Origin of the sequence: Mesorhizobium sp. M0106, from assembly GCF_040322715.1 — a bacterium.
Lineage (GTDB): Bacteria > Pseudomonadota > Alphaproteobacteria > Rhizobiales > Rhizobiaceae > Mesorhizobium.
Genome location: NZ_JAMYUA010000021.1, coordinates 1 through 101526, shown reverse-complemented (window position 1 = coordinate 101526; position 101526 = coordinate 1). Strand labels below are relative to the sequence as shown.

The window sequence follows — 101526 nt, the reverse complement described above, 5'->3', positions numbered from 1 at the left end:
CCGGACATATGGACGCAAGCGATCGAAAACGACGCAAAACAACCGTTGCAGGCAGGGCGCCGTCCACATATGGATCCCAGGGTCTTCGCGACGTCGCTTCGCGCCTGCTCCGCCCTGGGATGACGAAGCTGGGGAGGTTTGGCCAATCTCGAAGGTTTTCAATCCCGTCCAGGGACAGTATGAGTGGCCGGTGGGGCGGCTCCGGCTTCAAACAATCACGAGGACATCATGACAATACGCGCTGTCGTCTGGGGCGAGAATATTCATGAGCGGACCAACGAGGTGGTCGCGGGCATCTATCCCGAGGGCATGCATGCGACGATCGCCAATGCACTGAAGCTCGACCCGGAGATATCAGTGTCCTGGGCAACGCTGGAGCAGCCGGAGCATGGGCTGCCGGCCGACCGTCTGGCCAAGACCGATGTCTTGCTGTGGTGGGGGCACAAAGACCATGGCGCCGTCGCCGACGAAGTGGTCGAGCGCGTGGCGCGCCGCGTCTGGGAAGGCATGGGGCTGATCGTTCTCCATTCCGGCCATTTCTCGAAAATCTTCAAGAGGCTGATGGGCACGCCCTGCACGCTGAAATGGCGCGAGGCGGGCGAGCGCGAACGGCTCTGGGTGACCAGCCCCAACCACCCGATCGCTGCCGGGATCGGCGAGTATTTCGAGCTCGAGAACGAGGAGATGTATGGCGAGCAGTTCGCCGTGCCGGAGCCGCTCGAGACCGTCTTCATCTCCTGGTTCCAGGGCGGCGAAGTGTTCCGGTCAGGGCTGACCTATCGCCGCGGCGCCGGCAACATCTTCTATTTCAGGCCCGGCCACGAGACCTATCCGACCTATCACGACGCCAACGTCCACAAGGTGCTGCGCAATGCGGTGAGATGGGCGCACAACCCGCAAGGCTCCAATCCGGCCATCCTCGATGCGCCGAACGTGCCGGTGGAAAAGGCGCTCGAGCCGATCGTCGAGCGCGGCGGAAAACTTCATTCCCCCGGCGGAGCCGGCTTTCGCTAGACCAAATCCGTGATCGAACAAGAAGATAAAGCCCTGTCCTAAGGATAAGAATCATGCGTCTGTTGATACTCGGTACCGGCTGGATGGCGGAGGAGCACGCCAGGCAGTTCGGCAAGATCGAGGGCGTCGAACTGATCGGCGCCGTCGATCTCGACCGTACGCGCGTCGACAAGTTTTCGGACATCTATGGTACCCCCAACCGCTTCGCGTCGCTGGACGAGGCGCTGGCATGGGGCAAGTTCGACGCGGTGGCGAACGTGACGCCCGATCGCATCCACCATCCGACCACCATGATGCTGATCGCGGCGGGCAAGCCGGTGCTGTGCGAAAAACCGCTGGCCGAAAACTTCGAGAAGGCCAGTGAGATGGCCGCTGCCGCCGAGCGAGCCGGCATCATCAACATGGTCAACCTGACCTATCGCAATGTCGCGCCGCTGCAGAGAGCGCGCGCCATGGTGCTGGCCGGCGAGATCGGCACGGTCAGGCATGTCGAGGCGTCCTATCTGCAGAGCTGGCTGGTGTCCAAATTCTGGGGCGACTGGCGCACCGATTCGAAATGGCTGTGGCGGCTGTCGCGCGGCCATGGCTCCAACGGCGTGCTGGGTGACGTCGGCATCCACATCCTCGATTTCGCCAGCTATGGCGCCGCACTCGACATCGACCATGTGTTCTGCCGCCTGAGATCCTTCGACAAGGCGCCCGAAAACCGCATCGGCGAATACGAGCTCGACGCCAATGACAGTTTCACCATGGCGCTTGATTTCCGCAATGGCGCCTTCGGCGTCGTCCATGCCAGCCGCTGGGCAACCGGCCATCTCAACGAACTCCGCCTGCGCATCTACGGCGACAAGGGCGGCATCGAAGTCGTGCACAATCTGACCGGCTCGGAGCTGAAAGCCTGCATCGGCGAGGATGTCGAGAACGCCAAATGGCAAGTTCTGGACGCCGGAACGGTGCAGACCAACTACCAGCGCTTCGTCGATGCGGTGCGCAACGGCGTCCAGGCCGAACCGTCGTTCCGGCATGCTGCCGAATTGCAGAAGGTCCTGGACCTCGCCGTCGTCTCGGATGAGAAGCGGGCCGAATTGAGCACCGATACGCAGTGATATCGTTCAGGGAATCTTGAGAGGAGCCAGCCATGGTCACGCGGCGCGCCGAATGTTCCTGCGCTCAGGTATCGGCCACTTGTCCGGGCGAGCCGGTGCAACGAAGTAGGGCGGCTTTGATCGGAACGAGATTTTTCGCCGAATAATGGGTGAATGTCCGCCTTGGAGATGGTGAGGCCGATATCCGAACGGCAGAAATGGGTCGATTCGAGCCGTTGCGCGAAGGGCAGCTTTTGAGAAGCGCCATGAATGTCGCGATATTGGCGCTACCTACTCGTTCCCATCGACAAGACGAATGGCAGCATCCACCCTTCCCCGGTCCTCGGCGGCGGACGCGATGAACGGCTCGATTGAGCCCGAAACGAACTTCTGTCACATCAGTAACCTGCCGCCACCTCCTCAGCAAGATATGTGCTATTCTGAGGCTATGCCCGCGCCCTCCGACCGATCACGCGACAAGTCGCCGGAAGATGGTGCAGTTGCATCGGATCTGTATGCGGAGCTAGCCAATCGCGGCGATTGGTCCAGGCTTCACCGCGAACTGTCAGACAGAGACCGCTGCAGTGAACTTGGCGGCGCCGAGCTCCAGCGCCTCGGGGAAGCCGCCTACATGCTTGGGCGCGAGGAGGAATTCGTTCGGGACTACGAGAGGGCCTTCGAAGACCATCTCCGGAACGGACGCGAACGATCCGCAGCGCGTTGCGGCTTCTGGATCGGGCTCACCCTGATGTTTCGCGGTGAATTCGCCCAAGGCAGCGGATGGCTGACCCGCGCCAACCGGCTGGTCGAGGATCATACGCAGGAATGTGCAGAACAGGGTTACCTTCAGCTCCCAATGGTCGAACAACGTCTCGCCGCCGACAGGCCGGACGAAGCATTCGCGCACGCAACACGTGCCGCGGAGATCGGACAGCGCTGCGAAGATCCGGACCTCTTGGCTATCGCGCGCCACCTTCAGGGCCGGATATTGATCCTGCGCGGCGACTATGTGCGCGGCTTCGAACTGCTGGACGAGGCGATGGTTTCGGTCACCTCGGGCCGGCTCTCACCGATCGTTACCGGGCTGGTCTACTGCAGCGTGATCGAGATCTGTCAGAAATTTCATGCCACGGGCCGGGCGAGGGAATGGACGTCGGCGCTGGTCGGATGGTGCGCGGGACAGCCCGACATCGTTGCCTTCACCGGCAGATGCCTGATCCACCGGGCCGAAATTCTGATCCTCGACGGCCACTGGGACGAGGCCGGCCGCGAGGCCGGTGTCGCCAGCATCCGCCTTCAGCAGGGGCCCTCGAAGCACCACGCCGGTCCGGCATTCTACCAGAAGGGCGAGGTATTTCGCCTCCGCGGCCAATGGGACGAGGCCGATGCCGCCTATCGCGCAGCGAGCAGGCTCGGGTTCGATCCGCAGCCGGGGCTGGCGCTTATGCGATTGCAGCAGGGGCACGAGCAGCCGGCCCTTTCGGCGATCCGCCGCGCACTGCAGTCCGTCGACGACATGCCGGGCAAACTCCGCCTCTTGCCGGCTGCGGTGGAAATCACTCTCGCTGTCGGTTCGGCCGATGACGCTTGGGAGCTGTGCGAAACACTGCACGACTGCGCGCGCCAATATTCCGCGGATGCAGTCCGCGCCGTAGCCGCCGAGGCTACCGCGCGGGTGCTGATCCATGCTGGTCGAGCCGCGGAGGCATTGGCCCATATCCGGCGCGCGGTAGCGATCCTCTGGGACCTTCGGGCGCCCTATCATCTTGCCCGGATGCGGGTGCTGACAGCGCGGGCCTGTCTCGCAACCGGCGATACTGAAGCGGCGCAGACCGAACTGGACGAAGCGATAAGACTTTTCCGCGAGCTCGGCGCGCGCCCCGACGAAGCCGTTGCCGGCAAGCTGCGGGTCACCATGACGGCGACAGGCGGCGAAGTTCTCACCCCCAGACAGACGCAGGTTCTGCGCCTGATCGCGTCAGGCCTGACCAACCCGGAAATTGCCGGCGAGCTCGGTCTGAGCCAGCGGACGGTAGACCATCACGTTAGCGATATCCTGACGCGGCTGAACGTGCGCACGCGCGCGGCAGCCACGGCCTATGCGGTCGAGCACGGCCTGATCGGCATGGTCGTATCTGGGTAATCCTACCCAAGCCAAAATTTCTCGCTGCGTGGGTACTTACGCCGAAGCGGGCAACCGTGGCGCGGGTCTAAACCTCATGGCGTGGTAAAGGCCACAGGAGGTTTTCCCGATGCAAACGAATAATAACAGCATGAGCGGGCCGGGCGGTGTTTGGCTCGCCACCGGAACGCTGCTGCTGGCGGCTGCGCTCGTCTTTCACGGGCCACCGGACGCGGATTTGTCTGTTCAGATGCAGAATATCGCCGAGGGCCATGGGCGATGGGCTACGGTCCATTGGACGGCGGCAGCGGCGCTGTTCCTGATCGCCGGCGCTTCGTTCCTGAACCTGGCACTCAACCCCCGGGTCCGGCGTTCGCCGATGCTGAGTTCTGCCTGGATAGTGATGGGTCTCGGCGCCCTGGCCACGTTCTCCACCGCAGTCGCCGAGGCATCGGTGGTCGCGGTCGCGGCCGACCGGGGTGACACCAACGCCTTCATGACCTGGTGGGCGTTTTCCGGCGGCATGGGTAACGGATTCTGGGCGCTCGCCCTGGCGACAGCGCTTGTCGCGTATCACGACGCCCGCGATGACGTCGGGATACTGCCCCGATGGGCCGCGATCGTCGGCTCGGCGTTCGGTATCCTTTCGGCAACCGGGTGGACACTCGATGAGCAGCTCGGGATCGGCATCGGAGGTCCGATCTGGCTGATTTCCTCGCTTCTCATGTGCCTGTGGCTCGCGTGGTACGGGCTGTCCTCAAGGAGCCTCCGGTCGGGCAAGCCACAGCGCAAAGCGCCTGATCCAGCATCATCGTAAAACAGGAGGAAAAAATGTCCCTTCAAACGAAGGAAATCGAAGCGACGATCCACGACGTCCACGAATTCTTCACCGACTGGGTGACCGGCCGATGCCGTGGCGACGATGCGACGTTCAAGAAGAACGCGCTCGACCGGATCAGCGAAGATCTGGTCGCCATCATGCCAGGCGGCAGGGCGTTCGGGAGAAAAGACTTCGCAGGTTACATGAAGAGCATCTACGGATCGAATCCGGCCTTCCGTATCAAGATACGCGACATCCGGATCAGCCATCAAAGCGCCGACCTGGCGGTCGTGAACTACCACGAATGGCAACGCGACGCGAAGGACTCCGATCAACCGAACAATGGCCGGGTCACGACGATGGTGGTCCGCGATCGCGGCTACAGCCGGGGGCCCGAGATCTTGCAAGTTCATGAAACCTGGCTCCCAGCCGATGTCGTTCAGTCCGCGGATTTCGCGTTCTGAGAAGCGTCGGTCCGAAACGGGCAGAGAAAGGAATTGCGCTGGCGGGACCATCGGCTCTGCCGGCGTCATGGAGCCAGAACTGTGCTTCTTTTCAGCCCGAATTGATCCACATTCAACGTCCGGCTAGCCCAGCAATCCGGCCATTCCATGCGTTCGCGTGGAGCGTCGGCTCGCCACCCATTGCTGCCGCTTGGTCGGCTGAACGCTTCGGCAGATCTTAGGCCCAGAGCGGACGTTAACCCGGCGCAAGATTTGGCGACGAGGGCGGCCGCGTCATCTACAGCTTCTGCCCGGATTGCGGCACCACCGTCCATTACCGGATCGACACCGATGTGGGTCGAGATCAGCGCCGAGCCTCTGGCGACGTTCGGCTGACGACGCCGGCCGCGGCCGCTCTGGAACCATGATCCCGAAAAGTGGAAACCGGTTTGCGGATAAGATCGTGGTCAAACAGCAAGATAGAGCCCCATTTCGATTCAATCGAAATGGAACAGGGGCGCAGCTGAGGCTTCGGCGCCACGCTCCGTCAGCCTCCCGACCCGGCCAGATCCACCGGAAAGCGCATCTACGGACTAATCCAGAGTACAGGCGCCTCAGCTGCGTGACGGGCTCGACTTGACCATTTCTTTGCGGGGATGACTTGCGAAGAACAAAGATTTGTTTGATCAAGTTGGCACGAGGCCAACAACCTGTAATTGTGATCAAATCCTGCTGATGTTTGGTGGGCGGCTAATCGAACGGTTGAATCAAGGAGGGCGGCGGGTGCTGGCCGGTCTCATCGTGCTGCTTGCGCTTTGTGCTCCCGCACTGACCGAGGATAGCGACGATTGCGGTGGCGCTGCTGCAGGCTTACAGCGGATCGCCGCCTGCACGCGGATCATCGAGGACAGGACGCGAAGCCCGGGCAGTCGCGCCATCGCTTACCACGGCCGGGCAATCGCCTGGACTGACAGCGGTGACGATGACCGGGCTATTGCAGACTATGACAACGCCATCGCTCTCGATCCGGACGACATCGATGCCTACAACGAGCGCGGACAGATATGGCTCGACAAGGGCGAGAACGACAGCACCATCAGTGACTTCGATCGGGCGATCGAGCTCGATCCAGGAAAAGCTGAGACCTACTACAACAGAGGCCGCGCCTGGGCTCATAAGGGCGACGACAGTCGCGCCATCGCCGACTACAGCCACGCCATCGAGTTCGATCCGGCATATTTCCAAGCCTACAACAACCGCGGCTTCGTCTTCAACAGGATGGGCGAGTTCGACCGCGCCATCGCCGATTTCGACGAGACGATCAGCCTCGATCCCCAACACCCCTACGCTTACAACAACCGGGCCATTTCCTGGGGCGCAAAGGGTGATGCAGAGCGCGCCGTCGCCGACTACAGCCAGGCGATCACGCTCGATCCGACCTATGTCAACCCTTATGGAAGCAGGGGAATCTACTACTTCTACGATCGCGAACCGGCCAAGGCGCAAGCCGACCTTGCCGCGGCGGCGGAACTTGCGCCCGACAATGCCTATTTTGCGATCTGGGCGGATCTGGCTGAGCGGCGCAGTGGTGGCGCGAGCCATTTGCGGCAGGCAGCCAGCAGGCTCGACATGGCCAGATGGCCGGCGCCGCTGGTTCGCATGTTTCTTGGCGAACAGACGCCCGAAGCAGCGTTGGCCGCAGCCGACGATCCCGTCCCGGTCCCGGCCAAGAAACGCGGAAATCTATGCGAGGCCAATCTCTATGTCGCGGAGTTTTACCGGCTCGACGGCCGTGACGATGAAGCCTTGCGGCGGTACCGGCTTGCGGTACGCGACTGCCCCCACGACTTCATCGAATATGTCGCGGCAGGCAAGGCACTGCGCGCGCTCGGTGTGTCGCCATAGTGCGCCGTTGCGGATGATTCATTGTAGACTCGTGCGCAACCTCGGCGCAAAGGCGACGGCAGGTTCGGTGCGTATTGTCGCTGCTGTCAATGCCGCAGGATCTTGCTGAGAAAAGCGCGGCTGCGGTCGGTCTTCGGGTTGGAGAAGAACTCGTCCGGGGTGCCGCTCTCGACAATGGCGCCGGCGTCCATGAACACGACGCGCTGGGCGACCTTGCGGGCAAAGCCCATCTCGTGCGTCACCACCATCATGGTCATGCCTTCCTCGGCCACCGCGACCATGACGTCGAGCACTTCCGAGATCATCTCGGGATCGAGCGCCGAGGTCGGCTCGTCGAACAGCATGATCTTGGGGCGCATGCCGAGGCAGCGGGCGATCGCCACGCGCTGCTGCTGGCCACCAGACAGCTGCGCCGGATAGGCGTTCACCTTGTCGGCGAGGCCGACCTTGGCGAGCAATTCGCGCCCGGCCATTTCGGCCTCGGCGCGCGGGATCTTGCGGACATGGATCGGCGCCAGCGTGACGTTCTCGAGCGCCGTCTTGTGCGGATAGAGGTTGAACGACTGGAAGACGAAGCCGATCTCGGTGCGCAGCCGCGTCATGTTGGTGGCGGGGTCGCCGAGGCGCTGGCCGTCGACCGTCAGGTCGCCGTCGCGGATCGTCTCCAGGCCGTTGATGCAGCGGATCAGGGTGCTCTTGCCCGAGCCGCTCGGGCCGCAGACGACGACCACTTCGCGCGGCTCGACGCTCAGCGTGATATCCCTGAGCACGTTGAGCTGGCCGAACCATTTGTTGACGCCGCGAAATTCGATCATGCCGGTGCCATTTTTGCTGGGGTTCGATGTCACAACTGCACCTCGCCATGCGCAGCGCCCATGCGTTGCTCCAGCCGGCGGGCCAGCATGATCAGGGGGTAGCAGACGATGAAGTAACCGAGGCCGACGAGGAAGAAGACCAGCAGCCCATTGGGTACACGCTGCACCACCAGCCAGCCGACGCGGGTGAGGTCGGTCAGGCCTATGGCTGAGACGACCGAGGAATCCTTGATCAGCAGCACATATTGCCCGACCAGCGGCGGCAGCACGATGCGCATCGCCTGCGGCAGCACCACCTGGCGCATGCGCTGCCAGCGCGACAGGCCGGACGCAAGTGCTGCCTCGACCTGGCCTGATGGCACCGAGCGGATGCCGGCGACGACGATCTCGCAGATGAAGCAGGCGGCCAGGTTGGTCAGCGCGATGATGCCGGCGGTGAAGGCGTCGAGCTCGATGCCGAGTTCCGGCAGGATGAAGAAGATCAGGAAGATCTGCACCAGGAACGGCGTGCCGCGGATCAGGTCGACCCAGGCGCCGATCGCGCCGCTGATCAACCGGTTGCCGCCGGTGCGCAGGATGCCGAGGCCGAAGCCGAGCAAGGTGCCCAGCACCAGGCTGATCAACGACAGCACCACGGTCATGCCGAGGCCGCGCAGCGCGAGAGGATAGCTGCCGGCGACGCTTTGCAGCTGCTGCCAGATCATGTCCGTGCCCCCGCGAGGCCGAGCCAGCGCCCGGAGAGCGCCGCCAACCCCTTCAGCCCGTAATAGAGCAGGAGGTAGAAGGCGGCGATGGTGATGAAACCTTCGGCCGGCATGAAGCGGTCGGAGGCGAGCAATTGTCCGGCGCGCGTCAATTCGGCGACCGAGATCAGCGACAGCAGGGCGGAATCCTTGACCAGCACGATCGCCTGTCCGAGCAGCGGCGGGATCGTCACCTTGAACGCCTGCGGCAGGATGACGAGGCGCATGCGCTGGACATAGGTCATGCCCGAGGCGACGCCGGCCTCGACCTGGCCGCGCGGGATCGACAGGATGCCGGCGCGGATGATCTCGGCGACATAGGCGCCGCTGTTCAGCGACAAAGCGAGAATGCCGACGACGAACTCGGGCAGGACGAAGCCGAGCCGCGGCAGGCCGAAATAGAGGAAATAAAGCTGCGCCAGCAGCGGCGTGGCGCGCACCGCGTCGATATAGGCCTTGGCCGGGACGCGGAACAGCCGGCCGCGCTGCAGGTTCATGGCGGCGAGCACGATGCCGACGGCGAGCGCGCCGGCAAAGGAGAGGACTGACAGCCACACGGTCGTGACGAGGCCCTGCCCGAACAGGGGCAGATATTCGACAATGGTGCGGAAGCTGAAGTTTTCGAGCATGGTGGGGCGGTGAATGGCGAGTAGCGAGTAGCGAGTAGCGCTTTACTACTCCCTACTCACTATTCACTCTACTCAGTGATCCTTCTTCCAGGCGTCGGAATTGACCCAGTAATCGAGGTTCCTCTGCAGGCGGCCGTCGAGGCTGACCTGGTCGAGGAACAGGTTCATCCAGACCAGCAGGTCCTGCTCGTCATAGCGCGTGGCGAAGGCCAGTGGCTCCTTCGACAGCATATCCGGCATGATGGTGAAGCTGCCGGCCGGGTAAGCGGTCGACTGGCCCTTGACCGCCGAGACGTCGTTGACGCCGCAATCGGCCTGGCCGTTGTTGACGGCGTCGAGCAGCAGCGGGCCGCCGCCCTTGTAGCTCTTGATATCGGCATCGGGGAAGGCGGCCTTGGCTTCCTTCTCGCCGGTGGCGCCGAGCAGCACCGCGATCTTGGTGCCCTTGGCCTTGCAGTCCTCGGTGGACTTGAAGGCGGTCCCAGCCTTGGTGAAGACTGTGCTGCCCGTGTACATGTAAGGCTTGGTGAAGGCGACCTTCATGCCACGCGCCAGTGTCGGCGTCATGTCGGCGACCAGAAGATCGGCCTTGCCCGACAGCAGCGCCGGGATCAGGCCGTCCCAGTCGAAGTCGAGGAAGGTGATCTTGACGCCCATTTCCTTGGCCATCAGTTCGGCGAGTTCGACCGAACTGCCGGTGCGTTCGCCGGCAGCACCCACCAGCGAGAAGGGCGGGCCTTGCGTCTGCACCGCAACGCGCAACTCACCGCGCTTGGTAATCTCGTCGAGGGTTCCGGCACTGGCGGCAGCGGTGAGGCCGGCGAGCGCAAGTCCGGCGATGAAAAGCTTGGCAATCTTCATTTGGGCATTCCTCCTTGTTGTCGTTTGTTGTTCCACTTGTTTGCTTCACCCCATCGAGGTGCTTTTTGAGCGGCAGCGCCGTTGCCGGCGGCAACCACCGTTCGAAAATCCTTCAGTCCCAGCTCACCATTTCGGCAACCTTGATGCCGCGCCTGGCCAGCTCATCGAGGAAGCGGCCATCGGGCACATGCAGCAGCGGGTTGAGCAGGCCGGGCGTGGCGATCTCACGCCGTGCCAGCATCTGCGCCACGATGCTGGCGGGATAGCCGACGCCAAGGCTCATGCCGAACAGGCCGGAGGCGAGGTCGCGTTCGATGACCAGCTCCGAGGTCACCGTCTTGCGTCGGCCGCCTTCGCTGCCGACAAAGACGTTGCGCATGACGCAAAGGTCCTTTTCGTCCGCGCCATATTGCAGTTGCGGGCCAAGCAGCCGGCCGAGGAATTCGCGTGGGCTGATGCCGGTGCCGGGCACCTTGTCCTCGGACAGGAAGCCGAGCTGCTTCAGCGGCGCCCAGAACGCCGACCAGCCGGGCCAGCGCAGCGAATAGCGGCCGGAGCGCTGCAGCTCCTTGGCGGCGGCGAGCATGCCGGCATAATGCGGCGCGTCGCCATTGGGGAAGGCTTCCAGCCTGCCTAGCCCCGCCACCTCGATCTCGTGGATGAAACGATTGTCGTGCTGGCGGGAGGCCGGCACATCGACCCGTTTGCCGTTCTCGACCAGCACGCTGTCGCGGTTCTGGCTGACCAGAACCATGTCGAAATTCCAGCTCACCTTGTAGCGCAGCGGCTCGACCACCGCCTTCGGCTCGGGAATGCCGCCGCAGTAGGAATCGATCGCGGTGATGGTGTCGAACTGGCGGGCGGCGCGCGCGTAGAGCACAAGGTCGATGCCGGGGTCGAGCCCGCATTCGGTCACGATCGAAACGCCGGCCTTTTCGGCCTCGGGCGCGAGGTCGCCGATAGCCTTGCCGTAATTGGTGGTGACCAGCGGCGTGCGCGTCGCGATCGCCGCCTCCACCGCTTCGCGCATCAGCGGCTGCGGCAACAGGTCGATGACGGCGTCGACGTCCTTCATCACATCGGCCAATGCTGGGCCGATCGCGCCCTCCGGCACGACGAAACGCACCCGGGCAAGGTCGGTCAGGCCGCCAAGCCGCGCAGCGCCGTCGGTTGCCGTGTCGACGCAGACCACTTGCTCGACGCCGTCGCTGGCAACGAGATCGGCGATCGCCGCCCGGCCTTGCAGGCCGAGGCCGCCGAGAACCGCGATCTTCATGCCATTTCCTTTCGCGTCTCGTCCGACCAGCAGCCTTCCGGCAGGCTGACCCATTTGTTGCAGGACGCCATGACGACGAAGGTTTCGCTGCGCACGACCTCGCCCGGCTCGCCGGCGCCGGGGATCAGCTCGCTGGTGACGCGGTAGAGATCGGCGACATCACCGGCCACGGTCACGTCGACGATGATGTCGAAGCGTCCGGTGACGACGGCGGCCGAGTTCACGAAAGGCAGTTCGGAGATGCGCTGCGCCAGTTCCCGGGCGCGGCCACGTCCCTGCGCATTGATGCCGACGATCGCCGAGATCAGCTCGGGGCGTTCGGTCAGGTTGAGCAGCCCGACGATCTTGAGCAGGTTGCGGTCGAGCAGGTTGCGCAGCCGCATGCGCACCGTCGGCACCGAGATCGCCATCTTCTCGGCGAGGCGGTTGACGCCAAGCTGCGCATCCTGCGACAGCAGCTTGACCAGTCGCCGGTCGGTCTGATCGAGATGTTCCCGCAAATGCCAGGGCTTTCACAAATGGAAAGAAACGATCGTATTTTCTTTCTTATATGAAAATACCTTACGAGAGATTTTTAACAATGGCAAGAGCCATGTCATCCGCCGTGCCGCTGTGCCTATCGGCAGTTTCGTCGATGTCGCCACATTTTGTTCTTGCTTTGTGCCGGCAGCTATGCTACTAATTTGGGTATGGTGCTAATTGGCTCCAACGACCCGCCTCCCCGAGGCGGGTCTTTTGTTTTCCCATACCTTTGAAGGTTTAGCGCCGCCGATTTGAGGTTGGTGAGACAGCGCCGTTCGAGACGCGCTGTGTTCGAGGGTGAAGAAGCAAGTGGCGCAAGAGGTGCAACGCACCTCGATAGCACGCCGACCAAGTTGGTGGGGGCGCAGCCGCAACTCATTGTGCCTTCACCTGATGGGCGGAACGGCTCATCCGCAATATGGCCAAAAGCGGCTTTTCAATAAAACTGTAGCTGGCCAGGCAGACGGCAATGCAGGCGGTGACAATAACCGCGCCTGCAAGCCATGGTGACAGATTGGTGCTTGCAACGACAGGAGCGGTCGCAAGCAGCACGATAGGATGGGTCAGATAGAGAGAGTAGGAAGCGTCGCCCAACCTTGACAGCACGCGAGGAGCAAAAAGCCGGAAGTAGCTTTCCAGGCTGATGCAAGCCGCGACAAGGATCAACGCCGGGATTCCCTGAGCAAGGGTTCGCGGCAAGTTGAAGCCAAGTACCATCACCAGCATGGACATGATGGCGAACACGAGTGCCGAGACACCCAGGACGGCAGGCAAACGCGTCAGCCTGCCGACCAGGTGGCCGAGAGCCATGCCGGCAAGGAACTCAAACAGGATTGGCGTGGTGTAGAAAAACAGCACAGTGTCGGCGGCGGGTTTGAAGATGATGCGTGCAGCAACGGCGATTGCAAAGACAACGCCGACCGCGGCCATTTGCGTCAACCTGCCAAAACCCATCGTCGCCGCGAACAGAATGTAAAACAGGATTTCCAGATTGAGCGTCCAACCCACGCCAAGCACCGGTTGGACATAGCCTGTGACCGTATCGAGATAGGGTATGAAAAGCAGGCTATTGGTGGTCTGCTCAAGAGACACTGCACGACCGGCAAACAACCAAAGTGCGGCGACCATGAGGAAGCTCATGACCCAATAGAACGGAACGACGCGCGTGAACCGCTGCATCAAAAAAGCACGGTGGTCACGACGTCTGTTCTCTGTCGAGAGAACCATGACAAAACCGCTGATGACGAAAAACAAGTCGACGCCACTGTTCAGAACGGGAATACGCAGGTCGAGCATGCCCAGCGCGGCCGGAAGATGATAGATAACAACCATGAGGGGGCTGCTAGCCCCCGCAGGATCTGTACCGATGTATACTGTTGAATCCGGCGCGGCGCGGCGTGATCATTCGGTGGAATGATGTTCATAAAAATGGCCCCCGGTGCAGGAGAGCACTAACATACGGGGTTGTTGATGTGCTGATCAACGCTTTCCCCGCGCTAACGACTGGCCTCGAAGATCGCGACGGCTGCCGCTGTCAGCGCGGCGTTACCGGATGCCACCGTTCCATCAGGAAGATCCTTGCCGTCTTCCAGTCCGACACGCGTCGACCAGCCACGCGCCGCCGCCCGGTGCACGAAAGGCCAGACCGTGGCGTCGGCGCCGTGCAGCAGGATCGCCCGGCGCATACCGGCGCCGTCGAGCACGGCGGCGATATCGTCGCTGATCTCAAGCGCAGCGTCCCGCTCCTGCTCGGAGATTTCGATCAGGATGCGCAGCACGCGGTTGCCATGGTCGAGGCTCACCAGGCGTTCGGCGTCGGCAACGGAGGCGAGCCCGGCTTCGATGCCAATGCCGCGCTGGCGCAGACGGTCCATGACTGCGGGCGCGGCGTCTTCGCTCAGATTGACCGAGGCATAGTCGGGCAGCTCGCTCCAGCCGGCGATCGCAACCAGCGTCCGCTGGTCGTCGTTCTCGATCCAGGCACCCGTCGACACGCCAATCAGCGTCCCCGGGCAGGCGCGGCGGAGCGCCAGCACCGTCCGATCCATCGCCGCCGGAGCCAGGCTTTCCCGACCGTCCAGCCCGCGGGCATGAACATGCAGTTCGGCGGCGCCGGCAGCGATGCAGGCCGCGCCGTCACGCGCCATGGCCTCCGCCGTCAGCGGCAGTTGCGGGTGGAAATCGGCGCTTCGCGCGCCATTGATGCAGGTCTGGACGATCATACCGGGGGCAGTCCGGTTGCTGCCAGTCTAGCGCGGGCCAGTGAAAACCGGAATCGCGCTGGCGAAGGCTCCTCACATATGGACGCCGGCACAGCCTGAATCAGTCTGGCAGAATGCACCTCTATCGTGTTGTTCGGCTTAGTCTTCTTAGCAAACGAACATCCGTCGGGCAGAGTTACGGCGAAACACCCAACTCGCGTAATGCAGCGTTGGCGGCACGGTATTCGACAAAAAACTCTTTGGACAATAGCTGACCGTATGCCTTGCTCTGTCGCATCCTCGATCATGCGCGTGCAGGCGGCGATCCGCGTGCTTGCCTCGACCTCGTCATCGCTGACGCAGTCGCTGCTGGCCGCGAACGCCGGCAGGGCCGAAACCGTCAGGACGATTGCAGCGGCCAGTGCCCACCATGAAGGCTTGAGCCACACTCGAACCGGTCCGGTCAATTCGCTCCTCGCATCATCAAATGTCTCGGAAGTTATCTTCACGGAACCACGCCCAGCTCGTGCAGAGCGGCCTTGGCCGCAACGTATTCGTAATATTCCGCGGGGCAATCGCTGGCAGCGACCCGGTAGAGCCGCAAGGCTTCGTCGTCATGTCGTTGCAGCCGATCGAACTCGGCTATGAACAGGTTCGCCTCGCACAGATTGCCGCGTTTCTTGGCCGGGTCCGGGTCGTCGGCTGCCGCCGATACCTCGGCCGGCGTCAGTTCTCCAAGCAGCATGCGAACCGCTGGCGCCGGCCATTTGGTCATATCGAGCTTTTCAGTCGCTTCCTGCAAGTGGCCCACCGCACCGCTGCGCCGCTCGGTCATCTCCAGCCAGATCGCAAAATAGGCATTGTCGGGCTTGAGCGTGGCCGCCTGTCCGAAATCGGCTTGCGCCTTGGCCAGCGCGCTCGAATAGAAGGAGAGAATGCCGCGGCCAAGATAGGCATAGGCATATTTCGGATCGAGGCTGATTGCCTGATCGTAGTCGGCGGTCGCGCGGGCGTAGTCGCCCTTTGCCGACCAGACGAAGCCGCGGCCGTCGTAACCAGGGGCACCTTTCGGATCGAGGCTGATCGCCTTGTCGTAGTCGGCGATGGCGCGGTCGTCCTCGCCCTTCTTTTGCCAGATCCGGCCTCGGTACCTGAAGGCTTTGGCATGTACTGGATCGAGCATGATCGCCTGGCCGTAGTCGGCGATGGCACGGTCATTGTCGCCCTTGCGTGCCCAGGCATTGCCTCTGTTGTCGTAGGCAGTTGGGTCTTTAGGATCGAGCGTGATTGCCTGGCTGAAGTCGGCGATGGCGCCATCATAGTCGCCCTTGTCAGACCAGACGAGGCCCCGGTTGTACCAGGCATTAACGTTTTTTGGGTCGAGGCTGATTGCCTGCGTGTAGTCGGCGATAGCGTGGTCGTCGTCACCCTTCTTCTTCCAGGCAATGCCACGGTTGTTGTAAGCGGTGGCGTCCCGGGAATCGAGGCCGATCGCTTGGTCATAATCCGCGATAGCGCGGTCGTAATCGCCCTTGTGTTTCCAGGCAACGCCTCGATTGTTGTAAGCACTAGCGTCCTGAGGATTGAGGCCGATTGCTTGGTCATAATCCGCGATGGCGCGGTCGTAGTCGCCCTTGTGCGACCAAGCCACGCCTCTGTTGTAGTAGGTGCTGGCGTCTTTCGAGTCGAGGCTGATCGCTTGGTCGTAATCGGCGATGGCGCGGTCGTAGTCGCCCTTGCGTGCCCAGGCGATGCCTCGACTTTGATAGGCATCGACATCGCGAGGATCGAGGCCGATCGCCTTAGCGTAGTCGGCAATGGCTCGGTCATAGTCGCCTTTTAGTACCCAGACAGCACCACGATTGCTGTAGGCTTTGGCGTCTTTCGCATCCAGACTGATCGCCTGTTCGTAGTCGGCGATGGCTCGGTCGTATTCGCCCTTCTGTTTCCAGGCAACGCCACGGTTGTTGTAGGCTCCCGCATTTTTAGGATCGAGGCTGATTGCCTGGTCGTAGTCGGCGATGGCACGATCGTAGTCGCCCTTGTCTGCCCAGGCGTTGCCCCGGTTGCTGTGGGCATCGGAATGCTTCGGGTCGAGGCTGATGGCCTGACCATAGTCTGTAATGGCGCGGTCGTAGTCGCCCTTGTGCTCCCAGGCGACACCTCGGCTGTTGTACGCCTCGGGGTTTGTCGGGTCGAGGCTGATCACCTGGCCAAAATCGGCGATGGCGCGATCATTTTCGCCCTCCTCGACCATTGTGGCGCCTCTGGCATAGTAAGCACCGGCGAATTTCGAATCGAGGTCGATCGCCTGGCCCAAATCGGCAATCGCACGGTCGTAGTCGCCTTGTGATGCCCGTGCCTCGCCGCGCTTGTAGTAGGCAGTCGCGCGGTTGGCCACAGGCTCCGTGGGATCCTCGATCATGCGCGTGCAGGCGGCGATCCGCGTGCTGGCCTCGACCTCGTCGTCGCTGACGCAGTCGCTGCTGGCGGACAAGGCCGGGAGCGCCGAGACCAGCATCGCGACGAGGCAAACGAGGAATTGCCGGACTGCCCCGTCCCTTTGTCGAACCCGTCGGATCAATTCGCCCCCCATCGCGGCAAGCCCAGCTGCATTGTGTTCAACGAAATCCCCGAGACAATCGCTAACGAGCTCACCCGGCAAGAAACGGGTGGTCCGCGCGCGCCGTTTCACCCATCTCAATGACAGAGAAGCCACAGGAGGCGAAGCCATGACCATCGATTCGATAGGCGCGAAAGCGGCGGTGAAATCGGCGGAGGTGCGCGTTGCCGGATATGATTGGCGGACGCTGGCCGATGAGCTGAGCGGCTATGGCTGCGCGGTGATGGAAAAGCTGCTGACGCCGCAGGAGTGCCGGCAGATTGCCGGACTTTATTCGGACGAGAGCCATTTCCGCAGCCATGTCCATATGGCGCGGCATGGCTTCGGCAAGGGCGAGTACCGCTATTTCCGCTATCCCTTGCCCGACTTGATCGGCGGCTTGCGCACCGCGCTCTATCCGCGCCTGGCCGCGGTCGCCAACGACTGGAACCAGCGCATGGGTATCGCGCAGCGCTATCCCGACGAACACGCCGCGTTCCTCAGGCAATGCCACGAGCAGGGCCAGACGCGGCCGACGCCGCTCCTGCTGCAATACGTTAACGGCGACTTCAACTGCCTGCACCAGGATCTCTACGGCGATCTGGCGTTCCCGTTGCAGGTCGCGATCCTGTTGTCCGAACCAGGCAAGGATTTCACCGGCGGCGAGTTCGTGCTGACCGAGCAGCGTCCGCGCATGCAAAGCCGCGCCGAGGTGGTGCCGCTGCGCCAGGGCGATGCAGTCGCCTTCGCGGTCCACAATCGTCCGGTCCAGGGCAGCAAGGGCAATTACCGCGTCAATCTCAGGCACGGCGTCAGCCGGCTTCGCTCCGGCATGCGCCACACTGTCGGTATCATCTTCCACGACGCCAAGTAACCGAGCCGCCCGGTCGAGGCCCGGCGGCGGTTACCTGGAAAAATCGCTGCGCACGATGCCGTGGCGCTGGAGCTTGTCGTAGAAGGTCTTGCGCGGAATCCCCAGCGCTTCGATCGTGCGCCTGACGTCTCCGTCGTTGCGGCCAAGCGTCTCGCGGATGATGTCGGCCTCGTAGCGCTCCAGCCGCTCCGGCAGCTTCATGGCGGTGTTCGATTGGGTCGGGGCAGGGGGTTGTGCTTCGGCGCCTTCCTCCAACCCAAGCACGAACCGCTCGGCGAAATGCGCCAGTTCGCGCACATTGCCCGGCCAGTCATGGTCGCTCAGATGGCGATGCACCGAAGCCGGCACTGCCGGCACCTGGCGGTGGAAACGGGCGGCGGCGCGCTCGGCGAAATAGAAGAACAGCAGGGCGACATCGTCGCGGCGCTCGCGCAGCGGCGGGATCGAGATCGTCACCACGTTGAGCCGGTAATAGAGATCCTCGCGAAACGTGCCGCGCTGGCGCGGATCGCCGAGGTCGACCTTGGCGGCGGCGACGACGCGCAGGTCGACCGGCCGCACCTCGTTGGTGCCGAGCGGGGTGACCTCGCGCATCTCCAGCACGCGCAGCATCTGCACCTGTGTCGAGACCGGCATGCTTTCGATCTCGTCGAGGAACAGCGTGCCGCCGCTGGCGTGCTCGATGCGGCCGATCCGTTTCTTCTGCGCGCCGGTGAAGGCGCCGGCCTCATGGCCGAACAATTCGCTTTCGATGACGGTCTCCGGCAGCGTGCCGCAATTCAGCGCGACGAAATTGCCCTTGGCGCGGCGGCTCCAGCGATGCAGAAGGCTTGCCACCACCTCCTTGCCGGAGCCGGTCTCGCCGGTCACCAGCACATCGACGTCGGTGTCGGCGATCTGGCGTAGTGTGCGGCGCAGCCTGTCCATCGCCGGCGTCTGGCCGATCAGCGGCAGGCCGTCCTGCGCCTCTCCGGCCGCCTCGCGCAAGGCCCGGTTCTCCATCACCAGGCGGCGCTTTTCCGCTGCGCGGCGCACGCTCTGTACCAACCGGTCGGCGGCGAAGGGCTTGGTGATGAAGTCGTAGGCGCCGTCCTTGATCGCCTTGACGGCCATGGCGATGTCGCCATGTCCGGTGACGAGGATGACGGGAATGTCGGTATCCAGCCGCAGGATGCGGTTGAAAAGCTGCAAGCCGTCGATCTGAGGCATGCGGATATCCGACACCACGACGCCGGCAAAACCGGCGTCGAGCCCGGCCAGCGCCTCGGCCGCCGCCGCAAAGGCCGAGACCGAGAAGCCGGCAAGCTCCAGCGTCTGCACGGTGGCCTTGAGGAGATCGCGGTCGTCGTCGATCAGGATCACCGGCGCGGCATTGTCGTTCGTCATGATGGCTTACGCTGCTGTCTGGAGATGAATGGTGAAGCGGGTGCCGCTGTCGTCGCTCGAAACCTCGATGCGGCCGCCATAATCGGCGACGATGTCCTTCGAGATGACGAGGCCAAGGCCAAGGCCTTTTTCCTTGGAGGTGTTGAACGGCGTGAACAGCGATTTGAGGATCGCGGGTGGAATGCCCGGTCCGTTATCGGACACGCCGACCGTCACGCCGTCCGCGGTCTCCTCGACCGACACCTGCACATGAGCGTCGTCGCGGCCGTCGAGTGCTTCGAGCGCGTTCTGGAAGAGGTTGATCAGCACCTGTTCGAGCCGCACCCGATTGCCCATGACCTTGAGGCTCGGCGGCGGCAGGTCGATGACCAACGCGTCGAGCCGGCCGGCAAAGCGGCTTCTCAAGAGCATGACGGCGCCTTCGATAACACCACGTAATTCGACAGGCTCGGCGGCGGTGCGGCCCTTGCGGGCAAATGCCTTCAACTCCTCGGTGATTGAGCCGATGCGTTCGGTAAGGGCTGCGATAGCGCCGAGGTTTTCCTCGGCCGGCCCGGTCTGCTTGCGGTCGAGGAAGGTGCGGGCATTGTCGGCATAGGCGCGGATGGTGGCGACCGGCTGGTTGATCTCATGGGCGACGCCGGCAGCGACCTGGCCGAGGATGGCGAGGCGGTTGGCCTGGACCAGATCCTGCTGCACGATTTGGAGCTTGGCTTCCGTGCTGCGGTGGCCTGTTATCTCGGCCTGCAGCCGGTCGCGGGCGCGGCTCAAATCCTCGGTCCGTTCGACGACGCGGCGTTCGAGTTCGGTGCGGGCTGCCTGTTCGGCGGCAATCCGCATCTGCGCCGACTGCCGGCGCCACAACAGATACGCGGCAAGGCCGAGCAGCGGGACGACGACGCCGAGCGCAAGAAGCCGCATTTCGCGGACGGCGGCGGCGATCGGCGCTTCAGCCGGGATCAGATAGTCGAGCCGCCAGGGGGTCGAAGGGATCGGTGTTGAAAGGCTGAGATACTCCGCGTCGCTGCCGCCGGGCGTTACTGCGTGGACGATCGACACATCCGGGCTGAGCGCCTGCGCGTGCATGATCGGCAACGGCACAAGCGGCGCGTCGCCGAACTGTTGGCTGTCGCGGATCGCGGCTTGCTTGGGTGCGGCCAGCGGTGCGGTTGTCATGAAACGCCAGGACGGCACGCTGGTGATCAGCACGACGCCATTCTCGTCGCTGACATAAGCCGGGCGATTCGCCTCGCGCCAGTCGGCTTCGAGCTGGTCGAACTCCATCTTGACGACGACGACGCCGAGCGGTGCGTCTGTGTCGCCGACGCGGCGCGAAATGTAGAGGCCGGGACGCTTGCTGACATTGCCGAGCGCAAAATACTCGGCGGTTCCGGCCTGCATCGCGCCGGAGAAATAATCGCGGAAACGGTAGTCGTTGCCGACGAAGCTGATCGGCTCGCGCCAGTTGCTGGAGGCGATCGCCAGTCCATCGGTGCCGATGACATAGAGCACCGACGCCTTGGTGCCGGAGACCAGCCCCTCGAGCTTGCGGTTCAGCACATCGATTGCCGCGGCATTTTTCTGCGTCAGCGCGTCACGCACTTGCTGGTCTGCGGACAAAAGCAGGGGCAGGGCACGCGGGCTTTCGAGCACGGCGCGCAGCAGCGCGATCTTCAGGTTGGCGTCGGTACGCCCCTGCGCCGCCAGGGTCTCGACCTCGGCGGTGCGGCCGTAGAGGCCGGCGCCGTAGAGCGCTGCGGTGACGATCAGCAGGGCGACGGCCGCAAACAGCAGCCAGGCTCGGCGCGCCCGCCTGGCGAGTTGCTCGGGCGTCGAAGACAAGGCACCGGCGGGGCGTTGCAGCATCGCCCATTTGTGCATGAACTCGCACAAAACGCAATTCGACCTATGCGGAGAGTCGCACTTGGCCATGCGTCCGGCAGTGCGGACGTTTGCGAATGCTCAATAAAATCAATGCTGAAGCACTCTTCTGCGTATCTGGCACGGCTGTTGCAAACACGAATTCAGCAGTCGCGAGGCTGCTGGTCTCAAAACAACTGCCCCGGGGAGTCGAGCTTTCGATCGGGGCGCCATGGAGGACGTCATGCAGACAGCAATCGCTGCCGCCGAGCCGCGCGGCAAACTTCCCTTATACCGGCATCTTTATGTGCAGGTGCTGGCGGCGATCGCCGCCGGCGTGCTGCTCGGCCATTTCTATCCCGAAACCGGCGAGGCGATGAAGCCGTTCGGCGATGCTTTCATCAAGCTGGTGAAGATGGTGATCGCGCCGGTGATCTTCCTGACGGTGGCGACCGGCATCGCCGGTGTTTCCGACCTGCAGAAGGTCGGCCGCGTCGCCGGCAAGGCGATGATCTATTTCCTGGTGTTCTCGACGCTGGCGCTGGTCGTCGGCCTGGTCGTCTCCAATGTCGTCCAGCCCGGCGCCGACATGCACATCAATCCAGCGACGCTCGATACCGCCAAGGTGGCGGCGTATGCCGAGAAGGCGCACGACACAACCATCGTCGGGTTCCTGATGAACATCATCCCTGACACCATCACCGGCGCCTTCGCGCAGGGCGACATCCTGCAGGTGCTGTTCTTCTCGGTGCTGTTCGGCGTCGCCCTGGCGTTGGTCGGCGATCGCGGCCGTCCGGTCGTCGATTTCCTGCAGGCGCTGACCACGCCGATCTTCCGCCTCGTCGCCATCCTGATGAAGGCCGCACCGATCGGCGCGTTTGGCGCCATGGCCTTCACGATCGGCAAATACGGCATCGGCTCGATCGCCAATCTCGCCATGCTGATCGGCACGTTCTACTTGACCGCGCTGCTGTTCGTGCTAGTGGTGCTCGGCGCGGTTGCCCGCTACAACGGCTTCTCGATCCTGGCGCTGATCCGCTACATCAAGGAAGAGCTGCTGCTGGTGCTCGGCACCTCGTCCTCGGAAGCGGCATTGCCAGGCCTCATGGCCAAGATGGAGCGCGCCGGCTGCAACCGCTCGGTGGTCGGTCTGGTTATCCCGACCGGCTATTCCTTCAACCTCGACGGCACCAACATCTACATGACGCTGGCGGCGCTGTTCATCGCGCAGGCGACCGACACGCCACTCACCTACGGCGACCAGATCCTGCTGCTCGCCGTCGCCATGCTGAGCTCCAAGGGTGCCGCCGGCATCACCGGCGCTGGCTTCATCACCCTGGCGGCGACGCTTTCGGTCGTCCCCACGGTGCCGGTCGCCGGCATGGCGCTGATCCTCGGCGTCGACCGCTTCATGTCGGAGTGCCGGGCGCTGACCAACTTCATCGGCAATGCGGTAGCGACGGTCGTGGTGGCACGCTGGGAGGGAGAACTCGACCAGACGAAGTTTGCCGCCGCCATGGCCGGCGACTTGCCGGAGGAAGTCGACCTGTCGCTGCCGGGTTTGCAGGCCGCCTGACTGTTTAGGCTGCATGGTCATAAGCCCCGGAGGCGGTTCACCGGCTCCGGGGCAAAAGGGCCGGCGGTCGCGGCATGCCGCCTGAAACGCAACCTGAAGTGGCCCTATTTTCGACGCGGGGCTTGTTCCAGCCGCATTTGCAGGCCAGTATCCGCCATGCCTTCAGGGCACCCGTCCGCTTCGCTCCCGACCTGATTGCGAGGCGAGACATTTCCGTCGGGCTCGGTTGCGACATCACCTTGGCCGAACGTCGGAGCTTTTGCTGCCGACCGCGTTCTGACTATGGCGGCAGCCCTCGAAGGCAATGGCGGCCTCACTGCGAAGTCGCAAGCGAAACGTGACCCGTCTCCTGGTGGAAAGCGCAAGCTTTTCTGAGGGGAACTCGTCGCGCCTGAAGAGGGCCACTTGAAGAGGGGCAGGCCCATGAGGGCCTTTGCCGAACCAAAGCAAGATGCGAGGTCAAACGCGATGCAGCCTGTCATTCCGGTATCCATCATCATCCCGAACTACAACTATGCGCGGTTCCTCAAACGCAGCATCGACAGCGCCCTCGAGCAAGACTACGCCGATGTCGAAGTCATCGTCGTCGACGATGCATCGCAGGACAATTCCACGACAATCATGGAATCCTATCGCGATGAGATACTCGCATGCCCGCGAGCGCAAAATGGCGGACACGCGGCGGCATTCAACACCGGCTTCGCGGCGAGCTCGGGCAAGATCGTCCTGTTCCTCGACGCCGACGATTATCTTTATCCAACCGCCGTCTCTACCATTGTCGAAACCTGGGACGAGGCAACCGCCCAGGTCCAGTCCAGACTGGCGTCGACGAGGGGCAACGCATCAAGGATGTCTTTCCGCCGCCCGAACTGGCTTTCGACAGCGGCGACGTCATGCCGAAACTCCTGCACAAGGGCCGCTATCAGACGACCGTGACCAGCGGGCTCGCCTTTGACCGCGCAACGCTCGAATCGATCATGCCGATACCGGAGCCGGAGTTCCGCCAGGGCGCCGACGGCTATCTGGCAACGCTGGCGCCGATGTACGGGCATGTCCAATCGATCGACGAATGCCTCGGCGCCTACCGGATCCATGGCGCCAACCATTCAGTCTTCGGTGAAAAGCTCGCCGAGCGGGCACGCTGGCGGGTAACTCACGATTTCCGCCGCATGCAGGCGCTGTCGGACCAGGCTTCCGGGATCGGCCTGACCATCGTGCCGTCGAATGCCGTCCGCCACGATCCGGTCCACCTGGAAGAGCGGCTGGCATCGCTTTGCGCGGACAGAGACCGACATCCCGTCGCCGACGATTCCCGGCTGGCGCTCGGGGCGGCCGGCGCCGTCGCCAGCCTCGAAATGACCGCATCCCTGCGGCGGCGTGCAATCCTTGCCGCCTGGTTCCTGTCGGTCGGAGTGTTGCCGCGGAAAATGGCGACCGCGGTGCTGTCGTGGAAGCTTGATGCGTCGTCGAGGCCGGCATTTTTGAGCCGCCTGTCCAAGAGAATCCGCCATGCCATGGGTTAGTGGGTGGCGCTGTGCCACAACTCCGCCAGGTTTTTGGGAGGTCTGGCAACCCGGGTAGATTTCGAACAATATCATTATGGGTACGTGGCGCCCCAAGCGAAAGGACAACCAGCCCATGACCTCTTATGAGCCGATGCGTCCGATGGAGCGCTGCCCATCCCACCCTGGAGCGCTGCTTGACGACATTATCCCGGCAACCGGAAAGACCAAGGTGGAGATCGCCAATCTGCTCGGAATCTCGCGCCAGCAGCTTTATGACATCATCCGCGAAAAGAAGCCGGTGTCGCCGGCTGTCGCTGCCCGTCTTGGAAAGATGTTCGGCGACGGCGCCGCGATCTGGCTCAGGATGCAGGCCGCCTATGATGCGTGGCACGCCGAACGCGAGGTTGACGTCAGCGCCATTCCAAGGCTGCATGCTGCCTGAGATGCAATAGATCGGCCGAACCACCGAGGCTCTCACAAATCGATCACGGTCCCGCCTGCCTGGACCGGTCCTGCGGTTCGACGGCTCGCTCGACCAGGACATGCGCTTCCCGCGCGGCCTCGATGAACGCGTTCCTGGCGGCTTCGGTCCAGCGATCGTCGCTCATGGCGCGGCGGCATGTGCGCAGTGCCACCCCGTGTTTGGCGCTGCCGGTGTCACGCCAGTGGGCTTCCAGCAATGCGACAGCCTGCCGTGCGTTGGAAATGTTGCGGATATCTCCCACGATGCCGACCGCAACCGCAACCGGCTTGGCAAACCATCCCTGGTTCATGGCGGGGCCTTCGACCTGTTGAACCATCTATAACGAAAATCGTAGCCCAAGGTTTCATTCGCGCCAGTCACCTCGGCGTGAGGCGGCGTCTACAGCGCTGCGCGCAGCCTGACCACGACGCTTCGCGCCACAAGCACCAGCACGGTGATGACGATCAGGATCACCGAGAGCGCTGCGATCGCCGGGTCGATGTTGTCGCGCAGGCCCATCCACATTAGCCGCGGCAGCGTGATGGCGTTGACCGAGGTGATAAACAGGGTGACGCCGATCTCTTCCCAGGACAGCACGAAGGACAACAACGCCGCGGTGACGATGCCGAACTTGATATTGGGCATGATGATGCGGGTGGCGCGCTCCCACACGGTGGCGCCGAGGCCGCGGGCGGCGAGGTCGATGCGGCGGTCGAGCTGGCTGAGCGACACCAGGATCAGCACCGTGGCGAAGGGCACCGTCATCACCGCATGCGCCATGGCGACACCCAGCCAGGTGTCATAGCCGAAGAATGAGCTGACGCCAGAGATCGAGGTCAGCAGGAAGTAGAGCGTGATTGCCGAGACCACCGGCGGCACCACCATCGGCAGCAGCACGAAACCGACCAATGCTGCCGTGAAGCGCGGCTGGAATTATCCAGATGCCGAGGCTGAAGCAGAGCGCCAGCACGGTGGAAAAGGCGCTGCTGACGATGCCGATCCTGATCGAGAGCAGGATCGAACTGATCCAGCGCGGATCCTCGATCAGCGCCCGGTAATGGCGCAGCGACAATTCGCCCGACGGCATCGCCAGCATGCGGCTCGGCGTCAGCGACACCGGGATGACGGCGAGCAGCGGCAGCAGCAGGAACAGCGCGACGAGGGCGGCGAGGACCAGCGAGACGGGACCGGGGCGGTAGGTCGGCATCGCGCTACACCAATTGCTTGGGTCTGATATAGCGGAAAAGCAGCGCCATCAGCGCGCCGACGAACAGCACCAGCACCACGCTGATCGCCGCACCCAGGCCCCAGTCCGGGCTCTGGAAGATGCGGAGATAGATCAGCTCGGCGATCATCACGCTGCGGCCGCCGCCGAGGATCGCCGGCGTGACGAAGAAGCCGAGCGAAAAGACGAAGACGATCAGCGCCGAGCCGATGATGCCGGAGCTGGTCATCGGCACGAATACCGACCAAAAGGTGCGCATACGGCTGGAGCCGAGGCCGCGCGCCGCCAGCAGCACACGGTCGTCGAGGCTGCGCATCGATGAGGCCAGCGGAAACACGGCGAAGGGAATGAGGAAATGCGTCATCCCGACGATAACGCCGAACTCGTTGCGCACCAGCGCCAGCGGCTCTGAGATGAAGCCGACCGCCTGCAGCCAGGTGTTGATCAGGCCGCGATTGGACAAAAGCGCCACCCAGCCGAAGGCGCGCGTCAGCACCGAGATCCAGAACGGCACCAGGATGCAGAACTCGGCCACGACGCGCTGCACCGGCGTGCCGCGTACCCAGACAACGGTGATGACGTAGGCGGCGACAACCGAAACGATCGTCACGATCGCGGCGATGCGCAGCGTGCGGATGAAGACCGACTGCACCAACTGATCCGTGAGCAGCGCATTGTACTGCCCCAGCCCCGGCGTGGGCAGCGTAAAACTCCATTTGACCACGCCAAGGAATGGCCAGGCGTAGGCCAGCACAAGAAAGAGGAGCAGCGGCGCCATCAACAGCGCCGCGCCCATCCTGTCGGAGAGGTATGCTCTCATCCGGTTATCCCGGCTTGTCAGGCGGAGATGATCTTCGTGTATTCGTCGAGTGCTGCCCCGTAGTTCTTGGCGTACCAATCCATGTCGAGCGGAATCTGCTTTTTCATGTTCTCGGGATCGACCGGGTTGATGCGCTTCTTGTCGGCGGGGATCAGCGCATCGGTGGCCGGGTTGGCCGGACCCTGGCCGAGCTTGTCGAACATGATGAGTTCCTTCTCCGGGTCCTGGGTGCTGGCGATGAACTTCATCGCCGCGTCCTTGCCGCCGGGATTGCCCTTGAGCACGGCGAGCGCGCCGGGCGAGATCAGGCCCTGGTCCCAGATGAACTTGATCTTGCCGCCGCTGTCCTGCTCGATGAGCGAAGCCCGGGTCGACCAGACGATCGCCATCGAGGCCTCGCCATTGAGCAGCACGCTCTGGCTTTCGGCGCCGCCACCCCAATAGGCGACGACGTTTTCCTTGAAGGCTGCGATCTTGTCATGCGCGCGCTTGAGGTCGAGCGGGTAGAGCGAGGCCGGCGCGACGCCGTCGGCGAGCAGTGCCGCTTCCCAGCTCGACACGCCCCATTTGTAGAGCGAACGCTTGCCGGGGAATTTTGCCACGTCGAAGAAGTCGGCCATGCCGGTCGGTGCCTGGCTGCCGTATTTCTCGGCATCGTAGGCGATGACGTAGGAGAAGAAATAGGTCGAGGCAGCGTACTCCCAGCCGAATCCCGGCCGCATCTTCTTCTTGTCGACGACCGCATAGTCGATCGGCTCGAGTATGCCTTGGGCGCCGAGAGTGATGGCCGAGAACGGATCAACGTCGACCAGATCCCAGGTCGGCGCGCCGCTCTTGAACTGCGCCGCGATCGCGCCTTCGGTCGGGCCGGAGCCGTCCATCTTGACGGTGATGCCGGTCTCCTTGGTGAAGGCCTGGCCGTAAGCGGCGTCATAGGCGGTGATGGCGTCGCCGCCCCAGTTGACCAGCACCAGTTCCTTCGCCGCGGCAAAGGCGCCGGTCGAGCGCAGTAGCATCGGCGTGCCGGCCAGCACCACTGCGGCCAGCTGCGTGAACTGCCGGCGCGAGATCTCGCCGCGCACTGCCCTGGCGGATAGCGCCTCGATGGAATTTTTCTTGGTTTGGTTTGTCATGTCAGTTCCCCTTTTTGTCGTTGGTATTTCCTGAATGTCAGCTTGGCGAATTCGCCACGCCGATCGTCATTGCTCTCCATCCGGAAGGAGGAAGCCTTTCTCCGCGGGCCAGGTCAGCCAGACGGAATTGCCCTTGCTGAGGGCAGAGGCGGCGACCTCGTTCGGCACCGAGACCGTCACCTTGGCGCCTTGGCGCGTCGTCAGATCGAGCCGCGTTGCAGCGCCGAGATAGGTCGAGGCGACGGCAGTCGCGGCAATGCCGTTCTCGCCTGCCGCGGCTTCGCGGGCGATCGACATGTATTCCGGCCGGATCGCCAGGATGGCATCGCCATGGACCTTCTCGGCCCTGCAGCGCATGCTGATCGCGCGGTCTTCGCAGAGGCCCGTCGAGCCATTGTCGGCCGGGCGCACGCCCTTCAGCGGCAGCATGTTGATCTCGCCCAGGAACTCGGCGACGAAGCGGTTGTCCGGCCGGTCGTAGACCTCGTCCGGCGCGCCGACCTGCAGCAATTTGCCATGGTTGAAGATGGCGACGCGAGATGACAACGCCAGCGCCTCGCTCTGGTCATGGGTGACGAAGACGAAGGTGGTGCCGGTCTCCTGGTGCAACCGCTTCATCTCGGCCTGCATCTGGCCGCGCAGGCTCTTGTCGAGTGCCGAAAACGGCTCATCGAGCAAAAGTACGCCCGGCTCGAACACCAGCGCCCGCGCCAGTGCGACCCGCTGCTGCTGGCCACCTGACAATTGCGACGGCAGTTTCTTTTCGTGACCCTTGAGCCCGACGCGCTCGATCATTTCGCCGACGCGGCGTTTGATCTCGGCCGCCGGTTTCTTTCGCACCTTGAGCGGAAAAGCGATGTTGGCCTCGACGCTCATATGCGGGAACAGCGCATAGCCCTGGAACACCATGCCGGCGGCACGCTGCTCGGCCGGCCGCTCGGTGATGTCGACGCCGTCGCTGTAAAGGCGACCGTCGGTCGGCTGAATGAAGCCGGCAAGGATCATCAGGAAGGTGGTCTTGCCGGAACCGGAGGGGCCGAGCAGGGTGAGGAACTCGCCACGGCCGATATCGAGCGTCAGATCGTCCAGCGCACGGAACGAGCCGAAGCTCTTGCCGATCCCGATTGCCTTGATCTCTGCGGCCCGGCCGGGTTGCTGCATCCTGCCCTTTCCTTAGCGTAGCCGAAATCGTAGGCAGGGCGGCGGCTCACCGCAACCGAATAGTTTTCGCCTGATCGGCAAATTTGATTCATCTATGCGCCAATCTCCCCCTCAAGGGGGGAGATTAACGCTGGTTCTCCGACAGCTTCGACCTCAGCCACCGCCCAAACGCCTCCAGCACCGGATGCGCCGCCTTGGCGTGCTCGGAAACCAGAAAATACGAGCGCGGGGAGTTGATCGCTATGTCGAAGGGGCGGACCAGCCGGCCTTCGCTCAGTGCCCGGCCGCTGGTCAGCTCGTCGCCCATGGCGATGCCCTGGCCGGCGATCGCCGCCGAAAAAACCAGGTTCATGTCGGAAAAGAAGATGCCGCCTTCCGGGTCGGGGTTCTCGACCTTGGACAGCGCCAGCCAGCGCGCCCAGTCCTCGGTATCGCCGAGATGCAGGAGATTGGCGCGCAGCACGTCGGCCGGCTTGGAGAAGCCGCCGATCTTGTTGAGCAGCGTCGGGCTGCACAGCGGCGTAAAGGAGATCCCGCACAACAGCTCGACCGCGCGGTTCGGCCAATTGCCGACGCCGAAGGCGATGAAGGCATCGGCCTCGGCATTGCTCACGTCGTCGAGACGGCGCGGCGTCAGGATGCGCAGCGCGACATCGGGGTACATCTGCCGGAACTCGCCGATATGGGTGCACAGGAACAGCGAGGCGAAACCCGGCGTACAACTGACGCTGAACGAGCCGCCGATGCCGGTGCCGGCATGGCGTGTCACCGCGTCGCCCAGCACCGTCAGCGCCTTGCGCACGTCGCTGGCATAGCGTTGGCCTCGTGGCGTCAGCGCCACGCCCTTGCCGATACGTTCGAGCAGATCGAAGCCGAGATCGCGTTCGAGCAGGCGCAACTGATGACTGACGGCACTGCGGGTCAGATGCAGTTCGTCAGCGGCGCGCCAGACGCTGCCGTGGCGGGCAAAACTGTCGAGGGCGCGCAGCGCCTGCGTCGAGGGAATTCTCAAGAGGTGAACCGAATTTGCATGAGCCGGGAAAACATATCACTTTTTGGCGGGGCGCTTCACTGCTTTCTTTCCGCCATGGAGCAACCGGTGACCTCCGCGCAAGCGACCGCACTTGCCTGTCTGGACGACATCCAGCCGTCGCTATCGGCGTGGACGCGGACGATCTTCGATTTCGGCGAGACCGCCTGGCGCGAATACCAGTCGGCCGCCTGGTATGTCGAGCATCTGAAACACGAAGGATTTTCGGTCGAGGAAGGATCGGGCGGCATGCCGACCGCCTTCTGCGCCCACTGGACCAACGGGACCGGCCCGACCATCGGCATGTATGCCGAGTACGACGCGGTGCCTGGCAATTGCCAGGATGCGGCGACGGTGAAGCGACCGCGCCCGGGGCTGGGCGAACAGGCCGGCGGCCACACCGATCCGCATTCCGGCCTCGGTATTGCCAGCCTCGGCGGGCTGCTGGCGACCAAGGCGGCGATGCAGCGTCACGGCATATCAGGCACGCTGCGCTTCACCGGCGAGCCGGCGGAGAAGGTGAGGGGATCGAAGCCGATCCATGCCGCGAAGGGCTATTACGATGGGCTGGCGGGCATGGTCTCCTTCCATCCTTTTTATATGCTGCCGCTGTGCAACACGGCGCGCTGGGACACGCATTGCGGTGCGGCCTATGCGATGATCTACCGTTTCATCTGCGACGAGCCGGAACATTGGGCGAGGGCGGCAGGCGACGCAGCGCCCATCCCGCAGGCGCATTCGGCGGTCAGGGCGCCCGGCGCCAACGACGCGCTGATGATGATGTACATGGCCTCCAAGGCGCTACGCGATTCCATGCTGCCGCACCAGGGCGGCTGGTCGATCAGCGAGGCGATCCTGACGGCGGGCCAGGCGACCGCCGACAATCTGCCGGCCGGGCTGGCCGAGATCCAGTACATGATCCGCGTGCCGACGCTTGCCATGGCCGAGCAGGTCACCGCCGTGCTCGACCGCAATGCGGAAGCCGCAGCCAGGATGAGCGGCTGCCGCCATGAGCGGCACTGGGTGTCGAAGTCGCGGCCGGGGCTGGCCAATCACGTCATGGCCGGCATTGCCTTCGACGCGCTGGCGGCGGTCTGGCCCCCGTGCTGGGACGAGACGGCCAAGGCGATCGCCCGCGAAGTCCAGGTCAATGCCGGGGGCGAGGCGACCGAGGAACCATTCATCGACGAACTGGAGCGGCTGATTGCACCGCAGGATGCCGAGGCGATCCTGCGCCGTGACTTGCCGCCATCGCAGCTCAATTCCACCTCCGACGATTACACCGACATGTCGTGGCATACACCGACGGCACGATTCTACGTCGCCCGGCCGGCGCTGCGATCCGAGAACGGCCACGCGTTTCCGTCCTGGGCGATGAATGCGCTGGGCGGCATTTCTGCCACCATCGACCCGATGGTCATCTGCGCCGCAAAGACGGCCGCGCTGGCAGCACTTCGCCTGTTGGAAGACGAGGCTGCGCGCGACGCTGCGATGGATGAATTCGTCACCCGCACCGGCGGCGGCATCGGTGGCTCGAACTGGATCGCGCCGCTCTGCGACTACGATCCGCCAATCGGATTTCGCTGGCCGGAATACATCACCACCCCGCGCGGACGGGATTGGTGGATACCAAGCAACCAAGCCGCATGATCAACATCAACCAAGCCGCCCTTCACGAGGAGAAACCCCATGACCGTCCATGACCGCATCGTCACCGAGCCGTTTTCGCTGCAGCGCCGCAACCCGGCCGGCGGAACCAAGCCGCTGACCGCCTGGGGCTTCGCCAACGAGACCGACGTGCTGACCGACGTGCTGCTCGGCTCGCCGAATTTCCTGCGTCATCTCTCGACCAGTTCGCTGTCGCGCAAACATCTGCGGGAGGCGCCGTGCAACGTCCAGATCGCGCAGGGGCAGCACAAGGACCTGGTCGCCGCCTATGAGCATTTCGGCGTCAACACCCACTGGCACGAGCCAACGCCGGAGCTGCCGATGCAGGTCTATTCGCGCGATTCCAGCGTCATGACGCCGTACGGCGCCATCATCACCGCCATGTCGCAATGGTGGCGGCGCGGCGAGAACTACGCGGCGATCCGCACCTATGAGAGGCTCGGCATTCCGATCTACGACATGGTCACCGCCGGCACCTTCGAAGGCGGCGACTTCAACGTCATCGAGGACGGCATGGTGCTGATCGGCTGCGGCGGCGCCCGCACGCAGGAGGAGGGCGCGCGCCAGGTGCAGGCCTGGTTCGACAAGGAGGGCTGGGAGACCCGGATCGCCTTCATCGACGAATATTATGTCCATATCGACCTGATGGTGGTGCCGATCGCTGAAAAACTGACCGCTGTCTGCCTCGCCTGCACGGAGCCGGGCATCGTCGACTGGCTGAAGGGCAAGGGCCACGAGATCATCGACGTGCCGTTCCCGGACACGATGGCGCTCGGCTGCAACTTCATGTCGCTGGGCAAGGACCGGGTCATCGCGCCGACCTCGAGCCAGACGCTGATCGGTCAGCTCAAGGCGCGCGGCTTCGAGGTGGCGGCCATCGACATGAGCGAGATCTCGAAGACCGGCGGCGGCATTCACTGCATGGCGCAGGCGCTGAAGCGCGAGCCGGCCTGAGGGGCCGGCCTTTAGCCCGGCCGCTTGTGCGAAAGCGCCATTGTCAGCACCGTCGATCCCGCCTGGCGCGCGGCGCGCGCCTACAGCACGATGAGCTTTCCCTTGCGCAGACGCCGGGCGCAACGATAGACGAGGTCGGCAGCGACCATGTCTTCCATCGCAATGCCCATCGCCTTGTAGGTGGTGATCTCTTGATCCGAAACGCGGCCCGGCGCGCGGTCGAGCAGCATGGCGCCAAGCTCGATGCCGAAATCCGGGTCGAAGCCGGCAAGCTCGCAAGATCCGACCGGGGTCGGTTTGAATGCATCCCTGGTTTCGACAAAAAGACTGGATCTGCCGATGAGCTCGATCGGCATTTCACCGCCGGGCGGCGCCACCCCGACCGACGAGACATGCGTGCCTGGCTGGACCCAGCCTGCGTCGATCACCGGCTGGTAGGAGTGGGTCGCCAGGCACACCACGTCGGAACTGCGCACTGCTGCCTCGAGGTCGGCGACCGCCACCACCGACGGATGCAGCCGGGCAAGCGCTGCCGCATCGTCGAAACTCTTTGAAGCGACACGGATTTCGGCAAAGTCGCGCACCAGCGGCAACAGATGCAGGTGCTGGTTGGCCTGCACGCCGGCGCCCACCACGGTCGCTATCCTGGCATCCCGGCGCGCAAGCGCGCGCACCGACAGCACGGCGGAGCCGGAGGTCCGCACCGCGGTTATGAAGGTGCCGTCCATGATACAGACCGGCAGGCCGGACAGCGGATCGAACAGGCTGATGGTGGCGAGGTGGCTGGGCAGGTTCTTGGCCAGGTTGCCTTCGAAGACGTTGACGATCTTGACGGTCAGGTTCATGCCCTCCATCCAGGCCGGCATGGCGAGGCTGTAGCCGGCCCCGGGGATGTCGAGTTGTGGTCGGGGTGGATTGACGACCTTGCCTTGTGACAGCGCCTTGAAGCCGTCTTCCAGAACATCGAGAAGCTGACTGAGGTCGATGCATTCCATCACGTCGGCTTCGCTCAGCACCAGGATCTCGGTCGCTCCCTTGCTGATTTCCGCCGCACTCCTGCCGGCTGGGCTGAACGCTTCCTTGGTCATCCTGCACTCCTGTGTTCGAAATCGGCTCACCACGTTTGCTTTCAGCGGTGAGGGAAGCGCAGGCTATTGCGAGGTTTTATGTTATGAAATACGTCGATTTCGGCATCTCTGCGTGAAATCAACACGCAAATCCCTCAGATAGCGTGGATTGTGAAATGAGCGACCTCGACCAGATAGACCGCAGCCTGCTCCGGTTGCTCCAGGAAGACGGACGCCGGACGACGCTTGATCTTGCCGGGCGTGTCGGGCTGTCTCCGACCGGAACCAGCCAGCGGGTTAAGCGCCTGTTCCGCGACGGGTTCATCACCGCGGTCAGGGCCGTGCTTGATCCGCGCAAGGTCGGCCGGGGAACACTGGTGTTCATCGAGGTCCGGCTTGACCACACGGCGCCGCATGTCTTTGACCGCTTCGCCGAAGCCGTGGCGAAAGCTCCGGAGGTTCTGGAGTGCCATATGGTGGTTGGCGGTTTCGATTATCTGGTCAAGGCGCGGATCGCCGATATGGCGGTGTTCCAGGATTTCCTGCAGCGGGTCATCCTGCCGCTGCCCGGCGTGCGCGAAACGCACACTTTCGCCTCCATCGCCGATGTCAAGCCGAACGCCCTCTTGCCGGTGTGATCAGTGGAGGAGGATCAGAGCGACCTGCATCGCATCTTCGCCCAGGTGCAGAGATGCCGGAGACCGGCTCTAGCCTTGCACGGTCAGCAGGTTTGCGTCGCGCGCGAGCCGCCACTCACCATCCGCCTCCTTGCGCAGGAGCGTCAGCGCATATCCCGATCGATGGACCGGCTCGCCATTCGGCGGGGTCGCGGTCATATTGATGCGGCTGCGGATGAAGGCCCAATTGCCGAGAAGCTGTAGTTCCACGATATCGCTCGTGCCGTCGATATGAACGCCGGCCGTCTCCCGCGCGGCTGCCGCGAAGATCTCCTTGTCGAAGGGTTCCCGGCCGGGAACCATGAAGATCGCGTCGTCCGTCATCAAGCTGAGGACGGTCGCGATGTCTCCACGCTTGCTCGCATCCATCCACGTCTCGACCAGCTTTCGGATTGCCCTTTCGTCGTCCGTCATCCGTTATCTCCCTGGCTTCTCGCCGTCATCGATGGCGCACGGCGCTCCTCCCTCGCTGCTACATAGGGCTTGGATCGCACCCGTCATCGATTGCAGTGTTTTATCGACGTCGCGCTGCGTGGGGCATGGTCCGTGAAACGGCGGTCCGCGCCCTCTATGCCTATCGCCAGCCACCGGAGGCGGTGATGCGCTCGCCGGTCAGCCAGGACGCTTCGTCGGACGCGAGGAACACCGCGACGCGGGCGACGTCGTCGGGCAGGCCGAAGCGACCGAGCGGCGTCATGGCTATAATCTGCTTCTCGAATTCGCTGCCGACGATGCCGATGCGCGCGAGGCCCTCGGTATCGATGCCGCCGGGCGCGATGGCGTTGACGCGGATGTTGCGTTCGCCGAGCTCCCGCGACATCGACAGCGTGATCGTGTCCACCGCACCTTTGGTCGCGGCGTAGACGAGCGAGTTCGGTTGCGGATTGCGGCTGGCGACCGAGCTTATGTTGATGATGCTGCCGCCGCCCGCGCCAAAATGCTTCACTGCTGCTTGCGTGGTCAGAATGATGCCCAACACATTGGTGTCGAACTCGCGGTGAAACTCGGCCTCGGTAACCGCTTCCAGCGGCTCGAATGCGAAGACTCCGGCATTGTTGACCAGTATGTCGAGCCCGCCAAACTCCAATTTCGCCTCCTCGAACAGGCGGCGCACATCAGCCGCTTGCGACACGTCGCCCTGGACGGCGACGGCACGGCCGCCACGGTCCTCTATCTCGGCGACGACGCGGTCGGCGCCTTCCCGTGACGAGGCGTAGTTGACGACCACTGCGGCGCCGGCCGTGGCAAGACTCTTGGCGATGGCGGCACCGATACCCTTGGAGGCGCCGGTGACGATGGCGACCTTGCCGTTCAGCTTGCTCATCAAATCTCTCCTTTGTTGACGATGAGCGGTATTTAATCATGATCGAAACGCGTATTATGGTGCCCACAATCCGTTCTTTCGTGCCTGGAATTCCGGAATGACCACCATCCTCGAAAAGACCGCCGGTCTCGTCGCCTTCGTCCGCACAGTCGATGCCGGCTCGTTCCATGCCGCCAGCCGGCTGGTCGGCTCCAGCCCGTCGGCAGTGTCGAAAAGCGTGGCGCGGCTCGAGCGTCGGCTCGGCGTCAGGCTGATCCAGCGCTCGACGCGCCGGCTCGGGCTCACCAGCGAAGGCCTCGCCTACTACGAGCGCGTGGCGCCGCTGCTCAGGGCGCTGGACGATGCCGAAGACATCGTCCAGATGGCCGATACGGCGCGCGGCCTGCTGCGCGTTACAGCGCCGGTCGAGCTTGGGCGTGGCCTGATCGCGCCATGGGCGCAAGCGTTCCTTGCGCAGCACGGCGCAGTCAAACTGGAGCTCAGCGTCACCGACCGTCACGCCGATCTGATCCGCGAAGGCTATGACGTTGCGGTGCGCATGGGGCCGCTCTCAGACACCGGGCTCGTCGCGCGCAAGATCGCCAATCTGCCGATCATGCTGGTGGCCTCACCGGCCTATGTCGAGCGGCGCGGCCGTCCGGCATCGGTCGAGGATTTACGGGACCATGAATTCGTCCGCCACCAGATGGCTGGCCGGCCTTATCCGGTCACGTTTGCCGACGGTACGATGATCGTGCCGGATGGGCGGCTCGATACCGATGACGGCGGCGCCATCCGCAATGCCGCACTTGCCGGCGCCGGCATCGCGCATCTGATGCGGTTTGCCGTGCAGGACGATCTCGACACGGGTCGCCTGGTCCGCATCCTGCCCGAGGTGGCGATGCCGACCATGCCGGTGCACATAGTCCATGCGTACGGGCGACAGCTGCCGGTCCGGGCGCGGCTGTTCGTCGATTTCCTTGCAGGCCAAATGGCTGCGCTGACGCGATAGGGCAGACGCATGGTCTATGACGCAAACACCCAGCTTTTGGCAGAGACCAACCGTGCCGGCCGTTTGCGCAAGCGAACCACCCTTACCCGAAGCTAGAACGTGATCTTCACTGAATCGGCGCTGCAGTTGGCCGCGCCGTGGTGGACGGCCTCGATGTTGTTGCCGTCGGGGTCGAGCAGGAAGGCGGCGTAATAGCCGGGATGGTAGGATCGTTCGCCGGGCGCGCCATTGTCGGTGCCGCCGCCGTCGAGGCCGGCCCTGTAGAATGCGTCGACCATGGCGCGGTCATTTGCCTGGAAGGCCAGGTGATGGCGGCCGGTCAGCTTTCCCAGGGCCGCCGGGCTGTCGGGGCTGGAAATGAACAGCTCGTCGGCCCAGAAATAATCATTGCCGGCGCCACCGATCGGTATGCCGAGCACGTTGAGAACCGCCTCGTAGAAACGACGGCTGGCCGCAATATCCCTGACCACCAGCTGGAGGTGGTCGATGAGACGGCCGCGATGAAGTTCCTGATTTGCCATGCTTGACAGCTCCTGATCGCCGGTTGGAAATCTAGCTTCGAATGGTGCGCGGTCAATCCAGAAAGCCGTGGAATGGCGCCATCGCGCTGACTGGATAAAAAATGCAACCGGATTGTCGGATTCAAGACATGTCCGACGTCCTTCGGACGCAAGCGGCTCGGCGAAGCTCGAAAAAGTCGTGCTGTACCAACGCTTCCGGCATGGGAGAAAAGTGAAATGAGCCTTCCCTATCGTTGGGTTATCGTCGCGGCTGGCGCGCTGATGACCTGTGTCGCCCTCGGGGCGATGTTCTCGCTGGCGATCTTTCTCGAACCGATGGCGCTCGACACACAATGGTCGCGCGCCGGCATATCGAGTGCGATGACGCTGAACTTCCTGGTAATGGGCCTCGGCGGCTTCGCCTGGGGCGCCATTTACGACCGCTTTGGCGCCCGCATCGTCGTCATGACCGGCGCCGTGCTGCTTGGCCTGGCGCTGGTCCTGGCCAGCCGCACCGGTTCGCTGCTCGTTTTCCAGTTGGCCTATGGCGTGCTCGTCGGCCTCGCGGCAAGCGCCTTCTTCGCGCCGATGATCGCGCTCACCTCCGCCTGGTTCGACACGAACCGCAGCCTCGCCGTCTCGCTGGTCTCGGCCGGCATGGGCGTGGCGCCGATGACCATCTCGCCCTTCGCCCGCTGGCTGATTTCGGCCTACGACTGGCGCACCGCGATGTTCGACATCGGCATAACCGCGTGGGTGCTGCTACTGCCGGCCGCGCTTCTGGTGCGCCAGCCGCCCAAGCCAGCTGCCGACGGCGCTGCCCCAAGCGTTGCGGCCGAGGGTGCCGGCATGACGGTTCCGCAGGCGCTGCGCTCGCCGCAATTCATCGTGTTGGGACTGACCTTCTTTGCCTGCTGCGCGGCGCATTCCGGGCCGATCTTCCACATGGTGAGCTATGCGATGCTGTGCGGCATAGCGCCGATGGCGGCGGTCAGCATCTACAGTATCGAGGGCCTGGCAGGGCTGGGTGGCCGGCTGCTTTACGGCGTGCTTGCCGATCGGCTGGGCGTCAAGCCGGTGCTGATCACCGGGCTGGCCATACAGGCCGTGGTCATCGCAGCCTATCTTGCGGTCAGCGAGCTTGGTCAATTCTACACGCTCGCCGTCATCTTCGGCGCCACCTATGGCGGCGTCATGCCGCTCTATGCGGTGCTGGCGCGCGAATATTTCGGCCAGCGCATCCTCGGTACGGTGTTCGGTGCCGTAACCATGCTGTCCAGCCTCGGCATGGCTTTCGGCCCGCTCGCCGGCGGCATGGTGTTCGATGCCTATGCCAGCTATTCTTGGCTGTTCATCGGCTCGGCCCTTGTCGGGCTTGGCGCGATGGCGATTGCGATCGCCTTCCCGCCGCTGCCGCGCAGGGAGTTGCAACCGGCTTAAAGCAGGATCGGCGGAAAAGGGCGGCCGCTTGGATGGCAAGCGGCCGCGATCCAAAAATAGCTGGCAGTGTTTGTTCGGCATTATGAAACGCGAATTGCTACGCCCGCAGAGGCACCACCTCGGCGCCGTCAAGCGTGTAGCGCGCATAGCGGAAATCGCGAATTCTCGCCAATCTGTCGCCGGCCCATTCCAGCAGGATAAAGTATTTTAGCCCTCCGGCCGAGTCGTCCGGATCAATCACAAGAATGGCTGGGTGCCGATCCACCAGGCCTGGAAGCAGCCGCCAATCGTGGATACCCGCGTAATTATGGAAGTACCGGCCCACTTTCGTGCGGCCACTCGCCCGGAGCCGGTTGACGAGGTCAAGCCGGACGTCCTCGGCCAGCATGTCGCGGATCGCATCGAAGTCGCGGGCGTTGAACCGCTCCACGTAGGCTGCCAGACGCGCCCGCTCGGGCTCGGCCAACACCGGCACAGGCCGATCGTCAGGCTCGCCGGAGACTTCGCGCAGGCGCAAACGGCCGCGATGCAGTGCGGCTTTCACCGCCGGAACGCTGCTGTCGATAATGTTGCCGATCTCTTCGATCGTATAGCCGAGCACATCCATGAGGATGACGCTGCTGCGCTGCGCCGCGGGCAGGCGCATGAAGGTCTGCAGGCTTGCGGCTGCAGTGTGCCGACCCTCGGCCGATATGCCGGGGTCAGGTATCGTGTCGATATCCTCGACGGCATGCGCGGCATCCACCCTGGCGCGACGGCGCAGGTGGTCGAGCGCTGCATTGTGCGCGATGCGAAACAGCCAGCCCTCGACATTGGCTATCGGCCCGGTCCCGGGGAACGCCTCAAGGGCCTTGACCGTAGCTTCCTGGACGACATCCTCGGCATCGATCACCGAACCGGTCATGCGGGCACAATAGCGGTGCAGTTTCGGCCGCAATTCGCCGAGCAGCCGATCAAATGGCTCCCGTCCTTCTGGGGTGCCGGTTGCGGATCCGGTCATCGCACAAGGATCAATTTCATGCGTATCTCCCAGGCAGGCGCCCGTCATCGGGCGCAGCGTCTTATAGACGCTCGACGATGGCAAAAGGATTCGGTCGAAAAAACTTTCTCTTGCTGGAATCCTTTGATGGTTCCTACGCGTCTCTGGATCACGGGCCCGTAACCTGGCGGGCCCTTTGTTCAAGCCGGAGGCGCCATAGTCATGAGCAAGCAAAGTGCGGGATCAACGAAGGTCTGGGTTCTCGCCCTCACGTCGATAGGCTCCTTGATGGTCGTTCTCGATGCGATGGTTGTGGCGACGGCATTGAGCACGATGCGGGTCGAGCTCGATGCCTCGCTGGAGACGCTGCAATGGACGATGAACGCCTATAATTTGAGTTTTGCCGTCCTGCTCATGACCGGGGCTGCGCTCGGTGACCGGTTCGGCCGCCGCCGTACGCTCGTTGCCGGGTTGGCGCTGTTCGTCGCAGCGTCGGTTGCCTGCGCGCTCGCTGGCAATGCCGGATTGCTGATTGCGGCCCGTGCGGTCCAGGGCGCAGGTGCCGCAATGGTCATGCCGCTGGCAATGGCGCTGCTGAGCGTCGCTTTTCCTCCGGAGGAACGAGGCAAGGCGCTGGGTATCTTCAGCAGCATCACCGGCCTGGCCCTGATCATCGGCCCGATGGCGGGCGGTGCGATTTCCGAAGGCCTCTCCTGGCACTGGATCTTCTGGCTCAATGTCCCGGTCGGCATCGTTCTCATCCCGCTGGTGCTGCGTCGGATTCCGGAGAGTCACGGGCCGGGCACGGTTATCGATGTCCTCGGCGTCGTGCTGGTAACTGCGGCGGCATTCGGAGTGGTCTGGGGCCTCATGCGCGGCAACATCGTGGGCTGGAGCAGCTCTGAAGTGCTGACGGCGCTGACGGCCGGGCTGCTTTTCGCCATCGTGTTCGTCCTTTGGCAGCTGCGTACCCGTGAGCCCATGCTGCCTTTGCGGTTCTTTCGGGCGCACGCGTTCTCCTCGGGCGTAGGGGCGAACTTCCTGCTTTGCGCCGCCATGTACGGCCTCGTATTCCTGTTGCCGCAGTTTCTGCAGTTTGCCCAGAGCCGTGGGCCGTTCGGCGCCGGCATGGGATTGCTGCCCTGGACCGCGACGCTTTTCGTGGTCGCACCGATCTCCGGCAGCCTGATCAACCGCGTCGGCGAGCGCTGGCTTGTGGTGGCCGGACTGATCCTGCAAGCGGCTGGAATGGCCTGGCTGGCGCAGATCGCCGCACCTGATCTGCCCTATATCCAGCTAGTCGCCCCACTGATCATTACCGGTGCCGGCGTGTCGATGGCCATGCCTGCCGCGCAGAACGCGGTTCTCAATGCGGTCGCCCGGCCGGAGGTCGGCAAGGCTGCCGGCACGTTCAACACATTCCGCTTCCTTGGTGGCGTATCCGGGATCGCGATCGCCGGTGCGGTGTTCGCCGGCACTGGAAGCTTCTCGTCCACCGACGCGTTCAGCGATGGCTTCACCTCGGCAATCGACGTCTCCGCTCTGCTCTCGCTCGCCGGTGCGCTCGTCGGAATGGGGCTCCCGGAGCGTCGCACAGTGGCGCTCGCGAATGCCAACAAGGAGGCGTAACTCGGGAGTGGGAAGCTCGCGCTTGCTCCACTGTTGTCGCGTTAACAGCAGCCGCGCCAGCGCAGCAAAAAGGTCGCCGAGCGTCGGTTGCCGGCCGGTCCTGTGGGGGGCATCTGTGTCCAGACCCAGATCTTGCGCGCCCGTGATGGCGGCGAACATGCTGCATCGCAGCACCCTGCCGCCGATATCGGCGGGCCAAGGCAGTGCGAGAAAATCGTCAAAAATGGACAATTCGGGCTGGTTCCTGCTGTTTTTTGGCTTTTATTAGCCGTGCCTCACGTTCCTGTTTCAAATGTGTCAACTTTTTGTGTTGCGTTGCACAATGGTGGTCCTATTCTGCGCAAGGGGGGCGCCTCCGATTGGAATGCGCCGTGAACGAAGCCGCTATATTGACCGATTGGCAGTTTCGCCGTCCCGCCGGCGTACGTCACTAATGGGAAATGCGCGCGACACCCAATTGGACGCGCTGAGGGCCATCGCCGTGACGATGGTGCTGTATTCCCATTTCTTCGCGGCTGGAGGGTCCTCGTTCTGGGGCCATATCGGCGTGCGTCTGTTCTTCGTGCTGAGCGGCTTTCTGATCACCCGCCTGCTGCTCGAAGCCCGCTCGACCGCCGAATTCGAAACCGGACCGGCGCTGAAATCCTTCTATATCAGGCGGGCGCTGCGGATATTCCCGCCTTATTTCGCCGTGCTGGGTTTCGTCTGGCTGGTGGACCTGGAGCAGTCCAGAGGATCGCTGGCCTGGCATGCGTTCTATCTGTCGAATTTCTGGTACGCGGCGCAGAATGAATGGACGCCCTGGCTGCTCTGCCATTTCTGGAGCCTGAGCATCGAGGAGCAGTTCTATATCGCCTGGCCGCTGATCGTCCTGCTGGCGCCGCGCCAGCGCCTCGAAGCGATCTGCATCGGCGTTATCGTGCTGTCGCTGGCCTATCGGTTTTATTGGCCGATCGCTGGAACGCCTGGTTTGGCGCGCGACCTGCTGCCGCCGGCGTCGATGGATGCACTGGCGTCAGGCGCGCTGCTCGCCGCCTACCGGTCAAGAACAGCCGGCTTGCCGCAATGGCTTCGAAATGGCTGGCCGGGGCTCGCGGTGGCGTTTTTCGTTCTGCAGTGGTTTGCGCCGGCGCCGGCAAATCCGGTGCAGGAATGGGGCCTCTGGCTGCTGTTGCAGATACTGCCTCTCGTACCGCTGGTGGTCATCGTTGCAAGCTGTTCGACAGGGGTTGGCGGCTATATCGGAAAACTTCTCGAACTGCCGCCGCTGCTTGGCCTTGGCTGCATCAGCTACGGCGTCTATCTCTACCATCCGATAGTGCTGGCGTTGGTCGTTAAGTCCCAGCCCTGGATCCCGCTCAACGTCTCGGAGCAAGGGCCGGGGCGGTTCCTGGTCGCGGGAACTGCGACGCTCATGCTGGCTTCGGTTTCGTGGCTGCTTTTCGAAAAGCCGCTCAACAGCCTCAAGCGCCACTTCCCCTATGTTGCTGGAAAAGGCCGCGGCGCCATCCCGGCAGGCATGGACGTGGGCAATGCCGGATGGCTCGCGGCGGGAGCATATCCGGGCAGGCCGCTTGATGGTGGCACGTCACCCTTGCCGCGCAAGCTGCACCGAACCGATCGGAGCTGATCATGGCTGCTGCTCCCTTGGTTTCCGTTCTGCTGCCGATCTACAATGCGGGACCTTATCTCGCCGCTGCGCTGGGCAGCGTCCTGCGCCAGGATTACGAGCGTCTGGAGGTCATCGCCATCGATGACGGCTCGACCGACAACTCGCTGCAGATCCTGCAGAAATACCGCCAGGCCGACAATCGCATCTCGATCATCTCACGCGAAAACCGTGGCCTGATCGCAACTTTGAACGAAGGCCTGGCCGTGGCGCGCGGCGATCTGGTCGCCAGGATGGACGCCGACGACATCGCCTATCCCCAGCGCCTGTCGCGGCAGGTCGCGCTGTTCAACCAGCAGCCTGACCTGGCTCTATGCGGCGCGGGTTTCGATACCTTGCTCGGCAACCGCATCGTCAGGGGTTCGCCCGATCCGATATTCCAGGACAATATCCTGCGAATACTGTCGATGTTCTTCACGATCTTCATGCATTCCACGGTCGTCTACAACAGGAAGGTCATAGAAGAAGATGTTCTATATTACGATACCAGATACAAGCATGCCGAGGATTTCGACCTGTTCAGGCGGCTGACCGACCGCTACCCGGCGGCCATGATCCCCGAAAGCCTGATCGCCTATCGTATCCATGACGACAGCGTGACCAACAGGCACAAGCGCGAAATGCGCAGGACCCATTTGAAGATCGTCGCCGAGAACCTCGAGCGCGAAGGGCTCGCACAAGAGACGCAGGACCTCCGCGACATCGGTGAGGTCCTGTCGATGGACACGGTTCGCCGTGCCGCCGAATGGATCCTTGCGCTGGAAGAAAGGATTTCCGCACTGCCGGCCGAGACGAGGCCGAGCTACCAGGCCGGCACGCTGAACCTGTTCTATTTCCTCTACCAGCTGATATCGGGGGAAAGGCAGCCGCTGCTGATGCACGAATTCCTGACGCGGACGGCGAAATGGAAACTCATCCGGCGGCGCGAGCAGTACGTGTTTCGCACCGGTGCCTTCGCGCCGCGCTTCAGTCTCGCCTCGATGTCGGTCACCAGGCAGGTGGATGCCTTGTCGCGGTATCTGCAGTCCGTGCCGGCCGCGGCGGTTTTGCCTTCGAACCAGTTGAGCTAGCAGCGCATGTTCGTCAAATCCCATCAGCTCCAGCAGCGCGGCCGCTCGACGGTGCCGGCGGCCATGTCGCCCCGGCCGCAGCACGGGCCGGCACCGGAGGTCAGCTTCATTGTCTGCACACGCGACCGCGTCAACGTGCTCGAGCCTTGCATAAAGTCGATCCAGGCCGCGTGCCGCGCCTACGCCGCCTTCTCTGCCGAACTGGTGGTTGTCGACAATGGCTCGACCGACTGCACAGCAGAGCGGCTGGCCGGCATAGCCGAACTTTCTGACATTCCGTTCACGGCCATTCGCGAGCCGCGACCCGGATTGGCGGCCGCGCGCAACGCCGGGCTGGAGCGCGCGCGGGGCCGCGTGCTGGTCTTCGTCGACGATGATTGCGCTGTCCACAAGGATTATTTGCGCGATCTGCAGCGGCACTATGCGGCCGGCGAACGGGTCATCCGCGGTGGGCGGGTCGAGATCGGCGACCCCCGCGACCTGCCGTTCACCATAAAGCGGTCGCCGGTGCGCGCGCGGCTTACCCCAGACGTCCATCCCGGCGGCTTCGTGCTTGGCTGCAACATGACGATGCACCGCGATGTTGCCACCCGCATCGGCCGTTTCGACGAACGGTTCGGCGCCGGCGGCCCGCTGCGCTCCGCAGAGGATACGGACTATCTAGTGCGGGCGGTGCTACTTGGGATCCCGGTCGAATACGTGCCCGACATGACTATCTATCACCATCACGGCCGGCGCGACCGCAAGGCCATCGAGAAGCTGCACCGCGACTACAGCATGGGCAATGGCGGGCTTTGCCTGAAACATATCCGCCACGCGCCGTGGCTGCTTCGCCATTGCTACTGGTCGATGAGGGCGGCCTTGCGCGAACTGGTGAAAGGCCCTCTGTTCGACCGTGAACTCAAGCTGTCGCACTGGCCGATCGTCGGCATGAATTTGCTCGGCGCGGCCAAGTTCGCGGTGCTTTTGCTGGCGAAATCGCCGCAGCCGGCGCAAATGCGACAGGAGCAACAGGCAAATGCCGAGGCAAGGTGATCGGCCATCATGCGACTGATGCCGCCCAGCCTGCCGATGCTGCGCCGCGCGCTGGGGAGAAAGCAGTTGCGCCTGCTTCCGGCCGTGGTGGTGCTCGGGCTGCTCAGCGCCGCGCTTGAAGGCTTCGGCATCGGCCTGATTATCCCGTTGCTGAACATAATCATGGGGCAACAGGGGCAGACCGGCATGGCTGGCTTCTCCGCCGTCTTCCAGCATGTCGGATCGAGCTTGAGCGAGCGCGACCGGCTGATCGTCATTTCGGTCGCCATTCTCGGCTCGATCGTGCTGAAGAATCTGTTCGCCTTTGCCAACACGCTGCTGACCACCTTTATCTATGGCAAGGCAAGCCATTCGATCCGCAGCGCGCTGTCGGAGCGGCTGCTGCGGGTGGGCTACCCGTTCTTCCTGCAGCAAAGCCCCGGACGGCTGCTCAACATCATCTCCAACGAATCCTGGCGGGCCTCGGATGCCATCCAGATCACGTTGGGGGCAATCGTCAATGCATCGGCCGCAATCATCCTATTGGCCTTCCTGCTGCTTCTGTCGTGGCAAATGACGCTGCTGGTCACGCTGGGGCTGGCCCTCGTCCAGGTCGCGCACGCCATGCTGTCGGCCAATCTGAAGGCGCCGAGCCGCAGCGTCGCCTCCCGCAACAGCCAGCTCGCATCGCAGATGCTGCATCTGGTGCATGCCGGGCGGCTGATCCGCATTTTTGGCCAGGAGCAACGCGAGAAGGCGGCATTCGACCAGGCATCGGATGCGGTGCGCCGGGCGGCGTTCGTGCTTTTGACGCGTCAGGGAGCTTTGCCGCCGCTGACCGAGGTTCTGCACGCCATGCTGTTCCTGGCGGTGGTGATCGTCGCCTGGTTCGCCAATGTTTCCTTCCCGCTGATCGTCGCCTTCGTCATCCTGCTCTACAGGCTGCAGCCCTATATGCGGTCGCTGCAAATGGCCTGGAGCCAGCTGCAAGGCCTGAGCGGATCGCTTGAAGAGGTGACGTGGATGCTGGACCCATCCGGCAAGCCCGCGCCGCCGCAAGGCAGCGCAGCGTTCCCTGGGCTCAGCCAAGGCATCAAGTTCGAGGACGTCACCTTTACCTATTCTGGTTCGGAACAGCGCGCGGTGGTGCTGCATGCGGCGAGCTTCGACCTCCGCAGCGGCCGCTCGACCGCGCTGATCGGCCGGTCGGGCGCCGGTAAGACGACGATCGTCAATCTTGTGTGCCGCTTCGTCGAACCGGATAGCGGCAGGATTCTCGTTGATGGATCGCCTCTGGACCATATTGACCCCGGCCAATGGCGAAAACATATCGCGCTTGCCAGCCAGGAGCTGGAGCTGGTCGACGGCACGATTTTCGACAACATAATCTATGGCCAGGACACCGCCTCGGCCAACGACGCCGAGCGCGCCGCAAGGCTGGCCGAAGCGCATGACTTCATCGAGCAACTGCCGCAGGGTTATTGGACGGTCGTCGGCTATCGTGGCGTCAATCTCTCGGCGGGACAGCGGCAGCGGATCGCGCTGGCCAGGGCCCTGGTGCGCGATCCCGACATCCTCATCCTCGACGAAGCCACCAATGCGGTGGACGGCCTGTCGGAAGCGGCAATCGTCGAGACGCTCAAGTCGCGCGCCGGCCGCCGCACCACCATTGTCATCAGCCATCATCGCAGCACCATCTCGTTCTGCGACGACGTCGTGATCCTGAGCCACGGCCGCGTGAAAAAGCAGGCGCCGTTCGCCGCACTTGCGACGCTCAGCATGGACGAGCTTTACCAGCACGAGGCGCTGGAAGGCTGAGGGCGACCCCGCTGCGTGCGCGCTGGGAGGTCGTCTCGGATGTCAATTCAGGTCAAGCATCTCAGGGGCGAGGAAGACCTCCGCCATACGTCTCTACGGGATTTCTGGGATGATGAGTGATCCCGAGCTTACCCGCTTTCCATCTGGAGCGTACAGAACCAAGGGTCCGCCTGCCAAATCCAGCAATGGCAGGCGGACCCTAATCAGCGCATGAAGGGACTGATTCTGCGCCGATGTCTCCTCGAGGAGGTGACGCCATCAACTGAAGACGTGCGCAGTTGTTCCCGACGCCGGCCCTACACAAGACCATTGCGCAGGCAGGTCAGACTTAGGTCCCTGTAAACGCGCATCGCTGGCTGGAGTGAACATCGGATCGGTTCGGTGGTAGCGAAACTTCGGCCGGAGATAGATGCAGCCATTGGGTTCCGGGGCATGACCGGCTCGGCGCTGATCATGGGCGGCGATCGATCCCCGCACGACTGATGCCGAGGGAATACGCATCCACCGGCGCCAGTGAAGTTGTCCAAGCGGTACGCAGCGGTCGTCAAGCTGTTGCTAATATGCAGCACAGGCAGCGCTCTATGAACGGCGTCGCTTGGAACCGCTACCTCCGATCAACCGTTAGTGTCACAATGACAAACCAAAAAGTGAGGCTGATGATGGACCCGCTGCAAAACAACACGTTGGAGATCTGGTGTCTTGCGGCCGTTCCGCTGTCACTACTCCTTACGGTGTTATTAGCCGGATTTATCCTTTAGCCGGACCCAACGAGGCCGGCTGCGGACCGGGGCCTGGAAGATGAAAATGCCGGCTATTTAGGCACGCTAGGCGTCGCGGACACCCCGTAGCACCAGGCCGTGGCAGCCTTTCCAACATTGCCATCATAATCGGCACTTTCGACCGGTCCGGTCCGCGGCGATTGCTCGCAGGCCCGTTGCGAGGGCGAGCATGGGAGCTCGTACGTTTTTTACACAATCTCTGATTGGTGGACTCGCCCGCCGCCATCGACGTTAATTTTGCGTTAGCGACAGGAGGGGGGAGATCGCTAAAGGGAGGAAGAAAATGAAAGAAAACTACGATCTGACGATCGACTACGACGACGAACCTTACGACAACAAGCCTTACGATCTAGCCACATTCGCAAGGAAGCACGGGCTCAACATTCGAGCCGCCGAGCTTCTTCTTTTCGCCAAAGGCCCGTCTCGAGCGGCCTGCGATGCCGCGGCGAGGGCTTTTCTCGCGGCAGTCGCCGCACAAGCTATGAGACAATCGGCGCGGTAGGTCTCACAAACCATTGCTGACACGGCCTGCCGTGTCAGCAACCCGACGCACAGCGCTGGAAATTCCAGGCCGTTTCCAACAAGATGCCTGAGCATCCGGGAACGGCCTGAAATGTGCAATCTCTACAACATCACGACCAGCCAGGAGGCCATCCGCCAGTGGACCCGCGCCTTGCGCGACATCCTCGGCAATCTCGAACCCTCCATCGATATCTATCCCAACCAGCCCGGCCCTGTGGTGCGCAACACGCCGGACGGCGAACGCGAATTGGCCAATCTGCTGTGGGGCATGCCGACGCCACTGGAGCGGGTGAAGGGCAAGGCCGACTATGGCACCACCAATATCCGCAATCCGCAATACGGCCATTGGCAGCAATATCTCGGCATTGAGAACCGCTGCGTGGTGCCCGTCACCAGCTTTGCCGAGCCCAGCCCGACGCCCGGCGACAAGGACCCCGAGACCGGCATCCAGCGCAACTACTGGTTTGCACTCGGCGAGGACCGCCCGCTGTTCTTCTTTGCCGGCCTGTGGACGCGCTGGCATGGCCTTCGCAAGGTGAAGGACGGCCCCGCCGATCACCAGGTCTATGGCTTCATGACGACCCAGCCCAACGCGCTGATCGCGCCGATCCACGAAAAGGCAATGCCGGTGATCCTGACCACGCCGGAAGAAACCGAGGCCTGGCTCACCGCGCCATGGTCCGAGGCAAGGCACCTGCAGCGCACGGCGCCCGATGATGCGCTGGTGATCGTCGATAAGCCGGCGACGCAGATCAAGTTTCCGCAGCAGACGCCGGTGCAAGGCTCGTTGTTTTAGCGCTTGAACTTCTGCAGCACCCAGATGTAGCCCTTGGGCGGATGATCCTGGTCGATGAACTGCGTCTTCACCGTCGTGTCCTTGCGGCTGCATCGCTTGCACCTGAACCTGATCGCTTCCAGCGGCTTGCTCCAGCCCACCACCTGGGCCACGTCATTCGCCCTGAAGCGTCCGACGTGGTAGCAATGGCCGCACTCCACGATGAGCAGCATGTTGGCCTTGGCGGCACGCCCAACGCTGTCCATCGGCCCGGCCATGGCTCATTTCCGGGTCGAGTAATCCTCGGGCAGCGGAAGCAGGCCAAGCTCCGCCATCCGATAATCGGGCTCCTTCTCCGCGACGCTGGCCAGCACCTCGTGCAATTTCTCGACAAACCCGCAAAGCTGCCAGAACAGCTCGCCATGCGCCTTCAGATGCAGCTGCGACGACAGCACCGTCCGGCGCAGGCTCAAAGTGTCCCTGATGATCGCCTCCGCATCCCTCGCCGACAGCCTGTCGAACCGGCTTTTTCGTCTGCCCATCGCGGCTCTCCTCGATTTGTGAGCAACCGCCCCGCCTACTGACAAATAGGAAGGCATTCCTCGCAGAGTCAATTCGCTCTTGACGTTTTTGTTCCCGTTTTGTTCACTTAGCAAAGGAGGTTTGGAGCAACGGCCATGGACCACATCGTGAGGCTGGACAGCCGCCAGGAGGCAGCCCTGCAGGCCATCGCCGACAAGTTCATTGCCCAGCACCAGGGCGATGCGGTGAAGGCGCTCAAGGAGATGATTGTGCTGAATGGGCATTTGCAGGAACGGCTTGATACGGTGGAGGGCCGGCGCCGGGCGGTGCGCTGAGGAGTGGAGAGTGGGCCAGAACCCAAGCGCCGTTATGACTCCTAATCAAAGAGGCGGTATCCTAGCCGCCGGCCAGGCCATTTAAGCTGTACCGGTTTTGCGCATGATGCGTCACTAGCCGCAAAGCGATGACAACGCGTCGGTTTGTCATGGCGTGAATCCGAGATCACGACCGGCCAACAGCTGTCGTAACTTTGCTGTCGTGATCCGAAAGATCGACTGTGGAGGATGGGCACCAAAGACTCCCATCTGTCTGAGCCGAGCGATCGGGATTGCGGGCTCCATGTATGCGGCTAGGAGATAATTAATCACCTTAACGGGACGCGTTGGCGTCGCCTGCCAAGCCTCAAGGTCCTTCTCGCTGTAGACGGAGCGACCACCAGTCATCAATAAAAGATCGCGGGTCGATTCCGCGAGCCTCATATCTTCCAAAATGCCAATTGCCGTAATCGCCTGTGATGGCTTGAGGTCGGATTTTCCCTTGTAGAACATTAGCAGTGCCCCAGGGGCACCCAGGTTGGACGGCGCGCGGCAAAGATAGACCTTGCGGATGGTGTTTCCAGGTCGTTTGGGGCCTCCACCGCGGCCTTGTGGATCGAACAATTCAAACTGCACAAGCTGGCGAAGGTCCGGATAAAGAACGTCGTGGTAGGCTTCTTGTATCGGGATCCCGAAGGCCTCGGTCTCCTCAGTAACCACAAAGCGAGGATAGTTCAGGCGGTGTGTGTCAAAGCTGCTTTGGCTGGGAACGGGTGGGAGTGCAGCAGGCGACAGCATTTTCTCGTAGATCCGCTCCTCATCTTCCTTTGTTGCGGTATGCTGGAACCCAAAATATTCCAGGAGATCGATCAGAGTGGGTTGGGTCTCAAAGGTCGTGACATAGATGAGATTGTAACGATTCCGCTGGGCGAACCAGAAAGCCTTTTTGAGCAACAGCTCACCGATCTTGAAGCCGCGTTTCTCCGGCCGGACTTTGAACGTGCAAATCTTCAGGATCTTCGCAGCTTTTTGGGTTGCATCTGTATCCGCGCCGATTTCATCTTTCCGTACGAGAATGCCGGCCACGCCGCCATCGTCTACGATCCAGCATGGACGGTGCTGTTTGACGCATTTCTCGGTCCACCAAGCATCGAAGTCTTTATAGTCTTCGCGCAGGCTATCGAAAATCGTGTCAGTGAGCGGGATGGAATGGGCTGAAACCTCTTCGACATATCGGACTGGAGCCTCGACAGGCTCGAAGGTTGTACGGAGCAGCTGCACGGCATCTGCCACAAAGAGTACTCGACGTCCGAGCTCGGGCGAATGACGACGCGCACGATCATGGAACCCACGGTCCTGCGTAACAACAAAGTCGGCAGCCCTAATGGCTAGGGCATGTAGCAGCGTTGCATCGACCACGTCATTCGGGCGCGGCAAAGAGCCGAATTCGGCTTGAAGCTGTGCGGCTGTCAGACCGCGAACCTTAACTAGCGTCTGGAACTTGTCGAGCTTGCTTAGGGAGATACGGCGGCGCCTTGCATCAGTGTCCCGGCCAATATCATCTCGCGCGGCCTCATGGACAAATATGTCCACTTTATGCTTGGCGGCGAGACTAGTGAACGCAGCGAAGGCCGGTTCGACCGTTCTGTTATCTTCTAGAAAAATTATGACATTAGTATCAATTAGATAAGTTTGACGGCTCATTCTGGAGCGCTCTTTGCAGACTGGGCTTTGCGTACAAAAATGACTGCGGTGCCTTAAACCCAAATCGCTCCCTCAATTCCGCTAAATCGAGGGGCCGAGAAAACAGCCGTGGCTTCACCATCGTCAGAGCGTAGCCTTCATCCAGCCCCCCAAAATAGGAGTCGAAATCGGCCTTACGAATCGAGGCCGACCTGCCATGGCGTTGCCACAGGGTTTTGATCGGCAACCGTTCGATACCACGGATTTCAGCGGCGCCAACAAGCGCGCGCACTGGCGACGTCGAATAGATATAAGCGACAGTTCCTCGAGGGGTAGCTAATGGAAACCTGCGCCGAAGTTCGACTGTTTTCTTGCCGACCAGAATCTTTTTGGAGTACTCGGGTTTAATACTTAGAACAAGATCGCGACGCGACCTGAGGTCATCGTCGAAGATCGGCAATACATATTGGTCATGATCATCTTGGTATGCTCTCAAGGTATCGGCGAGAGCGTCGGACACAGCTGGGAAGACAGCATCGATACGCAAGCGCGCGCCCAATGCTTCGACATATCGTTGAAGGGAAGAAATCTGAACATCGCCCCGCTGTTCGATTTTCGAGACGGCGGCTTGGCCTACGCCCAACCGTTGTGCAAGCTCCAATTGGGTCAGTCCGAGAGCCTGCCGCAAGGTTTTCAGTGATATGCCAACTACACGGCCAGCCTCGCCGCTGCCGACGCGAACTGCATCGACGAAGGTGCCATCTTTCGATGCAATATTGTCTCTCTGATTCATGGGTATAATGATAGCAGGTATATTCCCTATAAGGAATTATTGTATATCGCCGGAGACATTCGCGCCGGCATAGTCCCGCCTGACCAGACTGAGGTCATGCACATGGATCAAGTCGAAATGCCTCGAGATCAAAACTGGGAGGCACGCCGCAACTGAAATGAGTGTGGTTCGAGCATCAGCTTTCGGCCACTGTCGTGATCGTCGGAGCGACTGCGTTGAGCGACAGAGCGATAAGCTGGCTGGCGAAGGGGAACAGCGTTGCCGTTGCCAGGGCAGAACAGCCAAGCCTTAAGGCGCCGACGTCGCAATCGCAGCCCACGCAGGCCGAACTTTGCCCACTGCACGGCATCGCCCTATTAGGCCAGCCGATCGCCTGATAACGCTGTAGCGGCTTCGCGACGGCTTCTTACGAGCTGGAATTCAGGTTCCGCCAGGGGCATGCCGCGCGACTGGCTGGCGGGCACCAACGCCCCCTCAATGCCTCTTGAAATACTGCACCTCGCGTTCGTGCTTTTCGGCGGCCTCGCGGGTATCGAAGGTGCCGAGATTGCGGCGCTTGCCGGTCTTTTCGTCCTTCTTGCGCGAATAGAGGCGGTATTTTCCGTCTTTGAGTTTTCTGATCATCTGTCACTCCCCGAGCCGCTGCTTCCCCTTAAGGTTGCGCGCGGCTTGTTCGATAGCCGCCCTGTCGTTTCCCAGCCTGTCGATCAGCTCCTGCGCCTGTTCGCCCGATATGCCGGTGCGCACCGCCAGGGCCTCCACCGTCAAAACGTCGGAGCTCGCGACCTCGCGGGTTTCCGGCAGGGCATCGCCTGCCGTCAGTGGCAGGGCCGCCTCCCTGTCGATCTCGGCCTCGGCCCGGTGCCAGTGCCGCTCGGGATCGCCATCGATCCCGCCTTCGCGTTCCCAGATCTGGTATGCGCGCTCACGAATCTTGTCTTCCCGGTCGTCGCCCATGTTGATTTCTCCTTTGGATATCGGATGAACGCCGCGCCAACCCGAACGATCCAAGAAATCTGCGTGATCGTTGGGTGGGGTCGCGCAAGGCGCTATGCACTGCGGCCGCCAGCCACCCCACGGCCTGCCTACTCGCACTGCCTGCGCGGCCCGCCCGAATACGGCTGATAGCTGTTGTCCTCCGGTCGATATGACCGGTAGCGGCTGAAGCAGTATTGCACGTGGTCGAATGAGAGCTCGGCGGCGCCGGGTTCATCCGATGGCGGGTAGCCCTCCACCGACGACCTATCGCTCGCCTCGAAATAGCTGCCGTCATCGGCGGCGCCGAGATAGGGCGAGATGCAGGGGCGCTGTTGTCCGCTGTAGGATGTGTAGTGGTTGTCGTCCGGCCTGTAGGAGCGGTAGCGGCTGGCGCACCATTCGACATGAGCGGCGGGCAGCGTCTGCTGCTCTTCCGCTGGTGGCTGGATAGAGCCGGTCGCGGTGATGTCGGTTGTCGACGCTGCGGCGGCATCGGCGGGTTTCGAGGTGCGATCGACTTCCGAGGTGCGAACGGGGACCGGGCGGGCCGGGAGGCGCTCGAGGCGCTGCGAGGCCGGGTTCACCGGTCGCGGGTCCCTGGTCCACAGTTCGGCGACGCTGGAGACCGGGGCGGCCGGCCGTACCGGCTTGGCTATTAGAAGCCAGGTCGCGAAGGCGAGGCCGCTGGCGAATACGGCAAGCGTCAGCACGAAGCCGCCAAAGATTGCGAACAAGGCTTTCATGCCGCGCTCCTTCGCCTCCCGGTTAAGGAAATGCGGGGGCGGGGAATCCGGTTCCAGGAAAGCGCGGGGCGGGGATCTTAGGCGGCTTTCAGTGCAGGCCGAATTCGCGCAGCAGTTCCTCGCGGTAACGTACGAAGCGGCTTTCGCTGCGCTCGCGCGGGCGGGGCAGGTCGATGTCGATCAGCCGCGCCGCGCCGCCTTTCTCCTTGGGCAGGATCAGTACCCGGTCGGCAAGGTAGATCGCTTCCTCGAGGTCGTGCGTCACCATCACCATGGTGACGTTCTCCTCGCTCCAGATGCGCGCCAGTTCCTCCTGCATGCCGATCTTGGTCATCGCGTCGAGCGCGCCCAGCGGCTCGTCGAGCAGCAGGATTTCGGGCTGCACGGTCAAGGCGCGGGCGATGCCGACGCGCTGTGCCATGCCGCCCGATAGCTGCCGGGGAAAGGCATCGCTGAATTCGGCGAGGCCGACCAGCGCGATATAGAAGTGCGCCCTTTCCTCGGCCGCCGCCTTCGGCACGCCGCGCACTTCGAGACCGAAGGCGACATTGCCGAGCACGGTCAGCCAGGGCAGCAGGCGCGGCTCCTGGAAAATCACCGCACGCTCGGCGCCGACGCCGTGCACCGGCTTGCCGTCGATAGCGACGCCGCCGCTGTCGGCGGCCTCCAGCCCGGCAAGTATGCGCAGCAGCGTGGTCTTGCCCGATCCGCTGGCGCCGACGATGACAAGGCATTCGCCCGAGCGGATGTCGAGGTTGAGGGTCCTCAACACGGCGAGCGAGCGCCCACTGATGCTGAACGATTTGGACAGGTCGCGTATGCTGACCTGACCGCCGCTTGTGCTGCTCATCGCGCGCGTCTCCCAACTGGTTGGTCGGTTGCTTTTGTCAGTTGGTCTTGGTTTCGCCCGGCCGGTAGAGGATGTCCGCTGCCTTCAGCTTGCCCTTTGGCAGGCGGCCGTCGCGCTCGAGCACGCTGACCCAGAAGTCGATGTCGCGGTCCGTCGCCTTGGCCCCCTGGCGCAGGCCGAAGCCGGTCCAGTAACGCGCCAGCTCGCCGTTCTCGCCGCGCTTGTCGAGGATATTTGCCAGCACCTTGCGCGCTTCGTCGGGGTTCTGCAGCGACCAGTCGGAGGCGCGCGCCGATTGTTCGACGAAATTGCGGGCGGCGTCGGGATGCGCGGCGATGAAGTCGCGCCTGAGCACGACGAAGCCGCCGGCCAGCTCGCCCAGCACGTCGGTGTCGTTGAACACGCCACGCACGCCGCCGTTGTCCACGAGGGCGCCGGCAAACGTCGCCTGCCAGTAGCCGAGCGCCGCGATGTCGACCTGACGGGAGCGCAAGGTCTGTTCGAGCTGCGGTCCGGGCACGACGACGAGATTGGCGGCATCCGGCGGCAGGCCGACGCTGTGCAGCGCCTCGCGCACGGTGTAGTCGAGATGGGCGCCGAGCGTGTTGACGGCGATGGTCTTGCCGGCGATGTCGGCGATCGATTTGATCGGGCTGTCGTCCAGCACGTAGAAGACGCTACGCACCTTGCTGTTGATGCCGTTGCTCGGATAGGCGGCGACGAAGTCGTTGCCGCCGGAGATCGAGTTGATCACGGCTGCGGTTGCAGCCGAGCCGATATCGACGCTGCCGGAGGCCAGCGCAAACAATGATTCCGGGCCGCCGCCGGAATAGCCGACATTCTCGACCTCGATACCGAGGCCTTTAAAATAGCCGAGCTCGGCGGCCAACTCATGCGGAGAGATGCTGCCACGGCTGGCGAGTGAGCGGAACTTGACGGGTGCCGCTTCGGCAAAGGCGAAGCGCGGCAGGCCGGCGGTGAGAACGCCGGCGGCGAAGGGCGCGCCAGCAAGCAGGGAACGGCGGGAGATTTTCATGGTCCGGGTCTTTCCTGATTTGAGTTCTGGCCTGGTTGAGATTGGTAAGGGCGGGTGGTCAGTCGACGGAATTGCTCCAGCGGCAGAGCCGGCGCTGCAGGCTGACCAGCGCCTGGTTTGCAATCAGGCCGAGGCCGGCGAGGATGACGATTGCCGCAAACATCAGCGGGATCTGGAAATTGTATTGCGCGTTCATCACCTGGAAGCCGATGCCCTTGTTGGCGCCGATCATTTCGGAAGCGATCAACAGCAGCAGCGCCGTGGTGGCGCTGAGCCTCAGTCCGACGAAGATCGACGGCACGGCGCCGGGCAGCACGACGCGACGGAAGACGGTGAGCTGCCTGGCACCATAGACGCGGGCCATCTCCAGCAGTTTCGGATCGACTTGCTTGACGCCGCCGATGGTGTTGAGCAGCAGCGGGAACAGCGTCGCCCAGAAGATGACGAATACCTTGGACGCTTCGCCGAGCCCAAGCAGCAGGATAAAGACGGGATAGAGCGCCAGCGCCGAGGTCTGGCGGAAGACCTGCAGGATGGGATCGAGCGCGGTCTCGACCGTGCGCACCTGACCCATGAACAGGCCAAGCGGGATGGCGACCAGCACGGCGGCCGCGAAAGCGAGACCGGCGCGCTGCAGGCTGATGGCGATGTCGCTGAGCAGAGTGCCGCCGACCAGCCCCTTCCAAAGTGCCGCGACAATCATGTCGATCGGCGGCAGCACGGCCGCGTTGACCCAGCCCGCGCTGCTCGACACTTGCCAGATTGCGAGGAAAGCGATGAGGACGCCGTAGCGCGACAGGAAGCGGATGCCCGCCCGGCCACCGAGGCGCAGGAAGTCCGTGCCGAGGCTTGTCGTGCTGTCAGGCGTGCCGAGGCTGGCGGCCTGTTCGATGTGCTGCAAGGTCATCGTGTTGCCTCCTGCTTGGAAAATATCGGGCTTCTCGGGATTATTCGGCGGCCAGCACCGCCGAGCGGGCGGCGGTCCAGGGGTTTTCCGGCCGCCTGAGGCCGAGGTTCTCGCGCAACGTCCTGCCTTCATAGGCGGTGCGGAACAGGCCGCGGCGCTGCAGCTCGGGAATCACCAGCTCGACGAAGTCGTCGAGCCCGCCGGGCAGCCAGGGCGGCAGGATGTTGAAGCCGTCGGCGGCTTCGTTGCCGAACCATTCCTCCAGCTGATCGGCGACCTGCGTGGCGCTGCCGATGACGGTATAATGGCCGCGGGCCGTTGCCACCCATTGGTAGAGCTGTCGGATGGTGAAGTTGTGCTCGTCGGCAATCTGGCGGATCAGCGCCTGGCGGCTCTTCATGCCTTCGGTCTCCTTGCTCGGCGGCAGCGGTCCATCGAGCGGATAGCCGGTGATGTCGAGCGTCTGGCCGGCCAGCCCGTTGAGCAGGGCGACGCCGTCTTCGGGCAGGATGAGATCGTTCAGTTGCTGGTACTTGGCGCGCGCTTCTTCTTCGGTGCGGCCGACGAAGGGTGCCACGCCCGGCATGATCAGCACCTGCTCGGGATCGCGGCCGACCGCCGTCACGCGCGCCTTGATATCGCGATAGAATTCCTGCCCCGACGCCAGGTTCTGATGGGCGGTGAAGATGACTTCCGCCGAGTGGGCGGCGAGCTTGCGACCGTCTTCCGATTGCCCCGCCTGCACCACGACCGGGTGCCCCTGCACCGGGCGCGGCACGTTGAGCGGCCCTTTCACGCTGAAATGCGCGCCCTTGTGGTCGATGTCGTGGAGCTTGTCCTTGTCGTAGAAGCGCCCCGATTTCTTGTCGCGGATGAAGGCATCGTCCTCCCAGCTGTCCCACAGCGCCTTGACCGTCTCGACATGCTCATGCGCGCGGGCATAGCGCTCGGCGTGGGCAGGCTGCGTCTCGCGATTGAAGTTGCGCGCTGTTTCGTCGCCGGCCGAGGTGACGACGTTCCAGCCGGCGCGGCCATTCGACAGATGATCGAGCGAGGCGAATTTGCGGGCGAGCGTGTAGGGCTCCTCGTAGGTGGTCGAGGCGGTAGCGATGAAGCCGAGATGCGTAGTGAGCGGCGCCAGCGCAGCAAACAGCGTCACTGGCTCGAAGCCAGCGATCTTGGCGTTGCCGCCTTCGCGGGCGCCGAGCCCGACCGTCAGATTGTCGGCGAGGAAATAGGCATCGAACAGGCCGCGCTCGGCGATCAGGGCGAGCTGCTTGTGGAACTCGAAATTGGTGGCGCCGTCGGCCGGCGCCTCGGGGTGGCGCCAGGCGGCGATATGTTGTCCGCCGCCGGGCAGGAAAGCGCCCAGTTTGATTTGCCTGGATTTGGTGGATCTGGTCATCGCGGCGTGCTCCTGGACGGATCGGAAAGGGGATCTCGGGTCAGTGGTGCGTTCAGGCGGCAAGGCCGACGCCGTAGGGCACCCCGGTTACCCGGCATGCCTCGGCGACCGCCTGCCGGGCGCGGGCGTGGATGGCTTCCGACACCAGAACACCATTGGCAAAGTCCTTGTCGGAGGCGTAGATCGCGGTCGGTACGGTCAGCGCCTCGAAGAAGCCGAACAGCGGCCGCAGCTGGTGCTCGACGATCAGCGAATGGCGCTCGCCGCCGCCGGTCGCGGCGAGGATGACGGGCTTGCCCCTCAGCGATGACGGATCGAGCAGGTCGAAGAAGTGCTTAAAAAGCCCGGTATAGCTGCCTTTGAAAGTCGGCGAGCCGGCCACCAGGATGTCGGCGCCCAGCAGCCGTTCGACGATGTTGCGCGCCGCGGGGTCGAGGTCGCCGAGGCGCCTTGCCTGCGGCAGGGACGCGCCGAGATCCTCGATGTCGAAGACGGCCGAGGCCGCGCCGATGCTTTCGGCGGCCTGCCCGACAATGTGGCTGACGAACGCCTTGGTCTTCGATGGCCGGGTCAAGTTGCCCGACAGCCCCACCACGAGCTTTTTCGACATTCCTGGCTCCCTCTCAAGCGCTCTATTTTAGGATCTTGGGTCTAGCGATCTATGTTAAATCTAGAGAGTTTGTAGAATTAAGAGAGTGAGAAAATTTCAAAAGTAGCGCATTGGGCGAACGGAGTTTGCGGCACATCGCCTGCAATTGGTTCATTCAATGCGCCGCAGCGCGCTGAAAACCCGCCACAGCGCCTTCAGCCGCGATGGCGCAGCGCGTCGGACAGAGCGCATGAAGCCGGCCGGACATATAAGGCAAGTCGCCCTCGGACGCTCTCGGCGCGACGTCGAGGAACTATGTCCCGATACCACAATCCTCGACGGCCTAGCGGTCCTCGGGGAGGATGCAAGCGAGGCACAGGCCACGGCGCTGGAGCGGCTCCGCGGCATGCAGTGAGTCAGGTCAATTTGATTCAAATCCGGCTGTGGATATTTGCTTTTGGCTAAATCGAGGCGGTCATCTTGCCGGCGGGCGGGCAACAGGGAGATGCCTATGACAAGCGACTTTGCCGCCGCACACCTGCACCTTGAACGAGCCTGCCACTATTTGAGCGGCGAGGACGAGACGAGCCGCACGGCTCGTGCGGCTCTGGATCTCCTGATCGATGCAATTGTCGCAGCGCAATACAAGCGGCCGGTGGGAGATGTTGTGGAGTTTCCAAGGCCGGCAAAGCTGGGGCAATCCGCAAGCGGGAACGGGTAATCCAACTAGCGGCGTCCCTTGTCCTGCCGGATTTACATGAACCAGGTGGCCACCAGGCCGATCGTCGCCGAGAAGATGGCGGCGGTCGTTGCCCAACCGAGTATGTTGGTGCTGCGGCTGTTCACCTGCTCCCCCATGATCCTGCGGCTGTTCGTCATCAGCATGATGAGCAGCAACAAGGGCGGCGTCGAGAAGCCCTGAACGATGCCGGACCAGACCAGCGCCTTCATCGGATTGAAGCCGAGGAAGTTGAGGCCGGCGGCGATCGCCGTAAAAAATCCGATGGCGAGATAAAATTTGGGTGCCTCTCGAGCCCGGGCGTGCAGGCTGTTTTTCCAGCCGATGGCTTGCGCCACGTCATAGGCAGCGCCGGCGGTCATGACAGGAACCGCGAGGAAACCGACGCCGATCACGCCTGCGGCGAACAGGACGCTTGCGGCCTGGCCGGCTAGCGGGCGCAGCGCCTCCGCCGCTTGCGCTGCCGTGTCGATATCGTGGTGGCCCGCCTTGTAGAGCGTAGCACCCGTCGACAGGATGATGAAATACATGATGAGATTTGAAAACGTCATGCCTATGAGGATGTCCCGGCGCGAGCGGCGGAGTTCGCCGGCGGTGGCGCCCTTCCTTTGCCTGAGCGTCGTTCGCCCCTGGGCAATCTCCTCCTCGACCTCCTCATTGGACTGCCACGTGTAGAGATAGGCGGACAGCGTGGTGCCGATGATGGCGACCAGGATCGACAGGAACTCGCGGTTGAATTCGATCCTTGGAAGCAGCGTTCCGCGCAGCACCGCCGCGGCGTCCGGTTTGGCCAGAATGGCGGCACCGACATAGGCGAGCAGCGCCAACGCCAGCCAGCGAAAGATGTTGCGGATCAAAGTATAGGAGCCGAAGACCTGGAGGGCGAAGATGAGGGCGGCGACGAACAGCACGATCAGCGGAATGGGAAGCGGCACGAATATGTTGATCGCCGCCGCCATTCCACCAAGATCGGCCGCTGCCTCGATGGTGTTGCCGACGAGCACACCCAACAGCACCGACCAGAGCAGCCACCGCGGGTAGAAGTCCTTGATGACGTGGAACAATCCGCGCCCCGACACCTGGCCGAGCTTCGACGACAGGTAGACGACCGCGTACATCATCGGCAACGTCACCGGAGCCGTCCAGAGCAGGTCGGGTCCGAAACGGGCGCCGGCACTGGCATAGGTGCCTATAGCGGAACAATCGTCGTCGGCCGCCCCTGTTATCAGGCCGAGGCCGAGCGCTCGTCCTATGCCGCCCTTGCCCTCCTTCGGTGGGATGGAATGATCGGAACCGGCCTGCCTCATTGCGACCGGACCGGGTTGCGAACGAAAGACGCGGCCTGCCATGCAATAATGGTAAGGATCGGTCGCGGCGCTGGTCTCATTTTGCTTCCTTCAACAACTTGCCCAAACCCGGCGTGCCATGACTTGTTCCGCGACGACCGGACAGGGGTTTTGTCTCAGGCAAAAAAGTTCGGGTTGACCGCTTCCGAACGCGAAGCGACTATCCGTTCGAGGCGAAGATCGCAGGAGGAAATGCAATGGACGAGCCCGGTCAGTGGCGCCACATGTCGAGCGCGCCAAGGGACGGCAGCAGAATCCTTGTCACGGTTCGGCCGTCCGAACAGGGTCCGGCCGAGGTCGACATGGCTTACTGGGCCCGCGCCGATCAGTTCGGCAGCGAAGGCTGGCGCGCCTCCGACTCGTCTCCAGGACGCATCGTCGAATATGCCGAACCCGAACTGAAGTGCTGGATGCCGCTGCCGTCGGCCAATCTCAGCAAGGGATCGATGCCGAGCCCCTGGGAGGGCGAAGATGTGCCGCTGGTGGATGGCTCGGGGATATGAGCTAGCGGGAAGGGTCGTTTTGATCGCTGCCGGGACAGCGCCCCCCTCTGTCCTGCCGGACATCTCCCCCACAAGGGGGGAGATTGGCAGCTTCACTGTCGGCCCTCAGAACAGGAATGCGGCTGTAGCGGGGTTCGGGCCGGTGCGGCCGTCGGGCGAATCCATGCCCCGGATAAGCTCGAGGTCCTTCGCTTCCAACTCGAAATCGAAGACATCGAAATTGGCGGCGATGCGGTCCTGGTGGATCGACTTTGGAATGACGATCAGCCCTTCCTGAAGGTGCCACCTGACGATCGTCTGCGCCACCGACTTGCCGTGTTTCCTGGCGATGCTTTCAAGCGTCGGATCGCTCAACAGCCGGCCGCTGCCCAGTGGGCTCCAGCTCTCGATGCGGATGTTGTGCCTGTCGTGGAATTCACGTTTGTCACGCTGCTGGAAGCGGGGGTGGAGCTCGATCTGGTTGACGGTCGGCGTGACGCCGGTCTCGCCGATGATCCGTTCGAGGTGGTCCTGGTTGAAGTTCGAAACGCCGATCGACTTGATCCGGCCTGATTGCCTGAGTTCGATCAGCGTCTTCCAGGCCTCGACATATCTGTCCTGGCTGGGCACCGGCCAGTGGATCAGGAACAGGTCGATCTGTTCGATGCCGAGCTTGCTCATCGTCTCGTCGAAGGCGCGCAAGGCGGCGTCGCGCTGATGCGCGCCGTTGCGCAGTTTCGAGGTGATGAACAACTCGCTTCTCGGCACGCCGGCCGAGCGGATCGCCTGCCCGACACCTTCCTCGTTCTGATAGCCTTCGGCGGTGTCGATCAGCCTGTAGCCGGCCTCGATTCCCCAGCGCACCACCTTGGCGGTGATGGCTGGATCGACCTGCCACACGCCGAGGCCGATTTGCGGAATGGCGGAGCCGTCGTTCAATCTGATTTGTTCAGGTCTATTCAGGGTAATCTGTTCAGGCATGTTCAGGTCCTTCTGCATCGTTCCGCCCGGCGCAGGCTCTATCTAGTCTGAATGGCCGCCAAAGCCAGTCGATATCAGGAGAATGTGAGGAGACGGACGTGAAGCGCTGATCCTCCGCTTCGGGCCGACAGCTCTCTGTGACCCACGGACTCCAGGGAACTCTATACAGGACGACCCCACTATCGCGGATTCTGTGGTATTCTGTGGACTATCCGAGGAGGCGACTGCGTTGACCAACAGCTTGGAAGCCGAAGGGGCAAGAGACTGGTCGCCCCTGCTGGTCGCGGCAGAACAAGGCGATGCGGAGGCGGTTCGATCGGAATTGGCGGCTGGCGCCGACATCAATCAGTCGGACGACGGCGGCTGGTCTGCACTTCACCTTTCAGCCCTCAATGGCCGCACAGCTGTGGTGGAGGCGCTGATCGAAGACCCGGAAATCGACGTGAATGCCAGAAACAAGTGGAAGAGCACGCCCTTGAGCCTTGCGTCGGCCAAGGGACATTACGCGTGTATCGCAGTCCTCGTGAGACACCCCCAAATAGAGATCAACGCGCGAGCTGACTACTACGGCAGAACGGCTCTTATCGAGGCGGCGAAGAACGGGCATCTCGAAGTCGTCAAGTTGCTCGTGGAGAATGGCGCGGAAGTAAATCTGACCGACAAGACAGGGAGAAACAACGCGCTCATCGAGGCTATCAAGGGGCGGCACTACGAGATCGCGGAATACCTGCTGGATTCTGGGAAAGTGAGCTTTATCAACAAAGAGATGAGGCTAAACGCCCTGATCTGGGCTGGCAGCTGCCACAACCCTCAGCTTATCGAAAAGCTGGAAGCCGCGATCCACAGTTTCTTCGACGGCAAATAAGGGCCTCGCCCTTACTGTCGCGGGGCGCGTCCGTATCTCCCGTCACGTCGACACGTTCGACGGCGCAAACGGCCCCGCGGCGCTTCACATAAATTATTCAACCAAACGGTTGACTACCTCAATGCATGCGTCTATATTCAACTACATGGTTGAATTAGAGACACCCCAGATGGACGCGGTTTTTCACGCCCTTGGCGACGCCACCCGGCGGCACATGCTTCGCGATCTCGCCGATGGCGAGAAAACGGTAAGCCAGCTGGCGGAACCCTTCGCGATGTCGCTCGCGGCGGCCTCCAAGCACATCAAGGCGCTGGAGAACGCAGGGCTTATTCGTCGAGAGGTGAGGGGCCGCACGCATCTGTGCCGACTAGCCCCTGGACCGCTGGCCAGCGCCCATCAGTGGCTCAGCTTCTACGAGCGCTTCTGGACCGGTCGTCTCGATGTTCTCGAACGCCTTCTTCGCGAAGAGGACGCACGCAAAGCCCAGGATAAGTCCAGGAAATCGCCCAACCCGAAAGAAGGAGACGAGCAATGAGCCAGATGAGAACCATCGACGCCTATGGCGAGCTGAGCGAGCCCGCCACGTTCACCATCCAGCGCCTCTTGCCCGGCCCCATCGAGCGCGTCTGGGCCTATCTCACCGAGAGTGACTTGCGCCGGCAATGGATGGCCGCGGGCCAGATGGAAATGAAGGCCGGCAGCTCGTTCGAATTGGTCTGGCGTAACGACGAGCTGACGGACCCGCCTGGCCAGCGCCCCGCGGGCTTTCCCGAAGAGCATCGGATGGAGGGCCGGATCACCGAACTCGATCCGCCGCGCAAGCTTTCCATCACATGGGGAAACACCGGCGGCGTCTCCTTCTTGCTGGAGGCGAAGGGTAACGATGTGCTGCTCACCGTCGTTCATCGCCGCCTGCCGGAACGTGCAATCCAGCTCAACATCACGGCCGGCTGGCACATACACCTCGACCTGCTGGCCGCCCGCCTGGCGGGCAAGACGCCGACCTCGTTCTGGGACGGCTGGAGCCGCCTGCGGGAAGAATACGACCGCCGCCTGCCGGCCTGATGTAACTCGCGGCGGCCATCCCTGAGGTCGCCGCCAGCAACACGAAGCAACGCTGAAACGATGAAACGTGCTTGCATCCGGCAAGCCTGATGGAGGAAGTCATGCGCAAATTGATCGCTGGAATGAAAATTTCCGTCGACGGCAAGATGGAGGGGCCCGAGGGTTATGCCGATTGGGTCGACGCGTGGTCGGACGAATACGGCCTGACGCCGCAAATCGACGCTTGCCTGCTTGGCAGCGTCATGTATGCCGGCTACGAGCGCTACTGGAGCGCCATCCAGAACGAGCCCGACAAGCCGCTGCCGATGACCGGCAAGTTACCGAAGCCGGCCGAGCTCGAATGGGCCAGCTTCGCCGCGCAGACGCCGCATTATGTGCTGTCGAACACAATGACTTCGGCGGCCTGGCCAAAGACGCGCTTCGTGCGGAATTTCGAGGATATCGCTGCGCTGAAACAGCAGCCCGGCAAGGACATCTACCTTATGGGCGGCGCCCGAATTACCGCGAGCCTTATCGATGCCGGGCTGGTCGATGAACTCAGGCTGATCGTCTATCCGCTGCTCGCCGGTGACGGAAAGGCGCTGTTTGGGACGGCGAAAAATCGTCGTGGGCTCGAACTGCGCAAGGTCGAACAGCTTTCGGACGGCCGCGTCGGGCTGGTCTACGGGATCGGCTAAAGCGCGTCGCGTTCGATCGGCCTCATGCGATGCGCTTTTTGCGCGGCATGCATTAGCGCCAACGTCAGGCAACGACGCCGCGGCAGGCCCAGGCGACATTGGCAAAGGACCTCGGGCCGTCGGGCCGGCCGGCCTCGTAAGCGTCGCGCATGGCGGCGTCGGTGCGCGCCCGCTCTTCCGGGTCGAGCGCGGCCACATATTTGCCGAGCGGCCCTTCGCCGGCGGCAATCGGCGCCCAGTAATCATCGAAATTTTGGTAGTTCATGCGGATCATCAACTCGGTTTCCGTAACGTCGCGGAGACCCTGTTCGACAAAGGTCCGTTTCATTTCACCCGGCTGCATCATCGGCTGCGTGCAATAGCGGGCACGCAGCTGGCGTCCGCCTTCACTGAGCACCGCCACCGTGTCGATCATCATGCGCATCCCCGGCATGCCGCCGAGATGGTCCCATACCGTCGCCGCGACGACGCCGCCCGGCCGCACGACGCGGCGCATCTCGGCGACTGCCTTGCCGGCTTCGGGCACGAAATGGAGCACGAGCAGGGCCAGGGCACGGTCGAACGCGCCATCCTCAAAGGGCAGGGCGCAGGCATCCGCCTGACGGATTTTTATCCGCGGATCGGTGTTGCGCCGGATTGCCTCCTCGACGAAAACGGCCGAAAAGTCGATCGCCGCGACCTCGCCGAGGTCAGCGGCCTTGACGAGCGCGAAGGTCAGGCTGCCGGTACCGCAACCGACGTCGAGGATGTTTTCGCCGTCGGCAAGCCCCACGAAGTCGATGAACAGCGGCGCGAGTCTTTGGCTCCAGCGGCCCATGAGCTGCTCATAGCCGGCAGCATGATGAACGTTGAAACTTGAAGTCATCGAAGCCTCCTCCCAAAGCCGTATGCTAGACTTCGGCGGCCGCTGACGAAAGCCACTTTTCGCGCGTGTTGGTTCGGCAGCCCGGAGCGCGCGAAGACATCGCCGGCCGGATTTGATGGCGCCGGCCAGCCAGCCTCCGTGGCCTCGACCACCTATTCGGCGGGTAGCCCGCGGCGCTTCCATTCGCTGCGCGGCACCGGATCTCCGACACGGAAGGCGAAGGAAATGACTTTCGTCGCGTCCGGATCGACCTCGCAACGATAGCTCAAATCGTACCACTGCCCGTTGGCACGGAAGGCGGTCCTGGGAACTTGCATGATAGTGCCTTCCTTCAGCCTGAATGAACGCAAGAGGTCGGGAAAATAGGGGGGCGAGGCGCGGCGCAACTGTTCGCGCAATTCCGTGAGGCAGAGCTGACCGATCCGCACGGGGCGGGGTATATTGCCCATTGCGCTTGTCGCTATCGGATCACCGGTTGCTGCTTCCGAGAACAACGTCTTGGCTTGCTGAAGCTTCAAGGGTTTTTGCTCCTTGACGTTCGCTGGCTTGGGCTTAGGCGGCGCGGATGCGCCAGGCGACGGAGCCTGGTCTTTCCCCTCGACCGCTGTCACGGCAGGTGGCTGTGCAAGATCCTGGTTACTGGGAACTTGCGGCGCTAGCGATTGTTCCGAACCATCCTCCGCACTGTTGCCGTCCAGAGACTTGCGAGGACCGGCGTCCTTCTCACCGAATTGGAAGACAGGTCTCTGCGCGGTGACCTCACGGCTCGTCGGCGTCTCGACCTTGGCTTCCGGCTGCTTTTCCGGCTTGGGCGGTTCAGCGGGGGAAGGAGGTTTGGTTTTTTCCGGCGGTTTAGGCGGCGGCACGATATCCACTGCGATGGCCTGCTCCTTCTGCGGCTGCGGGGGCGACAGCGGCAGTGCGGACAAAAGAAGCGCGGCGGCGAGCAAATGCACGACCGCGGAGGCAGGCAAGGCCCACCCGAATACCCGGCGCTGATCCCGTATGTCGTCTCTCATCGTGACCGGTGTGTGGAATGAAATATTGGCGGCATCAAGCATCGATGCCGCCGGACGTCGAAATAACCCGTTGCGAATCGAAAGTCGGCGGCTGCAATACGGCGCGTCATCCAATCGTCTGGCGTCGGCGTCCGTGCAGGGGACCGGGCCAGCAGCGGATGCAGCAAGTCGTCATTTCAGGCGGCTAGCAGGCACGCCCTGCCGGCACGGTGTCACCGGTTGAAATCACAGGGAAACCGATAGCCCGCCGTCAACCGCGAGCACGTGCCCGTTGACGTAAGCGGCAGCGTCGGAGGCGAGAAACACCACGGCTCCGCCGAGCTCCTCAGGCTGGGCCCAGCGGCCCGCGGGGGTTCGTGCCTCGACCCATTTGGTGAAGGCCTCGTCGCGCATAAGTGCGGTGTTGAGCTCGGTGGCGAAATAGCCGGGGGCGATCGCGTTGACGGTGATGCCGTGACGGCCCAGCTCAGCGGCAGTGGAGCGTGTCAGCCCGTGCAGCCCCGCCTTTGCCGCCACATAGGCGTGAATGGTGGGACGGCCAAGGATCGCTGCGACCGATCCGGTGTTTATTATGCGCCCGAACTTGTTTGGCAGCATCAGGCGCACCGCGTCGCGCATCATGCGGAAGCAAGCCGACAGATTGACGGCAACCACATGGTTGAAATCCTCGTCCTGCCATTCGACCAGCGGTTTCCGATGCTGGATGCCGGCGTTGTTGACCAGAATATCGAGGCGGCCGTGGCGTTCGACGATTCCTTCGAGCGACGCCCTTGAGATCGCCGCGTCGGTGACATCGAACGGCAGGGCTTCTGCACCGATCCTTTCGGCGGCCGCGGAAAGGGCGGCCATGTCGCGCGCATTGACGATCACCGTCGCGCCGTTTTCCGCAAGTGCCTTGGCCATGGCAAAACCAAGACCACGCGAGGCACCCGTGACCAATGCGACACGGCCCTTGAGCGAGAACAATTCCGGCATTGAGATCCCCTATGAAAAGGGCGGGAGTTTCCTCCCGCCCAAAAGCACTATTTGGCGACGCAAGTGTCGGCTGTCTCCGGAGTGCAGACATCGAGGCCTGTGTAGGTCGGGTCGGCCGGCGGAGCCTTGCCCTCCTTCATTTCCTTCAGCGCCATCATCGTCTTGTAGCCCATCTCGAACGGCCGCTGGCCGACCTGGCCAAGGGAGAAACCTTCCTTCATCTGGTCGATCTGTACCGGAAGCGTGTCGGCAACGACAAGGGCCAGGGCTTTCGAGGCGATCTTGTCCTTGTACGGTGCGACCGCGGCGCGGTTGGCATCGGGAATGAACTGCGGGAAGCCACCGGTCGGGACGAATGCGTCGAGGTTCGGGTTTTTCGCCATGATATCCTCGAACTGTTGCACCGAAAGCGGGAAATCATCGTTGGTGTAGAGCGGACAGCCTTCGATTTCAGTCCAGCCGTTCTGGCCCGTCAGCCGATCCCCGGGCGAGGCCGCCGATTTGGTGCCCGAAAGTGTATCGCGAATGCCCTGCATGCGCTCGTTGTGGTTGGCCGCCGCGGCGCCGCCGGACTGGATGCAGATCGTGCCGCCTTTGGGCTTGATCTGCATGACAAGCTTGGCGAGGTTCTCGCCGATCTCATAATTGTGCGTGCCGATATAGGCGACGCGAAGATCTTTGTTCTCGGGCAGGAGGTCGGAATCCCAGGTGAGGACCGGGATGCCGGCTTCCTTGGCGGCCTGCAGCGCAACCGCCATCGCCGCGGCGTTCGATGGCGACACGGCGATGCCGTCCACCTTCTTGGCCACGAGGTCCTGCACGATCTGCACCTGCTCGTCGCCACCACCATGCTCGCCGGGGCCGATATACATGCACTCCACGGCGCCATTGGATTCGGCCTCGGCTTTCTTGCAGCCGTCGCGTGCCTGGTCGAAGAAAGGATTGTTCATGTTCTTCGGCACCAGGGCGAAGGTGTATTTCGCCTGGGCGCCGGAAACGGCGAGCACCATTGCGCCAAGCGCGACGGCGGCCGTGAGCAGATGTTTTTTCATGTGACGTTCTCCTCCTTGGTGTGATGTCCCGCAAGCCTCCCGCCGGCGGGTTTCTAGCGGCGTTTTTTGGGCATCAAGACTGCCAGCGACGCGGCGAGAATCGATTTGCCGCCGGTTTGCATGCCCAAAAGAACCGCAAGAACGATGAAGGCGCCGACGAAGGCACCTTGCCAATTTGAATCGATGCCGGCCATCAGCAGCGCATTCCTGATCACCTCGAGGAAGGCCGAACCGATGATCGCACCGAAGGCCGTGCCGGCGCCGCCCATGAGGCTGGCGCCGCCAATGACTGTCGCGGCGATAACGCGCAGCTCGTAGCCCTGGCCCATGGCATTGATGGCCGAGCCGTTATAGCCGAGGAGCAGGAGCGAGGCGAGCGCGGCGGTGAAAGCCGAGAAGACATAGGCCTGGAATTTAATCCAGTTGACCGGAACGCCGGTGAGCCGTGCCGCCTCCTCATTGCCGCCGATGGCGAAGAGATGCCGGGCCCAGGCTGTGAAGTTGAATACGAAGCCGAGAATCAGGGCCAAGATCACCATGGTCCAGAATTGTGACGACAGTTCTGGTATCCAATGCGGTGCCCAGTCGTTCGGACCATGCCGCGGCCATTTCCACTGACCGATTGCCTTCACGATCGGAGCATCGGGCCCGAACTGGTAGAGCATCTGGTTGGCCGAGAATACGACCGCCAGCGAGCGCGCGACGGACAGCATACCGAGGGTGACCACAAAGGACGGCATCCCGACATAGGCGACAAAGAATCCGTTGACCGCGCCACAGGCCAGACCGGAGAAAAGGCCCATGGCGAAGGCGACGTACCAGGGATAATGCCAGGTGAGGAACAGGCCGGCGACGATGACCACGAGACCCATGACGGAGCCGACCGACAGATCGATACCGCCGGTGATGATGACGATCGTCATGCCAAGTGCCATGATGCCGAAAGGTGCGAAATTGCGCGTCACATTGGCGACGTTTTCAGACGTGCCGAAGCTCGGCTCCATCGCAGTCATCAACATGACGAGCGCGATGAGCGCGATCATCACCCAGAAGGGCTGACTTGAAATCACACGTTGGAGAACTGTTTTTTCCTTGGTCGGGACGAAATCCGACATTACCGGCCGGCCATGTTCTTCGACTGAGCCCTGAACGCCAACTGACTCCTGAACACTATTCGCCACGGATGGCCCCCGTTATCAGTCCAGTGATTTCCTCGGGCGATGTTTTGTCGGCTGGCTTGTCGGCAACTTTCGAGCCCCGCCTGAGGACGATAATGCGATCTGCCACGGCGAACACGTCAGGCATTCGGTGACTGATCAGCATGACGCCGACTCCTTGTGCTTTGAGGCGTCGGATCAGTTCGAGTACTTCCGCCACCTGGCGCACGGAGATGGCGGCCGTTGGTTCGTCCATCAGCACCAGCTTGGCATTTGAAAGCCGGGTCCGCGCGATGGCGACCGCCTGGCGCTGCCCACCCGACATCTTCCTGACGAGGTCGCGCGGCCGGGTTTCCGATTTGAGTTCCTTGAACAGCGCTGCCGAGCGATCGATCATCGCCTGCTTGTCAAGAATCCTGATCGGCCAGAAGCCTTTCTTGATCTCGCGCCCCAGAAAGACGTTCTGCGCGGCCGTCAGATTATCGGCGAGCGCCAGGTCCTGATAAACAACTTCGATCCCCTTGGCGCGGGCCTGCACGGGCTGGTGGAAGTGGCACACCTCGCCCTCGACTACAATTTCGCCGTCGCTCGGAGGAAAATTCCCGGCCACAGTCTTGACTATCGTCGACTTGCCGGCGCCGTTGTCCCCCATCAGACCAACGACTTCGCCTCGCTCCACCTGGAAGCTGACGTCAGTCAGGGCCTGGATAGCCCCGAAATTCTTGGAGACGTGGCAAACCTCAAGCACCGGCATCGCGGTCCTCCCGGGACAACATTTATCGGTCTTGTCCCTGGTCAATGCACAGCAGCTAATCAGCGAAACGTATTCAACACAATCATTTATTAGGTCAGGCCTTCCTGCCGTAACGCGCCTCGTCCAAGTGTGACTTGTAGCTGCTGCAGAGCACCGAGGCGCTCGGCCGATCCTTACAACAGCCACCAGGCGATCCTCATGCTTGCGCCGCTTCATATCCGTTTCGGGTGAAAATGAGTGGGCATTTTTCGAGCGGTGCCAACGCCTCGGGTATGGAGCGCGGCAGAACACGGCTTTGCGTCATTCAAACACACGAGGACAGTGGCCAAGCCTGTCCCTAGCGTGCGTCGGCCAGAGCGCACGTCAGGAGATGAGCCCGCATTCGGGGGAGGCGAGGGTCAAGTGTTGAAAATCCGCTCCTTAACGGCGCTGCACGAGAGGGATATTCGGTCATGAATTTCAAAGGTTTGATCAAGCGTGCCGAGACTGTGGAGAGAGCGTTCAAGGAGCTCGAAACCGATTTGGCGGATGCGTTTAGAGAATGTCTCAATGTGGACGATCAGTCGCCGCTGAACGACGTCACTGTGCCGGATGAAACTGTATCGGATGAGAATCTCCCGGCAACGGATGACAACTCGCAGCTCGAGGCCAATGCGGACGCCTTCGAGACCGCACGACGGCTGTCCCCCCATACGCAAACCCGGCTGGCTGCCTTAAGTGCGGTCGATGGGCTCTTTCACGACGCGCAGGAGTATCTGGGGGAGATCAATGCGAAACTGTCGGAGATCGCGACCTCGCATCATCTGACGGGCGAATTTCTAAAACTGCTCCACGGCGACATTCTTCGCGCCAACGAATTGGAGCTGGCAAATACCGGCCTGACCGCGCAGCAAAGAGTGCTGTCCGAACAGCTCCACGATGCAACCAGAAAGCAGCGCGAGCGCGACAGCGCTATCGAGGCCCTGCAGCAGCACGAGGCGAGCCTGGTCGAGGACAAGGAAGCACTTCGCGGCGCGCTGGCTGCGGCAAGGCTGGAACTCGTCGTGGCAGGCAATGCGAGCGCAAAACGCGAGGCCGAGTTCGGCGAGCTTGTCAAAACGCTCTCGGCCAGAGCGGTCGAGGCCAACAGACGCTCGCGCGAGAACGAGATGCTGCGGGAGAAGCATGTCAGTCTGTCGATCGATCTCGACAAGGCGCTGAAACGGGAGGCCGAGGCGCGGCACAGGCTGGACGAACTCTCGACCGTCCATGCCAATGACGCCGCGCAGGTTTCCGAACTGCTGGCCGCGCTTGGCAAGAGCGAGAAAGAGGAAATGCGGCTGCAGAAATCGCTCGATATGGCGCAGACGAAGCTGTCGGAAATAACGGAAGCGGCCCGCCTCAGGGACGGTGACAGGGAAGCCGAGCTTGCACGCAGTGTCGCGGAGATGACCGGCTTGCGTTCTGAAATCGAGGACCTTCGATCGCGGCTGGAAGCCGCCTCCAACCACAACAGCGAAGCCGTCACCGAGATCGCCAGGCTCAAGGCTCAAGCGAGCGACGCGGTGGCCGAAAAGCAAATTGTCGAGCAAAAATTGTCCGCTCTCACGAAGGAGAGCGAACACGACAAGATGAACCTTTCCGCGGTCAGCGCGAATTTTTCGCAGCTTTCCCTGCAGCAGGCATCCGAACAGATACAGTTCGACGTCCAGCGGCAGGAATGCGAGGATCTGCGAGCCGAAGTCGCGTCGCTTCAAGCCCGGGTCAAGGAACTGTTGCCCTATGAGCGGCTCCACAAGGCCACCAACGCCAGACCGCGTGAAGACGGCGTGGTCGAGATCACCGCCGCGGTGGCGGAGAAGGCCCGCGCCAGCAGGCGGCGCCTTCGCCTGCGCGCTGCTTCGTAGCTCAGGCGCGGCTGTCTGAATTTCGACTGGTGTGAAGCGGATATCCGTCAAAGGATCGCGGGTCGAGCGTGAGGCTGGCCTTCGCTGCGTCGGCCTGCAATAGTGCACGCCGGTGAAGCGGAGGGGCTGAGCATGCGGCTGTTCACAAACCGGAATCACCTCCGGTGGAGGATGTTGGCCTTCATCGCCCTCATTACGCTTTCGCCGAAAGCGGCGTCGGCCGATACCATCCCACCCGACAGGATCGCCGCGGCCATTGCGAAGCTCGAATTGCTGGCCGAAGGCGTCGTCGCGGATGGTAGCGTGCCCGGTCTGGCCATCGGCGTCGTGCACGGCGACGAGGTGATCTTCCTCAAGGGGTTCGGGCATCGCGAAGCCGGAAAACCGGAGATCGTCGATGCTGACACGGTCTTCCAGATTGCCTCGCTCTCCAAGCCGGTCTCCGCCACCGTCGTGGCGGCGCTGGTCAGCGACGGGATCGCTTCGTGGGATTCCAAGATCGCCGACCTCGATCCGGCTTTCCGGCTCGCTCAGCCCTATCCGACCAGCGAACTCACGGTCCGCGACCTGTTTGCGCACCGCGGCGGGCTTCCCGGCACCGCCGGCGACGACCTCGAGGACATCGGCTATGACCGCGCGGAGATCCTGCGCCGGCTGCGGTTCGTGTCGCCGTCATCGAGCTTTTGTGCGGGTTATTCCTACAGCAATTTCGGACTGACCGAGGGTGCCGTCGCGGCCGCGAAGCCGACGGGTAAATCATGGGAAAAGGTCGCCGAAGAGAAGCTCTATCGTCCGCTTGGAATGGCCTCGACCAGCTCCCGTCATTCGGACTTCATCAAGCACGCCAACCGCGCCGAGCTTCACGCCAAAATCGATGGCGCCTGGACCGCGAAAGTCCAGCGCTATCCGGATGCGCAGGCGCCAGCAGGCGGCGTCAGTTCCACCGCACGCGACCTCTCGCAATGGATGCGCCTTGTGCTCGGCAACGGGGTCTATGCCGGCAAGAGACTCATTGCCGCCGATGCGCTGGACCAGACACATATTCCCTTGACGGCTCGCGGCAAGAATCCCGTCTCCGGAGGCGAGGCCTTCTACGGCCTCGGCTGGAATATCGAATTCGGCCGGCACGGGCTGATCTGGGGTCACGCGGGCGCCTTCAGCGCCGGCGCACGCAGCCTGGTGATGCTCTTCCCCGAGGAGAAGCTTGGCATCGTCGTCGTCGCCAACGCCTTTCCGACAGGCGTGCCGGAGGGGCTGTCCGACAGCTTCGCCGATCTCGTTTTCGACGGAACGCTGGGGAAGGATAAGGTAAAGGCATGGAATAATATCTATGCGAGCATGTTCGGCCCGGTGATTGCGGCGGCCAAGGCTACCTATGCCGCGTCACCCTCTCCAGCAAGTCCGGCCGAGCCGGCCAGTGCCTATGAAGGCCGTTACTTCAACGACTTCTTCGGCGAAGCTATTGTGTCGGGCGAAGGAGACACTCTTGTCCTCAAGGTCGGGCCCGCCGGCGCGCGGTCCTATTCGCTGAAGCATTTCGACCGCGACCTCTTCGTGACCTTCCCCGATGCCGAGATGCCGGACAGGCCCTCGGCCGTCAGCTTTGCCCTCGGCCCCGACGGCAAGGCGTCGGCCATGACCGTTGATTTTCTCAACGACAATCATCTCGGTACGCTGCAGCGCGTGGGGGACTAGGGGTCAGCACCCAACCAATCCGAACGACCGAGTTCGACCCCATTGCGGACATCCAGTAATTCCGGCAAACGTCAGCCGGAACTGTCGTGCGCGAAGGTTGTGAAAGTTCCATGATGTTGAGGGTATGTGCTCTCTATGCCGTCATAGCTCTGTCCCTCTCTGGTTGCGCGGGACTCGGCTCGTTGAAATACCAAGGCGTGGTGGAAGGAAGACCCCCGACCAGTCTTGGCAAGCAGCTTCCATACGGAGAGTATTTCAAGGTGCAGGTGTCATCTACCATCGACATCACACAATATTTGGAAAGGTCGAGCAGAGAGCACGTCTATCTGCTCGCACGGCTATGCCCTGCCTCCGGCCAAAAGGACTCGAAAGTCATCGCATTCGGGCCGTTTGAAACTCGTCAGCGCCAACAATACGACATCTATCTCGTGGCACGACATCCTGAATCCGGCATCCGATACAGCGACACCTTCCTTGCAGAGTTCGGCGCCTACGACCTCAAGAGGGACAAGCGCGACGTCTGCATCAAATTTTCCGCTCCAGGGTATCCTGCCGCCGTACAATCCGAGGAGTTGCGAGTTCCTGCCGAGGTGTTCAGTCGCAATGCGAATGCCGAGTAGGTCCGCTTTCCATCCATCTCGGCCATTTGGCGGCAGCCAGTTGATCGAGTTTTGCTCCCAGGCCGCCGGACTCAAATTGAACCGTGCCGCCGGCGCGTTCTCAACTCACGACGCCGCGCTCAACTCAAAGACGCCGGGCCGAACTGGAGCAATTTGAAGCAATCGCCGCTTCCCGACTTCAACTGCGTCAGGAAGGGTTTCGACCGGTCGAGCCATTCCTGGTGCGATCTGGCATCGGCTTCGATTTCATTGGCCGGTGCAAGCTTGACGAAGCCGCGCCCGTTGCTGAAAAGCCAGCACGCGCGGCCGAGAAACCGCCTGCTGCGCTGGCGCAGGAGGTCGGCATCATAAAAGACGTCGAGCACCTCCTGCTTGATCTTCCGCTCCTTTTCGGGATTGGCGATCGCAACCTCGATCGGCCCGCCGCCGATCGCATCCTGCAGGTCCTTGTAATCCAGGGCGATCTGGGTAGTGGCATATTTGATATCGCTCTCGTCCCGGACGATGTTGAACCATAGCGTTGGGTTGAGCTCGTTGACGACGAACGATGCTTCGAAATCGCGTGACAGATTCAGGATATCGAACCCCTGAACATCGACGTCGCGCTCGACCAGAAGGATCTGCGAAACCTGCTTGGCGAGCGCCGTTCCGTGGGCGCTGACGGCGGCATTGTTTCCGCCGAGTTCCGGACTGACATAGGCGCCGCCATCATCCAGCAGCGCATCGAATTCGCCGAGGGCCTCCACGACAGCGCTGCCGCGGGCAACACGCGCCGCCAGTTTGGCGAGAACCTGCTGGAGCTCCGTTTCGCGTTTGCGCTGGTCCTGATAATTCTGCTGAAAAAAGAAGATGAACAGGGACACGCCAATCCCGATCAGGATCACGCCCAGCTGCGAAAAGATATTGCGATAATATTCCAGCAGCTTTTCACGATGGCGTACGTCGTCACGCACACTGTGCGCCACGCGAAGATTGACGATCAGCGAAACGACCAGGAGCCCGGCACCGACCAGGATCAGACCGCCGATCAGCAGGTAGCCATGCCGTGAGTTGAAGTCCATTCCTTTGCCGCGCTCCCCGAAACCCCAGACGGGCGCAGACTAATACCATTCCGCTTCAATACACATACGTTTCCTAGGAACGCCGGCGACAGATCCCCGCTGGTCGGCCACTGTTTCTTACAGCCAGGACTATGCTCGCCATCCGCCCTCGTTTCGTGGCGGTCTTCTCGCGGCCGGAATTCAGGCCGCGTGCTTGGAACCAATGAAGGGCGAGACTGTTCAGCTATGACTTTGATACGACGCCGACGTGCCCGGCCGGCTGGGCATGCGGCGATCTTGAGGAGTTCTCATCATGAAGATTTCGTCCAGATTTCGTTCAGTCGCAGTTGCCGTCATTGCTGCGGCGGCAGTTAGCTTTGCCAGCGTCGCGCATGCCGACAGCGGTACGATCCGCTTCGCCGTCTACAAGGCGGCCTTTTTCATCGGCGGCTCCGGAGGCGAGGGCACACTGACCTTCCATGGTCGCCGATATCCCATCTCGGTCGGCGGCATCTCGGGCGGCCTCGCCTTCGGCGCCTCCAAGACCTATTTCAAAGGTACCGTGCGCCACATACGCCGCGCCCGGGATGTGACGGGGGTGTACGGTGCAGCGGGCGGTGGCGGCGCGCTCGGCAAAGGAGCCCAGGTGATCGTCATGACCAATGACAAGGGTGCCCAACTCGAACTCACAGGCAGGCAGGTAGGCCTGCAAGTCAATGCCGATCTCAGCGGTATGAGCATCTCGCTGAAGTAAGGACAGTCACTGCATTCGTCATTCCTTGGATGGGCCGGATTTGGCCGCTCCAAACCGCAGCCCATCCATCAGCAGCGACACCAATCGGCGCGAGCGGTCGCGCCAGTCCTTGGTGTCCGGGGCCGAATAGATGCCGCCCAGCGCATGCAGCACGTCGGAGGCATCGACATCGCCGCGGATCGAGCCGTCGGCGACCGCGGCATCGATCAGCCGCCGCAAGGCGAGCGTCACCCTGCCGGAAACGTCGGAGAACAGGGTTGAGTTGGTCGTGAGCAGGATGCGCAGGCTTGTCGACAGCCCGCGCTTGGTGGCGATGTAGTCGACGAAGCGCTGCATCCATTGTTCGAGCGCCATGTCGGGCGCATGATCGCGGGCGAGTTCGTCGGCCGCCTGGCACAGTCCTTCCACTTCGCGCCGATAAACCACCTCGACCAGGTGCTCGCGGGTTGGGAAATGCCGGTAGAGCGTGCCGATGCCGACGCCGGCCTGGCGCGCAATCTCCTCCAGCGAGGCATCGACGCCTTGCGCGGCAAAGGCTTTTGCCGCGACCTCGACCAGCGCATCGCGGTTGCGCTGCGCGTCGGCGCGCAGCGGTTTTGCAACGGCGGCTTCGGTTTTGTCTCCAGAAATGACGGGCGGCTCCGCGGCCAATTTTTTCTCCAGTGTTGATCCGAAGCATAACCGAACAGGCAGGCCCCGTTTCAAGAACGCAGACGCTTCCACCTTCGTTACGTCTCCGACAAATATAATCGCAAGTAAATATAATCACAGGATCGAGTCTGGGCCGGCGTTCCGGCAGGCGAGGCATCTTGCCCGCCTCCGGTGCACGGCCGGTGGATGACGACGGAGAATATTTCCTCGCGGCCGGCACTCCTCATCTGTTCGGCCGATGCCGTGGGGCAAAAATGAGCCCACGTTGAGCACGATCCCCTCAGGATCATTGGACTGTCCTGCCCCTACAGACAGTTCAGAGAGCACCACCGGCTTGGGCCGGTGGTGCTTTTTTGTCTCCAGGCATGACGGCCGGCTGCCCTGCCAATTTTCTCCAATTTCGATCAATTTCGATCCGGGGCTTGAACAGGGCAGGGCAGGCCCTTAGGTAATAAGCGGAGGCGCCTCCGATTGTGGAGCGCCTTTCTCATGTAATCACGGGATCGGGTATGTCACGTCTTTCGACCTCCCAAGCCGCAGCCCTCCCGGAGCTCGCGCCAAGTCGAACCGACCCCCTCTGCCCTGCCAGGCACTTCCCCCAAGGGGAAGATAGCCTTCACCTAGCCATAAGCTGACCTTGCCGCTCGCCGGCCTGGCACCAGATCATCCCCTCCCGCGTCAAGCAACTGGAGCCAGACGCCCCATGACAAGCAAAACCCGAACTCCAATCCAACTTCGAATCAACGGACATCGACATGAGCTGGAGGTCGAACCGCGCGTTACCCTGCTCGACGCCTTGCGCGACCATCTCGGCCTGACCGGCACCAAGAAGGGCTGCGACCAGGGCCAGTGCGGCGCCTGCACCGTTCATATCGACGGCCAGCGCGTGCTGGCCTGCCTGACGCTTGCCACTCAGGCTGAAAGCAGGGACATCACCACCATCGAAGGGCTTGCCGGGGAGGATGGCACGCTGCATGCGGTGCAGGCCGCCTTCCTCGAACAGGATGCCTTCCAGTGCGGCTATTGCACGCCGGGCCAGATCATGTCGGCGGTCGCCTGCATTCGCGAAGGCCATGCCGGCTCGGATGAGGAGATCCGCGAATACATGGCCGGCAATCTCTGCCGCTGCGGCGCCTATCCGCATATCGTCGCCGCCGTGCGCCAGGCGGCCATGGAGGCCGCGTCATGAGGGACTTTTCGTATCTCCGCGCCGGCTCCGTCGATGCAGCCCGTGAGGCAGCAGCACTTCCCGGCGCCATGCTTCTGGCCGGCGGCACGACGCTTGTCGATCTCGCGAAATGCGGCGTTGCCGAACCCGAGACCGTGGTCGACATCACCCATCTCAAGGGACTGGACACGATTGCCGTTGATGACCGGGGCGCCGCGATCGGGGCGCTGGCCAGGATGAGCACCGTCGCCGACCATGCCGGTATCAAGAGCCGGTTCCCTGCCGTTTCGGAGGCGCTGTGGCAGGCGGCATCGGCGCAGCTGCGCAACATGGCGACGATCGGCGGCAATCTGATGCAGCGTACACGCTGCCCCTATTTCCGCGATCCGGCGAATTTCCCCGCTTGCAACAAGCGCTCGCCCGGCAGCGGCTGCTCGGCGATTGGCGGCGTCACCCGCGGCCATGCCGTGCTCGGCACCAGCGAGGCCTGCGTCGCCACCTATCCCGGCGACCTGGCGGTTGCACTCGTCGCCTTCGACGCGATCGTCCATCTCGGCGACCGTCAGATCGCTGTCGATGATTTTTTCCTGTTGCCGGGCAGCACGCCCGAAAGGGAACATGCGATCGAGCCCGGCGAGATGATCACCGCGATCGGCATTCCCGCTTCGGCGGCCGCCCGCCGCTCGACCTATCTCAAGGTCCGCGACCGCCAGTCCTATGAATTCGCCGCGGCAAGTGCCGCGGTCGGCATCGAATTCGAGGCCGACGGAAGGACGATCCGCGATCTGCGCGTCGCGCTTGGCGGTGTCGCCACCAAGCCATGGCGCGCCCTTGCCGTCGAAGAGGCGCTGAAAGGCAAAGTGCTCGAGCCGGAGGTCGTCAGGCAAGCCAGCCTGCTCGCCGTCGAGGGCACCGTCGACCATGGCGCCAACCACTACAAGATCGAACTGGCGCCGCGCGTCGTCGCCCGCGCCATCCTCAAAATGGGAGAAACGGCATGACCGTTCACGAGTTGAGAACAAGACCAGGCGATGCCAAACGCGGCGACGCTTCGGACGGTGCCGTCCTCGCCGACCAGGTCGGCGGCCGGCTGTCGCGCGTCGACGGCCCGGCCAAGATCACCGGTGCCGCCAAATACGCCGTCGAGCAGCAGCTCGAGGGGCTCACCCATGCGGTGCTGGTCGAGAGCACCATTGCCGCCGGCCGGGTGCGTTCGATCGACACGACCGCGGCCAAGGCGTCGCCCGGCGTGCTGCTGGTGCTGACGCCCGACAACATCCTGCCGCTGAGAACCGCAACGGACTGGCTGGGCACGCCGCCGCCGGACGTCGCCTATTGCCCGCTGGCGCGCGACATCACCTTCAGCGGCCAGCATGTCGCGGCGGTGGTGGCCGAGAGTTTCGAGCAGGCGGTCGCCGCCGCGACGCTGGTCAAGATCGCCTATGACGAGGCGCCGGCGATCGTCGACCTCAGCGACCCAAAGGCCGGCGACGGCATCCCGGTCGATGCGATGACCAAGGAATGGGGCGAGGCGGAGACAGCGTTCGCCTCGGCTCCGGTCAGGATCTGCAACGCCTACAACACGCCGCGCGAATACCAGGCGCCGATGGAGCCGCATGGCCTGATCGCAAAGTGGCAGGGCGACCAGCTGACGGTCTGGGAGCCGAGCCAATGGCTCGACGGCATGGCCCGGACCTATGCCGAATGGTTCGGCGTGCCGTTCGAGAATGTACGACTGGTCTCGCCCTATATTGGTGGCGGCTTCGGCTCCAAGGCGTTTGCCTATGGCTACGGCGCTGTAGCGGCAGTTGCCGCCAAAATGCTGGGACGGCCGGTGAAGCTGGCGGTCACCAGGCCGCAGACCTTCACCGCCTATGGCGGACGGGCGGCGACCCGCCAGACGGTGGCGCTCGGCGCCAACGCGGAGGGTCAGATCCAGTCGATCGTGCATCGCGGCGTCAACGAGACCTCGGTCGACGGCATGTGGGTCGAGCCGCTCGGCTCGGTCACCTCGGTCATGTACGCGACGCCGAATTTCTCGTCGCGGCAGAACGTCGTGCGGGTCAACACGGTGGTGCCGGGGGCATTGCGCGCGCCGGGCGAGAACCCGAGCGCCTTCGGCATCGAAAGCGCCATCGACGAGCTCGCCTACGAGGTCGGTATCGACCCGCTGGAAATCCGTCTCAGGAACTATGCCGAGCAGGATCCGCATGCGAAGAAGCCGTGGTCGACACGGCAACTGCGTGAGGCCTTCGCGGCCGGCGCCGAAGCCTTTGGCTGGTCGAAGCGGAACCCCCGGCCGCGTTCGATGCGCGACGGCAACCAGCTGATCGGCTGGGGTGTCGCGGCGGGCACCTACCCGGTGCGGCGCGCCTATGGCGAGGCGGTCGTGCGCATTCTCGCCGACGGCTCGGTCGAGGTCGAAAGCTCATCGATCGACATGGGGCAGGGCACCTACACGATCCTGGCGCAGACCGCCGCCGAGGTGGTGGGCGTGCCGGCGGAAAACGTCGTCGTCAAGCTTGGCGATTCCCGCTATGCCCGTGCCGGCGTCACCGGCGGTTCGCGGCTGGCCGGGGTGATGACCGGCGCCGTCCACAAGGCGGCGAGTGCCGCGCTCGACCAACTGATCGGGCTCGCCATCAGCGATCCGGCTTCGCCGTTCCATGCACTGCAGGCCAACACGCTCGTCGTCGCCAATGGCCGCGTCGCTTCACCGCGCGGCAACGGCCCTGAAGTTTCCATCGCCGAACTGCTCAGCAGCGTCGGGCGCGAGCATATCGAGGCGAAGGGCGACACCATGCCGGCCAATTCGACGGTCGAGGACCGCTACAAGAACTACACCACCATAGCCATGGCGCTGCCGCACACCGAGGGCGACTATTCCCGCCACAGCTGGTGCGCGCATTTCATCGAAGTCCGCGTCGACGAGGACTTTGGCACGGTTCGCGTCTCCCGCGTGGTGTCGGCGCTGGATTCGGGCCGGCTCTACAACCCCAAGCTCGCCGAAAGCCAATGGAAGGGCGGCATCATCATGGGCATCGGCCAGGCGCTGCTCGAGGAGGGCATCGTCGACCGCCGCCACGGCCGCATCGTCAACAACAATCTCGCCGACTATCTCATCGCCACCAATGCCGACATTCCCGACATCGAGGTGATCTCGGTCGGTATTCCCGATCCGCATTCCTCGGCGCTTGGCGGCAAGGGGGTCGGCGAGCTGGGCATTGTCGGCGTGGCGCCGGCGATCGCCAACGCGGTATTCCACGCCACCGGGAAAAGGGTGCGGGACCTGCCGATCACGCTGGAGAAGCTGATTTAGGCGGAGGTCGGGACTGTCGGCGCATTGGCGATTGGCGAAAGCCGAGGTGACGACCGATCTCCCCACGAGAGGGGAGATCGGCAGCTTCAACGCTCTGCCTTTTTCAGGCTCACCACGACAGACTGAACGCGAGCTTGCCGAAATGCCGGCCGCCGGCCGCCATGTGGGCGTAGGCCTCGGTCGCCTGGTGCTGGCTGTAGACCGTGTCGATGACCGGATTGATACGGGCGGCGCCGATGGCGCGCGCCGCGTCGCACAGGTCGGATACCGAACCGGTGTTGTTGCCCACAACCTTGAGTGCCTTGATGATGATCGGCAGCAGGTTCGTGGTGGCCTCGGCGCCGGTGACGAAGCCGATGGCGAACACCGTGCCGCCGGGCGCCGCGGCATTGATGGAGCGGGCGAAGGTAGCCGCGCCGGCGGTTTCGACGATCAGATCGGCGCCGAGCCCGTCGGTCAACTCGAGCACCTTGGCGTCCCAGTCCGGCGTCTCACGATAATTAATGAGATGATCCGCACCCAAGGCCTTGGCGCGCGCCAGCTTTTCGTCCGACGACGAGGTGATGATGACCGTGGCGCCGGCTGCCTTGGCCAGCTGCAGGGTCAGGATCGAGACACCGCCGGTACCGAGCAGGACGACGACCGACCCCGGCCCGACATCGGCGGCGCGAAGCGCATTCCACGCGGTGGTGCCGGCGATCGGCAGCGTCGCTGCCGCTTCGAAGGACAGATGCGCCGGCATCGGCACAACGGCATTGGCCGGCAGCGCGACATATTCGGCGAGCGAGCCGGGCAGTGTCAGCCCGCGCATCTCTCTGGTCTCATAAGGCCGCGGACGGCCGCCGATCCAGCGCGGTTTTGCATGGGCGATGACGCGGTCGTTGATGGCGAGCCTCGACACGCCCTCGCCGATGCCGACGATCTCGCCGGCGCCGTCGACGACGGGAATGAGCGGAAAGCTCGGACCTGGATAGTTGCCGCTCGCTATCGCGACATCGACAAAATTGAGGCTTGCGGCGCGCAGGCGGATCAGCACTTCGCCGCGCTGCGGTTCAGGCGTGGGAACGGTGGCCGCGCGAAACGCGTCCAGTCTCGGGGCAGTCAGTTCGATCGCTTTCATGTCTCACTCCGGTTGATGGCCGATTGACGGGCCGGGATTGGGTGAAACTAGCTGCTGCGCTATTGGTATATAATCCTTGGCTTTTACATATGAGCTCTGCGCCTGATGCAGCAATCGCACGAACCGGCAGCATTGGTCGAAATGGCCGCCTTCGCGGCAATCGCCGAAGCACGCTCCTTCACCAAGGCGGCTGCTCGCATCGGTCGCGACGCGACGATCCTGTCGCGGCGCCTTGCCTCGCTGGAAGAGCGGTTGGGCGTGCGCCTGCTGCACCGGACGACACGAAGCGTGTCGCTGACCGAGGCGGGTTCGGAATTTCTCGTCCGCGTCCGCACCATTCTGGCTGCGGTCGACGAGGCCGAGGCTGTCGCGTCGGCGCATGCCGGCGGCGGGCCGCGCGGCGTGCTGCGGCTGGCGCTGCCCGGCTCGTTCGGGCGCATGTGGATCGGCCCGCTGCTGCCACAGTTTCTCACCGAATTTCCCGAAGTCCGTATCGAGGCCGAGTTCTCCAACCGTTTCGTCGATCTCGTCGCCGAGAATTTCGATGTCGCCGTCCGTCTCGGCGCGCTGGAGGATTCGCGGCTGGTGGCGCGCAAGGTCGCGACACGGCGGCGGCTGCTGTGCGCCGCGCCGTCCTACCTCGCCCGCCGGGGCACGCCGACTGAACCTGAAGCACTGCTGGAACACAGTTGCCTGGGCTTCTCAGGTTTCCAGACCTTTCCGGCCTGGGAGATGACCGACAGTTCGGGCCGGCGCGTCAGTATCGAGGTCTCCGGGCCGCTGGTCACCGACGACGCCGAGGTGCTGGTCGAAGCCGCCGTGCAAGGCGTCGGACTGATGATGAGCACGGATTGGCTGGTCGGACGCGAGCTCGCCGACGGCCGGCTGGTGCCAGTGCTGGAGGACTGGACGCTTGCCGACGAGGGCGCCGTCTATGTCGTCATGCCTTCGGCCAAGGGGCAAGCCGCCAAGACACGTGCCTTCGCCGACTGGATCGGCAAACGCTTTGCGCCGGTCCCGCCGTGGCGGAGGTGAGGGTGGGTCGCGGCGCGTGGAGCGTCAGCGCCGTCTCTCGTAGAGGAAGGCGTCGGCGATCTATGTGAGACGACCCCCTCTGGCCGCTTCGCGGCCATCTCCCCCTCGAGGGGGGAGATTACGCGCTCAGCCGCCTCCGCCTCCACCACCCTGCTTGATGAAATGACCGAGCAGATCCATCGGCACCGGAAACACGACCGTCGACGAGCGCTCACCGGCGATGTCATGGAGAGCCTCGAAATAGCGTAGCTGCATGGCCTGCGGTGCTTCGGCCAGCATCTTGCCGGCCTCGACGAGCTTTGCCGCCGCCTGCTGTTCGCCGTCGGCATTGATCACTTTCGCACGCCGCAGCCGTTCCGCCTCGGCCTGCTTGGCGATGGCGCGGACCATGTTCTCGTTGAGGTCGACATGCTTGATCTCGACATCGGAGACCTTGATGCCCCAGGCATCGGTGCGCTGGTCGAGAATCTCCTGGATATCGCTGTTGAGCTTGTCACGTTCGGCCAGCATTTCATCGAGCTCATGCTTGCCGAGCACCGACCGCAACGTGGTCTGTGCCAGCTGGTTGGTGGCGGTCATGAAGTCTTCAACCTGGATCACCGCCCGCTCGGCGTCGACGATACGAAAATACAGCACCGCGTTGACCTTCACCGAGACGTTGTCGCGCGAGATCACGTCCTGCGGCGGGACGTCCTGGACCACCACTCGCAGGTCGACCTTCACCATCTGCTGCACGAAGGGGATGAGGATGATAAGGCCGGGGCCCTTGACCCCGGTGAAGCGGCCGAGCGTGAAGACCACGCCGCGCTCATATTCCCGCAGGATGCGAATGGCCGCGGATAGGAACATGACCACGACGAGCGCTGCTGCCAGATAGGCCACATAACCGATGATCATTGCCTTGCTCCATCGCTTCTCACATTGCGGCGCCGTATCGTCAGCACAAGATCCCTGACATCGGCCACCTCGACGCTGTCGCCCACTGCAAGCGGTTCGTCGGCTTTTGCCCGCCAGCGCTCGCCCCGGGCGAGCACGTGGCCCTCGCTGCCCTGCCAGTCGAGGACCTCCGCCGGCAGCCCCTGCATGGCCTGTGCGCCAACACGCGGAACGTTCTTGCGGGCCGCCCACAGATAGCTGCCGGTCAACAGCGCCAGGCCGAGCGTCAGGACGGCGGCGGTGCCGATAACGGCCCACGACATCTCGAAGCCGGGCCCCTCGATCCTGAGCAACATTGCAGCGCCCAGCAGAAACGCAGCCACGCCTCCCAGCCCAAGGACCACAGTCGGGTTCAAGGCTTCGACGACCAGGAAGATGATGCCAAGCAGCATCAAGGCAAGGCCGGCATAGCTGATCGGCAGGAGATTGAGCGCATAGAGTCCGAGCAGAAGGCAAATCGTGCCGATCACGCCGGGCGCGACCGCGCCCGGGCTCGTGAATTCGAAGACGAGGCCATAGACGCCGACCAGCATCAGGATGACGGCGATGTTCGGGTCCGTGATCACGGCGAGAAGCCGGATGAGCCAGCCTGGCTCGAGCGTTTCGACCGGCAGTCCTTTCGTCGCCATTGCCTCTTTTTTGCCGACGATCTCGACTGTCCGGCCGTCGGCCAGTTGAAGCAGTTCGGTGGTGTCGCGGGCGACGAAGTCGATGACATGCTGCTGCAGCGCCGCGCCGGCCGACAGGCTGGCCGCCTCGCGCACGGCCTTTTCTCCCCATTCGGCATTGCGCCCGCGCAATTCAGCCAGGCTGCGGATCAGGGCAACGGCATCGTTCGTCGCCTTGGCGATCATCGCATCGCCCGCGGGTGCGTTCTTCTTGTCCTTGTCCGCCTCCGGGCCATCGTTCTTGCCGCCGGGAAACGATGGCAGCGGCCCGCCCATCTCGATCGGCGTTGCCGCGCCCAGATTGGTGCCGGGCGCCATCGCCGCCAGATGGGTGGCGTAGAGGATGTAGGTTCCGGCGCTCGCCGCGTGCCCGCCGGCGGGCGCGACATAGCCGATGACGGGAACCGGCGAGGCGAGAATGCCGGCGATCATCTCGCGCATGCTGGTGACCAGCCCGCCGGGCGTGTCCATCTGCAGGATGAGAGCCTGGGCATTTCGGTCCGCGGCCACCGCCAGTGCTTCCTCGAGCTGCCTGGCACTCGCCGGACCGATGGCGCCGTCTATCTCGACGCGCAACACAATTTTCTCCCGGCCGTCCGCCTCTCCGGTTGCGGAAGAGGGACAAACGGCCGCAACAGCCACGAAAGCCGCGGCAAGCAGGACCGCACGCGCGAGTTTCACGCTCAAAGCTCCACATCTAGGAATATGGGCTGGATTTTGCCGAAATCCATGACGCGGCGCGCGGCGGGTGACGCATCGCACGGTCCTACTGGATGTCGGCCTGCTCAGCGGCGGCTACGGCACCGTAGAAGCTCCGCCAATCGGGCACGTTCCGCGTCTATGAAGATCCCGACGACATGCTGCGCCATGTCGACGAAGTCGGCGGCCGCACATGAAGGCGACCGGCGGGCTGTCGCCGTCATTCGATCACACCTATGTTTTGCGCATTGGAGCCATCTCTGGCGGGCTTCTATTGCGCGGCGTCCTCCTGGATTGTCTGTTCCTGGATTCGGGCGGGTGCCCCGAGACACTGATCGTAGCCGATGGTGCAATTATTCAGACATTCGTTGCGCCCCTGGATGGATTTGACGCTGTTGTAGTCGATCGGCACAGCCTGGCATCTCTTCTGGCACGCCTGGTCCTTCTCGGCGCAATTCGTGCCGTGGCCCTTAGGGTACTTCTTCGTGGTCGCTTCAGCGTTCAATGGCAAGACGGCCAGCAGCGCCAGCAGCGTCGGTATCAGTCGGAGCATACGCATGGATCCTCCCTTGCGCGTTAGACCTCTGCACTTGGAGGCAATGTTAGCGCGCCACTTCCGTTGGCCGCATCACCCGTGCGGGGGATGGATGGCAGCGGGGCCGCCGCTAGCCCAGGCAATTTCCCCGTGATCGGTTCTGATCGTCATCGCTCCGGCCGGCAGCCGATCACAAAACGCGACGACGTTCAGGCAATCATATCGCGCGCTGGGCACGATCAGACCGTCATAATCGAGGAAATGCGCGGCCTCGCCGATGTCTTGCGACCTCGGATATTCGGCGTGCTTTTCCTGATACGAAAGCTGCCCGTAGCGCGCGGTGTCGAGGCCAAGGGTCTGCAAGGCTGCCAGGTCGAGCAGTCTGAGCGTCCGGTCCAAAGCAAGATCGATCTCGAAGAGATTGTATCTGACGCGCGAAGGGATCACTGGCTGCCCCCGCGTCAGGTGGAATCTCATCTCGCTCAAGGCACCTTCGCGCTCTTGCGAGGTGTAGAGCACGTCGAACGTTCCATCGTCCCAACGGCCGCCGGAGCTCGAGCACTGGATCGGGCTGCGGCCCTGGCGCACCACACGCCAAACCGTCCCGGAGTATTCGACCGGAACCATTTCCTCGATAGCATCGATGAGCCGACTGTCTCGTCTCATCCGCCCGGCGATCGCCAATTACAGAAAGACCTCGTTCTCAAGCCGGTCGATGACTTTGAGCACGTCGAGGGCGCGGTCGTCGTGAATGAGATCTATCGCCCTTTCACCGTTCAATTGCGGGTGGCGAGCGTAAAGCCAGGTGCGGATATCGCTTGGCTCGTAGAATTCCTGCAGTCGGCCGACGATATAGTGCAGGTCCGACAGAATGAGCTCGCTGCGCGGCTGGGGCTTGATGTCGCCGGCCTTCCACCTCGAAACCGTGGCCTTGGACACGTCGGTGATGTTTGCAATATCGGTTCCCTTGAGGCCGCCAAACGTACCCAATTCGTCCAGGAATCTGGGAACCGCCCGCAACGCAGTAGCCATGTTTTCTCTCCGGCTTCCAAGCCAGCTTCGCCCATGCGTGTCAGCCCTGACACTTTGACTGCATCGGCGCATTTCAGTTTCACAAATGGAAAATATGAAACAGAGATGCAAATGTCAATTGCCGCTTCGGTTCAAGGGGCCTCCAGTGCCTGGTCGCTCAGGCCTGAAGCAGCGCCAGCTCTTCGGCGCTCAGATGGCGTGCCTTGCCCTTGGCAAGGTCGCCGAGTTGCAGAGATCCGATCGCGATCCGTACCAGGCGCAGCACCTCGATATCGTGGGTGGCGAGCAGCCGGCGGATGTGGCGGTTGCCGCCCTCGTCGAGCACGATCTCCAGCCAGGCGGTGCTGGTGCCGCTTCCACTCGATCGAAAATCAATCGCCTGAATTGCTACAGCGCCCTGGTGTCGCCGGTAATGCCACGGGACAATTTGTTTTGTATAGTCCTTGATGCCACGTGGCCGACGATGGTTCGATGACTTGGGAAGGGAAGATCATGCGAAGCGGATTGGCGAAATTCGTCGTGGCGGGTTGCGTCGCCGCTCAGGTCGTCCTGCAAGCGGCGCAGCCGGCGTTTGCCGCGCCGTGCGGCTGGACGGCGAAACTGGAGGAAGAGGAGGGCGGCAAAGTGCTGATGGCGTCGGTCTGCGGCGGATCGAATGGCGGCGCCCAGCTGACGCTGGCCTGTTTCGGCAAGCCGACGCTGAGCTATGATTTGGGCGACAGCGGTCCGCAACTGGAACCCGGCATCGCTTCGTTCGCGTTCAAGGCCGGCGGCAAGGCGGTGACCAAGACGCTTCAACTCGAAGAAATGTACAACACCTTCACCGTGGAATTGAGCAGCACCGACCCGCTGTTGGCCCTGCTGCGCTCCAAGGGCGAGGTCACGGTCGCCTCGGGCAAATATGGCGAGAACAGCTTTCCGCTTGCCGGCTCATCCGCCGCCATCGGCAAGGTGCTGGCCCAGTGCGGCAAAGCCAAGGCTTCTTCCGACAATGACGACTGATGAGCCCCTTACATTTCAATTTGAACCGCGCGAGACGTTGGTTGCGAAGATAGAGCGTGATCCCGCTAACCTCGATCCCTGGACAGGGCTTGTCGAACCGGAGGCCGAGGAAAGCAGCCTGGACACCGCGGTGTCGGTTCTCTTGCGGGCAATTGATGCTGTATCCGACAGGGAACAGCTTTGGCGGGCAGCTGCCTGACAATCGAGTCGCCGCCAGCCGGCTAGGCCTGAAGCAGCGCCAGCTCTTCGGCAGTCAGATGGCGTACCTTGCCCTTGGCAAGGTCGCCGAGTTGCAGAGATCCGATCGCGATCCGTACCAGGCGCAGCACCTCGATATCGTGGGCGGCGAGCAGCCGGCGGATATGGCGGTTGCGGCCCTCGTCGAGCACGATTTCCAGCCAGGCGGTGCTGGTGCCGCCGCGCAGCAGCTCGATGGACCGGGCCGTCAGCAATTCGCCGTCGACCGTCGCGCCGGCGCGCAACCGCGCCAGCATGGCCTCGTCGGGCAGCGCGCCGATCTGCACGTGATAGGTCTTGGCGACATGCGAGGCGGGATCGAGCAGGCGCTGCGCGAAGCGGGTATCGTTGGTCATCAACAGCAGGCCTTCGCTGGCCTTGTCGAGGCGGCCGACCGGCGAGACGAAAGGCAGGTCGAGGCCTGCCAGGCAATCATAGACGGTGCCGCGGTCCTGCGGGTCGTCGCGAGTGGTGACCAGCCCGCGCGGCTTGTTGAGCATCAGATAGACCTTGCGCTCGGCGGCGACGCGGCGGCCGTCGACCTCGATGCGATCGCGGCCTGGATCGACACGCATCGAGCCGTTGCGCACGATCTTGCCGGCGACCCGCACGCGCCCCTCGGCAACCAGAAGCTCGGCCTGCTTGCGCGAGCACAGGCCAAGCTTCGACAGTGCACGACAGAGGCTGACGCCGGGAGGCTGGGCCCCGGGGGCAGGGCGTTGCCGGGCAATGTTCGGTCGCGGCGACATGATGTTGCCTGTGGATTCTTGTATACGAGCATCCCACTATAGCCGGCCGCCGGCTATGTCCACGGAAGGGAACTGCATATCGTTTGCGTCGTGCGCAGCGGCTGCGAGGACTTGCATGAAAACAGCCATTCGCCTTTGCCTGCTGCTCGCCTTCCTGCCGACATCGCCGGCGCATGCCGGCTGGCAGGCGGTCGAGAAGGTCGAGACCTATGCCATCTCAGGGCAATCCGGGCCGGAGCTCTACGCCTCGATCGGCGGGCGCGGGCCGCTGCTCGGCGAACGCCGCGTCATCGCGCATACCAATTTCAAGCTGACCTGGGTGAGGGACTACCAGCCGCAAGGCGACGCCTGCGTGCTGGTGTCGGCGCGGCCGAAGCTGATCATCACCTACACCTTGCCGAAGCCGGCCGCGCAGCTGCCGGGCGCAATCCAGAAGAACTGGGAGGTTTTCGCAGCCGGCCTCGCAGCTCACGAGAAGGTGCATGGCGCCAGCATCGTCGACATGGTGCACAAGATCGAGGCGGCCACCATCGGCCTGACCGTCGCCGATGACCGCGGCTGCAGCAAGATCAGGATCGAAGTGACGAGACGGCTCGCCGGAATCTCGCAGGCACAACGGCAGGCGAGCCGCGATTTCGACCGGGTCGAATTCGGCCCGGGCGGCAAGTTGCGGCAGCTTGTGTTCACGCTGATGATCGGCGGATGATGCTGCAGGGCTGCGGGGGCGGCGCAGGGTACCACCTTTGCGGCCCTCACGCCTGCTCGGTCGGATAGAGCGTCAGGATGTTGACGTTGACCCTTGGCGGCTGCGTCACCGCATAAAGGATGGCGGCGGCGATGTCCTCGCTTTCCAGTTGCTCCATGTCGCCCAGCCTTTGCTCGACCGCCTGGCGCACATCGGCGCGCATATTCTGGGTGAACTCGGTCTTGACGGCGCCAGGCTCGATGCAGGTGACACGGATGCCGTCTTTGCCGATCTCGCGACGCAGCGTTTCCGCCATCGCGCTCACCGCGTGCTTGGTGCCGGAATAGACCACCGAAGGGTGGATGTAACGGCCGGTGCCGGACGAGACCACGACGATGTGGCCGGCGCCTTGCCGTTGCATCGTGGGCAGTGCGGCATGGATCGGATAGAGCAGCCCGAGAATGTTGACGTCGACCATCCGGCGGTACTCTTCCGGCGTCGTGTTGCGGAACGGCGCCGCGACGCCAACGCCGGCAATGGCGAGCAGCATGTCGAGCCGGCCGTATTCACGCGCGACCCGTTCGACCATGGCCGAGGCCTGCGCCTCGTCGGTGACGTCGACCGTCATCGGCAGTGCCGCGCTGCCGGTCTCACGGATCCGCCTCGCCAGGTCGTCCAGGCGCTCGGCGCGCCGCGCGGCAATCGCCAGCGTGGCGCCCTCTGCCGCCAGTGCCAGGGCGGTGGCCTCGCCGATGCCGGAAGAGGCGCCAGTCACCAAGGCGATCTTGCCGCTCAGTTTTCCTGTCTGCATCTTTTTCTCCTGACGCTTTGGACCCGCCCTGAAGCTAGGGCGCCGGCTTTCTGGAACAATGCTGATCGAAAAACCGAATCCACCGTTAGGGTTTTGGCCCCAGCAAGCCCACGTCTGCGCATGAACGGGCCTTGACGCGACCGGAGGTGTTGCGTCTTGATATGGGGGCTGCGGGGCTTCGCATGAAAACAGCTGATCGACTACGTCTGCGGGTGGCTTGTTTGCATGCGACGCTTGCATGCACCCCCGCGATCCTCTCGCGACCGACAGGTCTGAGCGCCAGATGAAGGTCCTCGTCGTCCATTGCCATCCCTGCGCCGACAGCTTCAGCGGCGCGGTGCGCGACACGGTGCTGGAGACGCTTGCCGAAAGCGGCCACCAGGTCCACCTGCTCGACCTCTATGCGACCGGCTTCGATCCGGTCATGCGCACGCAGGAATGGCGCGGTTACCACGACAAGGCGGCGAACCTGCAACCGGTGCACGAACATGCGCAGGAGCTGCTCTGGGCGGAGGCGGTCGTCTTCATCTATCCGACCTGGTGGTATGGCCTTCCGGCGATGCTGAAAGGCTGGCTGGAGCGTGTACTGGTGCCGGGCTTCGCTTTCGAGATGCCGACGGCACGACGCGGCCCGCGGCCCAAATTGCGGCACATACGCCGGGTGATGGCAATGACCACATGTGGCGCCACGCCGCTGATGTCGTGGATCATGGGACAGCCCGGCCGGCGGACCCTGCTGCGCGGCTTCCGCTCCGTCTGCCATCCACTATGCCGGACCAAATTCCTGGCGCTCTACCGGATGGACAGCGTCTCGGCCGCCGGACGCCAGGCGTATCTGCAGCGGGTCAGAAAAGCGGTTGCCGGCCTTGGTCGCGCTGATGCGGTCGCCGCCACAGTGCCTGGCTGATTTGGACCAGGCGAGCCGCCGCTGTCTCCGCCGAATGTCACGGGCGGGTGTCGGTTTGGCAAAGGTCAAAAAAATCAAGTCTCACCTTGACCCAAGAATGGTTGCAGTGTTGGGTTGCAAAGATCAAGGCCTTCTTGATCAAGCGCACTGCGATGCAAATAAACGACATGATCCATGAGCCGATGATTCGAAAATGGCATAGGTCTTTTTGTCGGTCGCTGCTGCGTGGGCTCATGGTCTTGTTTGCCCTGAGCGGCCCAGCTTTGGCTGCCAGCAGCGATTGTGTCGGGGACGACGAGGCCGATACGGCTCGGCGAATTGCCGCTTGTACACTCATGATAGAGGATGTGACAGAGCCCGCCAGCAGCCGTTTGACGGCCTATTTCAAGCGCGGCGTCGCCTGGGCGAGGCAGAATGATTATGATCGCGCCATTGCCGATTTCGATAAGGCGATCAGCCTCGATCCGGAAGATGCCAGTGCTTATTACTACCGAGGCATCACCTGGGCACTCAAGAGCGACGCTGATCGCGCTATCGCCGATTTCGACCAGGCGATTAACCTCGACCCGAAGAGCGATGCATACCGCATCCGAGGCTCTGCCTGGCTCGACAAAGGCGACAACGACCGAGCTATTGTCGACTACGATCAGGCCATCAGCCTCGAGCCCCGGAATGCCGGAGCTTATGGCGACCGGGGCCTGGCCTGGGCACGCAAGGGCGACAACGACCGCGCTATCGCCGATTTCGGCCAAGCGATCAGCCTCGATCCCCGCGATGGCCGAACTTATAACAACCGAGGTCTCGTGTGGAAAAGGAAGCGGGACTACGACCGTGCGATCGCCGATTATGACCAGGCGATCAGCCTCGATCCGAAGGAAGCCAGCGCCTACGATAATCGGGGCATGGCCTGGCTACTCAAGGGCGACTATGACCATGCCATTTCCGATTTCGGACAGGCGATCAGCCTCGATCCGAATGTCGCCGGAGTCCATCATCATCGAGGCATGGCCTGGTCACTCAGAGGCGATTCTGATTACGCCATTGCCGACTACGACCAGGAAATCAGCCTCAATCCGAAGAACGCCCGTGCCTACCTCGATAGAGGCCTGACTTGGACAATCAAAGGCGATTACAATCGTGCGATCGCCGACTACGACCAAGCGATAAGCCTCGACCCGAAAGACGCCAGTGCCTATGGCAATCGAAGCCGGGCCTGGAAATATAAGGGCGACTACGACCGCGCCATCGCCGACGCCGACCAGGCGATCAGTCTCGATCCGGAACGCGCCAGTGCCTTCTACAACAGAGGCAACGTTTGGGCTGACAAAGGCGACTATGACCGCGCCATCGCCGACTTTGACCAGGCGATCGGCCTCGATTCGAAAGACCCCAATGCTTACGACGATCGAGGTACGGCTTGGGCACACAAAGGCGATGACGACCGCGCGATTGCCGACTTCGATCAGGCAATCCTGCTCGACCCGAAACACGCCAGTGCCTACAGGAAGCGCGGCTGGATATGGGACAAGAATGGCGAATACGACCGCGCCCTCGAGGACTATGGCAAAGCAATTGGGCTCGATCCGAAATATGCCCATGCTTATCTCAGCAGAGGTCTCGTCTGGTCAATAAAAGGCGAATACGTACGTGCAACGGCAGATTACGACCAGGCAATCAGCCTCGATCCGACGATTGTCTACGCCTATTTGGGCCGGGGTATCGTCCATTTCTACTCCGGTGCCATGGAGAAAGCCCAAGCCGATTTCGCGCAAGCCGCCACAGTCAAACCAGAGGATGCGTATGTTGCGATCTGGCTCGATTTTGCCGAGCGTCGCAATGGCGCAGCAGGGCATTTGCAGGAAGCGACCAAGAAGCTCGACATGACGCGATGGCCGGCGCCGGCTGTTCGAATGCTGCTTGGCGAGCAGACTCTCGCCGCGACAATTGCAGAAGCCGACGACCCTGATGCGATAAAGAAACGCGGAAACCTGTGCGAGACAAACATGTTCAGCGCCGAGCTGAGCCGACTGCAGGGGCACAGCGATGAAGCTTTGCGGCTCTATCGGCTCGCCGCCAGCGATTGCCCCAATAACTCCTACGAATTTGTTGCCGCCAACGCAGCCCTGCGCGAGCTGTCGCCTTAGCTGCCGCCGCTACGGACTTCCCCGCCTTCGGTGAGATTTCGTTACTCAACACAGCCTTCGCGCGTTGACTCTATTCCCCATTTCTGGAAATCTGGAAATATGGACAAGACGCTCGCCCTTTCGGCACTTGCCGCGCTCGGCCAGGAGACCCGGCTGGACGTTTTTCGCCTTTTGGTGCGGGCTGGAGCCGACGGCGTGCCGGCGGGCGAGATCGCCACGCGGCTCGCCGCATTTCCGAATACGGTATCGGCTCATCTCAAGATACTGTCGCATGCCGGCCTGGTGCGGACCGAACGGGAGGGCCGCAGCGTGCGCTACTTCGCCGACATGACCAGGTTTCGCGATCTGCTGGCCTATCTCATGGAGGATTGCTGCAATGGCGCGCCGGAACTTTGCCAGCCTGTCATCCAGGCCGTGACCTGCAACTGCTAGCTAGATGAGCTCCGGCAATCTTCCCCGCCGCCTTGCCGCCGAAGCCCTCGGCACGGCTCTTCTGGTCGCCACCGTGGTCGGTTCCGGTATCATGGCCGATAAGCTGACCAACGAGGTCGCACTCACCTTGCTCGGCAACACCTTGCCGACCGGGGCGATCCTGGTCGTGCTCATCACCATATTCGGGCCGATATCCGGAGCGCACTTCAACCCGGCGGTGACGCTGGTATTCGCGCTTCGACGCGAGATCGAAACGAACGCAGCGCTGGCTTACGTCGCCGCCCAGATTGCCGGCGGCATCGCTGGAACATTCCTGGCGCATGCAATGTTCGAATTGCCGATCCTGCAAGTGTCGGCGACGGTGCGGACCGGAAGCGGGCAATGGATTGCGGAGCTGGTCGCCGCCTTCGGGCTGGTCTTCACCATCCTCGCCGGCCTGCGTTCCCGTCCGGATTCGATCCCCTGGCTGGTCGGGCTCTATATCACCGCCGCCTACTGGTTCACCGCATCGACATCCTTCGCCAATCCGGCCGTCGCCATCGCCCGTGCGTTCTCCAACACTTTTGCCGGGATCCGCCCCGCCGATCTGCCGGGCTTCATCGGCGCCGAACTTTTGGGCGCGTTGCTCGCCATGGCATTGGCAGGGTGGCTGCTCGCCCAACCGAAACCAGCCGGACAGATGAAAGCTGCGCAATGACCATCACCATCTATCACAACCCCGATTGCGGCACCTCGCGCAACACGCTGGCCATGATCAGGCAGTCCGGCGAGGAGCCTGAGGTGGTCGAATATCTGAAAAATCCGCCGTCGCGCGAAAAGCTCGTCGAGCTGATCGCAGCGATGGGCATGACGCCGCGCCAATTGCTGCGCGAAAAGGGCACGCCCTATGCCGAACTTGGCCTGGGCGACCCGAAGTGGAGCGACGACGAGATCCTCGATTTCATGCTGGCGCATCCGATCCCGATCAACCGGCCGATCGTGGTGACGCCGCTCGGCACCATGCTCGCCCGACCCTCCGAAGCCGTGCTCGATATCCTGCCCAATCCGGATATCGGCCCGTTCACCAAGGAGGACGGCGAGGTCGTCATCGACGCCAGCGGCAAGCGCGTCGTCTAGATATCGGCCTATTTCGATTTTTGTCGAAATCCGCTTGACGTGCAGCGATTCTGGAAATAGCTTATTTCCATGAAACTCGAAAAAGCAGCCTTGCAACTTGAAGCCCTCGGCAACCCGACGCGGTTGCAGCTCTACCGCACCCTGGTCCGGGCGGGCGATGAGGGGCTTCCGGTCGGGCGCATCCAGGACAGGCTCGGCATCGCCGCCTCGACGCTGTCGCATCACCTCAAGCGGCTGGTCGACACCGGCCTGGTGACGCAGGAGCGGCAGGCGACGACGCTGATCTGCCGGGCCAACTATCCCGCCATGAATGGGCTCATCGGATACCTCGCGGACGAATGCTGCGCCGACGCCACCTGTGCGCCGGCATCGGCGGAAGCGACGGCCAAGACGGCGGCGTGATTTTTTGGCACCATAATTCGAAATTACCGGAAGGATGGAAGATATGGGAATGATCGAAAAGCTCCCCGTTGCGGTGATCGGCGCCGGGCCGGTCGGCCTGGCGGCAGCGGTCCACCTGATCGCGCGGGGCATTCCTGTCAAAGTCTACGAAGCCGGTAATGCGGTTGCATCCAATCTCAGGGATTGGGGCCATGTCCGTGTGTTCACGCCCTGGCGCTATTGCGTCGATCAGGCGGCCAGAAACCTGCTCGAGGCGCATGGCTGGCGGATGCCTGAGCCCGAGGCATTCCCGACCGCAAACGACCTCGTCGCGGATTATCTCGAGCCGCTTGCAAAGCTTCCGCAATTGTCGCCGTCGATCGAAACCGGCGCCCGGGTCGTCGGCATTTCGCGCTGGGGCGCCGACAAGGTGCTGAGCAAGGGACGCGAGAACCGGCCGTTCATGCTGGCGGTCGAGACTGCCGATGGTACAAGACGCGACAGCGCACGTGCCGTCATCGATGCTTCGGGAACCTGGCAGATGCCGAACCCGCTCGGCGCCGGCGGAATTCATGCCGAAGGCGAAGCCGAGTTTGCCGACCGCATCGCCTACGGCATCCCCGATATTCTCGGCCGCGACCGCAGCCTTTACGCGGGGAAGACGACGCTGGTCGTCGGCTCCGGCCATTCGGCCGCCAATGCGGTGCTGGATCTCGCCAGCCTGGCAAATGTGGAGGCCGGCACCGCTTTCATCTGGACAACGCGCGGCACCGACCTGGTGCGCATCTACGGTGGCGGTGATGCCGACCAATTGCCGGCACGCGGCGAACTCGGCGCCGAAGTGCGCGAACTCGCCGAGAGCGGCGGCGTCAGGCTGGTGACGGGCTTTGCGGCTGTTTCGATCCGCGATGCCAACGGCCGGCTGGTCGTCGAAGGCCAGACCAGGGACGGCTTGCAGGCGCTGGGTCCGGTCGACCGTATCATCGCCGCGACCGGACAACGCCCGGATCTGTCGCTGACCCGTGAGCTTCGGCTCGAGCTCGATCCATGGCTGGAAAGCGTCAAGGCACTGGGACCGTTGATCGATCCCAACGAGCACTCCTGCGGCGACGTGCCGCCGCACGGCCACCGTGAGCTCAGCCATCCAGAGCAAGGGTTCTACACAGTCGGCATCAAGAGCTATGGCCGCGCACCGACCTTCCTGCTGCTGACCGGTTATGAGCAGGTCCGCTCAGTCGCGGCGGCGATCGCCGGAGACATGGTGGCGGCCGACAATGTCCAGCTCGTGCTGCCCGAGACCGGCGTCTGCACGGTGCCGCGGATCGGCGTGGCCGACAAGGGGTGCTGCGGCGGTCCGGCGCCGGCAGCGGTGGATGCGTGCTGTGTCGCCGACGCCAAGGCGAAGGCGGTCGGCAAAGGCGGCTGTGGCTGCAGCGTCGCGGCATGAGTCTTTCGCCGCCTTCGCCGGCCATCCTGCGCAGCCGCGGCGCGATTATCACCGCGCTTGGCCTGACGCAGATCATGGCGTGGGGTTCTTCCTACTATCTTCCCGCGGTCATCGCGCCGGCAGTCTCCTCCGATACCGGCTGGCCGCTGGCATGGGTTGTCGGCGGCCTGTCCCTCGGCTTGCTCACGGCAGGATTGATCTCTCCGCGCGTCGGGTCGTCGATCGAGCGGCATGGCGGCCGCAACGTTCTGGCGTTCAGCGCCGGATGCATCGGGCTCGGCCAGATCGGGCTGGCTCTTGCCCCTAATCTTGCGGCCTATATCGCGGCCTGGCTGGTCATCGGCCTGGGCATGGGGGCGGGGCTCTACGATGCCGCTTTCGCAACGCTTGGCCGCCACTACGGCCACGGCGCGCGCTCCGCCATCACCATGCTGACGCTATTCGGCGGCCTTGCGAGCACCATCTGCTGGCCGATCTCAGCCTTGCTGCTGGGGGAGGTCGGCTGGCGCGGCACCTGCCTGGTTTACGCCGCCTTTCAGCTGGCAATTGCGCTTCCGCTCTATCTGGTGATCCTGCCCCGGGAGCCGCCGCAACCGGCAGTCAAACCGGGAGTGAAGAAGGCGGCACCCATTCTCGACAACCAAGCCGATCCGTCGATCATGATCGTTCTGGCCGCGACCCTGACACTCGCAGCGGTGATCTCGTCGACACTATCGGTGCATCTGCTCACAATCCTGCAAGGCAGCGGCATGGCGCTTGCCGTAGCCGTCGGGCTCGGCGTGCTGGTTGGTCCATCACAGGTGGCGGCGCGCGCGATCGAGATGATGATCGCGCGCTACCACCATCCGATTTTCACCAAGTTTGCCTCGGTTACGTTTGTGGCGATCGGCGTTTCGACGCTCTGGGCCGGCATGCCAATCATCCCGCTGGCGCTGGGCTTCTACGGCGCAGGCATCGGCCTGGAATCCATCGCGCGGGGGACGTTGCCGCTCGCGCTGTTCGGCTCTAACGGCTACGCGAGACTGATGGGCCGCCTCGCCATGCCGAGCCTGATAGCCCAGGCGGCGGCACCCTCGGCCGGAGCATTGCTGCTGGAGCGCTTCGGCCCGCACGGGACGTTGGCCGCGCTTTCTGGTCTAGCGCTGGCCAACGTCATCCTCGCATGCGGCTTGGGCTGGCGGATGCTCCGCCGGCGGCAATCGCAGGTTCAAACCCGATAGGATTTCGACCTGCGTTCGGCGCCTTCAACTGGAGAGCGGGAGATCTTCCAAGGGATCGACAAGGAAAGACGCGGCGATCAGATCGTCCGCATCGAGGCGCAGTGAGCCTTTGGCGCCGCCCATGATGGCGGCAACCTTTTGAAACGTCTTGATCTCATGCTCGGTAATCTGGGCACTTTGCATTCTGGATTTGAGGTCAGCGACGCGCAGCCCCAAACTGTGGGACATTCCGATTTTACGGTTCGACATGGTAAGATGCTCCTCCCCGGCCCATGTTTGTTTTGCCACCCGCCCTATTCGTATTTCCTCCGCCTGCCTAAATATGAGGCATCGCGATACAGCGCCCGAACGCCCGATGCAAGGGAAGGTTCCGGCGCGCAGAGGTCACGAAATAATAATACGAAGGAAGTACGGCCGATGGTCCGGCCGGAGGTAGGACTTAGGTACGACGCCCCGCCGGACAGAGGGCTCCGGTGCCTTATCGGCTGGCGAGGACCATGCGGTTGCCTTCGCTGTCGCGAAACTCCGCCACCGTTCGCCCCGGCTGCCACGGCGCCTCATGCGCTTCGGTGATGATCTCGACGCCGCCCGCTTTCATGGCCGCGATCATTGCCCCGACATTTTCGTCGACCAGCACCAATACCGGCTCCGCGCCGGGTGCGTCGTCGGCGCGCCTGACAAAATGCAGGTTCGTCACGGCATGCGGAAATGCCAGCTCGATCCAGCGCCAGCCGCCATCACCCATCTTCTGGTCGGCCATGACCTGGCAGGCGAGATGCCTGGTGTAGAACGCCTTGGCGCGGTCCTGCTCGAACACCGGAAGCTCGGCAAACTGGATATGCATGATCGTCTCTCCTGCTTGATGGCTGCCGCGCAGCCGCCCACGCGGGAAAGACGATGCGGGCAACCGAAAAGATTCTTCGGCAAGGAGAATCTTTTCAGCACAGCCGGTCGTCCTTCGTTCATACCAACCAGTCAGGAGACGATGATGAACTACGCGCTCATTCGATACGGTGTGAAGCAAGCCGACCTGGAAGATAACCGCGCGCTGGTCGAAAAAGTGTTCGAAGCGCTTGGCGAGGCGGCACCGCCGACGGTGCGTTATCTCGTGCTCGAGCTGGACGACGGCTCGTTCGTCCACATCGTCGGCCAGGACGGTAATTCGTCGGCGCTGACCGGGCTTGCGGCTTTCAAGGCGTTTACGGAAAACCACGCCCAACGCCGTTCGACCCCGGCAATGCGATCGCCTGTCAAAGTCATCGGCAATTACCGTATGCTGGCGGATCAGAAAGCCGGGTAGCGCCCGCCGTGCCGCTCGCGCAGAAATGGGACGCTACGCCGAAAATGAACAGGGCGACTTTGGAGGCGATGCTCGTCGGGTTGCGGCCAAGGCTGCATCGCTACTGCGCGCGTATGGCCGGCTCGGTGATCGATGGCGAGGACATCGTCCAGGAGGTGCTGATCAAGGCGCTGCAGGCGATCGACGGCGGTGCGATGGTCGAACGGCCGGAGCAATGGCTGTTTCGCATCGCCCACAATGCCGCGCAGGATCATCTGCGGCGGCGCAATCGGGAAAGGTCGCGCATGACCGAGGCCGACATGAGCGTCATCGAGGATCCCTCCGGCAGCGCCGACAGCCGGCTCGCCGCCCAGACCAGCCTGCGCTCCTTCATGCAGCTTTCGGTGCCGCAGCGCAGCGCTGTGATCCTGGTCGACGTGCTCGGCCTCAGCCTGCACGAGACCTGCGAGGTGACCGGCACGACGCTTGCCGCCACCAAGGCCGCGCTGCATCGCGGGCGGGCGCAGCTCAAGCTGCTGGCGCTGCAGCCCGAACAGGCGCTGGCGCCGAGGCTCGACGCCGATGACGAGCGCCGGCTGCGGCGCTATGTCGACCTGTTCAACGCGCGCGACTTCGACGCTGTGCGGGCACTGATCGCCGAGGACGTGCGGCTCGACGTCGTCAACCGCGTCCGCCTGCGCGGCAGGGCCGAGGTTTCGACCTATTTCGGCAATTACGACCGTATCAGCGACTGGACATTGTCGCTCGGCGTGGTCGACGGCCGGCCGGCGATCCTCATCCGCGACCCGCAGGCGGCCGACGGCGCTGTGCGCGGCTTCATGCTGGTCGAATGGAGGGACGATCAGGTCATCCAGATCCGCGATTTCCGCTATGCGCCCTGGTGTCTGGTCGACGCGGAGATCAGGGCCGTGGAGGGGTGAGGAGTGCGCTGGAAATGGTGCGAAATGGCGATCAGGCAGCCTCCTCCTGTTTGACCCAAACGCAATTGCCACATGGCAGCAAGTTCTTAGAGCGGTTCCGGTTCTCTTAGAACCGGTAACTCGCTCTAACTATCTGTTTTGCCGCATTTATGCGGACGCCAAATGACTCCATTTGGCGGCAAAATCCTCTAGAGCCTTTCACGTTTTGATGGAAGCGTAGCCGGCGTTTGCGAAGTAGTTGTTGCATTCGGTTGCCTCGATCGTTTCAACGAG

General features: G+C 63.0%; 102 protein-coding genes and 4 pseudogenes. 50 read left to right on the top strand and 56 right to left on the bottom strand.

The annotated features are described in order from the left end of the window. Positions 1-228: 228 nt before the first annotated feature. Both NKJ55_RS20835 and NKJ55_RS20830 read left to right on the top strand, forming a co-directional pair. Positions 229-1014: a ThuA domain-containing protein gene (locus tag NKJ55_RS20835; protein WP_352451501.1), complete on the top strand. Its 786-nt coding sequence runs from the start codon at positions 229-231 to the stop codon at positions 1012-1014. A 53-nt stretch (positions 1015-1067) separates the two neighbouring features. Further along, positions 1068-2120: a Gfo/Idh/MocA family protein gene (locus tag NKJ55_RS20830; protein WP_352451500.1), complete on the top strand. Its 1053-nt coding sequence runs from the start codon at positions 1068-1070 to the stop codon at positions 2118-2120. Positions 2121-2664: 544 nt separating this feature from the next. On the opposite strand, the gene NKJ55_RS20825 is transcribed toward NKJ55_RS20830, so the two are convergent. Next, entirely contained in the window at positions 2665-3072 is a 408-nt protein-coding gene (locus NKJ55_RS20825; protein ID WP_352451499.1) for a hypothetical protein, read from the bottom strand. Here NKJ55_RS20825 and NKJ55_RS20820 point away from each other — a divergent pair. The 4 genes from NKJ55_RS20820 to NKJ55_RS20805 all read left to right on the top strand — a co-directional run bounded on the left by NKJ55_RS20820 (position 3055) and on the right by NKJ55_RS20805 (position 7389). Then, positions 3055-4242, top strand: coding sequence for a LuxR C-terminal-related transcriptional regulator (locus NKJ55_RS20820; RefSeq protein ID WP_352451498.1), 1188 nt, complete (start codon positions 3055-3057; stop codon positions 4240-4242). The genes NKJ55_RS20825 and NKJ55_RS20820 overlap by 18 nt on opposite strands. A gap of 130 nt (positions 4243-4372) precedes the next feature. Continuing rightward, positions 4373-5038, top strand: a complete 666-nt coding sequence (locus tag NKJ55_RS20815) for a hypothetical protein (protein WP_352451497.1) — start codon at positions 4373-4375, stop codon at positions 5036-5038. Positions 5039-5052: 14 nt separating this feature from the next. Continuing rightward, positions 5053-5505, top strand: a complete 453-nt coding sequence (locus NKJ55_RS20810; RefSeq protein ID WP_352451496.1) for a nuclear transport factor 2 family protein — start codon at positions 5053-5055, stop codon at positions 5503-5505. A gap of 762 nt (positions 5506-6267) precedes the next feature. After that, a complete protein-coding gene (locus tag NKJ55_RS20805) occupies positions 6268-7389 on the top strand; it encodes a tetratricopeptide repeat protein (protein ID WP_352451495.1) in 1122 nt (373 codons plus the stop codon). Positions 7390-7475: 86 nt separating this feature from the next. Here the strand turns inward: NKJ55_RS20805 and NKJ55_RS20800 are convergent, their stop codons facing one another. The 9 genes from NKJ55_RS20800 to NKJ55_RS20760 form a co-directional block, all read right to left on the bottom strand. Next, positions 7476-8204: an amino acid ABC transporter ATP-binding protein gene (locus NKJ55_RS20800; RefSeq protein WP_352451494.1), complete on the bottom strand. Its 729-nt coding sequence runs from the start codon at positions 8202-8204 to the stop codon at positions 7476-7478. 29 nt (positions 8205-8233) lie between these two features. Then, positions 8234-8908, bottom strand: a complete 675-nt coding sequence (locus tag NKJ55_RS20795) for an amino acid ABC transporter permease (RefSeq protein ID WP_352451493.1) — start codon at positions 8906-8908, stop codon at positions 8234-8236. Further along, complete coding sequence (locus tag NKJ55_RS20790; protein ID WP_352451492.1) at positions 8905-9576, bottom strand: amino acid ABC transporter permease; 672 nt, start codon at positions 9574-9576, stop codon at positions 8905-8907. The genes NKJ55_RS20795 and NKJ55_RS20790 overlap by 4 nt, the downstream gene beginning before the upstream one ends. Before the next feature lie 72 nt (positions 9577-9648). After that, on the bottom strand, positions 9649-10437 hold the full coding sequence (locus NKJ55_RS20785) for an ABC transporter substrate-binding protein (protein ID WP_352451491.1): 789 nt from the start codon (positions 10435-10437) through the stop codon (positions 9649-9651). A gap of 112 nt (positions 10438-10549) precedes the next feature. Then, positions 10550-11713 (bottom strand): saccharopine dehydrogenase family protein, encoded by a 1164-nt coding sequence (locus NKJ55_RS20780; RefSeq protein WP_352451490.1) that lies wholly within the window; start codon positions 11711-11713, stop codon positions 10550-10552. Then, a complete protein-coding gene (locus NKJ55_RS20775) occupies positions 11710-12213 on the bottom strand; it encodes an Lrp/AsnC family transcriptional regulator (RefSeq protein WP_023677254.1) in 504 nt (167 codons plus the stop codon). Before NKJ55_RS20775 ends, NKJ55_RS20780 begins: the two co-directional genes overlap by 4 nt. Positions 12214-12610: 397 nt before the next feature. Continuing rightward, positions 12611-13567, bottom strand: a complete 957-nt coding sequence (locus NKJ55_RS20770; RefSeq protein ID WP_352451489.1) for an acyltransferase family protein — start codon at positions 13565-13567, stop codon at positions 12611-12613. A gap of 164 nt (positions 13568-13731) precedes the next feature. Continuing rightward, positions 13732-14457 carry a 3-keto-5-aminohexanoate cleavage protein gene (locus tag NKJ55_RS20765; RefSeq protein ID WP_352451488.1) on the bottom strand — a complete coding sequence of 242 codons (726 nt, stop codon included), beginning with the start codon at positions 14455-14457 and terminating at the stop codon, positions 13732-13734. 484 nt (positions 14458-14941) lie between these two features. After that, positions 14942-16933, bottom strand: a complete 1992-nt coding sequence (locus NKJ55_RS20760; protein WP_352451487.1) for a tetratricopeptide repeat protein — start codon at positions 16931-16933, stop codon at positions 14942-14944. Between the two features lie 235 nt (positions 16934-17168). Between NKJ55_RS20760 and NKJ55_RS20755 the strand changes: the two genes are divergently transcribed. Then, a complete protein-coding gene (locus NKJ55_RS20755) occupies positions 17169-17912 on the top strand; it encodes a 2OG-Fe(II) oxygenase (protein ID WP_352451486.1) in 744 nt (247 codons plus the stop codon). A 30-nt stretch (positions 17913-17942) separates the two neighbouring features. Here NKJ55_RS20755 and NKJ55_RS20750 read toward each other — a convergent pair whose 3' ends face one another. Continuing rightward, positions 17943-19298 (bottom strand): sigma-54-dependent transcriptional regulator, encoded by a 1356-nt coding sequence (locus NKJ55_RS20750; RefSeq protein WP_352451485.1) that lies wholly within the window; start codon positions 19296-19298, stop codon positions 17943-17945. Positions 19299-19304: 6 nt separating this feature from the next. Then, positions 19305-21164 carry a sensor histidine kinase gene (locus NKJ55_RS20745; protein ID WP_352451484.1) on the bottom strand — a complete coding sequence of 620 codons (1860 nt, stop codon included), beginning with the start codon at positions 21162-21164 and terminating at the stop codon, positions 19305-19307. A gap of 238 nt (positions 21165-21402) precedes the next feature. Between NKJ55_RS20745 and NKJ55_RS20740 the strand changes: the two genes are divergently transcribed. The 3 genes and pseudogenes from NKJ55_RS20740 (at position 21403) to NKJ55_RS20730 (ending at position 24681) form a co-directional block, all read left to right on the top strand. Then, a complete protein-coding gene (locus tag NKJ55_RS20740; RefSeq protein WP_352451483.1) occupies positions 21403-22734 on the top strand; it encodes a dicarboxylate/amino acid:cation symporter in 1332 nt (443 codons plus the stop codon). 468 nt (positions 22735-23202) lie between these two features. Then, a pseudogene (locus tag NKJ55_RS20735) lies at positions 23203-24257 on the top strand (glycosyltransferase family 2 protein). Between the two features lie 115 nt (positions 24258-24372). Then, positions 24373-24681 (top strand): HigA family addiction module antitoxin, encoded by a 309-nt coding sequence (locus NKJ55_RS20730; RefSeq protein ID WP_352451482.1) that lies wholly within the window; start codon positions 24373-24375, stop codon positions 24679-24681. Positions 24682-24724: 43 nt separating this feature from the next. Here NKJ55_RS20730 and NKJ55_RS20725 read toward each other — a convergent pair whose 3' ends face one another. The 6 genes and pseudogenes from NKJ55_RS20725 to NKJ55_RS20700 form a co-directional block, all read right to left on the bottom strand. Continuing rightward, positions 24725-25012 carry a DUF982 domain-containing protein gene (locus NKJ55_RS20725; RefSeq protein WP_352451481.1) on the bottom strand — a complete coding sequence of 96 codons (288 nt, stop codon included), beginning with the start codon at positions 25010-25012 and terminating at the stop codon, positions 24725-24727. An 89-nt stretch (positions 25013-25101) separates the two neighbouring features. Continuing rightward, positions 25102-25909, bottom strand: a pseudogene (locus NKJ55_RS20720) (ABC transporter permease). Between the two features lie 4 nt (positions 25910-25913). Beyond that, on the bottom strand, positions 25914-26747 hold the full coding sequence (locus tag NKJ55_RS20715; protein WP_352451480.1) for an ABC transporter permease: 834 nt from the start codon (positions 26745-26747) through the stop codon (positions 25914-25916). Between the two features lie 17 nt (positions 26748-26764). Further along, complete coding sequence (locus NKJ55_RS20710) at positions 26765-27880, bottom strand: ABC transporter substrate-binding protein (RefSeq protein ID WP_352451479.1); 1116 nt, start codon at positions 27878-27880, stop codon at positions 26765-26767. A gap of 66 nt (positions 27881-27946) precedes the next feature. Next, on the bottom strand, positions 27947-29041 hold the full coding sequence (locus NKJ55_RS20705; RefSeq protein WP_352451478.1) for an ABC transporter ATP-binding protein: 1095 nt from the start codon (positions 29039-29041) through the stop codon (positions 27947-27949). 124 nt (positions 29042-29165) lie between these two features. Beyond that, positions 29166-30053, bottom strand: coding sequence for a LysR substrate-binding domain-containing protein (locus NKJ55_RS20700; RefSeq protein WP_023677271.1), 888 nt, complete (start codon positions 30051-30053; stop codon positions 29166-29168). A 75-nt stretch (positions 30054-30128) separates the two neighbouring features. Between NKJ55_RS20700 and NKJ55_RS20695 the strand changes: the two genes are divergently transcribed. Next, positions 30129-31721, top strand: a complete 1593-nt coding sequence (locus tag NKJ55_RS20695) for a zinc-binding metallopeptidase family protein (protein ID WP_352451505.1) — start codon at positions 30129-30131, stop codon at positions 31719-31721. 39 nt (positions 31722-31760) lie between these two features. Further along, positions 31761-32693, top strand: a complete 933-nt coding sequence (locus NKJ55_RS20690; protein ID WP_352451477.1) for a dimethylarginine dimethylaminohydrolase family protein — start codon at positions 31761-31763, stop codon at positions 32691-32693. An 80-nt stretch (positions 32694-32773) separates the two neighbouring features. Here the strand turns inward: NKJ55_RS20690 and NKJ55_RS20685 are convergent, their stop codons facing one another. Further along, a complete protein-coding gene (locus NKJ55_RS20685; protein WP_352451476.1) occupies positions 32774-33781 on the bottom strand; it encodes an ornithine cyclodeaminase family protein in 1008 nt (335 codons plus the stop codon). A 155-nt stretch (positions 33782-33936) separates the two neighbouring features. Here NKJ55_RS20685 and NKJ55_RS20680 point away from each other — a divergent pair, with 155 nt between their 5' ends. Further along, on the top strand, positions 33937-34398 hold the full coding sequence (locus NKJ55_RS20680) for an Lrp/AsnC family transcriptional regulator (RefSeq protein WP_126105586.1): 462 nt from the start codon (positions 33937-33939) through the stop codon (positions 34396-34398). A gap of 69 nt (positions 34399-34467) precedes the next feature. On the opposite strand, the gene NKJ55_RS20675 is transcribed toward NKJ55_RS20680, so the two are convergent. After that, the gene (locus tag NKJ55_RS20675; protein ID WP_352451475.1) at positions 34468-34851 is read right to left on the bottom strand and encodes a YybH family protein; all 384 of its coding nucleotides are present in this window, start codon (positions 34849-34851) and stop codon (positions 34468-34470) included. A 160-nt stretch (positions 34852-35011) separates the two neighbouring features. Then, entirely contained in the window at positions 35012-35761 is a 750-nt protein-coding gene (locus NKJ55_RS20670; protein WP_352451474.1) for an SDR family NAD(P)-dependent oxidoreductase, read from the bottom strand. Between the two features lie 97 nt (positions 35762-35858). On the opposite strand from NKJ55_RS20670, the gene NKJ55_RS20665 reads away from it, so the two are divergent. Then, positions 35859-36752, top strand: coding sequence for a LysR family transcriptional regulator (locus tag NKJ55_RS20665; RefSeq protein WP_352451473.1), 894 nt, complete (start codon positions 35859-35861; stop codon positions 36750-36752). A gap of 92 nt (positions 36753-36844) precedes the next feature. Here NKJ55_RS20665 and NKJ55_RS20660 read toward each other — a convergent pair whose 3' ends face one another. Beyond that, positions 36845-37273 carry a VOC family protein gene (locus NKJ55_RS20660; RefSeq protein ID WP_352451472.1) on the bottom strand — a complete coding sequence of 143 codons (429 nt, stop codon included), beginning with the start codon at positions 37271-37273 and terminating at the stop codon, positions 36845-36847. Positions 37274-37489: 216 nt separating this feature from the next. Between NKJ55_RS20660 and NKJ55_RS20655 the strand changes: the two genes are divergently transcribed. Further along, entirely contained in the window at positions 37490-38692 is a 1203-nt protein-coding gene (locus NKJ55_RS20655; protein ID WP_352451471.1) for an MFS transporter, read from the top strand. Positions 38693-38789: 97 nt separating this feature from the next. On the opposite strand, the gene NKJ55_RS20650 is transcribed toward NKJ55_RS20655, so the two are convergent. Next, positions 38790-39692, bottom strand: a complete 903-nt coding sequence (locus NKJ55_RS20650; protein ID WP_352451470.1) for a sigma-70 family RNA polymerase sigma factor — start codon at positions 39690-39692, stop codon at positions 38790-38792. A gap of 201 nt (positions 39693-39893) precedes the next feature. Here NKJ55_RS20650 and NKJ55_RS20645 point away from each other — a divergent pair, with 201 nt between their 5' ends. The 8 genes from NKJ55_RS20645 (at position 39894) to NKJ55_RS20610 (ending at position 48968) form a co-directional block, all read left to right on the top strand. Further along, complete coding sequence (locus NKJ55_RS20645) at positions 39894-41300, top strand: MFS transporter (protein ID WP_352451469.1); 1407 nt, start codon at positions 39894-39896, stop codon at positions 41298-41300. Positions 41301-41432: 132 nt separating this feature from the next. Then, positions 41433-41675, top strand: a complete 243-nt coding sequence (locus NKJ55_RS20640; protein WP_352451468.1) for a hypothetical protein — start codon at positions 41433-41435, stop codon at positions 41673-41675. A gap of 58 nt (positions 41676-41733) precedes the next feature. Continuing rightward, the gene (locus NKJ55_RS20635; RefSeq protein ID WP_352451467.1) at positions 41734-42930 is read left to right on the top strand and encodes an acyltransferase family protein; all 1197 of its coding nucleotides are present in this window, start codon (positions 41734-41736) and stop codon (positions 42928-42930) included. Positions 42931-42932: 2 nt separating this feature from the next. Then, entirely contained in the window at positions 42933-44039 is a 1107-nt protein-coding gene (locus NKJ55_RS20630; RefSeq protein WP_352451466.1) for a glycosyltransferase family 2 protein, read from the top strand. A gap of 6 nt (positions 44040-44045) precedes the next feature. Further along, a complete protein-coding gene (locus tag NKJ55_RS20625) occupies positions 44046-45074 on the top strand; it encodes a glycosyltransferase family 2 protein (RefSeq protein ID WP_502901433.1) in 1029 nt (342 codons plus the stop codon). Positions 45075-45083: 9 nt separating this feature from the next. Next, the gene (locus tag NKJ55_RS20620; protein WP_502904499.1) at positions 45084-46871 is read left to right on the top strand and encodes an ABC transporter ATP-binding protein; all 1788 of its coding nucleotides are present in this window, start codon (positions 45084-45086) and stop codon (positions 46869-46871) included. 1062 nt (positions 46872-47933) lie between these two features. After that, positions 47934-48152, top strand: a complete 219-nt coding sequence (locus tag NKJ55_RS20615; protein ID WP_292659780.1) for a hypothetical protein — start codon at positions 47934-47936, stop codon at positions 48150-48152. 111 nt (positions 48153-48263) lie between these two features. Beyond that, positions 48264-48968 carry an SOS response-associated peptidase gene (locus NKJ55_RS20610; protein ID WP_352451465.1) on the top strand — a complete coding sequence of 235 codons (705 nt, stop codon included), beginning with the start codon at positions 48264-48266 and terminating at the stop codon, positions 48966-48968. Here NKJ55_RS20610 and NKJ55_RS20605 read toward each other — a convergent pair. After that, positions 48965-49225 (bottom strand): hypothetical protein, encoded by a 261-nt coding sequence (locus NKJ55_RS20605; protein WP_352451464.1) that lies wholly within the window; start codon positions 49223-49225, stop codon positions 48965-48967. The genes NKJ55_RS20610 and NKJ55_RS20605 overlap by 4 nt on opposite strands. A 3-nt stretch (positions 49226-49228) precedes the next feature. After that, positions 49229-49489: a hypothetical protein gene (locus NKJ55_RS20600; protein ID WP_352451463.1), complete on the bottom strand. Its 261-nt coding sequence runs from the start codon at positions 49487-49489 to the stop codon at positions 49229-49231. Positions 49490-49624: 135 nt separating this feature from the next. On the opposite strand from NKJ55_RS20600, the gene NKJ55_RS20595 reads away from it, so the two are divergent. Next, on the top strand, positions 49625-49804 hold the full coding sequence (locus tag NKJ55_RS20595; RefSeq protein ID WP_352451462.1) for a hypothetical protein: 180 nt from the start codon (positions 49625-49627) through the stop codon (positions 49802-49804). 147 nt (positions 49805-49951) lie between these two features. On the opposite strand, the gene NKJ55_RS20590 is transcribed toward NKJ55_RS20595, so the two are convergent. The 11 genes from NKJ55_RS20590 to NKJ55_RS20540 all read right to left on the bottom strand — a co-directional run bounded on the left by NKJ55_RS20590 (position 49952) and on the right by NKJ55_RS20540 (position 60813). Further along, positions 49952-51487 (bottom strand): GNAT family N-acetyltransferase, encoded by a 1536-nt coding sequence (locus NKJ55_RS20590; protein WP_352451461.1) that lies wholly within the window; start codon positions 51485-51487, stop codon positions 49952-49954. Continuing rightward, positions 51462-52259: a helix-turn-helix domain-containing protein gene (locus tag NKJ55_RS20585; protein ID WP_352451460.1), complete on the bottom strand. Its 798-nt coding sequence runs from the start codon at positions 52257-52259 to the stop codon at positions 51462-51464. Before NKJ55_RS20585 ends, NKJ55_RS20590 begins: the two co-directional genes overlap by 26 nt. A gap of 474 nt (positions 52260-52733) precedes the next feature. Continuing rightward, positions 52734-52883 carry a hypothetical protein gene (locus NKJ55_RS20580; protein ID WP_023677295.1) on the bottom strand — a complete coding sequence of 50 codons (150 nt, stop codon included), beginning with the start codon at positions 52881-52883 and terminating at the stop codon, positions 52734-52736. Positions 52884-52886: 3 nt separating this feature from the next. Next, complete coding sequence (locus NKJ55_RS20575; protein ID WP_352451459.1) at positions 52887-53216, bottom strand: DUF2934 domain-containing protein; 330 nt, start codon at positions 53214-53216, stop codon at positions 52887-52889. A gap of 128 nt (positions 53217-53344) precedes the next feature. After that, entirely contained in the window at positions 53345-53980 is a 636-nt protein-coding gene (locus NKJ55_RS20570) for a BA14K family protein (protein ID WP_352451458.1), read from the bottom strand. Between the two features lie 88 nt (positions 53981-54068). Next, positions 54069-54830: an ABC transporter ATP-binding protein gene (locus tag NKJ55_RS20565; RefSeq protein WP_352451457.1), complete on the bottom strand. Its 762-nt coding sequence runs from the start codon at positions 54828-54830 to the stop codon at positions 54069-54071. A 37-nt stretch (positions 54831-54867) separates the two neighbouring features. Continuing rightward, positions 54868-55866, bottom strand: coding sequence for an ABC transporter substrate-binding protein (locus NKJ55_RS20560; protein ID WP_352451456.1), 999 nt, complete (start codon positions 55864-55866; stop codon positions 54868-54870). Positions 55867-55924: 58 nt separating this feature from the next. Then, positions 55925-56773, bottom strand: coding sequence for an ABC transporter permease (locus NKJ55_RS20555; RefSeq protein ID WP_352451455.1), 849 nt, complete (start codon positions 56771-56773; stop codon positions 55925-55927). Between the two features lie 40 nt (positions 56774-56813). After that, complete coding sequence (locus NKJ55_RS20550; RefSeq protein ID WP_352451454.1) at positions 56814-58178, bottom strand: LLM class flavin-dependent oxidoreductase; 1365 nt, start codon at positions 58176-58178, stop codon at positions 56814-56816. A 52-nt stretch (positions 58179-58230) separates the two neighbouring features. Next, positions 58231-58788: an FMN reductase gene (gene msuE, locus NKJ55_RS20545; protein ID WP_023677302.1), complete on the bottom strand. Its 558-nt coding sequence runs from the start codon at positions 58786-58788 to the stop codon at positions 58231-58233. Positions 58789-59520: 732 nt separating this feature from the next. Next, positions 59521-60813: an Nramp family divalent metal transporter gene (locus tag NKJ55_RS20540; RefSeq protein WP_352451453.1), complete on the bottom strand. Its 1293-nt coding sequence runs from the start codon at positions 60811-60813 to the stop codon at positions 59521-59523. Positions 60814-61049: 236 nt separating this feature from the next. On the opposite strand from NKJ55_RS20540, the gene NKJ55_RS20535 reads away from it, so the two are divergent. Then, a complete protein-coding gene (locus NKJ55_RS20535; protein ID WP_023677305.1) occupies positions 61050-61355 on the top strand; it encodes a hypothetical protein in 306 nt (101 codons plus the stop codon). A gap of 105 nt (positions 61356-61460) precedes the next feature. Here the strand turns inward: NKJ55_RS20535 and NKJ55_RS20530 are convergent, their stop codons facing one another. Further along, a complete protein-coding gene (locus NKJ55_RS20530; protein WP_352451452.1) occupies positions 61461-62315 on the bottom strand; it encodes an aldo/keto reductase in 855 nt (284 codons plus the stop codon). Between the two features lie 229 nt (positions 62316-62544). Here NKJ55_RS20530 and NKJ55_RS20525 point away from each other — a divergent pair, with 229 nt between their 5' ends. The 4 genes from NKJ55_RS20525 to NKJ55_RS20510 all read left to right on the top strand — a co-directional run bounded on the left by NKJ55_RS20525 (position 62545) and on the right by NKJ55_RS20510 (position 64922). Further along, positions 62545-63180 (top strand): ankyrin repeat domain-containing protein, encoded by a 636-nt coding sequence (locus NKJ55_RS20525; protein ID WP_352451451.1) that lies wholly within the window; start codon positions 62545-62547, stop codon positions 63178-63180. 145 nt (positions 63181-63325) lie between these two features. Further along, the gene (locus NKJ55_RS20520) at positions 63326-63715 is read left to right on the top strand and encodes an ArsR/SmtB family transcription factor (protein ID WP_352451502.1); all 390 of its coding nucleotides are present in this window, start codon (positions 63326-63328) and stop codon (positions 63713-63715) included. Then, positions 63712-64245, top strand: a complete 534-nt coding sequence (locus NKJ55_RS20515; protein WP_352451450.1) for an SRPBCC family protein — start codon at positions 63712-63714, stop codon at positions 64243-64245. Before NKJ55_RS20520 ends, NKJ55_RS20515 begins: the two co-directional genes overlap by 4 nt. A 101-nt stretch (positions 64246-64346) precedes the next feature. Then, on the top strand, positions 64347-64922 hold the full coding sequence (locus NKJ55_RS20510; protein ID WP_352451449.1) for a dihydrofolate reductase family protein: 576 nt from the start codon (positions 64347-64349) through the stop codon (positions 64920-64922). A gap of 64 nt (positions 64923-64986) precedes the next feature. On the opposite strand, the gene NKJ55_RS20505 is transcribed toward NKJ55_RS20510, so the two are convergent. From NKJ55_RS20505 to NKJ55_RS20480, 6 genes are all read right to left on the bottom strand, one after another. Then, positions 64987-65787: a class I SAM-dependent methyltransferase gene (locus tag NKJ55_RS20505; RefSeq protein WP_352451448.1), complete on the bottom strand. Its 801-nt coding sequence runs from the start codon at positions 65785-65787 to the stop codon at positions 64987-64989. 152 nt (positions 65788-65939) lie between these two features. Further along, positions 65940-66848 carry a DUF930 domain-containing protein gene (locus NKJ55_RS20500; RefSeq protein ID WP_352451447.1) on the bottom strand — a complete coding sequence of 303 codons (909 nt, stop codon included), beginning with the start codon at positions 66846-66848 and terminating at the stop codon, positions 65940-65942. 183 nt (positions 66849-67031) lie between these two features. Continuing rightward, a complete protein-coding gene (locus NKJ55_RS20495) occupies positions 67032-67781 on the bottom strand; it encodes a glucose 1-dehydrogenase (protein WP_352451446.1) in 750 nt (249 codons plus the stop codon). A 47-nt stretch (positions 67782-67828) separates the two neighbouring features. Beyond that, positions 67829-68833 (bottom strand): sugar-binding protein, encoded by a 1005-nt coding sequence (locus NKJ55_RS20490; RefSeq protein ID WP_023677316.1) that lies wholly within the window; start codon positions 68831-68833, stop codon positions 67829-67831. A gap of 53 nt (positions 68834-68886) precedes the next feature. Next, on the bottom strand, positions 68887-69948 hold the full coding sequence (locus NKJ55_RS20485; protein ID WP_352451445.1) for an ABC transporter permease: 1062 nt from the start codon (positions 69946-69948) through the stop codon (positions 68887-68889). Between the two features lie 55 nt (positions 69949-70003). Beyond that, a complete protein-coding gene (locus NKJ55_RS20480) occupies positions 70004-70744 on the bottom strand; it encodes an ATP-binding cassette domain-containing protein (RefSeq protein WP_352451444.1) in 741 nt (246 codons plus the stop codon). 452 nt (positions 70745-71196) lie between these two features. On the opposite strand from NKJ55_RS20480, the gene NKJ55_RS20475 reads away from it, so the two are divergent. From NKJ55_RS20475 to NKJ55_RS20465, 3 genes are all read left to right on the top strand, one after another. Then, entirely contained in the window at positions 71197-72630 is a 1434-nt protein-coding gene (locus NKJ55_RS20475; RefSeq protein ID WP_352451443.1) for a coiled-coil domain-containing protein, read from the top strand. A 132-nt stretch (positions 72631-72762) separates the two neighbouring features. Beyond that, entirely contained in the window at positions 72763-74325 is a 1563-nt protein-coding gene (locus NKJ55_RS20470) for a serine hydrolase (protein ID WP_352451442.1), read from the top strand. 182 nt (positions 74326-74507) lie between these two features. Further along, positions 74508-74945, top strand: coding sequence for a hypothetical protein (locus NKJ55_RS20465; protein WP_352451441.1), 438 nt, complete (start codon positions 74508-74510; stop codon positions 74943-74945). Positions 74946-75064: 119 nt separating this feature from the next. On the opposite strand, the gene NKJ55_RS20460 is transcribed toward NKJ55_RS20465, so the two are convergent. Next, on the bottom strand, positions 75065-76006 hold the full coding sequence (locus NKJ55_RS20460) for a hypothetical protein (protein WP_352451440.1): 942 nt from the start codon (positions 76004-76006) through the stop codon (positions 75065-75067). Between the two features lie 292 nt (positions 76007-76298). Here NKJ55_RS20460 and NKJ55_RS20455 point away from each other — a divergent pair, with 292 nt between their 5' ends. Next, positions 76299-76739: a lipid-binding SYLF domain-containing protein gene (locus NKJ55_RS20455; RefSeq protein ID WP_352451439.1), complete on the top strand. Its 441-nt coding sequence runs from the start codon at positions 76299-76301 to the stop codon at positions 76737-76739. A gap of 18 nt (positions 76740-76757) precedes the next feature. On the opposite strand, the gene NKJ55_RS20450 is transcribed toward NKJ55_RS20455, so the two are convergent. Then, positions 76758-77390: a TetR/AcrR family transcriptional regulator gene (locus NKJ55_RS20450; RefSeq protein ID WP_023677324.1), complete on the bottom strand. Its 633-nt coding sequence runs from the start codon at positions 77388-77390 to the stop codon at positions 76758-76760. Between the two features lie 703 nt (positions 77391-78093). Between NKJ55_RS20450 and NKJ55_RS20445 the strand changes: the two genes are divergently transcribed. Genes NKJ55_RS20445 through NKJ55_RS20435 form a run of 3 tightly spaced genes read left to right on the top strand, consistent with a single transcriptional unit; the run spans position 78094 to position 81877 of the window. Then, positions 78094-78579, top strand: coding sequence for a (2Fe-2S)-binding protein (locus NKJ55_RS20445; protein ID WP_352451438.1), 486 nt, complete (start codon positions 78094-78096; stop codon positions 78577-78579). Further along, complete coding sequence (locus NKJ55_RS20440; protein WP_352451437.1) at positions 78576-79559, top strand: FAD binding domain-containing protein; 984 nt, start codon at positions 78576-78578, stop codon at positions 79557-79559. Before NKJ55_RS20445 ends, NKJ55_RS20440 begins: the two co-directional genes overlap by 4 nt. Continuing rightward, positions 79556-81877 (top strand): xanthine dehydrogenase family protein molybdopterin-binding subunit, encoded by a 2322-nt coding sequence (locus NKJ55_RS20435; RefSeq protein WP_352451436.1) that lies wholly within the window; start codon positions 79556-79558, stop codon positions 81875-81877. The genes NKJ55_RS20440 and NKJ55_RS20435 overlap by 4 nt, the downstream gene beginning before the upstream one ends. Positions 81878-81986: 109 nt before the next feature. On the opposite strand, the gene NKJ55_RS20430 is transcribed toward NKJ55_RS20435, so the two are convergent. Continuing rightward, a complete protein-coding gene (locus NKJ55_RS20430; RefSeq protein WP_352451435.1) occupies positions 81987-82997 on the bottom strand; it encodes a zinc-dependent alcohol dehydrogenase family protein in 1011 nt (336 codons plus the stop codon). A 105-nt stretch (positions 82998-83102) separates the two neighbouring features. Between NKJ55_RS20430 and NKJ55_RS20425 the strand changes: the two genes are divergently transcribed. Next, entirely contained in the window at positions 83103-84032 is a 930-nt protein-coding gene (locus tag NKJ55_RS20425; RefSeq protein WP_352451434.1) for a LysR family transcriptional regulator, read from the top strand. A gap of 126 nt (positions 84033-84158) precedes the next feature. On the opposite strand, the gene NKJ55_RS20420 is transcribed toward NKJ55_RS20425, so the two are convergent. Next, positions 84159-84929, bottom strand: a complete 771-nt coding sequence (locus tag NKJ55_RS20420; protein WP_023680344.1) for a slipin family protein — start codon at positions 84927-84929, stop codon at positions 84159-84161. Continuing rightward, on the bottom strand, positions 84926-86317 hold the full coding sequence (locus NKJ55_RS20415; RefSeq protein ID WP_352451433.1) for an NfeD family protein: 1392 nt from the start codon (positions 86315-86317) through the stop codon (positions 84926-84928). The genes NKJ55_RS20420 and NKJ55_RS20415 overlap by 4 nt, the downstream gene beginning before the upstream one ends. Positions 86318-86405: 88 nt before the next feature. Here NKJ55_RS20415 and NKJ55_RS20410 point away from each other — a divergent pair. After that, a pseudogene (locus NKJ55_RS20410) lies at positions 86406-86532 on the top strand (HAD family hydrolase); the annotation flags it as partial. Positions 86533-86606: 74 nt separating this feature from the next. Here the strand turns inward: NKJ55_RS20410 and NKJ55_RS20405 are convergent. From NKJ55_RS20405 to NKJ55_RS20390, 4 genes and pseudogenes are all read right to left on the bottom strand, one after another. Further along, the gene (locus NKJ55_RS20405) at positions 86607-86894 is read right to left on the bottom strand and encodes a hypothetical protein (RefSeq protein ID WP_352451432.1); all 288 of its coding nucleotides are present in this window, start codon (positions 86892-86894) and stop codon (positions 86607-86609) included. Positions 86895-86963: 69 nt separating this feature from the next. Next, positions 86964-87536, bottom strand: a complete 573-nt coding sequence (locus NKJ55_RS20400; protein ID WP_352451431.1) for an RES family NAD+ phosphorylase — start codon at positions 87534-87536, stop codon at positions 86964-86966. Between the two features lie 18 nt (positions 87537-87554). Further along, positions 87555-87902, bottom strand: coding sequence for an antitoxin Xre/MbcA/ParS toxin-binding domain-containing protein (locus tag NKJ55_RS20395; protein WP_254819704.1), 348 nt, complete (start codon positions 87900-87902; stop codon positions 87555-87557). Between the two features lie 157 nt (positions 87903-88059). Continuing rightward, positions 88060-88254: pseudogene (locus tag NKJ55_RS20390) on the bottom strand (pseudouridine synthase); the annotation flags it as partial. Positions 88255-88394: 140 nt separating this feature from the next. On the opposite strand from NKJ55_RS20390, the gene NKJ55_RS20385 reads away from it, so the two are divergent. After that, complete coding sequence (locus NKJ55_RS20385) at positions 88395-88904, top strand: hypothetical protein (protein ID WP_352451430.1); 510 nt, start codon at positions 88395-88397, stop codon at positions 88902-88904. A 221-nt stretch (positions 88905-89125) separates the two neighbouring features. On the opposite strand, the gene NKJ55_RS20380 is transcribed toward NKJ55_RS20385, so the two are convergent. Beyond that, entirely contained in the window at positions 89126-89890 is a 765-nt protein-coding gene (locus NKJ55_RS20380; protein WP_352451429.1) for a pseudouridine synthase, read from the bottom strand. A gap of 115 nt (positions 89891-90005) precedes the next feature. Between NKJ55_RS20380 and NKJ55_RS20375 the strand changes: the two genes are divergently transcribed. Beyond that, on the top strand, positions 90006-90596 hold the full coding sequence (locus NKJ55_RS20375) for a DUF922 domain-containing Zn-dependent protease (RefSeq protein ID WP_352451428.1): 591 nt from the start codon (positions 90006-90008) through the stop codon (positions 90594-90596). Between the two features lie 46 nt (positions 90597-90642). Here the strand turns inward: NKJ55_RS20375 and NKJ55_RS20370 are convergent, their stop codons facing one another. After that, on the bottom strand, positions 90643-91386 hold the full coding sequence (locus NKJ55_RS20370) for an SDR family oxidoreductase (RefSeq protein WP_352451427.1): 744 nt from the start codon (positions 91384-91386) through the stop codon (positions 90643-90645). 283 nt (positions 91387-91669) lie between these two features. Between NKJ55_RS20370 and NKJ55_RS20365 the strand changes: the two genes are divergently transcribed. From NKJ55_RS20365 to NKJ55_RS20330, 8 genes are all read left to right on the top strand, one after another. Further along, positions 91670-92293, top strand: coding sequence for an NAD(P)H-dependent oxidoreductase (locus NKJ55_RS20365; protein WP_352451426.1), 624 nt, complete (start codon positions 91670-91672; stop codon positions 92291-92293). 134 nt (positions 92294-92427) lie between these two features. Continuing rightward, entirely contained in the window at positions 92428-94437 is a 2010-nt protein-coding gene (locus NKJ55_RS20360) for a tetratricopeptide repeat protein (RefSeq protein WP_352451425.1), read from the top strand. A 99-nt stretch (positions 94438-94536) separates the two neighbouring features. Then, positions 94537-94869, top strand: coding sequence for an ArsR/SmtB family transcription factor (locus NKJ55_RS20355; RefSeq protein ID WP_352451424.1), 333 nt, complete (start codon positions 94537-94539; stop codon positions 94867-94869). A 4-nt stretch (positions 94870-94873) separates the two neighbouring features. Next, positions 94874-95566 (top strand): aquaporin, encoded by a 693-nt coding sequence (locus NKJ55_RS20350; RefSeq protein ID WP_352451423.1) that lies wholly within the window; start codon positions 94874-94876, stop codon positions 95564-95566. After that, positions 95563-95985: an arsenate reductase (glutaredoxin) gene (gene arsC, locus NKJ55_RS20345; RefSeq protein ID WP_352451422.1), complete on the top strand. Its 423-nt coding sequence runs from the start codon at positions 95563-95565 to the stop codon at positions 95983-95985. The genes NKJ55_RS20350 and arsC overlap by 4 nt, the downstream gene beginning before the upstream one ends. A gap of 69 nt (positions 95986-96054) precedes the next feature. Continuing rightward, complete coding sequence (locus NKJ55_RS20340; protein WP_352451421.1) at positions 96055-96387, top strand: ArsR/SmtB family transcription factor; 333 nt, start codon at positions 96055-96057, stop codon at positions 96385-96387. 49 nt (positions 96388-96436) lie between these two features. Further along, the gene (locus NKJ55_RS20335; protein WP_352451420.1) at positions 96437-97813 is read left to right on the top strand and encodes an NAD(P)-binding domain-containing protein; all 1377 of its coding nucleotides are present in this window, start codon (positions 96437-96439) and stop codon (positions 97811-97813) included. Further along, positions 97810-99033, top strand: a complete 1224-nt coding sequence (locus tag NKJ55_RS20330; RefSeq protein WP_352451419.1) for an MFS transporter — start codon at positions 97810-97812, stop codon at positions 99031-99033. The genes NKJ55_RS20335 and NKJ55_RS20330 overlap by 4 nt, the downstream gene beginning before the upstream one ends. A 24-nt stretch (positions 99034-99057) precedes the next feature. Here NKJ55_RS20330 and NKJ55_RS20325 read toward each other — a convergent pair whose 3' ends face one another. Together NKJ55_RS20325 and NKJ55_RS20320 are read right to left on the bottom strand one after the other, a co-directional pair. Continuing rightward, the gene (locus NKJ55_RS20325) at positions 99058-99282 is read right to left on the bottom strand and encodes a hypothetical protein (protein ID WP_031213090.1); all 225 of its coding nucleotides are present in this window, start codon (positions 99280-99282) and stop codon (positions 99058-99060) included. Positions 99283-99511: 229 nt separating this feature from the next. Beyond that, a complete protein-coding gene (locus NKJ55_RS20320) occupies positions 99512-99877 on the bottom strand; it encodes a VOC family protein (protein ID WP_023680367.1) in 366 nt (121 codons plus the stop codon). Here NKJ55_RS20320 and NKJ55_RS20315 point away from each other — a divergent pair. Both NKJ55_RS20315 and NKJ55_RS20310 read left to right on the top strand, forming a co-directional pair. Continuing rightward, positions 99872-100333 (top strand): hypothetical protein, encoded by a 462-nt coding sequence (locus tag NKJ55_RS20315; protein WP_352451418.1) that lies wholly within the window; start codon positions 99872-99874, stop codon positions 100331-100333. The genes NKJ55_RS20320 and NKJ55_RS20315 overlap by 6 nt on opposite strands. Positions 100334-100377: 44 nt before the next feature. After that, positions 100378-101253: a sigma-70 family RNA polymerase sigma factor gene (locus tag NKJ55_RS20310; protein ID WP_352451417.1), complete on the top strand. Its 876-nt coding sequence runs from the start codon at positions 100378-100380 to the stop codon at positions 101251-101253. The last annotated feature ends 273 nt before the right edge of the window (positions 101254-101526 follow it).

Excerpts from the sequence above, each read along its gene's own strand:
- NKJ55_RS20835 (WP_352451501.1), top strand. The coding sequence starts at position 229 with ATGACAATACGCGCTGTCGTCTGGGGCGAGAATATTCATGAGCGGACC.
- NKJ55_RS20830 (WP_352451500.1), top strand. The coding sequence starts at position 1,068 with ATGCGTCTGTTGATACTCGGTACCGGCTGGATGGCGGAGGAGCACGCC.
- NKJ55_RS20815 (WP_352451497.1), top strand. The coding sequence starts at position 4,373 with ATGAGCGGGCCGGGCGGTGTTTGGCTCGCCACCGGAACGCTGCTGCTG.
- NKJ55_RS20810 (WP_352451496.1), top strand. The coding sequence starts at position 5,053 with ATGTCCCTTCAAACGAAGGAAATCGAAGCGACGATCCACGACGTCCAC.
- NKJ55_RS20800 (WP_352451494.1), bottom strand. The coding sequence starts at position 8,204 with ATGATCGAATTTCGCGGCGTCAACAAATGGTTCGGCCAGCTCAACGTG.
- NKJ55_RS20795 (WP_352451493.1), bottom strand. The coding sequence starts at position 8,908 with ATGATCTGGCAGCAGCTGCAAAGCGTCGCCGGCAGCTATCCTCTCGCG.
- NKJ55_RS20790 (WP_352451492.1), bottom strand. The coding sequence starts at position 9,576 with ATGCTCGAAAACTTCAGCTTCCGCACCATTGTCGAATATCTGCCCCTG.
- NKJ55_RS20785 (WP_352451491.1), bottom strand. The coding sequence starts at position 10,437 with ATGAAGATTGCCAAGCTTTTCATCGCCGGACTTGCGCTCGCCGGCCTC.
- NKJ55_RS20780 (WP_352451490.1), bottom strand. The coding sequence starts at position 11,713 with ATGAAGATCGCGGTTCTCGGCGGCCTCGGCCTGCAAGGCCGGGCGGCG.
- NKJ55_RS20770 (WP_352451489.1), bottom strand. The coding sequence starts at position 13,567 with ATGGTTGTTATCTATCATCTTCCGGCCGCGCTGGGCATGCTCGACCTG.
- NKJ55_RS20765 (WP_352451488.1), bottom strand. The coding sequence starts at position 14,457 with ATGATCGTCCAGACCTGCATCAATGGCGCGCGAAGCGCCGATTTCCAC.
- NKJ55_RS20755 (WP_352451486.1), top strand. The coding sequence starts at position 17,169 with ATGACCATCGATTCGATAGGCGCGAAAGCGGCGGTGAAATCGGCGGAG.
- NKJ55_RS20750 (WP_352451485.1), bottom strand. The coding sequence starts at position 19,298 with ATGACGAACGACAATGCCGCGCCGGTGATCCTGATCGACGACGACCGC.
- NKJ55_RS20745 (WP_352451484.1), bottom strand. The coding sequence starts at position 21,164 with ATGCTGCAACGCCCCGCCGGTGCCTTGTCTTCGACGCCCGAGCAACTC.
- NKJ55_RS20740 (WP_352451483.1), top strand. The coding sequence starts at position 21,403 with ATGCAGACAGCAATCGCTGCCGCCGAGCCGCGCGGCAAACTTCCCTTA.
- NKJ55_RS20730 (WP_352451482.1), top strand. The coding sequence starts at position 24,373 with ATGACCTCTTATGAGCCGATGCGTCCGATGGAGCGCTGCCCATCCCAC.
- NKJ55_RS20725 (WP_352451481.1), bottom strand. The coding sequence starts at position 25,012 with ATGAACCAGGGATGGTTTGCCAAGCCGGTTGCGGTTGCGGTCGGCATC.
- NKJ55_RS20715 (WP_352451480.1), bottom strand. The coding sequence starts at position 26,747 with ATGAGAGCATACCTCTCCGACAGGATGGGCGCGGCGCTGTTGATGGCG.
- NKJ55_RS20710 (WP_352451479.1), bottom strand. The coding sequence starts at position 27,880 with ATGACAAACCAAACCAAGAAAAATTCCATCGAGGCGCTATCCGCCAGG.
- NKJ55_RS20705 (WP_352451478.1), bottom strand. The coding sequence starts at position 29,041 with ATGCAGCAACCCGGCCGGGCCGCAGAGATCAAGGCAATCGGGATCGGC.
- NKJ55_RS20695 (WP_352451505.1), top strand. The coding sequence starts at position 30,129 with ATGGAGCAACCGGTGACCTCCGCGCAAGCGACCGCACTTGCCTGTCTG.
- NKJ55_RS20690 (WP_352451477.1), top strand. The coding sequence starts at position 31,761 with ATGACCGTCCATGACCGCATCGTCACCGAGCCGTTTTCGCTGCAGCGC.
- NKJ55_RS20685 (WP_352451476.1), bottom strand. The coding sequence starts at position 33,781 with ATGACCAAGGAAGCGTTCAGCCCAGCCGGCAGGAGTGCGGCGGAAATC.
- NKJ55_RS20680 (WP_126105586.1), top strand. The coding sequence starts at position 33,937 with ATGAGCGACCTCGACCAGATAGACCGCAGCCTGCTCCGGTTGCTCCAG.
- NKJ55_RS20675 (WP_352451475.1), bottom strand. The coding sequence starts at position 34,851 with ATGACGGACGACGAAAGGGCAATCCGAAAGCTGGTCGAGACGTGGATG.
- NKJ55_RS20670 (WP_352451474.1), bottom strand. The coding sequence starts at position 35,761 with ATGAGCAAGCTGAACGGCAAGGTCGCCATCGTCACCGGCGCCTCCAAG.
- NKJ55_RS20665 (WP_352451473.1), top strand. The coding sequence starts at position 35,859 with ATGACCACCATCCTCGAAAAGACCGCCGGTCTCGTCGCCTTCGTCCGC.
- NKJ55_RS20660 (WP_352451472.1), bottom strand. The coding sequence starts at position 37,273 with ATGGCAAATCAGGAACTTCATCGCGGCCGTCTCATCGACCACCTCCAG.
- NKJ55_RS20655 (WP_352451471.1), top strand. The coding sequence starts at position 37,490 with ATGAGCCTTCCCTATCGTTGGGTTATCGTCGCGGCTGGCGCGCTGATG.
- NKJ55_RS20650 (WP_352451470.1), bottom strand. The coding sequence starts at position 39,692 with ATGACCGGATCCGCAACCGGCACCCCAGAAGGACGGGAGCCATTTGAT.
- NKJ55_RS20645 (WP_352451469.1), top strand. The coding sequence starts at position 39,894 with ATGAGCAAGCAAAGTGCGGGATCAACGAAGGTCTGGGTTCTCGCCCTC.
- NKJ55_RS20635 (WP_352451467.1), top strand. The coding sequence starts at position 41,734 with ATGGGAAATGCGCGCGACACCCAATTGGACGCGCTGAGGGCCATCGCC.
- NKJ55_RS20630 (WP_352451466.1), top strand. The coding sequence starts at position 42,933 with ATGGCTGCTGCTCCCTTGGTTTCCGTTCTGCTGCCGATCTACAATGCG.
- NKJ55_RS20625 (WP_502901433.1), top strand. The coding sequence starts at position 44,046 with ATGTTCGTCAAATCCCATCAGCTCCAGCAGCGCGGCCGCTCGACGGTG.
- NKJ55_RS20620 (WP_502904499.1), top strand. The coding sequence starts at position 45,084 with ATGCGACTGATGCCGCCCAGCCTGCCGATGCTGCGCCGCGCGCTGGGG.
- NKJ55_RS20615 (WP_292659780.1), top strand. The coding sequence starts at position 47,934 with ATGAAAGAAAACTACGATCTGACGATCGACTACGACGACGAACCTTAC.
- NKJ55_RS20610 (WP_352451465.1), top strand. The coding sequence starts at position 48,264 with ATGTGCAATCTCTACAACATCACGACCAGCCAGGAGGCCATCCGCCAG.
- NKJ55_RS20605 (WP_352451464.1), bottom strand. The coding sequence starts at position 49,225 with ATGGCCGGGCCGATGGACAGCGTTGGGCGTGCCGCCAAGGCCAACATG.
- NKJ55_RS20600 (WP_352451463.1), bottom strand. The coding sequence starts at position 49,489 with ATGGGCAGACGAAAAAGCCGGTTCGACAGGCTGTCGGCGAGGGATGCG.
- NKJ55_RS20595 (WP_352451462.1), top strand. The coding sequence starts at position 49,625 with ATGGACCACATCGTGAGGCTGGACAGCCGCCAGGAGGCAGCCCTGCAG.
- NKJ55_RS20590 (WP_352451461.1), bottom strand. The coding sequence starts at position 51,487 with ATGAGCCGTCAAACTTATCTAATTGATACTAATGTCATAATTTTTCTA.
- NKJ55_RS20585 (WP_352451460.1), bottom strand. The coding sequence starts at position 52,259 with ATGAATCAGAGAGACAATATTGCATCGAAAGATGGCACCTTCGTCGAT.
- NKJ55_RS20580 (WP_023677295.1), bottom strand. The coding sequence starts at position 52,883 with ATGATCAGAAAACTCAAAGACGGAAAATACCGCCTCTATTCGCGCAAG.
- NKJ55_RS20575 (WP_352451459.1), bottom strand. The coding sequence starts at position 53,216 with ATGGGCGACGACCGGGAAGACAAGATTCGTGAGCGCGCATACCAGATC.
- NKJ55_RS20570 (WP_352451458.1), bottom strand. The coding sequence starts at position 53,980 with ATGAAAGCCTTGTTCGCAATCTTTGGCGGCTTCGTGCTGACGCTTGCC.
- NKJ55_RS20565 (WP_352451457.1), bottom strand. The coding sequence starts at position 54,830 with ATGAGCAGCACAAGCGGCGGTCAGGTCAGCATACGCGACCTGTCCAAA.
- NKJ55_RS20560 (WP_352451456.1), bottom strand. The coding sequence starts at position 55,866 with ATGAAAATCTCCCGCCGTTCCCTGCTTGCTGGCGCGCCCTTCGCCGCC.
- NKJ55_RS20555 (WP_352451455.1), bottom strand. The coding sequence starts at position 56,773 with ATGACCTTGCAGCACATCGAACAGGCCGCCAGCCTCGGCACGCCTGAC.
- NKJ55_RS20550 (WP_352451454.1), bottom strand. The coding sequence starts at position 58,178 with ATGACCAGATCCACCAAATCCAGGCAAATCAAACTGGGCGCTTTCCTG.
- msuE (WP_023677302.1), bottom strand. The coding sequence starts at position 58,788 with ATGTCGAAAAAGCTCGTGGTGGGGCTGTCGGGCAACTTGACCCGGCCA.
- NKJ55_RS20540 (WP_352451453.1), bottom strand. The coding sequence starts at position 60,813 with ATGAGGCAGGCCGGTTCCGATCATTCCATCCCACCGAAGGAGGGCAAG.
- NKJ55_RS20535 (WP_023677305.1), top strand. The coding sequence starts at position 61,050 with ATGGACGAGCCCGGTCAGTGGCGCCACATGTCGAGCGCGCCAAGGGAC.
- NKJ55_RS20530 (WP_352451452.1), bottom strand. The coding sequence starts at position 62,315 with ATGCCTGAACAGATTACCCTGAATAGACCTGAACAAATCAGATTGAAC.
- NKJ55_RS20520 (WP_352451502.1), top strand. The coding sequence starts at position 63,326 with ATGGTTGAATTAGAGACACCCCAGATGGACGCGGTTTTTCACGCCCTT.
- NKJ55_RS20515 (WP_352451450.1), top strand. The coding sequence starts at position 63,712 with ATGAGCCAGATGAGAACCATCGACGCCTATGGCGAGCTGAGCGAGCCC.
- NKJ55_RS20510 (WP_352451449.1), top strand. The coding sequence starts at position 64,347 with ATGCGCAAATTGATCGCTGGAATGAAAATTTCCGTCGACGGCAAGATG.
- NKJ55_RS20505 (WP_352451448.1), bottom strand. The coding sequence starts at position 65,787 with ATGACTTCAAGTTTCAACGTTCATCATGCTGCCGGCTATGAGCAGCTC.
- NKJ55_RS20500 (WP_352451447.1), bottom strand. The coding sequence starts at position 66,848 with ATGCTTGATGCCGCCAATATTTCATTCCACACACCGGTCACGATGAGA.
- NKJ55_RS20495 (WP_352451446.1), bottom strand. The coding sequence starts at position 67,781 with ATGCCGGAATTGTTCTCGCTCAAGGGCCGTGTCGCATTGGTCACGGGT.
- NKJ55_RS20490 (WP_023677316.1), bottom strand. The coding sequence starts at position 68,833 with ATGAAAAAACATCTGCTCACGGCCGCCGTCGCGCTTGGCGCAATGGTG.
- NKJ55_RS20485 (WP_352451445.1), bottom strand. The coding sequence starts at position 69,948 with ATGTCGGATTTCGTCCCGACCAAGGAAAAAACAGTTCTCCAACGTGTG.
- NKJ55_RS20480 (WP_352451444.1), bottom strand. The coding sequence starts at position 70,744 with ATGCCGGTGCTTGAGGTTTGCCACGTCTCCAAGAATTTCGGGGCTATC.
- NKJ55_RS20475 (WP_352451443.1), top strand. The coding sequence starts at position 71,197 with ATGAATTTCAAAGGTTTGATCAAGCGTGCCGAGACTGTGGAGAGAGCG.
- NKJ55_RS20470 (WP_352451442.1), top strand. The coding sequence starts at position 72,763 with ATGCGGCTGTTCACAAACCGGAATCACCTCCGGTGGAGGATGTTGGCC.
- NKJ55_RS20460 (WP_352451440.1), bottom strand. The coding sequence starts at position 76,006 with ATGGACTTCAACTCACGGCATGGCTACCTGCTGATCGGCGGTCTGATC.
- NKJ55_RS20455 (WP_352451439.1), top strand. The coding sequence starts at position 76,299 with ATGAAGATTTCGTCCAGATTTCGTTCAGTCGCAGTTGCCGTCATTGCT.
- NKJ55_RS20445 (WP_352451438.1), top strand. The coding sequence starts at position 78,094 with ATGACAAGCAAAACCCGAACTCCAATCCAACTTCGAATCAACGGACAT.
- NKJ55_RS20440 (WP_352451437.1), top strand. The coding sequence starts at position 78,576 with ATGAGGGACTTTTCGTATCTCCGCGCCGGCTCCGTCGATGCAGCCCGT.
- NKJ55_RS20435 (WP_352451436.1), top strand. The coding sequence starts at position 79,556 with ATGACCGTTCACGAGTTGAGAACAAGACCAGGCGATGCCAAACGCGGC.
- NKJ55_RS20430 (WP_352451435.1), bottom strand. The coding sequence starts at position 82,997 with ATGAAAGCGATCGAACTGACTGCCCCGAGACTGGACGCGTTTCGCGCG.
- NKJ55_RS20425 (WP_352451434.1), top strand. The coding sequence starts at position 83,103 with ATGCAGCAATCGCACGAACCGGCAGCATTGGTCGAAATGGCCGCCTTC.
- NKJ55_RS20420 (WP_023680344.1), bottom strand. The coding sequence starts at position 84,929 with ATGATCATCGGTTATGTGGCCTATCTGGCAGCAGCGCTCGTCGTGGTC.
- NKJ55_RS20405 (WP_352451432.1), bottom strand. The coding sequence starts at position 86,894 with ATGCGTATGCTCCGACTGATACCGACGCTGCTGGCGCTGCTGGCCGTC.
- NKJ55_RS20400 (WP_352451431.1), bottom strand. The coding sequence starts at position 87,536 with ATGAGACGAGACAGTCGGCTCATCGATGCTATCGAGGAAATGGTTCCG.
- NKJ55_RS20395 (WP_254819704.1), bottom strand. The coding sequence starts at position 87,902 with ATGGCTACTGCGTTGCGGGCGGTTCCCAGATTCCTGGACGAATTGGGT.
- NKJ55_RS20385 (WP_352451430.1), top strand. The coding sequence starts at position 88,395 with ATGCGAAGCGGATTGGCGAAATTCGTCGTGGCGGGTTGCGTCGCCGCT.
- NKJ55_RS20380 (WP_352451429.1), bottom strand. The coding sequence starts at position 89,890 with ATGTCGCCGCGACCGAACATTGCCCGGCAACGCCCTGCCCCCGGGGCC.
- NKJ55_RS20375 (WP_352451428.1), top strand. The coding sequence starts at position 90,006 with ATGAAAACAGCCATTCGCCTTTGCCTGCTGCTCGCCTTCCTGCCGACA.
- NKJ55_RS20370 (WP_352451427.1), bottom strand. The coding sequence starts at position 91,386 with ATGCAGACAGGAAAACTGAGCGGCAAGATCGCCTTGGTGACTGGCGCC.
- NKJ55_RS20365 (WP_352451426.1), top strand. The coding sequence starts at position 91,670 with ATGAAGGTCCTCGTCGTCCATTGCCATCCCTGCGCCGACAGCTTCAGC.
- NKJ55_RS20355 (WP_352451424.1), top strand. The coding sequence starts at position 94,537 with ATGGACAAGACGCTCGCCCTTTCGGCACTTGCCGCGCTCGGCCAGGAG.
- NKJ55_RS20350 (WP_352451423.1), top strand. The coding sequence starts at position 94,874 with ATGAGCTCCGGCAATCTTCCCCGCCGCCTTGCCGCCGAAGCCCTCGGC.
- arsC (WP_352451422.1), top strand. The coding sequence starts at position 95,563 with ATGACCATCACCATCTATCACAACCCCGATTGCGGCACCTCGCGCAAC.
- NKJ55_RS20340 (WP_352451421.1), top strand. The coding sequence starts at position 96,055 with ATGAAACTCGAAAAAGCAGCCTTGCAACTTGAAGCCCTCGGCAACCCG.
- NKJ55_RS20335 (WP_352451420.1), top strand. The coding sequence starts at position 96,437 with ATGATCGAAAAGCTCCCCGTTGCGGTGATCGGCGCCGGGCCGGTCGGC.
- NKJ55_RS20330 (WP_352451419.1), top strand. The coding sequence starts at position 97,810 with ATGAGTCTTTCGCCGCCTTCGCCGGCCATCCTGCGCAGCCGCGGCGCG.
- NKJ55_RS20325 (WP_031213090.1), bottom strand. The coding sequence starts at position 99,282 with ATGTCGAACCGTAAAATCGGAATGTCCCACAGTTTGGGGCTGCGCGTC.
- NKJ55_RS20315 (WP_352451418.1), top strand. The coding sequence starts at position 99,872 with ATGCATGATCGTCTCTCCTGCTTGATGGCTGCCGCGCAGCCGCCCACG.
- NKJ55_RS20320 (WP_023680367.1), bottom strand. The coding sequence starts at position 99,877 with ATGCATATCCAGTTTGCCGAGCTTCCGGTGTTCGAGCAGGACCGCGCC.
- NKJ55_RS20310 (WP_352451417.1), top strand. The coding sequence starts at position 100,378 with ATGAACAGGGCGACTTTGGAGGCGATGCTCGTCGGGTTGCGGCCAAGG.